This is a genomic window from Dankookia rubra, assembly GCF_004355005.1.
GTDB lineage: Bacteria > Pseudomonadota > Alphaproteobacteria > Acetobacterales > Acetobacteraceae > Paracraurococcus > Paracraurococcus ruber_A.
The window spans coordinates 1-112,476 of sequence record NZ_SMSJ01000012.1 but is presented as its reverse complement, the minus strand read 5'-3'; the positions used below and the strand labels follow the sequence as shown (position 1 = coordinate 112,476).

Here is a 112,476-nt window from a genome sequence, read left to right as displayed (position 1 = left end):
TCGGCAGATTACGGCCGATCTCGACCTGAGTGATCTCGGAGGTCGGGCTGTCGATATCGTCGTAGATGTTCTCGATCGGCGCTGACAGCTCGGTGATGATCCGGTGGCTATTCGCATCCTCCAGGATCGCTCTCGTCACGCCGCCCAGGAGCCGCGTTTTGCCTGTGCCGGTGGCGCCGGCAACGATGACGATGCCGTCCCGGGGGAACATCGAGGCCTCAAGTCGCGGGTCAACGTTCTGGCGGGATAGCGGCCAGGTCGCCAACGGCATGGCTCGAATGACCAGTGCCGCGCCATCCACCCCACGCGCATAAGCGCCTTTGCCGTTCACTCGGAACCGCAGGCGGGTTTTGCGATCCGGCTTGATCTCGTAGGCCGTGTCAAAGTCTTGGGCCGACTTGATCTGCGCCATGGCGTCCGCTCCACGCAAAGCGTTCGCCGCCTCCTCGACCTCGTTCTCTGTTAGTCGGCGCTCACCGATCTTCCGGACGCGGCCATGGACCTGCAGGACGATACGCTTGCCGGTTTGCAGCCGAATGTCGGACGCCTCCTGCGCGGTTGCCCAACCAAGCAGGTCATTGAGAGTGTCGCGGGTGAGAGGGAGCCCCTCGCGGATCCAGCGAGGGGGTCCGAGGGGCAGGTCGGCCAGCATCGTCATGCGAAGACCCAGGCCATGAACTGGTAGAGCAGAATCGCTGAGACCACGCTCAGCGACAGGATGCTGACCGTCCGGCCACCTGGCCCACCGAAGACCTGCACCGGCAGGTAGCGTTGGTAAATGACAGTGAACCCAAGCGTGGCGAACACGTGCCAGAGGAGAACGATGAGAAGGCTCAGCGTCACCGGGCGATCCTCCCAATCGGTCCATCGGCCTCGACGCCGGCAGTCGGCTGCCAGTGGCTGGTGTTGGGATTGAGGCCGCGCTGGCGGGTAATGGAAATCGTGGTGTCCTGCAGGTTGAGCCGGTCGCCGCCGCCCTGGACGCGGAGATGCTTCACGGCAATCTGGGGCTGCTCGACCAGTCCGGAGCGGAGCAGGACGTGGAAGCGCGCCATGCCGATCAGGTCCCCCTCAAGCGTCGCCAGATCGGACATGAAAGTATCGACCGCGAGCCGCTCGCCCTCAGCCCAGCCATCTGCGACGCACCGCGCCCAGGTGTCCGCTTCCTTGTCCGTGCGCGGCCGCAGGGTCTCCGCCGGCGGCGTGGGCGTTCCCCACTGCCGGACGAGATAGCTCCGCCAGTCGGGGACGGTGCTCGTAAGGCGGCCCTGGCGGGTGATGCGGTAGATCCGCCCCGTCTCGCGGGCCACCTGGCCGCCGTCGCCCAAGGCGAACGCCATCTGAGCCTCACTGACCACGGGCGGCAGCAGCATGGTGGTGCGGCCACCCGTGGAGATGGCGACCGTGCTGAAGTCATACCGGGCGTCTAGGGCGGGCTCGTGCCGACGGAGCATCTCGTTAATGCCGAAACTCCGGGCCGAGAGGCCCCCGCGGGCGCCGTAGGCCTTGCCTTCCTGGCAGACGGCCTGCATCCGCATCCCGTCCGCCCCTTTCTCGGCGAGGGTCGCCGGGCGCAGGGCCTGCAGCGCCTCGAGCGAGGGCGGGCGACCGCCGCCGGTCACCCGGCCGGTGATGCTGGCGCCAGTGACAGGAACGTTGATGCCCCGGGCCGCGATGCGGCTGCCCCGGTCCACCTGCTCGGCGGACGGCATCGGCGGCACCGGCGCGTCGGAGATCCCGTCGCCAGCGGAACCGGCCCGCGCCGGCGCAGCTGTGGCGAGGCCAGTGAGGACGGTAGCGCAGAGGAGCGCCGCCCGGAGGGTGTGGCGGTCAGACATGGCGCTGCACCTGGACAATGCGCCGGTCGGGATCGACCAGCAGGGTTGCGCGGTCGCCGGCTTGGGTGCCGATGGAGCGGAACACGTCGAGGACCGTGGTCCCGTTGGCGTCGACGGTTACGGTCGGCATGACGGGCGCGTCGGGGTCGGGCGCCGCGTAGCTCCAGCCGATCCGGTCGGCGAGCGCCTTGGCGGCCTGATCCATCGGACCGGACCAACGCCAAACGATGGGCTTTTGGAGTTCGGCCGGCGCTACCTGGCCGGGCCTCGCGGTCGCGCGCATGGCGGCCATAGCGCGGTCGACGCGATCGAAAGACCGAAGCAAGGCCACCTCGGGGTTGGCCGTGGCCTCGGCGTCGACGTCGTAGCGGTCACTGGGATGGTTGGCGCAGCCGGCCAGGGCGATCAGTAGGCCGGCCGCGGCAAGAGAGAAGGGTCGCACCGTCATGCCTCCTTGGTGGTGAGACCAAGGTGAGGCGCGACGGCGCGAATGGCGTTCGGCTATTCCGCGGCGATTGCCAGGCTTTCCGCGTCACGGAGGATCATGCCGAGCCCGACGCCATTGGCGATCTCGTTGGACAGTTCCATGACGACGCCCTGCTCGGCGCGCTCGCTCTCCTCGCCCCGGAGCACCCGGCGGTCTTTCCGCCGCTTGATCTCACGGACGGCGGTCCCGCCGGCGAACACCCGGGCAAGGCGGCGGAGCGTCTCGCCGAATCCAAGCCGGTCGTAGAGGCTGTCTCGCAGAGCGGCATCCTCGGGCGTCGTGCTGAGAGCCCAGAGCTCGACCGGGCCGAGGCTGTTGACCAGCATCTGCTCCCAGACGGTATCGGCGGCATTCATGACCAGCACGAAGGGTGCGCCGCCGTGCCTGTGGTCGGGGCCGTTGAGGCGGCTACGGATCGTCTCCCTGGTGCCGGCCGCTAGGCGCAGGCGATCAGCGAGGCGGTCGGCCTCATCGGCATCACCGACGCCGCAGATCCACCGGCCGGTCGCCTGCGACAACAAGTGCTCCCCGAAGTCGTCCGACCGCTGGCTCGAAATTCCCATCTGGACGCCGTGCTTGGCGCCCTCCCTGTCGTCGCGCTCGACCTGGGAGCGCACGTCAGGCTGCGAAACGGTGCGCTGGTACTCGTCGTATTCCAAGCGCTTCACCGCCTCATAGGCTTCGGTGAAGCGCTCAAGGTGGTAGTCCCGGACCAGGGGCGGGACGTGCTCGGCATATTCCGGCCGCAGGAAGAAGTTGCGCCCGATCATGTGCCGCGCGAGCAGGTACATGACGCTCGTCTGCCAGTCGGCATCCGGGCTGCCGGTCGGAGCGACGGCGTCCAGATCCAGCACAATCACCCGGGCCCGCCCGAAATCGATCCGGGTCGGGGCGTCCAAAGTCGGGAAGCGTTGGACGAACGCCTTGATGTAGCGCTCGAACATCTCCACCAGGGTCTCGACCTGGTGGGGGATAACGCGCTCAAAGAGCTGCTGAACGTGCTGGCTGCGGCCGGCGCTGATCAGGTCGCTGATGCGCGGGACCGCATGCCGGTTCGCCACTTCGGCGGTGACGTGGTCGCCGGCGGCGCAGAGAGCGTCCACAACCTCCCACCAGTAAGGCTCCTCCGGCAGGGATGCCCGGATCTGCCGCAGCGCCTGGTCTACGCGAGGCTCAACCCCGGGGTGGTAGGGCTTGGGGCTAGTGTTGGCACCCTCGGTGCCGAACATGCGGTAGACCTCATCGAGCACGAGGCTAATGAGCATCCCCATGCCTTCCTGGGGCACGCCACCAGGCGGTGTGGTGATCAGGCTGAGGAATGACTGCTGGAAGGCCTTTTCCAACGGCAGGGGCCGGCGGCAGCCGACCTGCGTATCCAGGATGTTGGCCGCGTGCTCGGCGATGGCCTGCAGCTTGACGTAAAGGGCTTCCTGCCGCCGCGCCTCTGGGAGGGCCTCCCGCAGCAATACGACCAGCCCCTCGGCGGAGCGGCCGATGTCGATCTTGCCAACCAAAGGCAGCCGCGCCCCGCGGCGCCCCTGGGCAGCGTTGGACAGGATGAAGCCGAGCAGGTTGGTGTTGGCGAGCACGGACTTACCCCGGCGGCTCGGGCCGGTGTAGATGTCGGTCACCTTGATACGGGTCGGGCTGCTCGGGTCGTAGGGCCAGATTCGGCCGTCCGGAGAGCGGAAGAGCACCGGCCCATCCGTCCAGGGCGAGCCTGGGCGTGCCCAAGGCATCATCCTGAGGATGTCGCCGAGCGGCGCCTGCGCCGGTTTGGCGGTCGACGCGGCGGCCATGCCAAGCGTGCTGCTCATGAGCCCGGCCAGAGGATCACCCGCGCCGAATTTGGCTCGTAGGTTGCCCCAGGTCTGTACGCGGTGCTCGAGGATCGCCTTCCGCCGCTGCAGCGTCCCCGCCTCGCCGGCGGGCGCCCAGGTGGCGAAGCTGGCTCGGAGGCGAACAAGCACGTCCTGGCTGGCATCGCGCAGGTCGGCGTTCGCCTTGATGCCGGTCCATGTCGCGCGGTTGGACGGCAGGAAAGAGAGCAGCTGCGCCGCGGCAGCCTTCATGGCGTAGGTGGTGCCTGCGCCGCCCTCGATCAGGAATGAGGCCCGCCACGGGATGTGTTCCAGGGCCATGCCGTGCACCAGGTGGGCAAAAGGCTGCGGGCGCTCGGGGCCAAGCCACATGTCGAGGCTGGCCCAATCATGGGCGCCCACCCGAACCGTGGAGGCCGAGAGCTCGGTCCCTCCCTCGGTGCAAATCTGCTCGGGCAAGCTGGGCCAGAGGAGGCCCTCGGCCGTCTCCGGCTGACCCTCATCGGTCAGGCGCGGCATCACCGGGTCGCCTGGCAGGCTCGGGGTCCACTCAGTGCCCGATGTCTCAGGCAACAAGGCCTCGCGGGAGACGCGGAGCATTTCCCGCGGGGAAATCTCTTCGTGGGTGATCTGCTGATTGCGCAACGCGCCAAGGACGCGGTCCACGAATGCGCGGTGACGCCCAACAACCACGTCGGTTGCCAGGAACGGCTGTTGCGCGTCGCCCATGTCAGGCATCGCCTGCCTGGCAGCGTTGATCTGGCCGTCGGCGAGGTTGTTTTCGAGGCGGGTGAGGGCGGCCCGGCGCTTGGTCCAGAGCACCACGCAGGCCGCTTCCCACCGCATCATGGTAGGAAGCCGGCGCTCACGCTCCGCAAAAATGTCCTTCAGATCCAGCCCCAGGTGGTCGGCTGTGCCGCGCGGGGCGCGCAGGACGCGACGGATCTCCGTGCTGGACAGGCCGGGGTCGACGCCGAACCAGAACTGCATGGCGTGGCCGGGCTGGTCGAACGCACCGCTCAACTCCAGCCGCAGGCCATCGGCAGCACGGTTGATGTCGGTTTCCGTGAGGGTACGCCGCACTCCCAGGATGCGAACGATTGTCGCGGCATCGCCCGAGTGCGTGAGCAGGCAGTCGTCACCGGCCGTGTTGATGTCGCAGAACGCCGTGATCGGCTGCTTGAGCAAGCTGATCTGGATGTCAGCAAGCGCGCGGGTGAGCCATCTCATTTGGGGAGCTCCGAGGCGGCCTCGAGGAGGGCCGGATAGACGTCGCGGCCGGCGACATGGTGCCGGCCCTGATGGAGCAGGCGCAGCCCGGCCGGCACTACTCGCCGGGGCTCCGGCATACTGAGCAGCGCGGCCCCGAGCTCGCGGGGAGAGGTTGTGCCGATCCGCGTCTCCGCATCGTGGGAGAGGCGATCAAGGGCTTGATAGGTGCGGTAGGCGGCGCGAAGCCGCGGCGTGTCGGTAGCGGGCCGGCTGGCGAGGCAGGGAGCCTCGCCATGCGCGACGAACACGCGATGGATGGCGCGGACGAGCCAGCTCAGGGCGGCTTGGCTGGTATCCGGCAGCCAGATCAGCACCGCCTCGCGGTCGATCTGGTCACTGCCGAGCCTATGCAGGGCCCGGCAGTGCAGACAGGAGGTGACAAGGTTGGCGGCCTGGCGGTTGCTGTGGTCGCCATCCAGGGGCAGGGGGGCCGGCGCAACGGGGCGTGGATCACCGCAGAAGCGGCACGGGCCGGTATCCTGCGCTGGCTCTGCGGTGCATTCCTTTGGCTTGGTCCCGTCGAGGGCTGCGGCCCAGGCCGAGGGGTGCACAGCGAAGCCGAGCGGCAGGAGGGGAATCATCGTCGGCTCAGCGGCCGAAGGTGAAGGGCTGCACCGAAGCGGTCGCCGCACCGCCGGTGAAAGTCTGCGCGCCGAGCGTGGCGAAGCCGCCGATGCCGGCGAGGATCGAGCCGGCGATGAATCCGACGATCGCCATGCCGTAGAGGCCGCGCCCCTGGTTGTTTCGGTTGGCGCCGCCGAACAGATACCAGGCCGACAGCAGGAAAACGATCGCTCCGACGATCAGGAACAGCGGCCCCATGATGGCGCTGCCGGCGCGGCCGAGGCCGGCGCCGATCTGTTCGCCGCGAGCGAACAGGTCCGCGCCCTGGGCCAGGGCTTCCGGGACGCCGGCAAACAGCGCGGCGGTGGCGGTAGAGGCAGCGAGGGCCGCCCGGATGGTGATGGCATTGCGTAGGCGCAGCATGGTGCTTCTCCTTTGGCGAAACTGTCGCCCTCTGTTGAGGAATATCCGGCCGACCGGCGCGAATGGCGCCGCTGCTGGTCAGGATCCGGTCGGAAGCAGATTGATGAGCGACGCAGCGACTTGATCGATGCGCGCCACGAGACTGCCGCTGATGAACCACACGGCCGGAACACCCCAGCCGTGGCGGCGCGTCCCTTTGGCCACGCCGATCGCGGCCATGACGCCACGGAAACACACGGCAGCGCCTACTGCGGCCCAGAACAGCTTGAAGCTCTCCAGTATCGCCACGAGTGCCTGCGCCGGGGTCATGTTGGCCCAGGCGCCGATGTCGACCTGCTCGTAGGAGGACATGCCGACGCCATAGCTGCCTGTTGTGCCAAGGCTCGCGCCGGTCAGGTTCAGCAAGTTCGTGAACCCGACGAGCATGAAGCCAAACATCATGACGCAGACAGGCGCCCATCTGCGGGCGTACCAACTGGATCGCGGGTTGGCGGACTGCCAGAGCGCATAGGCACCGCCAGCAATGGCGGCCATGCCGGCGATAAGGCACATCGGCCCGAGCCACGCGAAAACCAGCCCGCCGACCCGGTTACTGAAGGTGATGAACCACTGCACGGCGCGCGTTCCTTCAGTTCGTGATGGTGCCGCGCTCGGTCAGGATCTCCCAAGCCATGCCCTTCTGGCTGATCGACAGCACCTTGCCGTAGCCCGGCACGTCGCTGCCGGGCTTGGCCTCGACCGCCGGCGGCTGACCCGGCGCGGGATTGATTGCGACCAGGTAGGCGAGATTGTTGGCCGCCCCGGTGATCCGGTACGTCGTCGCGGAAGCTGCGGAACGCGGAGCGGGCGCCGAAGCCGGCCGCGGCGGCGCGGCCGCAGGAGGCGAGACCGCCTGGCCGGAGCCAGCAGCGACGGACTGTGTTGCCGCCATGCTGACCTTCGCCTCGAGGAATGCGATCCGCGAGTTGGCGTCGGCCTGGGCCGACCGGAGATCGGCTTGCAGCTGGCCGACTTCCCGGCGCAGAGCGATCTGCGCTTTCAGGCTGTCGCTCAGCAGAGCGCTGACCGAGGTCATCATCGCCGAGAGCTTGCCAACATCCTCATTGGGCGCCGGCGCGGCGACCGGCACCACAATCGGTGCCGTCGCTTGCTGCAGGAGATGGCGCTGCTCGGCCAAGGGATCGACTTCGGCGGGCCGCGGCGCGGGCGCGGCCACGGGCACCACCGGCACGGGGGCAGGAAGGGCAGCGGCCGAAGGCGGGGGAGGGGCTTCCGCAGCGATGACTGCGGAACGCGGTGTCGCCACGGGCACCCCGGCGTAGCGATCGAGCGTGGGCGAGAAGGGCGCCTCCGCCGCGATGGCCGGAGCCTGCACCTGGAAGCCAAAATCCTCCGGCCCGGGCTGGGACAGGCCGACGTAGAGGATGCCCGCCACGCCGCAGACCACGATGGCCGTGGTGGCAAGAAAGGCATTGCGGCGGGTGAAGGCGCTGGGCAGCGCCTGCCAAAGGCTGGGATCAGCCGAGGCCTCCGGGGGCGCCGTCGGGGTAGCGGTTACCGGCGAGGGCGGCTGATCGGCTACGCCCTCCCCAGGCAGCCGCAGGTTGCTTGCATGCATGTCCATGGCGGTGGGACCTCACTGGTTGTGAGACAACTGTCGGGGCCCGCGGCGCGAATGCTGCGGGCTATTGTTCGACCTCGAGCGAGGTACGGAACATCAGGCCGATCTCAGCGCCGGCATCGATGTAGATCGTTCGCTCGCGGGGGGCCTGCTCGCGCAGCATCTGGCCAGCCGAAGCACCGGCGGCGCCTGCACCGATGCCAAGAATCTGTTCGGGGCTGAACTGCCGGAATGCCGAAAACCCGCCGTAGGGGCCGGCGGCGACGGTGGAGCCAGACGACAGCAGCGCCTGACCGAGGCCCTGCACGAACGCAGCGGCGGCGGGCAATACCAAGCGCTCGACAGTGTGCGGATTCACGCGGCTCGCCACGGCGGAATCCATCGTGTCCGGGGCGACCGCGAAGGCGTCGACCGCCACAGGCTTGCCGTCGATTGTGATGGTTTTGAAACGAAGGCCAAGCAGGGCGCCGGGCTGATTGCCGCTGCCCTGACGCGTGAAGGACCCCAACAGGCGGCGGCCGGCAATCGGGCCAGAGAGCGCCTGAGCGATGATCGTTGGCGATCCCTGGTCGGTGTTCCCGCCCGTGACGATCACTGCGTAAACGCCTGTACCGGCCTCCATCAGCACTCTTTTAGGGCGCTGCGCCACGGCACGCGGGGGCGGGGATGCCGTCTGCATCAGACTCCCGGCTGGCGTGATGCTGCCAGCCATGCGCGCCTGACCGGGGCGCGTGGCACCGTTGCTGTCCTCATAGATGTTCTGGGCGCTATCCTTGCCCCGCCAGGACGCGAACAGGGCATTGACAGCGTCGAGCTTGGACTTGATCTCGGCCTCTGTCGCCACTCGCGGCGCCGCGGCTGCAGCGGCCGGTGCAGCTGCAACGGGCGCGGCTGGAGGGGCAACCTCTACCAGCCGGACAGTATCGGTGCCGGCCTGAGGCCCCACGTCACCCGGCTCCCGCGTGGCAAATCCGCCCATGTTCGGCGTGTAGCTCTGCCCTTGGTTTTGGGCGGCATTCCCCTCTCGCGAGGAAGCGAGTTGGCGGAGACGTTCCTGTTCCTCGGTCCGATTGGGGCCAGCCAAGCCGCCACGGATGGTCGCTGGCGTGCCGGCGGCAGCCGAGGGGTCAAAGTTCGACGTGGTCGTGCCCGGCCGCAGGACCAGGTAGCCCACGAGGGCGACAGCGGTCAGAGCCGTAGCACCGATTGCCGCCATGCGGGCAGTTCCGGCGCGCGGCATCAATTGGGGGATTGCTGGAAGTGCCATGGCTAGTTCGTCCTCACACGCACGATGCTGTTGCGCGCGCCGGTCGCCATGGAGATCGCCATATCCCCGGTCGCGGTGTTGATCGGTAGGCGGTAGATCCGGATCCCGCCCTCGGCGGACATCTGTCCGGTCGGCTCCGGTGCGAGGATCGGATAGGGAGAGCGCACGAAGAGATCGCCGCCCGAGCGCCAGGCGCGGACCTCATCGGGCGATGCCCCAGAAATCGCCAGGGCGCGGGCGCCGGCCGGGGTGATGCCCTGCAGCATGGCCTCCATCCCCGCGTCGCCGCTATCGACCGGGATCGCGCTATCAACCTCTGTCGGCTCGGCACCAGGCCGATAAGACGAGACGTGGACCGCGGCCCGGGCGTCGTAGGCACCGGTCCCCGTGACGATCTGGAATGTCAGGGGGGCCGGAGCACCCTCGAGGTAGACGACCAGACCACCGCGCGGGAATGTCCCGCGTACGGTCACCTGGACCGTGTTCCCGTTGGCGATCGGCCGACGCACCGTAAAGCCGCTCGGGTCGGTGTCGGTCGACGGATTGCCATTGCTGTCGCCAGCGACAGGCCACGGGCGGCCGGAGCGGTCGAAAAAGGACAGTGTTGCCGGGTAGCCCACGGCGGCTTGGACGATCGGCGTTACGCCGCCCGGGGCAAAACTCATGTTGACGCGCCGGTTCAGGGCACTGACCAGGGTTGCCGGGCTTCCAACGCCGGCGCGAGCTCGTTGGTCGGAGTTGAAGCGGTTCATGAGGTCAGTGACCTGATCCGGGGTGAACGGAATTGCGCTGCGCAGCGCCGCCGCGTAGGCGGGATCGGCTTGCCCCGGATCGGTCGCCTGGGCTTGGCCGGCGATGGGCAGGCCGAGGACGGCAATCATAGTGAGAGCTACGGAGCGCATTATCGGACTCCCGGCAGTCTCATCAGGGGCTTGGCGACGAAGACGGCGAAGGCGACGCCCCGCAGATGCTCGGGCTCGTCCGTGCGGGTGATCGTCATGTCGAGCAGGAGATCGTCGGGCACCCGGCCATTGGTGTTCTCGAACACCACCCGGAGCGGCATCTGGACGCGCCAGGTGTACCGGTCCCCGATCACCGCTTCCCGGGCGATCTCCGGCGGGCCGAGCGGCACAGGCCGCGCCGTGAGGCTCTTTTCCTTGATGGTGTCGAGGTTGCGCCGGAACGACGCACCGAAGCCGCGCCATGCCGTATCGCCAAAACACGCCTGGGCTCGCCTGGCCTGCTCTGGCCAGTGCACGTAGTCGATGTCGTAGGCCATGACGGCGCAGTCGCGCGCCCAGGCCAACAGCCCCTCCCGCGTGACGACGGGATCCGAGAGAGGGCGCAGCGGTACCGGTTGCTGCATGCCGTTCGTGGCGAAATACTCGCGCACCGGAGGTCGGATCTCGCGGTAGATCACCGCGCCCCCAAGCATGAGAGCGCCGGCGCCAAGCACCACAAGGCCGGTCAGGGCTTTGTTGAGCAACAGGGCGGTGAATTCGGGGTTCGCAATTTGGCGGCGAACGGCAGCCTGTCGGTTTTCCATGCCGCAATTCTCTCTGGGTATGGCGCGAATGGCGCCGCTGATCAGCGGATGGCCGCCTCAATCCGAGCAGCAAAGTCGGTGCTTGGAGTGCGATGGCTGGACTGCACGCTCGCCTCCTCGGCGGTGAAGGTCGCGCCCGTGCTCCACAACAGAATCAGCGAGCCAGCGATGAGCACAATGAGGGCGGTCAGTGCCTTGCTGCGCAGCCAGGCAGTGAGCTTGGGGCTCGTAATTTGGCGGCGAACGACAGCCTGTCGGTTTTCCATGACGCAATTCTCTCTGGCTACGACACGAATGGCGCCGCCTTCAGTGGACGGCTGTCATGGCGTGGTCAGAGATGCCGGCGCACAGCGTGCGATAGCTGGACTGCGCCTTTGCCTCGTCGGAGGTAAAGGTTGCGCCGGTGCTCCAGAACAGCCGGCCACGAATTTTGCAGCGGCGCTCGATCATGCGGGGCAGGAGACGGGCATGCCGCGCGCGGTATTCCTGCCTGTAGTCCTGCAGCAGGAAGTCCGAATCGCGTTTGGGCAGCTCGAGCCGGTGAGCCTTGCTGGCGATGGCCGTAGGCGACACCTCAAATCCGAGCTTGTCGCTCAGGTCGCGGGCGATTGCCTTGTGGTGCTGGAAGGAAAACCACCGGTCGGCGAGCCAGCGCTCGAGATCGTCTGTCCAGACGAGCTGGTGGCGCCTCGGCTCGATGTCGATGCCAGGGAACAGCGGTAGCAGGTCGAGCAGTCCGTTCCGCGCGCGCTTGTAGAGGCCAAGCCAGCGTGCCTTGCTACGGACGCCAGAAGGTGAGCGGCTGAGGTGCGCGGCGATGCGGGACGTGGTTAGGTCACGGATCCAGAGGTCGATCAGCTGACGGATCGCGGTGACGTCCCAAGCGTGGGCCCCATGACCGACACGCATCGGACGGTCGGCTGGGGTGGGCAGGTCCAGATGGACGATGCGGCTCATCAGCTGCTCGTCGTTTAGGCCCAGATAAGCGGCGCAGGCCTCGCGGCCGTGACCCTGATCGATTAGGCCGGCGAGAATGCGGTCACGTAATGGCTGGTTGGTAGAGACACCGACGTTGGGTGCCCGATGATTTCTCCCCGGATGCGGACTGCTCATGCCTTGCCCTGCCATCATATATACGATCATAGATAACTACGATCGCAGATATGTGGGCCACGGCGTTGGCGCAATATGCCGAATCGTAGATATTCAGCTCAGTCGGTAATCAATTCGTGAGGAGGTACGCCAAGCGCCCGGGCCAGCTTCTTGATCGTATCGAGACGGGGAATCCGCTTGCCGATCTCGATTTCGGATAGCTGACCTTGTTGCACACCGGCTTTTTTGGCCAAAGCAACCTGGGTGAGGCCGGCAGCTTCTCGAAGCTCCTTCACCTTTGCCCCGAAAATTCTGGCGTCATCATCGCCCATCCCGTTGGGGGCCTTCTGCTGCTCGGCTGGCTCAGCCGCCAGAATGGGATCGAGGTAAATCATAATGGCGCAGTCTCTCAAGGCGCCGCGCGAACTGACACTCCCGCCAAATGCCTTGAGCACGTATTTTCCGGGAACATCCCATGAACGGGCTACGTGTGATGAAGGTCCGCAGCCTTTTGCCGGCTTTGAAGTCGACTGAATCGGCCCGACCATCTCCATTCGCGCCGACTCGCATGATCTTCCGCGGATTATGCGGGAGATCCCTTGATGAAGCTGTCCATTTGCCTCGCCGCCGTCCTCGGCATCGCCGCTACGGCCCCAGCACATGCCGAGTTCCTCCTGGCCCCATCTGCGTCGACAGGCGCCCAGGCAATCGGGGCGGACCCTGGACCGATCAGGATTGCCGTCCCGCCGCGTCGGAGGCCGCCGAGCCTGCCGGCGGTCCAAGGCTTCGGTGAGGCCGTGCCACTGCATGTCGCGGCTCGGCAGATCGTCCCAGAGGGCGTCTCGCTGGTTTTCGGCGATGGCGTCGACCGAGAGTTGCCGGTCGACTGGCGCGGTGGGCGCTCGTGGAACTTGGTGCTGGCCGACGCCATCAAGCCGCTTGGCTTCAAGGTCAGCCGCACCACGAACCAGGTCAGCATTACCCGCTGATCTGATCTGAGGGTATTCGCGCCGGTCACCACCACCCTGGAGGGACCATGGAGGTGCGAATGCCCGATCTGTCCCCCAACGCGGTTGCCGACTGGCTGCGGGAACGCGACCCCGACGTCGCTACGCTCCACCTGCTCGGCCCAGTCGACGCCGATCCGGCCGTCCTGCGGACTATGCTGAGGCTTGGCGAACTGCTCGAGCAAGCCCTGGCAACCGACGCGGAGCGTCTGTCTGTTCGGCTTCGCCACCCCGCCACCGCAGTCAATCTACGCGCCGCCCTGGCGCAGTCGGGCATGGCCCGGCGGCTGCGCCTGCTCGATTGGTTTGGCGAGCGAGGCCTTCCCGAGCGCAACGCCGTGCTGGCGCTGACCATGGGTGCCGGACCGGATGGCGACTTCATCCGCGCCGAGCTGCAGGCGCTGCAACGGCGAGCCCTATTGGCTCGCATCTACGCCCCGGAGCGCCTGCAGATGCTGCTGGCGGCCTGTCAGCCCGAGGGCATGACGGGAGGCGGGGCATGAGGCGCGCGCTCTACGCCACGGCCCTGGCGACGACACTACTGGCCGGTACTGCGCTCGCCCAGAGCGGCACGGGAGGAAGCCAAGGCTGCGCCGAGATCTCCCAGGCAGCCGCCGCCGGCATCTCTGCGCGGATCGAAGCCGACGACCAGGCGATCCCCGCTCCTGAGAGCGTCATGTCCCTGACCTGCTTGGACAATTTCTTCAACGGCAGCGGTCTGAACGTGATGATGTCGAACTTCGACCCGCAAACCATGCTGACCGCCGTGGCGTCGCGGGCGCTGCAGCAGGTGTGTGCCGCGGCCCGATCCGCCTGGAACCAGGCCATCGGATCGGTCCAGTGCGGCCTGACCGTCAGCGGCTGGAACATGGGATTTGGCGGGCTCATGGGCGGGAGTTTCTGCCCTCGCCTTTCATTCGGCGGCGGCGGGCCGGCGCTCGGTAGCGCCTCGCTGTCGAGCGGTGCTGCCAACGGCTTCTATATCAACGGTGCGCCGGCCGTGCCGGTTGGCTACCCCGTCGTCCGTCCTCTCGGCCTGCAGCAGTGAGGGGGCGGCAGATGCGCAAGGCACTCCTGGCGGCAACCGCCCTCGCCTCGGTCACACTGACGCCCCTGGCGCCGGCCCGGGCTGAGGTCTTTGACACCGCGGCCATTGTCGAGCTGATCCGCAACACGGTCGCCGGGTTCACCCAGACGGCCAACTACTTGAAAGGCCAGATTGCCGCTCAGCAGCAGATCGCTGACGGCAGCAACACGGCAATGGCGCGCTTCCAGCGGAATGTCCGCAGCGCCCAGATCCGGGACGAGCACATTGCAACGCCCGCGGCCTGTGAATCTCTCGACAACGGCCAGGCCATCACGGTCGGCGCCGGCCAGAGTTGGATCGTCGCCACCTCTCTCGCCGCCGTCGCCAATCGCCGGCGCGAGGCTGGTCCGGAAACCCCCGCCTGGCACGGCGAGGGCCATGCGGCCGCCGACCGCGCCCGGCTGCATCGCAACCGCTACTGCAGCGAGTTGGAGGCCGCGGAAGGCGTTTGCCAGCTCACGGACAGGCCGAATGGGGACATCCGTTCAGCAAGCATGACGGGTGGCCTCAGCTACGGCCCGCGCCCTGAGAACATCAACGCCGCGATCGATTTCTCCATCATGGCGCTGCAGCCGGTACCGCTCCGTGCGCTGCGGGGCGACGAACTGAGGGCCGCACAGAGCCAGGACATCAAGCTGTGGCGGGACCGCTACCTGGCGAATATGAGTCTCGCCCAGGACGTGCACACCCGATACATCGCACGCCGCGCTGAGACCGTGACACTAACCCCGGCGCAGCGGGCGCAGCAGCAGGCTCAGGGCCTAGTCGTGACTGAGCGCGGTAGTTGGCTGCAGGCCGCCGAGCTCGAGGTCAACCGGCGCATGTCCGGGCGGGCCTGGAATGCAGCCATCTGGCGCATGCCGCCGGCCTCAGTGCTGCGCGAGATCGCCTCCATGCAGGCGCTTGGCTTGCATCTGCAGATGGAATCGCTCCGGGTCCAAGAGGATGTCGCCAATACCAACGCCGCCTTGCTGGCGGCCCGCGTGGAGAGCGACACCGGGCGACCTCAGGACGCTTTCAAGCGCCTGAGCACCCTCCCCACCCCCCAGGTGAGGTAGAGCCATGCCGGACGGCACCCCCTATCGCGGTCGCGGCAAGTCTGACGCGGCAGCCGACCGCGCGCTCCGGCAGCGCGAGGAATTGGAGCAAATCCAGGAAGGTCTCCGGCGGAGCGCCGGTGACCTCGCATGTCGCCTGATCGGCACGACGGGCCGTCGAGCGGGCAACGATCTTCGCTTTGGCGACACCGGCAAGCTCCGCGTCACCGTGGCCGGCCGCATGATTGGGCGCTGGCATGACTACGGCAGCGGCAATCACGGCGACATGCTCAAGCTGATCCGCGAGCACCAGGGCCTTAGCTTCGTCGCTGCTCTGGATTACGCCCGCGGCTACCTCGGCATGCCGCAGCCGGATTATGCCCGGCCCATGTCCAACGACGAACGCAAGGCCATCGCCGAGCAACTACAGGCGAAGGAGCGGGAACGCGCCGAAATCGATGCGGCCGAGCAGCGGCGGATCGAGGCTGGTTATGTGCGGGTTGCCGCCACCGCACAGCAGCTGTGGGACAACCACGCGGACCGCCCCGCCCCGGCGGATCACCCCTACATCACCAAAAAGGGGATCGACCCCGAAGGCCTGCGGGTCACTCAGAAGGGCACCCTGTTGGTGCCGGTCCGCGATGCTGGCGGTGCGCTGCAGACCTTGCAGCGCATTTGGCCGGACGGCAGCAAGCGGGGGCTGTTCGGGGGCCGCATGCGGGGCGGGAGGCTGATCCTGGGGGAGGTTGCCCCGGATCAACCGGTCCTGTTCTGCGAGGGCGTTGCTACGGGCAAGAGCCTGCAGCGCAGCACGGGACTGCCCGTGGTCGTGTGTTTCTCCGCCGGCAACCTGCGCGGAGTGATGCGGGAGTGGCGGGAGCAGAATCCTGGGCAGGTGATGGTCACGGCCGGGGACAATGACCACCACAAGGAACGCCTTGATCCCCCTAAGGCGAATGTCGGGGCGCTGACGGCAGAGCGCATGCGAGTGGAGATCGGCGCCGTGCCGGCTCTGCCGCCTTTCACCGCGCCCGACCCCGGCACGGATTGGAACGATTTCGAGCAGTCATCCGGTTCGGCGGCTGTTCGCCGGCAGATCGACGGCGCGATCACGGCCGCACGCGCGGCGAAGCAGGAGCAGAGCATGGACGGCGACACGACACTTGCACCCGTCGCGGAAAGTGCGGCGACCCCGGGCGATCCACGTCGGGTGCTGGTCGAGGCAACGGCCCTGGAAGGGATCGTGACGCTCGGCATGGACCCGCGTGCCGCCGTCACGGCCGCCCAGGGCTTCGTGCAGGGCCTGACGGACAATCAGGTCAAGCTGACGCTGGATGCCGGCCCGACCCGCGGCTGGATCATGCGCGCAGATGGCTCCCTGGATCCGGCAGCGACGGCAGCGGCCATCAAGGCGAAGCAAGCGGCGGCGAAGGCAGAACCGGCAGCGCCCAAGGCCGAGGCTGGCGCAGCCTCCCCGGTGAGTGCGAGCCCGAGTTCGGCCGCCCCTGCCGATCCGTTGCGTGGGATGGTCGCCCAGATGGCTGCGCAGGCGGGCAAACTGCAGCAGCAGGCGCCGGATCTGGCAAAGACGCTCACCTCGCTCGACGCCTCGCTATCCTCGCCCGATGCTCTCCGGCACGAGGGTCTTCGCACCCGGATTGCCTGGGCCATCATGGACTACGAGCGCACGACCGGGACCAAGCTCGCCCTGCCTGAGGACCTGAGGCGCGAGATGGAGGAACGGATGGTCAGCTATCCTGGCCTCGGGAACCCTCGGGCGCAGGCCTTGCTGCGCGAAACGGCGGCCATGTCGTCGGTCGACCTGGTCCGCCAGGTGCGCCGCGTCGTGTGCAAGATCGCCAAGGCACGCGATCAGGATACTCCCGAAGTCGCCGATCAGCTGCAGACGCTCGACACCCAGATCCGGGTGCTGAGCGGTGCCGTGGCATCGGAAAAGCCGACTGCGGCGCCGGTGTCGGCCACCCCGGCCACGCCCCCGCCCGCGACCAAGGCCGCTCCTGCGGTCGAAGGCAGCAGCACCGTCGCGGCCTCGCCTGGTCCCGGGGTGCAGGCCGAGGTCAGGACGGACGCCGAGGGCAAGCAGGACGGCGGAACAAAGGCTGGGGCCGTCAAGCCTCCGACGCAGGAGGCAGCCTCCCAGACTGGCGGTGCTCGCAAGTCTTTGGCCAACCACCTTCTGTCCCGCGCGAAGCCGGCACCTTCGGACGGGCACCCGCCTTGGGAGCGGATTACCTCCGGCTTGGCTGAGCGGTTGGAGCGCATGGAGGAGAGCATCGCCGACCGCCGGGCGGCGCGCGTGGTCGCTGACGCGGAGAGCGCCGGGCGGGCTGCGATGACCGCGGTGGAGAGCTTCGTCTCCGGTCTGGGCCGGCACCTGTTGGAGCGGGTCCAGACTGCGGCGGCCCGCGAGGCAGGAGGCGGCCTGAACAGCGTCATCAAGGAGATGCGCCAGGGCGGCAAGCACGCCGACCTGCGGACCGAGTTTGACGAGGCGCTCCGCACGCCCGCCTTTGCCCGTTCCTACGACCAGGCGGTCAAGGCGATTGGCCGCTATGCCGAGGCGCGGCAGGCGCAGATGCAGGAGTTCGGGCGGCGCGGCATCGACCCGGCCAAGGCGGCGGCTTTCGAGCGGATCGACGCCTCTCTCGGCGAGGACGCCGCCCGCATTCCCGGCCGGGAAGGGGGGAAGTCCGCGCTGCAGGAGCTCGCCACGAAGGCCGCAGAGGTATTCATGGCCGCCGTGGACAAGGTCCGCAGCTTGGCCAACGGAGCAGTTTCGGCGAACCGGGCGACTGCCTCTCCCTCGCCGAGCCCTTCGCCGTAGGCCCATTCGCGCCGGCGCGTAGCACCCTCGCCAGGACAACTGGCGAGGCCGTCATGCGCCGTATTCCTCTAGCGTTCCTGTTCGTTGCTCTCGCCGCCGCGCCAAATCTGGCCGCGGCGGCAACTTTTTCTGACCTGACCTGGGGTGCGCTCAGCGATCCCGGAGATGATTGGGCCGCGACGGTCCTGCGTAGTGTCCTGCCGTCGATGGTCCAAGGGGGGACCGAGATGGCCAACCAGCGGACCGTCATCGGGCTGATGGTGGGTTGGCTCTCAGGCCTCGTTTTCATGATCGCCGGGGTCTGGACGATCTACGGGGCGCTGGTCAATCTCATCCGAACGGCATCGCGCGGCACGGCGCTCCACGAGCACTGGCACTGGATGGCGGCGGTGCGGATGCCGATCGCCCTGGCGTTCATGTTCCCCTCGCCAACCACAGGCGTATCTTTCGGGCAAATGGTCATCTACCAGGTCGCCATGAGCAGCATCGGGGCTGCCCGCCTGGTCTATACGGACACTGTCAAAGCCCTCGGCCCTGATGCGGTGCCCATCGCCACGCCGATGATCCCTGGAACCCGCTTGATCGTCTCCGCGCTCCTGCAGAATGAGCTCTGCCGCGCCCTGGTTGTGGCCGCGACCAACAACGAGAGGATGATGCCTCTCCCGCAGCCGATCACCACCGGCCGGCCAGGTGAGGCAGGCGCGGTGACGTGGGCCTATGCCCTCGCGCCGGGCAACGCCACGGGGGCGCCCTTCTGCGGCACCGTGACGGTGCGCTCCCCGGCGGGGACGGCCTCCACGACCCTGATGGGGGTCTCCATGGACATGACCGGGACACAGCGGCAGATCGTCGAGAACGTGGTGCAGCAGCACATCCGGCCGGTAGCACGGCAGGTTGCGGATAATCTCTGGAGAACGCGGCAAGCCGCCGCCCTTGCTCCGATGATGGACGCCTATGTCCGCGCGACCGAAAGCTACACCCGGCAGCTGACCGAGGCGGCGACGAACGTCACCCAACAGCTCCGGGCCGCAGTGACGGCGGACGATCTCCGGCGTGGCACCTATCGCAGCCAGAATCAGGTGGACCGCCTCTGGGCCAACAACTGGTCGGGCGCCGGCGCCTACTCGATGGAATTCGCCCGCCTCAACGGTGCGACGCTATCCGTGCTGGCCAACACCCCGACCGTGACGCCTCCGAGCTTTGAAGGCCTGGGAACCAATATCAGCCGCGATCTCGTCCCGCTTGTCGCTGCCGTTACGCAATGGAAAGAGACCATCAAAACGGTCGCGCAGACTACCGATGGCACCGACACCCCTGGCGGCTATGCCGACCTGTTCAGTGGCACCTCCCCTGATGAGGATGGAGCTTCCGTCCTCGAGAAAGTGCTGCGGTCGCTGCACCTGAGCGAGCGCGTCTTGCGACTGTTCACGGACGCGGCCAGCCCGGCCAAATCGCTGTGGCAGGATCCATTCGCCGACCAAGTGCAGACCGGCCACAAGCTCATGATGGTGAGTTTGGCGGCGCTTGGCCTGGCGGCCATTCTCGCCTCCGGGACTGGCACGGCTGCGACGATGGCGGTCAGTGCCCTGACCCTGAATTTCAGCGGCGTGGCAGGCGCTGCTGTCGGCCACATGGTGATCAGCTATCTCGGGGCCCCTATTTTTGCCGGGCTGATGAGCCTGCTGATCCCTGGGATGATTCTCGCCTTTGTCTTGCCGATGCTGCCTTTCGGGCTGTGGCTTGCCGGCATCGCCGGCTGGCTCGTCCTGGTGCTTGAAGCATGGGTATCGGTGAGCCTGTGGATGCTCGCGCACCTGACGTTCCGAGATGCCGCGCTGCACGGTAACGGCTCATCTGGCTACATCACGCTGGCCAACATCTTTTTCCGGCCGGTCCTGATGCTGATCGGCCTGTTCCTTGGCTACGTGGTCTACGCCGCCCTGGCTTGGCTGATCTCCCGGTTGTTCATGATCGTGGCCGGCTTCGGACTGATGAACGGCTGGATCGTGACAAACTTCATCGGCGTGGCCGTCATGATGTGTATTTTTGCGGCTCTCCACATTGCGGCCTCGACCTACGCCTTCCGGATGATCAGCCTCGTCCCGCACCACGTCTTGTCTTGGGCCAACATGCGTCCTGCCAACCGTGTCGACATGGATGCTTTCGCCCAGCAGGTGGCCGGGGCTGGCATGGTGGGCGCTCTCCAGGGCATCGACGCCTCGGTGGGCAGCATCAGCAATGCTGCCCGCAAGTTTGGCCAACAGCAGGCTATCGCTGGACCGGAAGGCGGGGAGGGTCAGGCCCAGGACCAAAACCCGCGCATGGACGGTACACTTTCGGTCGCGACCGACGTTGTGCCTCCTGGTAAAACCTAGCCAGGGAGCGAGAGGAGGCCACCCACCATGTCAACGCTCATTGGCTACATGCTGGGCCGTGCGAGCGTGAAGATCCAGCAGCAGCACGAGCGCGTCGCTCAGAACATGGTAGACGCCCTCACTGGTGCTGTGGACCCAGAAACGGAAATCCAGAACCTCCGGGCCGAGATCGCCCGGGTCCGTGCGATCGCACTCAAGAACAAGGAGGTCGCCGAGGGTAACCATGCCTCGGCGCTGTCTTGGAGAGCGCGCGCCTTGGAGGCGGAGGCCCGGAAGGAATACTGGGTCGGTCGCGCTAGCGCCGCAGAGGGAGAACTCGAGGAGATCAAGTGCTTCGAGGAAGCCCGCGGGGAAACTTCTGATCCCATTCGCGCAGCTTCACCGCAGGATTCCTCCTGTTAGCTCAGGAGGATGAAATGCGGCTGGCCTTGGTTGGATTGGGTGTGGCTCTCGCGCTATGCGGATGTGAGCGCCGGGGCAATCTGCGGAGCGGCGCCGATTACAACCCGCCGCCCACGCCCTATGTGGCGAACCCCTACTACGACCCCTACATGGCTTATGGCAGCGCCAATGTCCGGTGGCGCCCTCCAATCTATGACCGCAGGGGGACGATCGTAAGGCCTGGTTCTGGGGATCTGCCGGCGGCCAGCTCCACTCTGCCGCCCGGCGTTTTCTAGCTCGCGCTAGCGCCGATAGCGAACATTAGCTGCGTTGCCTTGGGCGCCTGTCAGCCCAGGGCCTCGCGGACCAAAACCCAGTCTGACGCCGCGATCAGTCCTTTGGCTACCGCATCGCGGCCAGCCTGGACAAAGCCGATGCGCTGGGCCTGCGCCAGTAGCCGGACCTGTTCATAGACCGCAGCCAGCCGATCGGCCTCAGCCTCGATCGCCAATCGGTCCAGCTCGGTACTCACGACGGGTGCCGGTACAAGGCTGGCGGCTCGGATAGCGGAATCGGCTGTTTAGGCATGCCGCCCTTCTACCGCAATTCGGCGATGATGTTCTAGTTTTGTTCTGTGTCAAAGCACCTGGACGGCTCACCGAAGCCCATAGATCCGTTATGGTACAGGCGTCACGACGGGGTGCTGCGAGCGCGGTGCCGCTGTGGGCACCACGCTGAGATCCGCTTGGTCGAGATTGAGCGCCGCCATCGGCTGTCGCCGAGCATGCGTCTCTACGAGGTGATCGGCCGGCTCCGCTGCTCCCGCTGCGGCCGCCGGCCCGGATTTGCGGATGTGGTCCGCAGGTGACGGGCCACGCTGCAGCCTTCTAGCGGAGCCGGATGGCTCCACGGCGGCTGGGCAGGACGGTATCCGCGGTGCGGAAAAACTCACCAACCCCGCCAAGGCGCCGGGTCCGGACCTGCCAGTTGTGGAGCGCAGCCTCAAGCGCCTTGGCCCCTAGCGCCAGTGTCAGGATCAAGGTCGTCACCCCAGACCACACGCCGGCGAACTCCGGCGGCGACGCGATCGCCGCCGCGACCCAGGAAAGGAAGCCCGCCGTCGCCACACTGACGCACGCCCAGAATGTGGTCGCGGTTCGGCGCAGACGCATCGCCAGCAACACCTCAACCTGAGCGGCCGTAACCCCCCCAAGCTCAGCGGTCAGCGGGACATCGATACTGCCATCAGGGCCAGTGACGATTGTCACCCCCGGAGACCTGGGCGAACGCACGACCGTCCAAAGCCGCTGGATGTTCTGCGCCTCCAGCCGGATCGCCTCGGGATTGGTGGCCTCCCACGCACCGCGCGGGTAGGCGGTCGCCACCCTGAGGCTTTTGCGGCCGATCCAGCGGAGAGCGCTACGGCGGGGCTTCTCGTCGGCGCTCACCGCTGCGCCCCCGTCAGGGAGGCGATGACCTGATCGAGATCCTGACCGCCCATTTGCGCCCGCGGGGTGCCGTCCGCTTGCCGCCAAACGAGTGTCGGCGTGGCCTGCACCTGCAGAGAAGCGGCGAGCGCCATATTCCGCGCCAGTCTGGCCCGCCCATCGTCGGTAGGAGCAAAGCTATCCGGCCGCTTGGCCCGAACCGCATCCACCATGCCCCGCCATGAAGGATCCATAGCCTCGGAGGGTTGGCTGAGCAGCGTCTGCGCTGCCGGCGTGCTGCGACCGTTAGTCTCGTGGTCGATCAGGGCGAGCGGCACCATGGCGACTTGGATCCGACCAGCTGCGATGTGGGGACGCAGGGCCTCGATCAGGCGGACCGAGAACGAGCACAGCGGATCGATGAAGGCGTATAGGCGCGGCGCGTCCGACCGGCCGGCGACGCCGAAGTCTGCCTTTTCCAGCTTCTCCAGAACAGCATTGCCGTCCTGGGCCTGGGGCGCCGCCTGTACAGATTCCTGGGGCCGGCCTTGGTTACGCATGTCGACGCTCGGAATGACGCCGGGGATGATACTGGCGCGGCGGATTGTCAGATCGCGTTTGGCGGGATCGGGCTCGGCCATGTCCATTAGCCGGCCGCTGCGCACCGCGAAGCGCCCGGAGCGGCTGACATGGAATACCTCCATGTTCTCGCCGAGATACGCGAAGACCGTCCTGATCCCGTCGTCGGTGCCGAGGTCGAGGAGCGTCGCACCGTTCTTGGCGATGCGGGCGAGCGCAGGGCTGCGGGCAATCTCATCCGCCCCGATCACCGGGTAGACATTGCGGTCGGCGGCGCTCGCCGGCACAACCTGAGCCGGAGTGACCGCCGGCGGCGCGGCGGCGGGCTGCCCCTGGCCGTCGATGGAGCAGAACTGCTGCGCTAGCGCGATGCCGGGGGCGAGTAGGGCAACAGAGCAGAGCAGGGCGAGGCGGCGCATCGGGCTCTCCGTATTTCTCATACGCCCAATGTGCTGGCGACCGGCGCGAATGGGCGCGCGCCGTTCGCGCCGGTTGGCCCGACCTTCCTCGCGGGGCAGTTCCCCCGAGGACAAGAAAGCATGGTTGCCACCGTGGCGGCGTTGCCGCCCTTAGCGTCGATGGATTTCGACTGGCAGAGCGCCGACTTCAGTTACCTGGCCAATGACACCGGCCAGGGATTTGGCACGGGCAGCCCGCTCGAGCTCCACGCGGCGGGCTGGGATTTCAGCTGGTTGCCCGACAACCTGCCGCCGAAGCTCTCGCCCGGCGTCACTTTTTACATCCCGAACCTGCCGGACATTCCCACCGGCGGCAGCGTCGACACCAACGTGGACCCCTCGAAAGGTTGGGTGGAGACCTTCGATCACGGGCCGGGGCGGTTGTCCCGGGTCTGGGGCGAAGGTGTGGACTTTAGTGTCCTGGGCCAGGTGACGATCCATCGAACCGCCAGTGATGGAGACAGCGGGATGATGGTGCCCCCTGTGGGCAGCCCCGATTCCGGCAATGGCTACGGCTTGTTCAGCTGGACGCTCAGCACGGCGGGGCGCATCGGCGTTTACGCGGATGTCTGGCCTGGCACCGACAAGTGGCCCGGCCCCGAACTCGACATGCTGGAGTTCACCCCGGAGGGCAAGGCGTACTCCACGATCCACTGGAAGGCCGAGAACGGCACAGCGGACGGCATCAACGCGTTCAGTTCCTACGGAATGGATGGGTTCGACGCGACCCAGAAGCACACGTATTCGCTGCTGTGGAAGCAAGGGCAGCTGTCCGGATTTGTGGACGGCCACCAGATGTGGAGCACCACCGATCACGTGCCTCTGGATTACGCGCATGGGGGCGAGAACCTTGCCCTCGGTATCGGCGTGCAGACATCTTGGAACAAGCAGTTCCAGGATGCGGGCATCGACAATTCGATCACGATCTACGACGCGGGCTGGTCGCCGATCGGCTGACGGCTGATCAGATGTGCATCTGCGGCGGCGCATGTGCGGGCTCAGGCTCAGGCCTGGCGTGCCGCTCCGGCGCCGCCGCATGCATGGGATCATGGCTCGCTGTGATCGCCGCGGACAGGGAGGCCTCGTGCTCGGCCAGCAGCGTTTGCTCACGGCGCTGCAGGTCGCTCAGCATCTGCGGCGCCAGCTTCTGCACTTGCTGGAATATCTCCCACCGCTCGCCGCGGCGGCTCGCTAGCTCGGCGCGGCGGACCTGGTGGGCGGTCACGTCGACGGCTATCTGCAGCCCGGCGATCGTCTGCTCACCGGCACCGTTGCGCTTAGCTTCCGCCAGGTTCTGCCGTGCCTCAGCCGCGTGACGGTCGAGGATGCGGAATTGCTCCGGCTGATCCCGCCGCACCTGGCGGGCCCATAGGGTGTCGGCATCGCCAACGCGGGGTATCTGGATCGAGGTCCGCTGAGCTAGTTCCGCGCGGAGGGTCCGGATCTCGCTGAGGCGCTCGCGTAGCAGCGCGAGTTGCTCCCGTGCACCAGCCGCAGAACCTTGCCACGCCACAGACGCAGGCGCGTAATCGGCCTCGTCCATTTCGCGGAGATCGACGAGGCGCCGAGCATGAACCTCCGGCTGCTGGACGCCGGCGGCCTTCAGAACCTTCCTCCCCAGCCTGACCTCCTCCTCCCGATCTTCGTATGACCGGGCAGGGCTGCGCGTGCCGTCCCGCTGCTGCGGCAGTCGGCGCGGCATTTGGTGGCCGGCAGACCCAATCGTGCCGGTCGAGCGGGTTGCCGTCTGCGGCGGCATAGGCGGAATCCCCTGGCGTGGTGAGGTGGCGCCAGGGTTCAGAGTATCGCGGGCGACCTAATCAGTTACCAACGCCGGACCTCGCCCTCTCTTATCGAGGCTGCTTCGTTGGATCGTATGTAGATGAAGGGTCGTGTTCGGCCACGTTGTCGACGTTCGTAGGTGTTGGGTCGCTCTCGCCCCTTATCTTGGCTAGGAGCCAACGGTAGTTGCTGTCGGGCGTGAATCCGTAGCTGTCCACCCGAGCCGCTTGTGCGATGGCAGACTTCAGGCTCGGGCCGAGGCGATCGAGCCCGATTACGGGACTATCGGGGCGCAGAACGATGACTGTAGGAGGAGGTTCGCCCCGCCGGTCGGCGTCCGCTAGGCGCTTGAGGGCGGCGACGCCTCCCGCGCAGAGGACCACATGGTGTGGGTCCCCCTGCAGTATCGGCGCGAAGGCCTCGTCGCTGTGCTCCGCGATTCTCGGCGTTCCCCCGCTCTTCGCGTGCCGAAGAACAGATAGGACCTTGCCCTCGTTCCTGCCTGTGAATCCGACAGCGTCCGGGAAGTAGTGGACGAACCCTTCTTCCTCAGCCCTCGCCACAACCTTGCCGGGGATGTCTTGTTTGCTCAGCCAATCGCGCCCCGGCTGGATGTATTGCCGCTGATACGGCAGGCCTGGCCGTGGCCCAGACGCTTTATCTGTAGCCCCTACGGAAGACCGAGCACTTGCCTGGCGTGGCGCGCCACCCTTTCCATTTGACGCACCCACTCCGGATCCCAGTTTCGGCTGGCCTCCTCGATGAGGTGCCACGCCGTCGCCAGGATCAGGTCCTCGCCGGCTCCGATCGGCTGCATCTCCACGGCTTGCTGCCGGTACTTGTCCAGGACCTGTAGGTTTTGCGGCTCGCTTTGCGATCGAATCGCTAGGATCCGCCACGCGACCGCCAACGGCGAGATCCCGCTCTCGCCGCTTGGCTTCCTTGGCCCGCTCCATTTTTTCTCGCCAAGCGAGCTTGGTCCCGGCCGGCCGCTCTCTTGTAGATCCGTCAGCAGATCCGCGGACGCGACGAGTAGGTCGCCCACTCGTTCGCGGCTCTCGGTCAGGTCGGCTTTCAGTTCCACCATCAGGTCGCTGAGCGCCCCTGGGGTGCTCGTCTCCCGGAACGCGCTTAGGTCTTCCTGCAGGACCGTCATGGCCTCCCGCTGCAATGTTGTCTCCTGGCGTAGGGCCGCCACTTCCGCCCGGAGTTCCCGGCTCGCCGCCTCCTGCCGCTCCGCGGCTGCGCGGAACATGGAAATCTCGGTATGAAGGATCTGCATGCCCTCGATCAGGGCCTTGGCGGTCGGCTGAATCGTCTGGCGCAGGCGTTCCGCCCGGCCCTCCTCGCCGCGCTCGATCTTCTCCGGGATCTCGTTCAGGGTCTCCTGCAGGTCCATGAGCTGCTGGATCACCGGAGCCAGGGCGGACTTGCTCATAGCGATCTGCACCCGGCTGCGGCTTTCCTCCCGCATCTCTTGTATCCGGCCCATCAGTCTCTCTGTCCCTCTCAGCGTGCCACTGCGCTACCAGGGCTGCTGGCGGCTCGTATCCATCGACCGCCAGACCTGCGCGTTGGCAGGCCAGCCACGCGAGGCGGCGGAATTCCTCGCTCTCGCTCCGCATGCGGATGCCCTTCCAGCCCTTAGCCTGAGCCATGGAAACCATCACCGCCGCCGCGGCTGCCGGTGACGTTCCCTCTCGCCAGGTCGCCGACACCTTGGGACCGGCGTCGACTAGGCGCGCCATGTCGCGCAGGCCTATCTCGACCGGCCCGGTCGGGCGGTTGGATCGGACATAGGCGATATGGGCGGCAACCTCAGGAGCGAGGCTGTTGCGGTAGATTCCGGCCAGTCGCTGCCACGCGTACCAGCCGGCAGTCCCAGCTTGGCCGTGCCCCGGCTCAATCTCTGCCTGGTGCTCCACCGGAGGCAGCGCTTCCGGGATGGGCGGCGCTTTGGCCTTGGCCTGCCGCTCCGAATCCCATATCGCACGCACCTCCGCCGGAGGTTGGTAATCGCGGACTTTGATGCCGGCGCGCATGCACGCCAGCCAAGCGTCCGCCTTGAACTGCTCGTCGTCGCCGAGCAGCCGAACAGAATCCCAGCCCTTGGCCTCGGCCATGGCAACCATGGCGCCGATCGCCGTCTCCGACAGGCGGCCGCCGCGCCAGGTGGCTTTGATCCGGTCGCCGGTGTCTGTCAGCCGTGTGCCATCACGCAGGCCGAGGTCCAGATGGCCGGGGTGCACCTCGATCCAGTCGAGCTGGCTCCCGAGTGCCCGGTGGTAAACCTCAGCCAGGCGCCGCAAGCGGAGGCGTTCGCGCTCAGGATCCGCCCGGCGACGGGGCGCGCCGCCCCAGGCGATGGTGACGCTGATCTCGACCTCGACATCACTAGCGGGGTCGCTTCCCTGGCCTAACCCATTATCCCGCGCCTTGTCCCGCCCCCGGTCTGGGCCAGGGTCGTGATAGCCCGCAGGAGCTGGTCCAGCTTCTGCTCGAGTTCCTCCTGCCGCGTCAGCATTCGGTAGTTCGCGGTCGACAACTCCTCCAGCAACTGAACGATCTGCTCGGTTTTGCTCGGGCCGTCCGGAGTGTCGAGCAGCACTTGCAGGTTCTGGACCCCGTCCCGCGTTTCGATGATCGCCTCTCCGATCGGGTCCTGGCCGCGCGGCGGCTGTGGCGTTCCTTGGTTCGGGTTCGGTCGGGCCCGGTCTGGCCCCTTCCACCCGCCCTGCGCCCATTCCGGCAGATGCCGCGGGTCGGTCGGTGTCTCGACCCTCTGTGCCGAGGCTGGCAATGCGCTCGGGATGTTCGGGACTCCGGAGGGCGGATTCGGCATCGTTGTACTTCCTCAGGTCGGCTGTGATGGCGGCCAGCCGGTCGAGCCGGTCCGCGGGAGCGGCTCGGAGGCTGGTTTCCAATTTGATGTCGTCGACTACGGCGGCAGCGATGGCGGCTCGGTCGATCTCAGCGCGGCGCTCGCCTAGCCTGCGCTCAATCGATTTGGCGTCGCAGAGCCCGCCGATCTGAACCCCCTTGTAGTAGACCGGCTCTTCGCCGCCCTCCCACGCCGCGGTCATGCCGTAGCTGATGCCAGTGACCCGGCCGCGGCCGATCGTAATCCGCGCCTCAATCCCGACTGCGGCCAGGGATTGGCGAAGACCTTCAGGTGTTCCGTCCCCTAGGGCGATCGCCTCAGCCACAGCCTCGGCGACGTCGTTTTTCGGAGATGAGCGCCCACGGCTGCTCCACATCTCCATCTCGTCCTGAGAGATCCTCAGCCCGGCGCGGGGGCCGGCGCCGGGGATCTCCTGGTCGAGGTCGCGGCCCTTTGTGACCGACAAGCCGTAGCCCGCGAACTCCACTTCCAGGGCCTGGGTAGACGCCTGCGCCGTAAATGCGTCGTTAACCCCGTGCCACAGGCTCGCGTCCAGGGCGATCCGCGACGCAATGATATGGACGTGTTGGTGGTCCGTGTCGGTGTGGAGGACCACGACAAATTGGTGGCGGACCGGGTCGAGCCCGACATTGCGCATGTGCTGGTGCGCGACCTCGTCCCACTGCTCGGCCGTGAGGGTCTCGTTGGCTGGGAGCGAAAGGGTGCAGTGCCACACCGGGCGGGTCACTTCCCGCCGCTGCGCCCGTGAGATGCCGAACTCCGACGAGAGCTGCCGGGCAGTCCGGCCAACCATGTTGCCCCCAACGATGGCGCACTGGTTGCCGCGATCCAGGGCATATCGGAGCAGGCCGCCAAAGCCCCCACCGCGACGGACGTTGGCCTTCATGGCTGGCCCATCCCATCGTCGAACCCGTCCTCGTCCTCGAACCACTCATCGGGTGCCGAGTCTCCGTCGGCATCAGCTAGGTCTTCGGGAAAGGGGTCCTCGATCTGGCGGCCCAATAGGGCGAGCCGCAGCGCCCTCAGTTCCCACGCCGTCTGGGCGATAATCACCTCGAGAGGTGGATCCAGATGAGGCGCCAGTAGCGCCAGGCGCTCGCCCGCGGCGGCGTTGGCGATCGTGGTCATCGCGCCGGCCCAGCGCCCCAGATTGCTCCACGCGGCCTGGTTGACTGCCGGGATGATCGGCGGCGTTCGGCCCGCGGCCAGATCAAAGATGAACCGGCCGACACTTCGTTCGCGCCCGGCCCTCGCCGCCTTCTTCCGCATCCGCTCGTATTCAGCCGGCGTCATCCGGATCATGAGGCGCTTCGCCCGGAGATTCTCTGGTGTTTTTTTCGGTGCGCCACGGCGGCGCTCCTTCACTTTCGCTGTCATGGGCGGGCGCCCCCCTCGGCCATCAAAGCGAGGTGCACGCGTTCTTCTCGGGCTGCCATCCGGACGACAAACCATGCGCTCAGCCACCTAGCTGCCAGGTGCCGGGTCTGTTTTTCAGGCGTCTTCTCGTCCAGTCTCAACACCATCTGGCCCCGTTCCGGTGGCGCCGCCATGGCGCCGTTAGGGTACCGCCGCGGCACCCTCCCGGTGCCCTGGCGGCATAACTGTTTATCCAATTCCCGGGCCGTGGCCGGGGCTGGATCGGGCTGGCCAGAGGCCAGACCCACCCCCGCGATAGCGGGGGTCGGCGCCAGAGGCGCCGGGGGGCAGACTGGGGGTCCCCGGAGCGGAGCGAGGGGGGGACGATTAAATGGCATCGCCATTTATACGTCCCTACCAGCCGCCCTTTTTGCCTAGGGAGATATTGCGCCAGGATTCGGAAACCCAATCCTACCAGCAGAGGCCATGTTTCGGCGGATCACTCGCGGCGCCCTGGCAGTGCTCGGTACTGATCTGCCCAGAAACAGGATGCTGAAGTCTGCTTCAAGGGCAGAGGCGTTCCATTGCCCAGAGAGGCTGTTTTTATGGTCGCATTGGAACGCAGTGCCATATCTGCCCGGATGCTCTGATCACCGCAGGTTCCGAGACTGCGGTTATCCTCTCTACAGCGCCTAAGTCGGGCGCGCTCTCAGGTTGAGGTTCGTGCCCTATGTCGGATCTACCGCTGTTCCAGGTTCCTCCTCCGGCTGCTCGTAGTCGCCAGGGAAGCACCAGCTCAGGGCGTCGGGCCAAAATAGCGAGGCAGGTTGAGCGCGCTAAAATTGTTCGGATCAGGATCAGGCGGACCGACAACGACGGCCGAGTGTTCCGGACTTCCTTCTCACTCGACCGGACCGTATTCGACGTCGCCGCCCTGATTTGGGGTGGAGAGGACACCGCTAGGTTGCGGCTGGTGCAACTGGCCGAGGCAACCTGGGCGGCTGACAATCGAGCGCGGCAACACGCCGATGCAGAGGGCCGCTCCTACAGTGCCGCTGTTTCAGTCAGCCGGTTTGTCCAGGCGGCGGTGATCGCTGATGCCGCTGTTCGACTGCGGCAGTTCAGGGACCAGGGGCTTCTCCCTCTGGTTTTGCCGGCACGCCGGAGGACCGGTGCGAGGACCACCCAGTCCGCGGAAAATTCCACAACAGACGCGGCTGGTTGATCCGCCACACGCCCTTGTCCGGCTCAACCGGATTGCCCTCAGAAGCCGAAGTCGGTGCCCGAGATTTCTTCGGTTCGTTCAAGCACGGGTTAACGAAGCAACATATGCGAAGGGAAGCCCCCCTTCCTGCCGTCTCCATCAGGCCAGACGCAGGCGGCGCAAAGCGCCTGCGTCTGGCCTGGAGAGATCTTTGGAGATCTCTCCAGGATAGATTCTAAGGACGGCTCGCAATGGAACGCTCCGAAACAACCAATAAGCCTTTGAAAATAAAGGATGATTTCGGTATGCCAATTTGCACGGAATATAGGAGTTAGGAAGGGCCAACATAGGCGATGGGAAGGGGGAATATAGGCGTTAGGAAGGGGGGACATAGGAGTTAGGAAGGGGGGGAGGGGTGGAAGGCGGAAATATAGGCGTTGGGAAGGGGGGGCGGGGCGTCCGATATAGGCGTTCGGAAGGGGGGCCTTGGTCGGAAAACGGTTGCACGAATCACTCGCAACGACACCTCAAGATGCGCCATACCTTCTGCCCGGGAAGACGGCGAGATGGGGATGAAGATGTCCGACTGTGTGGCCATTCCCCGGGTGAAATGGGGAACGAAGTTGTCCCTCGACGTGATCGAAGCGCTTCGTGCGGCGGGCTATGACACGCGGCAGGATCTCAATGAGATCGTGGAGAAGCTGATTCGGGAGAACCTCCCGGCCCGCTATTTAGCGGAGGGGCTCGCTCGGGCGATCAAGATCGTGGAGGGCTCGCCGACCTAGCCTAAACAGAACGGGCTTGGTTCGGTGACACGAACCAAGCCCGTTCCGCTTCTTCCAACAAGGGCTGCTGCTACAGCCCGGGTGCCGTGCATCATTCTATGCAAGTGCACCTAAAACGCAAGGGATGGGTGCCGTATGCCTCCGAAGTACGAGGCGTCTCTCGTGGACGTCAAAATCGCCTCTGGGCCGTTGGTTGATTACGTGGGGCGGTATGTGCGCCTTCAGCGTAGGGGCCGCCAATCGCAAGGGCTGTGCCCGTTCCATGCCGAGCGGACGCCCTCCTTTTACGTCTATAGCGACCACTTCCACTGCTACGGCTGTGGCGCCCATGGTGACCTATTTGATTTCCTCGCTAAAGTTGAGAAGCGGGATCTCGGCGAGGTCATCCGCGATTTGCGTGATCGGAGCGGGTTGGCGAATGCTCCGTCTGCCGCAGCCCAGGAACGCCTTGCGGCCCACCGGCAGGCTGTAGAAGCTCTCGCCAGCGAGCCCGACTCTTACGAGCTCGTCTCCCCTCAGCCAGCCAACATTCCCCCCCTTTGGCCTGGTGAGGGTGCGCCGACGGTGGCGATCCTGCGCCCCGCAGCAGCGCTGACGGAGGCGCTGAAGACCCAACTGCCCGTTGCCGCCTTGCACGCGTTTCAGGGCTATCGCGGCGAGATGCTGGGGTATGTCGTGCGGACCCCCAAAAATCGCCACGGAAAGAAGGGGGCTTTTCAGGTGGCGTGGTGCCGGAACGTCCTACTCGCAGACGGAACGGTACAGGAGGGCTGGACATTCGTCAGTTTCCCGGAGCCGCGACCTGTCTATGGGGCTCCGCGTGTGTCCGACGCTCGGGAGGACGGCCGCCCGGACCGGTATCTCGTAGTCGAGGGAGAAAAGTGCGCTGACCGCGGCGCCGTGCTCAGCGACTGGACTGTTGTGAGCTGGGTCGGTGGCACCAACGCCTGGCTCAAAACCGATTGGAGCCTGATTGCCGAAGGTGAGGAGGTCGTGCTTTGGCCAGACGCTGACGCGAGCCGCGTAGGCCACAAGGCCATGGCCAATTTGGGCAAACACCTAGCGGCTCTCGGGTGCCGGAATCTCCGGTGGATTGAGCCTCCCGCCGATGCCCCGAACAAATGGGACCTGGCTGACGCGGTCGATCTGGATGGATGGACGGCAAACCGCCTGAGCGAGTTCGTGGCCTCCGCTCAGCCCTGGCGCCCAGAGGCCACGGCTGAACCGGCTCTGGAAAGCGCCGAGGGGTCCTTGCCCCCCGGTATGCCTCCCCGCCCGCCTGCTCGGGACAAGGTCCTGACGGAGCAGGAAAGGGTCAGCCTGCAGAAATTCGAGGCTCGGCGGCGCCCGTTCTTGGCGGTGGTCAACTCGCCCCCGCCAGTGCTGCAGTTCGCATTGCCGGGCTTCCTACGAGGAACGGTTGGACTGTTGGTGGGCGCCGGTGGCTCCGGGAAGAGCTGGGCGATGCTTCAGAGTCTCATTTGCCTAGCGGCCGGGCTGGACATCTGGTCGCTCTGGTCAGACATGCCAGACACTATTGTCCACCTACCCTGTCCGGCGGGACGTTGCCTGTATCTGGCAGCTGAGGACCCGCAGGAAATCGTCGACTGGCGCACCCACCACCTTGGCCTGGACGCTGCGGAGCGGCTGCGCGCTGCCGGTTACGACGTGAACCGGTATTTGGACCTGATTGACCAGAATTTGGGGACCTTCAGCCTCTACGGCGGCGGCCAAGAAAATGCCTTCGCAGTTGCGCCGAGCCGAACCGAGACCGTGGTGCAGCGTGGACCTCTCTACGAAAATCTCGTGCAGGTCGGATTTGGAAGTCTTGCGATCGGCATGGACACGCTCGGCCGGGTAGCGTCGACCCTGGAAGAGAAGGAAGGTGTCGATATGGGCCAAGTCATTGACTTGGCTGAGGCCCTGACAGTGGATACTGGGCGTGCGAATGTATTGTTTTCGCATCACGTCACAAAGAGCGCTGCCTTAAACGGACAGGCCCAGGAACAACAAGCCGTTTCTGGAAGCCGCAAACTGACCGACCATGTGCGGTGGCAGGCAAATATGGCGACAATGGACGCCAATACTGCCAAGATCCGCGAGATTGATGACACTGATCGGCGCAAGTGGGTCAATGTTGTGGCGGCGAAAATGAATTACGCCTCGAATGACGGCGCCCGTTGGTGGCGGCGCACCGAGAACGGGATTCTGGTTGGTGGATTTAGCCCACCCGAACAGCAGCAAAGGCAGCCGAACCTGGCGGGCGGGTCTGTCAGCGCCCGGCCGGGCTCGCACATGGCTCGGATGTCCCGGGAGGTTGCCGGTGAGTGACCTGCTATCAGCTCCTGCGGAGGCCGAGGGCTTCGCAAGCGTCGAGCGGAGTTTCGCTAAAGTCGACGGGCTCGTGGTGCCAGTTCGAGGTCATCGAGCGGGCGGTTTCGAGTTGTATTATCCTGGCCGGGAGGAATTCAACACCGACGGGATGAATTTCACTTTCCGCATCTTTCAGCAGCTTGGGGCTTGGGACGAATCAGTTCTGCTCGTCTTGCTGAAGCTGCTTGGGCAGCGGGGAAAGATTTTGTTGCCCGACCCCGTTGGCCCAAACCTACGCCATGTCCGGCAGCAGCTGAACGCTGGAGGAGAGGCATTGGCACAAGCGACGGTTCTGCTGTCCGGCACGTCGTATTCAGAGATACTTCGGAACATGGGGCTCAGCACTGCCGGTCGGGGACGCCGACTGCTGCGAGAGAGCTTGCAGCGGCTGAGCGCAATTACCCTCTGGATCAAGCACCGCAGCGGAGCGGAGGGCAGCTCAAACCTGCTGGTGGCTCAGGCTGCGCCGAACGGCGATCTGCTGATCTCGATCCACTACCTGTTAGCGAGGGCGTTCCTGTCGGAAAGCCACTGGGCGCGGATTGATCTCGGCGAGCGGTGGCATCTATCCAGCGACATCGCCAAAATTCTCCATCGCTGGCTTAGTGCCTGGTTGGACGAAGGTGAGACCAAGCCAGCCAGGCTCTCGACCCTGGAGCGCCATGTCTGGGGAAATGCTGCTACGGGCCTCGACAGGGCGCGCCGGTTCTCGGATCTCAAGGCGGCATTCCGGGAGATTGAGTCTATTGGCACTGGCTGGATCGTGGCAGGCACCGATCAACGCGGAGATTGCACATGCCGGATCACCCGGCCGCTTCGGTCCACGTCGGTTGCGAATGAAGCCGTGCTGCCGGCGCTCGACGTCCAGGGCGAGATGCCTATCGAGGCTTCCCTCTCCGCTACAATCAATGTGGAGAGGGTCTAAGGCGCGAACCACCAAGCGGCCGCCGATCTCGCGCGCCGCCTTTTAGGGGAATGTCCCGGTCCTCGCCGCCTTCCCCGCTTATAGGAGGCTGTCCCCATCCTCTGCCGGTGCTGCCGCCTTCCCCGCCTTCGGTGGAGTGCTCGCGGCACGGGCAGTACGCCCCTCACCCCCTCGCCGCTCAGCTTCCAGTGCCGTGACCCGTTCCTCGGCGATCTGTCGCCCGCGGCCGACTTCGGCCAGCTCTGCCGTCAGGACCGCAGAACGCTGCTCGGCGTCTGCTACCGTGCGCTGTGCAGTCTGTAGCGCCGTCTCCGCCTGGCGACGCTCTGTGCGCTCCGCAGCGAGATCCGCCAGCGTGCGCTCCTGCTCGGCGCGGAGGGTGCGTTCGGTCGCCTGGGCAGCCGTAGCCTGCTGACGTGCGGTAGCAATCTCGGCCTGGTGGGCATCGCGGGCTTCCTCGATTTGCTGCCGGGCCGCGGCCAACTCCGCTGTCACGCGACCAACGTCAGTCTGTCGGACGGCCTCCGCTCGCTCCAAAGCCGCGCGGAGGTGGCCGACCTCATCACGCATGGCTGCCGCCTGTGCCTCGGCTCCTGTCTGGGCCTCTCGTGCAAGTTGGGAAGCCCTGGTAAGGCTGTCCCGCTCTGCCTGGAGAGCGGCGGTCTGCGTTTCCGCCTCCTGTGCGCGGTCGAGGGCTTGCCTCTCTCGCTCGGTCAGGCCGGCTATCTGAACGCGGGCTTCGCCGATCTCTGTTCCCAAGCTGGCGATCGCGTCCCCTCGCCGGTCCATTTCGGTCTCTGTCGCGTCCACACTCGCCTCAGCGAGGTCGAGTTGCTCTTTGATGCGCTGTTCGGATGCCTGCAGATCGTCTGTGATGCGCCGGAACGTCGCATCCGCGTCCTCTCTCGCATGGCGATGGATCGTGCGGACAATGGTGTCCAGTTCGGTTGTGAGTGCGGTCTGCGCCGCGGCTACGAGCTCGAGCAGTGGGGCTGGCAGGCTGACGGTGTCGACTGGCTCGGCCGCCGGTGGAGCCGCGTCTCCCTTTGCTGTCCAGACGGCCAGTAGGCGGCGCGGGTTGCCGCGGTCACCAAGTTCGCGGCGTATCGACCAGCCGTTGATCTCCTTGCCGCGGGTGCGGACCCGACGCGCCGCCTCCAAAACCTCAGATTCTGTTACGAGCGGGGGACGCATCCGAGCTGGCTCCGTTAGTTAGTATGTTTGGCTAAACGAACTAACCGCAAACAAACTAACTAATGGCTACCTTTCGGCGCACCCCTCCGTTCGATCTCGGGCCGGACTGTGCTGAGGCCGATGGCGGGGTGTCGACTTCCCTTCGATCGCTCTCCCCTCCCCTCGCCTACCCTACTGCGCTGTTCGGAGACAGCAGACGCTAGATAACGATAGCGGAGCTATATAGCTATCCGCAGATAGCGTCCGCTATTAGGATTTGCATGTGCTAGCGAGGGTAGCATAGAGAGGCAGGAGTTCGGGCTAGCCGGGCCAGCGGGGCGACTGTACCGCTAGGGGCGCTAGCAGACGCTATTGGGGGATAGCATGGGCAACATCGTGACGATTGCGACCAGCAAAGGGGGCGGCGGGAAAACCGCACTTTGCACCCTCCTGGCCGCTAACTTGGCATCGCGTCTCCGCATCAGCGTGACAGACGCCGATCGCAACGCCAGCTTCGCCACTTGGCATGGGCTCGGCTACGAGGGCCCTGCCCTCACCTGTCTGACCGAGATCAGGCACATCGAGGTGGTGGATACGTTGCAGGCTCAGGCCGAGAGCCATGACCTGGCACTGTGCGACACTGCGGGGTTCGAGAACCAAACCGCCGCGATGGCGATTGCCACTTCCGATGCTGTCCTGATCCCGCTGATGGCCGATCGGGGGACCGCCCGCGAGGCGATCAAAACGTGCAAAAAAGTGATCGCCTGCGGCAAGTCGGCTCGGCGAACCATCCCCTATCTGATCGTGCCCATGGCCTGGAATCCCCGCGGACTGGCTGAGCGCGCCACGCTCGAGGAGATGGCGGAGGCCGAGGGTGCGCTTGGTCTGCAGTTGCCGGTCACTCGGCAACATATCTCCAGCTCAGCTGAGGTGCGCAAAATGTCCTACACGGGCCGAGTGCCGACCTCGGGGACGATCGGCTTGGAGATCGACCGGCTGATTACCGAACTGACCGGGGCCGGTATCCTGCCAGCCAAGTCCAGCTTCCCGTCAAGGGGGCCGATACAGTCCGATCTGTTGGCCACATCAACGGACGCAAGCAGTTAGCGCGATATATATGCCTGCTAGCAGATGCAAGTGTGTCCTAGCGGCGATAATATAGATAGCAGAGATAGCAAGGCTAACGGGAGTAGGGTAATGTCGTCCGCTGGACTCAAGCGCAAGCCATCGGGGTTGGAACTAGCTGGGGCCTTGGCTCCGATCACCGGGGATCTGCCTGCCACTACGGGGACCCGCGTTGAGGCTGAGCCGTCAGCGAAGCATCGCCAAGCGGCCGCAGAGGCGGCGCCGAAGGTCGAACTGGTCCAAGTGAATTTTCGTGCCAGCAAGGGCCTGGCCAAGCTCATCGCTCGCCTCTCAGCTGAGCGTGGCAGCACCCGCCGCCTCGTTGCCCAACTGCTGCAGCTTGATGGACACGAGGTGCCTGAGGTCGACCTCAATCCGCCCGACACTCGCCGCCGTTACGACGACTAGCGGCACTATCAAATGATAGCATCGCTAGCTGTATAGCAGAGCTAGGTGTGGCGTGAGGGGAAGAAGTACGATGGGACAGGCGAAGAGGCGGAGGGAGGCGGGGATGCAGGTGGTCTATCACCACACCAGCTCGCTTCGCACCAATCTCCTGTGGATGTCTGGCTACATCGACCTCGAGGGCAACTCCAAGGGCGTCATCCATCCCGAGCTGGGAGAGATCCACACAGATGCCGCGTTGCGCCGTCCAATGCGCGACTTCCCACCCCTCGTCTGGTTCACCACGCGTATCGCGGTGCCAGCTTGCCTGCACCAGTCGACCATTATGCTTCTGGACAAGGTTACGGGCGAGACGCGTGCCATCGACGGCCCGGAGGGATCGTCGAATGCCATTGCACTCAACCGGCTGGCGCTTGGCTTCCCGATAGCCAGCATCCCGGTCACCCCATGGCCTGAGCACGCCGGCTATTCTACCCCGGAGGGGCAGGGGTTGAATGAGAGCGCCAGAGCAGTCGGGGACAATCCAGACGATTGGTGGGTGTCAAACTCGCCGGTCGACCTGCTGCAGATGAGTGAGATCTGGGTCTCTCCACGCATAGCGAACCCAAAGCTGCAACGGTCAGATCACTATCTGATCGACGTGCGACGGATGGTCACGGCGTGCCGAGCAAATCCAAGTGCGTACATTCCACCGAGCTGGATGCCGACGTCCAGGGCGGTGAGGCTGGCTGAGCGTATCGGTGTCCCCGCTATTCAGTCCCGTGGCGGCTTAGTGCGCGACTGACCGTGGTTAAGGCCGGAGAGGCAATTCGGCGGCAGCGGATTATTAACGATCTCTCCGCGATGATGGCCTCGGCTCATGGGGCATATAGGATGGGACGGGGATCGGTTGCTGCTCTAAGCGTTGCGCTCATCTGGGCATTACTCGCCTGTCCGTTCGCAACACGGGTTGCATTGGCCGAGGGAGCTTTTGGCGATGCCGCCCTCGCCGGTGAGATCCAGCAGCTTGGATCACGGTTGGCTCGATCCCTTCCGCACGATACCGAGCAGCTCTACCTGATATCGTCGATTGACGAGGAGTTACGGCTGGACGGCAATGACCGCTGCCGGGTTGTCCATGTCACGGCTGCTCATAAGGGGGCGGCCGTCGCAACGGCTCAGGCTATCGCCTGCCCGACACCGGCAGGCTGGGCGCTAAGGGATGAGACAGTGCACCCCTAAAGGTAGCGCGTGCTAGCGATGATAGCGCGCTAGCTTACCTAGCATTGCCTTGCCTTGTTAGCATTGCCCAGGCTCTTAGAGCGCCGCCGCACATCGAAAGCGGGGTCGTGCGCCCCCATTGGCCGTGGTGTGGGTAGGCAAATCCGTCCGGGCTTATCCCGGTGCGTCGGCATGGGGCGTAGACCCACTGCGACGCTGGAGTGATTGCCATCCATTCGAAGCCTGGCGGCAGGAGGGTCTGTGCGGCTGCTTTGTCAGTCGTGTAGCGGAGCACGGGGCCCGCCAGGCCGACTGCCGCGTGGATCGTCTCATCAGCAAGAGCGCCGCCGGCCTCGACCTTGGCTAGGCGGTCCGCGATGCCGAGGAGGCGATCGTAGCGGGTCAAGGCATTGCCGCCGGCGACATGGCTCAAGGTCCGGCTCGAGAAGCTATTGGCCTGTCGGTCACCGCAGGGATGGGTGCTGTAAGACGAGATGCAACCTTGATAGCAGATGCTATTGTCGATAGCTATCGCTACCATCACATAGCTTACATAGCTGATGACCACAGGATCGCTGGTCGGCGCCGACCGGCGGGCGTTGCTGGATGGGGAGCTCGCGTCTTTCCTGAGCTCGCAACCGGGCTGGGGCCACGGACGAGCCTGGAGGGGCTGGGGGTCTCGCTTCCAGCCGGGTTGGCACAGCCGCTGGCTATGGCAGTGCACAGCTGGCCACCAGCACGCTCAAATACGGCGCACTCTCGCTGCCATCGGGCCACGTGCGGTGTCTCGATCGCTGGACGGTGGGCCATGGGAAAAGGCTGCGGCTTGCGCTGGACCGAGGCCGGGGGTGCTGGACCGCGCCGTACGCGGCAGCTTGTGGGCAAGGTATCGCGGGCACGGGCGGCAGCCGGCCTGGTCTGCGAGATGGAGGGACCGCTTAAGCCTGGACTGGAGCCGACCGGTACTGCTCGAGCCGACTGAAGCCAGTTTCCCTTTACAGTCAGGGCTCTCGCCCTGTCCCGCCTCGATTGTGGCAAGCCCGGTTAACACGCTATAATAGCCAACTATGGTGTGTTAGCGGCGCGGGCGCTATCCTCGCCCGGGCCGCCGGCAGGCGGCCAGGATGATGGCAGGAGTGATGCATGGCTACTGACGGCCAGGACACCGAGGCCGGGCCGGGGGCCGGTGGCGCCAACCCGCCGGCGCAGGGGAGGGGCTCCAGCACCCCCCCGGCTCCAGCAGCGGTGCCGGCCGTTTCCGGTGAACCGTCCGAGGGGACGGCGGCCGCTCTCCCGGCGGCGGGCCGGGAAGCTCTGGATGAGGCGCTCCGCTACGCCCGCGCCGCCCTCTCCGACAACACCCGTCTCGCCTATGCCGTGGACTGGCAGGATTTCGCCGCCTGGTGCACCGCTGCCGGCCTCGCCCCCCTGCCGGCGGCAGCGGAGACAGTCGCCGCTTATCTGGCGGCCCTGGCGCGCACCCATGCCATCGCCACCCTGCGCCGTCGGCTGGTGTCGATCGCCAAGGCGCACCGGGTCGCCGGGCACACGGGCTTCTGGGCGGCCCATCCGGTCATCAGTGAGACCCTGCGCGGCATCACGCGCACGCGCGGTCGACCGCAGCGCCGTGCCGCGGCCCTGACCACCCCGGACATCCGCCGCCTGGTGGCAACCTGCGGCCCTGACCTGGCCGGATTACGGGACCGGGCTCTCCTGCTGCTCGGCTACGCCGCGGCTCTGCGTCGCGCCGAACTGATCGCGGTCGAGGTCGAGCACCTCAAATTCGACGCGCAGGGCCTGCGACTGCACATTCCCCGCAGCAAAGGCGACCAGGCGGGGGAGGGCGAGGAGCTTGGCATTCCCCGGGGACAACGCCGGGACACCTGCCCTGTCCGAGCCATCGAAGCCTGGATGGTGGCCTCCGAGGCGCAGTATGGGCCGCTCTTCCGCAAGGTGAACCGGTGGGGCGGGCTGGAGCCCGGCCGCCTGCACCCGAGCAGCGTGCGACAGATCCTGCTCCGGCGGGCCGAGCAGGCCGGCATCGCAGGCACCGCGCTCGAGCCCATCAGCCCGCACGGCCTGCGCGCCGGGTTCGTGACCCAGGCCTACAAAGCGGGGCTCCGCGACGAGGAAATCATGCAGCACAGCCGGCACCGCGACCTTCGGACGATGCGCCGGTATGTGCGACGCGCGAAACTGCTCGAGGACAGCCCGGCGAAGCGCCTGGATTTGTAGTGGGGCCGCAGCTTGGTGGCATGCCGTATAGGCATACAATCAGGACCCAATACGCTAATACGGCGTGTCGTATAGGCGCAGGGCCGAGTGCTAACCAGGGTGATCGTTTATTCTCGGCCGCCAGTGCCAAGGTTGGGGGCTAAACAGCCAAGCGCTCAGAGAAGGCGAAAGCAAGTGCTGCACCTGAGCGGATAGGGGCAACGGGCCTCCCCTGTGTCTTGCGCTGGTATGGCTTGGTCCGGATCCTGCTCCCGGTATCTGGTGTGGAATCGCGGGCAGCTTCCGCGTCACAGCAGGCCTGTCCCTGTACCGTCTCTAAACGAAGCTCAGGGACTGGGTACTGACGCAATCACCATGCGTTAGCAAACCTAGGGCGAGAGTCTGCACGGACGTTGATCGGCTTCGAAGTCGTTGCCTGACCGAGCGACGGTTGGAGTGGGGGAGGGGCTTCGGCTTCGGCTTCGGCTCTGGTGGCGGAGAGCGAGAAAGGCGGTTATAGGCCTTCTGCTGCCATCATCTTGCTTTCGGAAGCATGTCTGTCGAGCTCGAATTCCCGATTGAGTTTGTGGTCCAGGGGACGCCGGTATCGCTGCAAGCCAAGAGGGCTGAGGCGCTGAAGGCTTGGAGGACCCGAGTAAGGGAGGCGAGCTACTCTGGGCTGCCGGAGGGCCACTTCTCGACCGACAGACCGGTTTCCGTGACCTTGTACTACTTCCCAGACGGACAAATGCAGGGCGACGTCGACAACATCGTAAAGCCGGTGCTCGACGCTCTCTGCCGTCACATCTACTTCGACGATCACCAAGTCGAGCGTGTTTGGGTGCAAAAGTTCGAACCAGGCCGCCTTTTCGAATTCCGGCAGCCCTCAAAGGCGCTTTCGGAGGCTCTCACTGGTCCGAAGCCGTTACTATATGTTCGTCTAGGGGATGACCCGACCGAGGGGCTCGTGTGATGTCTGCATCGTCGTCTCGCATCGAAGAGGCTGCTCTACAGGCGGTGGTGCCTAGCCTCGAGGCTGAGGGATTTCAGGTTTTCGTCCAGCCGACCCGTCGGATGCTGCCATCTTTCATGGAGCGGTACCAGCCGGATGCTATAGCCGTCCGGCCGGACAAGAAGGTCGCGTTGGAGGTACTCGCGAACTCGGCCCAAACAGGCGGCTATCGGGAAAGGGTTACACGGCTCCAGGCCATGTTCGCGGATCACCCAGACTGGGAATTCCGCGTCATTTATGCGCCGGAGAGCGATGCAGCCGAAGACATCCCGGTATCCCCACGGGAAGCAATCGAGGAACTCCTGGCTCGCGTCGAGGCGGCATACGATGCGATGGGGCCGGCAGCAGCCCTGCTTGCGGCGTGGGCCGCTTTCGAAGCGGCCGCGCGCGCTTTGGCACCCAATGTTTATGGTCGTCCGCAGCCTACCTCGCGGCTGATCGAGGGATTGGCAGGGGAAGGGTATATCACGCCGGATGAGGCGGACATCATCCGGCAGGTAAGCCGGTTCAGGGTGCAGATCGCCCATGGACGGCTGGATCTAGTGCCCGCCCGGGAGCACGTGGACGGCCTTATCCGGATCACGCGAGAGATGCTCAGCCAGCTCGCCTAACTGCTTATCGTCAGGACCAAGCCACCCTGATCACCAGAGTCCTCAAATTCCCAACCCAATACGTGAGGACTCCGGTGATCTCCCTCCTACCTGACCTGCAACTGCTTGGGAGCCACTGGTGGCCGGGAGGGGTAAAGGATGAGCCCGCGCTCGTTGGTTTCGACCTTGGCCCCACGATACACAGCCAGAGCCAGCACTAAATTTGGCTGAAATTTATACTTGAACTGGGCCAGTTTGCTGAACCCGGCGCCGAATTGGGCTTTCAGTGCCGACCAGGTAACCGGCGTCGGCGCCTTGAGCGCGTGTAGACGGTAAGACAACCAGCAATATATGTCCAAAGCCATAGAGTTGTTGCTAATGGCTCGTATTGCGGCTTCTTCGATAGGGACTGGATGCTTTTTTAGCTGCTCAAAAAAGCTCTCAGAAAGTTTCACGGTCTCTAGGAACAGACTACCCTGGCCCGGGCATTCGGCATCAATGAACATGGCCGTGTCGACGATGTTCTGGTTTACTAAGCCCCCTGGGGCGCCTCCAGCGGCAGCCATGTGGAAGCTCAACCGGCAGCGAGAGATACGCTCCGCCTGCTCACGAACATCCTTAATGCTCTTGCCACCCGGGGCGATTCCGAGGCGAGCAAACCAGGAGCGCAGGCTCTTTCCCAATTCCACTTCCCGGGACCCGGTCTTTAGGGCCTCAGATTGTAGGTAAAGCATGATAAGTCGGGCACGGGATCCAAACGGTACCCCGATGCTGAGAGGGGGCAGCCCTTCGATCGGGTTGGGCCGACGGCCAGGTTCTACCAAAAGCGTCACGCGCTCGGTTCGGATTTCCCAGACTTGGTCAGCGGGTAACTGCTTGTGAGGGAGGGCAGCCTGTGTCCATCCGGAAAAAAGGTATCCGACTGAGGTGTCTTCGTCCGTCAGATAGGAAGACGCTGCCTCTACGGCAGCACGATCCAGGTCGAGCGCGAGGGCGGCTTGCTTCCCACGTTCCTCAAGGATGTCGTGCACCGTACCCATGGCATGCCTTCTTCGCGGCAATCATTTTGGCTCAACCAGACCGACAATGGCACGAGTAAGCCATATTGTCGCTGAGGACTCTGGGGACCGAGCTATTTGAAAGGATATTAGATTCTTACTATTAGTCTGGTCCCCAGAGTCCCCGGGATATCTCCACCCACGCTTGAAAATTCAGGAGTTTAGCAAGAGCGCTGATCCCCAGAGTCCTCGCCTTGATCCCTAGAGTCCTCGGTCGGCTTGGGGGGGGCCTTACGCTCACGCGACTGATCGGAAAATCGACTCGGGCAGCTCTAACACCTTTCCCGGATCACCAGAGTCCTCACATCGCGCACGTGCATCAGTCCTCTAGTTTGCTTATCCGCTAGCGCAGTGGGGGCAGGGAAGCGTTGGCGAAGGCGTTCTTGTCCGGGTTCCGGCGCCTCGGCCTGGATGCCCTGCCTTTCGGCCGTATCCCGCCTCCAGTCGTTTGTGCGGGGCAGCCCCGGCCGTCAGACCGCCCGGCTGCCCTGGAAGCGCATGAACACGCTGCGTCCGCCGCCGCCATCGAAAGCGACCACGTCGTAGGTGTCGTCCGGCTCGTCGGGCACCTCCATCCCCGGCGAGCCGGTTGGCATGGCAGGGACAGCCAGTCCGCGCACGCCAGCCGGGCGCTCGGCCAGCAGGCGCCGCACCGCCTGGGCTGGCACGTGCCCCTCCAGCGCGTAGCCGTCCACCGCGGCCGCGTGGCAGGAGAGCAGGTCCGACGGGATGCCGAGCATCCGACGGGCGGGGGCGGGTGAGGCGACGAGGTTGTCCTCGACCCGGAACCCGGCGGCCCGCATGTGGTCCACCCAGCCGGTGCAGCAGCCGCAGTTGGGGTCGCGCCAGACCCGCAGCAGGGGTTGCGTGGATTGACCGGAGGCAGCGCCAGCGGCGCCGGTTGCGGCCAGTGCCGCGAGGAGAAGCCGTCGTCTCATGCTAATTTCCTTGTTCGTGCGGCCAGGGCTGAGCCGGGCGGGTGAACTCGTCATGGCGCGGAAGATGGTGACGCGGCTGGCAAGTTCGAGCCGATGCGCCGCGTGCGGCCGAAACCCAGTGAGGAGGCCGAGGGGGATGGAAGGGCTGCGAGGCTCCAACTACCTTGCGAGTGAACCGGCGGACCCTTCATCATCCCCAGCGAGAGCAGGGAGCCGACCCGGCGCCCTCGGGACCACGACATGCAGATTTCTACGACCGCCCCGGCTCCCGGTGGAGCGGGGACCAGTTCGCCCGACATGATAGCCTCGCTGCTGCACCGCTGGCGGGACGACCCCGGGGCGACCTACCGGGGCTGGTTCCTATGGGAGGAGCGGGTCAAGAACTTTCGCTCGATCCGCCGCGGCATCCAGCAGGTGGTCGCCGAGATCAAGGCGGGCACCTTCGGCGTCGCCTACCGAGGCTCCTCGCTGGAGACGGTGGTCCACTCCATCGCCGAGCAGCGTCAGATCTTCAAGGGCGCCGACCACGCCTTCCTCTGGAAGCCCAAGCTGCGCATCCCGGACATCTACGAAAGTCCGGAGAACCAGCGCGCCTTCGGCCGCCTGCTCGACACCTGCGTCTGCTGCACGACCGAGCAGCAGGTCATTACGGCCATCCGCGAGATCGACGCCCTCGCCATCAAGGGCCTCGGCCCGGCCGTCGCCAACCTCCTCTACTTCCTGCACCCGACCATCGTGCCGCCGTTCAACACGGCCATCGTCAACGGCTACAACGCCCTGACCGGCGCCCGCGTGAAGCTCGGCCGCTGGGACGAGTACCTAGCCATGCGGCAGGGAATCCTTGCCCTGAACGCCACGAACCGCGGCGTGCTGTCGAACGACCTGGGCGCCATCGGCGGCCTGCTGTTTGACGTCGGCAGCGGCCGCTACCCGGCGCCGCCGCGCGAGGACGACGCGGGCGCCCGGGCCGCCTGGGAAGCCGACCTCGCCCGCGTCCGCGACGAGGGTGCCAAGGCGGCCAAGGCGCTGGCCGCGGCCCGCGAGGAGGACGAGACCCACACCGCCGTCCAGGGCTGGCTGCGTGACCTCGGCCTGGCACTCGGTTACGACGTCTGGATTGCCGCCAACGACCGCAACCGCCCGCTCGGCGGTGGCAAGTTGGGTGAAGGTTGCCTCGCCACGTTGCCGGGCTTCGGCACCGGCGCGGACGCCGTCCGGCTTATCGACGTGCTGTGGCTTGACAAGGACTCGAAGCGCATCGTCGCCGCCTACGAGGTGGAGCACACCACCTCCATCTACTCCGGCATCGTGCGGATGCTCGACCTCGCGATCGGGCCCGAGGCGCACGCTCTCGAGGGCATGTTCCTCGTCGCGCCGGACGGCCGCGAGGGCGAGGTACGCGAGCAGCTGGCGCGGCCCGCCTTCAGCCGCGTCGCCGACCTCAAGGTGCGCTACCTGCCCTACGGCGAGCTCAAGGCGAATCGGGAGACGATCGCCAGGTTCGGCCACGGCATGAAGCCGATCCGGGCCATCGCGCGCGAGCTCCTCTAGGCGAGCCACGCGGGCAGCTCCGTGGACGGCGCGGCCGGTGGGCAACGCCGTCGTTGGCTCGCTAGTACGGTCCGGAGCGGCCGCGCTGGGAACCCATGGTGTGGTCCATGTGCTGGCAGTAGGTCGCCATCCGCTGCATGTCAGGCGACATCTGCGCGCCCTGCCTTATCTGCTGCCGCATGTCGGCGCAGTGAGCCATCATCGCCTGGTGGTCACTCGAGGCCGGGGCCGCCGCGGTGGCGCTGGTCGGGGCAGACGCCACAGGTGCCGGGGGCGCGGCCTGCTGCTGCGGCGCGCAGGCGGAGAGGCCCGCCGCCAGCACCACCGCCAGACCCATACCGGCGTTCCTCGATGTCTTCATGCGGTTCTCCTCTCTCCAAAACGGCTGCCTCGCGGCAACCCATGCCACCGCCGCGCGGTGTCGAGCTCGAGCCCGTTCCATCCTGTCGGACTCGCGCCAACGCGGCCTTGAGCCAAATCAATCGCGTGCCTCGCCGTGCGCCGCACAGGCGGCCGCGCGGGCGCGCCGGGCCTCGTCCACCGAGGAGGGCTTCGGGCAGGCGCAGCGCATAAAGCTGTCCGACGGGCAGGTGACGCAGGCGGCGAGCAACAGCGCGGCCAGCGACCGCCGCGCCCGGTGGTGCCTCACGTGCAGCGCGTTCGGCAGTATGCTGAGCTCCATCGCTACGACCTCACGCGGCTCGCCGCCGAGGTCGAGGCGTCGGATCAGCGCTGCCTGATCCGGCCGCAGCGCGCCCAGCAATGGCTCGATACAGTCGCAGGCCCACTGGGCTGGCTCCGGCTCCGGGGCAACCAGCGTCTCCGCGAACTCCCGCGGGTCTTCGAGGCTCTCCCGTCGTCGCGCTAACTCGCGCCCGTGGTCGGTGAGGGTGGAGGACAGCACGCGGCCCAGCCAGCCGTGGACCCGCGCTGCATCGCGCAGCTCCCCGGCGCGCTCCAGCGCACGCAGCGCGAAGCGCTGCAGGACGTCGTCCGCGCTGTGGCGGTCGCCGTTCAGGTGCCGGAGGACCACGCCGCGCAGCTTGGCCTGCGCCTCGGCGATGGCGCCTCGCACGGCGTCTTCGGCGCAGGGAAGGGGTCCGTCGTGGTCGCGCATGGATGCTCCTCGCCAGGCGTTCGGCGGCGAGGCGGCGGGACGTTCCACCGGCCACCCGCCGACGAGGCGGCAGCCAAGCCCACGGCGGGCAGGGCGTGGCAGGACCGCCACCACCGGCTTAGGAGGCGGTGGCGGTCGAGGCCACCGTTTCGCGGGACCGCGCGACGCCGAGCAATGCTTTGTCGCAAACCAGCGGCCCAACGGGCCGAGGCGGCGTGGACGGGGTTCCGGTGGTCTGGCGCCCAGGGCCCCTGTCATCGGTCTCTCCGGTCGAGGCTGCTCCGGCCCGGTGAGGGTGGCCCCGCCGCATAAGGACGCTCGCCACGGCGAACCCTTACAGATCCCGCCCGGAGACGGCGTCAGGATAGTCGCCTCGGCAGATCCCGGCGCACGGCCATCCATCCTTCCGCTGTAAGCCGGGCTCGGTCTGAGCGTCTATCAGGGACGCAGGTCGCACGGCGTGCCAGCGCCCAGCGCCGCCAGCAGGGGAAGGACCACCAGCATGCCGAGACTTCATACAGCGCTCGCCGCGGTCGCGCTCGCGGCCGTCGTGCCGCTTGTTCCGCCCGGGGCAGCGGCGGCGGACGGCAATGCGCCGATCCGGCTCGCCATGATGGACATGATGCCGATGGGCAGCGGCGCCCAGCAGGCGCCCCCCGGGGGCGCGGCGATGCCCGGCATGCCCGGCCCGCAGACGGGGACGCCAGCGCAGGGCGGCATGATGGACGACGACAAGATGCGGATGGGCGGCATGGCGGGGCAAGGGCAGGCCCAATCCCAGACGCAGATGGGCGGCGCGCCCGGGCAGGCGCAATCCCAGATGCCAATGGGCCAGGCGCAGCAGCCAATGGCTGGGTGCGACATGATGGCGATGATGCGGGACATGATGATGCGCCGTGGCGCCATGCCGCAGGGGATGCAGCAGGGCGGCGCTACGTCCGGCATGGGTTCGATGGGCAGCGACCAGCCGATGGGCAGCTCCGCGGCGCGCTTGGAGGGGCGCATCGCCTTCCTCCGCACGGAGCTCCACATCACAGACGCTCAGGCGCCCGCCTGGGACACCTTCGCCAACACGCTTCGCGCCGGGCGCGAGCACCTCGACGCCGCCCGCGCCGCGCTGCAGGACAGTGGCAGGGTGGCCGACCCAATGGCCCGCCTCGCGTCCTTCGAGAGTCACCTGCGGGAGCGCACAGAGGCCATCCACATGACGCGGATGGCGTTCGACACGCTCTACCGCCAGCTCGACGACGTCCAGAAGCGCACGGCGACCGCCACCATGCTGCCCTTCATCGGGGCCTTCTGAAGGCGTGCGGCGGCGAAGCATTGGATGCGTGAGCACGGTCGCGGGGCTGCTCGGCGCGGCGCTGATCGGGACCGCGGTCGCGCAGACTGACCCGGGCGACCACGGCGCGCACCACCCGAGCCAGCCTGCGGGGACCGCGGCACCGGCGCCACCACCGGCGAGTGTCCCCGCGATGCCGTCCATGCCCGGTGCCATGCCCGCTCCCGCGGCAGGCGCGGGTTGCGGCGGCATGATGGGCTGCATGAGCGGCCCGGGGCGGCCGTTCTACGCGTCGCTGCTGGACATGCCCGCGCTCACGGCCGAGGCGCGGCGCGTCATCGAGGCCGAGGCCGAGCGGCGCATCGGATGGGGGTCGCAAGCGATCACCTCGGGCCAGGCGCGGCTGCACCATGCGCTGGCCACCAACGACACGGCGGCGGTGCAGCAGGCCACGGCAGGCGTCCGCGAGGGCCTGCTGCTGCTCGAGAGCGGGACGGCGGCGCTGCGCGCCATCGAGGTGGGAACGGCGCCGCGCCAGCTTGCCATGACTTGGTTCAGGGACCAGCTCGGCCTTCCGCCCACCGAGGCGTCGCCGACGGCGGACGGAGGCCCCTGGGGCTTGTCCTGGTACCACCTGACGTCCATGATCTTCCTGGTCGCGTTCCTGGTCGGAACCCTACTGATCCAGCACGCGCGCATGCGGCGGGTCAGCGCGCTCGTCGAGCGGCTCTCGGCCGCCCCTGCAGGTGGGCCCGCCCCTGGCCCGGCGCCCGCGCCCGGCGAGCCATCCGAGCCGAGACCGCCCGCGCTGCCCACCGGCGGTCCCTCTGACTTCCCGGCGTCCCTGGTCGGCACGGTCCCTGCCCCGCTCGCCAGCACCGCGCCATCGGCCGCCGCGGCGACGGCGGCCGCGCGGCGGCCGTGGTCGGGCAAGCTGCGGGTCGCGGCCATCTTCCGCGAAACGCCCACGGTGAAGACGTTCCGGCTGGTGGAGCCCGGCGGCGGGGACGTCCCTTTCACCTTCATGCCGGGTCATTTCCTGACCGTTTCAGCGGAACTCGATGGCAAGACGGCGCGGCGTTCCTACACCATCGCCTCCTCGCCGACGCAGCGAAGCCATGTCGAGGTCACGGTGAAGCGCGAGGAGCAGGGCCTCATCTCGCGGCACCTGCATGACAGGGTGGCGGTCGGCGAGTCTGTGGAGGTGTCGGCGCCCCTGGGCGTCTTCACCTTCATGGGCGAGGAGGCCAGCATCGTCCTAATCGCGGGCGGCGTCGGCATCACGCCCATGATGAGTGTCGCCCGCTACCTCACCGACCGCTCCTACCCCTGCGAGATCTTTTTTCTCTACGGGGCGCGCAGCCCCGAGGAGTTTGTCTTCCGCGAGGAGCTCGAGTACCTGCAGAAGCGGCACGCGAACCTGCACGTGGCGGCGACGATGTCGCGCGCCGAGGGAACGGCCTGGATGGGCGCTACTGGTCCCATCTCGAAGGAGTTCATCGCGCGCTCCGTCCCCGAGATCGCCAGGCGGCGCGTCCACCTGTGCGGGCCGCCGCCGATGATGGAAGCGGTCAGGGCGGCGCTCGCCGAGCTCGGCGTGCCCAAGGACCAGATCAAGACCGAGGCGTTTGGCCCGGCCCGGGGCGTCGCGCCGGGAACCGCCGCGCCGCTGCCGTCATGCGGGCTGGCTCCCGTAGGCAAAACCATCCCGCGGATCGCCACGGCCGAGGTGCGGTTCACGAAGTCAGGCAAGACTGGAGCGCTGGCGCCGGACCAGACCGTCCTAGAGGCGGCCGAGGTCATTGGCGTCGAGATCGACTACTCCTGCCGTGTCGGCATCTGCGGCGCCTGCAAGGTGCGCCTCCTCGAGGGTGCGGTGACGATGGAGGTCGAGGAGGGGCTGCCGCCGGAGGAGAAGGCGCGCGGCGTGATCCTTGCATGTCAGGCGAAGTCCGTCGGCAACCTCGCGGTCGAGGCGTGACGTGAACGCCCGGGAGCGGCTCGCCGTCAGCCTGCTGGTGGCCATGGCGGCCCTGTTCGCGCCGGGCTTCCTGCTGCACGCGGCGCCGCGCTTCCCGGGCAGCCTGGCCGGAGGAATCCTTGGGATTAGCGGCGCCGTGGGCATGCTCCTGCTGCTCGCCTACACGCTGGCGAGGCGTGTCCCCTGGCTGCGGCGGCGCGCCGCGCTGGGAGCGATGCTCTCCTTCCACGTCTACGCGGGCGCGGTCGGCGCCGCGCTCGGGATGCTCCACACCGGCCACCACTATTGGAGCCCGCTCGGCATCGCGCTGGTCACGGTCATGCTCGCCGTCGTGCTCAGTGGCTTCGTCGGCCGCTATTACCTCGTTCAGCTCGGGACCGACGTCCGCGATCAGCGGCAGGAGCTCGGGGCGCTCCGGGCCCGCTACGACCAGCTCGTCGCCGGTTCGGCCGCCGTAGCGAGGCAGCCCGACATCTCCTTGCACGCGCTGGTGGCGAGCATCGCAGACCTCGAGCACGCGATCGACCGGCGCGAAGCGTTGAAGCGCGCCCTCTCGCGCTGGACGGTGCTGCACGTCGCGGCGGCGATCGCGCTCTACCCATTGCTCGCGCTGCACATTTGGAGCGGATTCTACTACGGCCTGAGGTGGCTCCGGTGAGGTTCACGACATTGCTCTACGCGGCGCTGGCGGCGGTCGGCCTAGCGGCGGCCGTGGCGGTGCCGGTGGCGGTGCATCGTACCGGGTCGGAGGGCGTCCCGCTCTGGACCGCCGCGGCGAACCCGGGACCGCTCTCCGCCGGGCACGAATTCCTTGGGACGCAATGCGAGTCCTGCCACGTGCCGACCCGCGGGGTCGAGGCGGCGTCCTGCTTGACCTGCCACGTTGGGGCGGCGCCCGACCTGGTCACGAAGCCCTCGACGGCGTTCCACACCACCATCGGCGCGTGCGGCGGCTGCCACGTTGAGCACCTTGGCCGCGGGCGCCGTCCCATCAACATGGACCACGCGGCGCTGGTCTCGGCGGGCCACGCCGGGGCTGCGCAGGCGGGCGGAGAAGGATTGACGCACAGCGTGGCACGGCTGCGGGCACTCCTTGGCGGCAGCAGTGCGGACCTGATCGGCTCGACGCTGGCGCCGCGCTCTCTTCCCGCGGCCGAGGCGAACCGGCTCGACTGCGCGGGCTGCCACGCCAACCGCGACCCGCACCAGACGCTGTTCGGGCGCGACTGCCAGAGCTGCCACGGCACCACCGCCTGGACGGTGGGCGGCTTTCGGCACCCGTCGCCGAGATCGCAAGAATGCGCGCAGTGCCACCAGGCACCGCCGAGCCACTACATGGTGCACTTCGAAATGATGGACCGCGTCATCACCGGCCAGGAGCAGGCGCAAGTGGAGCAGTGCTTCCTGTGCCACCAGACCGACGCGTGGAACAACATCCGCGACGTTGGCTGGTACAAGCACCACTGAGGCCGCGCCCGCCGGGGTCGGCGAGCGCGGCACCCGGTCGGCTAGCGCCGCTGCGCGGGCGCTGGCGCCGGGGTCGAGGCGGGGTCGTGCCGCACGTCGGGACCGCTGCCGGGGTTGCCGGTGATCGTGCCGCCCGACGGGCCGCCCATGTTGCCGCCCCCCATCCTGCTGTGGTCCATCTCGGCGTTGCCGCTGCCGCCTTGCGGGGTCAGCGTGGGAGCCGCTCCGCCTGGGCGCTGGCCTTGGCCCTGGCCGCCCATTCGGCTGTGGTCCATCTCGGGACCGGCGCTACCGCCCTGCGGCGACAGGGTAGGCTGCGCCAGCGCGGCGCCCGCGGCAAGCGTGGTGGCCAGTGCGCCGATGGCGGCGAGCCGTGCGATTTTCAGAGCCATGGTGACATTCACTCCTTGAGTCAGTCGCGTCCGGTCGGCGCCTGGTCCGGCGCCGCGAACGTGGCTCTTAAGATGACGCGGAAGGGCGGGGCGCCTTACAGGCCGTTCCGCAGCCGGGGGCAGCTAGGCCTGACGCACGTCAGGGGGCGTCACCGGCGGGAGAGTGCCTTTGCCAACGCCTGCCGCGCCGTCGCGCTCGTTCGGGTGTGGCAGGCGCACGGTCGCCACCAGCCCGCCCCCGGGGCGGTTGGCAAGGGCCACGCTGCCACCGTGTGCGTTCACCACTTGGCGGGCGATGGCAAGGCCGAGCCCCGTGCCGCCGGTGCCTCGGTTGCGGGAAGCGTCGAGGCGCCGGAACGGCTCGAATACCGTCTCCAGCGCCGCCTCCGGGATGCCGGGGCCGTCGTCCTCGATCCGCACCGTGACGGATCCCGGCCTCTCCTCGAGGGCAACGTGCGCCCCGCCGCCATGCTTGCCGCGTTGTCGAGGAGGTTCGCTAGGGCGCGCTTGATGGCAACCGGCCGTAACCGCATTGGGAGCCGGTCGGGCCCGGTGTAGGTCGCCGTGGCGCCTCGATCGGAGGCATCGTCCACGAGCGTGGTAAGGATAGCCGCAAGGTCGGCTTGGCGCGGCTCCTCGCTCTCCGTCTCCCCCCGCAGGTAGGCAAGCGTCGACTCGATCATGGCCTCCATCTCGTCGAGGTCGCCGTCGATCGCCTGCTGCGCTTCCACGTCGTCGAGGAATCCCGCGCGCAGGCGCAGGCGCTGGATCGGGCTGCGCAGGTCATGGCTGACGGCGGCGAGCGCCTGGGTGCGATCGGCGACGAGCCTGTGAATCCTTGCCTGCATGGCATTGAAGGTCCGGGCGGCCTCCCGGACCTCGCGCGGCCCGTCCTCCGGCATCGGCACCGGGGCCGCGCCCCTGCCGAAAGCCTCCGCCGCCTTGGCCAGGCGCCGCAGCGGCTTGGTGATCCAGTGCACGACAAGCAGCGAGGCGAGCACGATGCCGAGGGCCATCGCGCTGTGCGAGGCAAGCGAGGCGTGGGTTGGCACCGAGGCCACCTCCAGCCCAGTGGCGGAGAACGCGACCCAGGTGCCGTCTGCGAGGTGAACGCTGCCCCTGATGACCCGCTGGGCTCCCTGGGCGTTCGGGTCGTACCCGATGCGCATCCCCGCCAGCTCCGGCGCCCGCTCCTCCAGCCGCTCCCGCAAGGGGGCCAGGGACGCCTCGTCCAGGGTTTCCGCAGGCTCCAAGCGCTCCCAGGTGACCTCGAAGCCCCGGGCAGAGAACGCCCTCGCGGCACGCTCGCGCGCCTCCTCGGGAAGGGAGGCGACGACGCGCGCGGCGGCGGAGATATGCTCGGCCGCCTGCACCTCGCGGCCCTCCTCCATCGCCCCGTGAACGCCCTCCTGGAGAAGCCACACGCTCCCGAAGTGGAACACCAGCAGCCCGGTCAACAGGATCAGGGTGGTCCTGCCCGCCAAGCTGGCAGGTGCGAGCCAGCGCAGGCCGCGCCTCAACCCACGCGCTCCACGGTGGGCAGGAACATGTAGCCCGCGCCACGCACTGTCTTGATCATCGCCGTCCCGCCTTCCTTGCCCTCGAGCTTGCGGCGCAGCCTGCTGACCAGCACGTCAACGCTCCGGTCGTTCGGGTCCGCCAGACGGCCGCGCGACAGCTCGAGGATCTGGTTCCGCGCCAGCACCCGGTGCGGGTGCTCGATGAACGCCAGCAGCAGGTCGTACTCGGCGCCGGAGAGGTCAACGACCGTGCCACCGGGCCCCAGCAACTCGCGCCGCGCGAGGTCCACGGTCCAGCTGTCGAAGCGCACCCGTTGGACGGAGGTGCGAGCCGCGGGCTCAGCGGGCGCCGCGGCCGCCGGACGGGCCCGGCGCAGCACCGCGCGGACCCGCGCCAGCAGCTCCCGCCGCCCGAATGGCTTGGGCAGGTAGTCGTCCGCCCCGAGGTCGAGACCGAGCACGCGGTCGGCCTCCGAACCCTTGGCGGTGACCATGACCACCGGCAGCGCGCCCCGCTCGGTCCGCAGCTCGCGGAGGAGCTCGATGCCGGAGTGGCCGGGCAGCATGACGTCGAGCAGGATCAGGTCCACCTCGGTGTTCCTGAGCGTCTCCCACATCTCCCGTCCGTCGCGGACGCCGGTGGAGCGGAAGCCGTTCTCGCGCAGCAGCCGGGCGATGAGGTGGCGCATCGAGGCGTCGTCCTCGACGACGAGGACGTGCGCCTCCGGGTCGAGACCGCGTCGGCCCGGCGGCTCGCCAGGCGGGCTGCCGCTGAGGGCCGCGTTCATCCCGGGGCAAGCCTGGGAGTCCGGCCGACCATTAGGCGAAGATCCTCTCAGCGACAAAGCCACCCCCGCGCAGCGCCCGGGCCAGGACGTCCGCGTCCGCCGCGCCCTCGACGGTGACCTCCCGGCGCTCCAGGTCCACCCGGACCTCGGCTGCCGGGTCCACGCCGCGCAGGGCGGACGTGACCGACCGGGCGCAGCCGCCGCATCTCATGTTCGCAATCTTGAAGACCACCATGCCGACCTCCTGAATTCGGGGAGGCTCTCCAAATGGGGCTTCCCACCATGGGAGGGTCAAGGTCCGTTTGAGGCCAAGCTGGTGTCAGAATGGCCTTGACCTTCCCACCATGGGAATCCCCATCTTGGCCACCAGACGCAGCTTTGTGGCGGTCGAGAACGGAGGCAGGCATGAACATCGGGCAGGCGTCGGCGGCCTCGGGCGTGTCGGCCAAGATGCTCCGCTACTATGAGGAGATCGGCCTTCTGCCGAAGGCGGCGCGGACCGGGGCGGGCTATCGGGTTTACTCGACCAAGGACGTGAACACGCTTCGCTTCATCCGGCGGGCCCGCGATCTCGGCCTGTCCATCGAGCGCATCAAGTTGCTGGTCGGCTTATGGCAGGACCGGGAGCGGTCGAGCGCCGACGTCAAGCGTGTCGCCACGGAGCACGTGGCCGAGCTCGACGCCAAGATCCTCGAACTCACCGCCATGCGGGACACCCTGCAGGAGCTGGCCGATGCCTGCCACGGCGACCACCGACCCGACTGCCCCATCCTGCACGATCTTGAGGGCGGCGGTCGCTCGCCAGAGCACCGGGGCACCGTGACAAAGGATGTCCCCCGCGGGAAAGGCGCTGCCGCTGGGCTCCCGGCCGAGTGCCACGCGGACTAGGTTAACGGCACCGCGTAAGATCAACCGAGGGCAAGGATTCCAGGGATGCCGAGGGGCACGGGCACATTTAGAAGGGTCGTCGCGGGCTTGCTCGCACTGGTCCTGCTCGCATTGCCGGGTCCCGCCATGCGGCACGCCTCGGCGGCCATGCCCATCCAGCAGCCTGCCGCCGAGCAGTGCGTCGCACATAGCGACGCCGCCAAGCTGATGGAGGCGGCGCCCGTGCACGCCACTTCGGGACACACGTCCGTTTCCGCCAGAGAGCCGGGCCAGCCATGCGGCAACTCCGGCGGCGAGCCGAGCCTGCCCTGCTGCGTCGCAGTCCAGTGCCCGTCCGCCGTCGGCGCCCTCCCGCCCGCGCACGCCGGTCCGCAGCCGTCCTCCGGCGCCACTATCCGCTACCTCGCCCCGGCGCACGCGCGGTTCGGCACCGAGGTGCCCCCGTCGCTCCCGCCTCCTCGACAGGTGGCCTGACTGGCGCCAGCGCGTCCGGTCGTGCCGACCGGCGACGAGAGTCGCCCCGGCGCGCCACCATGCCGAAACCTAGGAATCACGGCCCCTCCGGGGGCGCCGCGACCGGCGTTGCCAGACGCACGCGGTCGCGGGGAAAGCAACAGGACCAAGCACATGTCTTCGACGAACCAGATCCGCGCCAGCAAGCGCCTCCCGCTCCGCCTGACCCTGGCCGCCGCGGTCGCCGCCACGGCGCTCCTGACGGTCGGTTCGCCCGCCCGGGCGATGGTGGGCGAGCAGTACGAGCCGGGCACCTCGCCCGTGACCACGACCTCCTACTCCGTCATGTCCCCGGAGGCCCTCGCGGCCGCGGTCAAGGCCGACCGGGACTACGTGACCGGCATGCGGGCGCACCACGCGGGCGCGCTCTCGATGTCCGAGGAGTACCTGGCCGACCCGAACGCCAGCAGCCCGGCACTTAGGGAGCTGGCGCAGGCCATCGTCCACAACCAGAAGTTCGAGATCAGCCTGCTGGACGAGGTGGCGCGGAACCTCGACCGGCCCGCTCGGGTGGTGAACCTCGGCTTTGCCCGGCTCGCGGTCCAGCCAGCCGCGACGGAGGGGTTGGGGCAGCGCGATCGCTTCATGAAGTACCCGATTCCCGGCCCCCTCGCGCCGGTGTTCTCGGAGGGCGCGCAGGTCACCGAGCGCGACGTGCAGTTCGCCAAGGCCATGACTATCCACCACCAGGGGGCGCTCGACATGGCGCGCGCCTACCAGGCAGACCGGAACGGCCGGAACACCTTCCTCGGCTTGCTGAACGTCGACATCGTCACCGACCAGACCCAGGAGATCGCGCTGATGCGGCGCGCCATCACCGCCTACGCGGGCAATGCCGATGCCGTGCAGGTGCCCGCCTCCATGGTCCACGGTATGGAGGGCATGTCGCATGCCAGGCACGGCGCCGCCGCGTCTATGCAGGTGTCGGCCGCCGACCCCCACGCTGGCCATGACGCGACGGCCACGGCGCCCACCGCACGGCCTGCCGCGTCCGCCGGTCACGGCGCCGCTCCCGCGCCGCAGAGGCAGGGCGGCCACGCGCGCCACGGGCACTGAGTGACCGGCCCGGCGGCGGCTCCACCCGCCGCCGGGCCACCTCCGACACCTCTCCCTCTCCCAGATTTCGAATGATTGCTGGCGCCGCCCGGACGGTTCCGCGCCGCCCCGCGCACGTGCGATGGGATCCACCCAAGCTCCGGGCCGGGTCGCCCGGCACCGTGCCGCACACAAACCCGAGGTTGGACATGACCACTTCGCTTTCCCGGCGCCGCTCCCTCGTGGCCGCCGCCATGACCCTTGGCCTGGCCGCGGCGGGTCCGGCCCTGGCGCACTCCGAGCTCCACCACGCAGAGCCCGCTGACGGCGCGGTGCTCCGCAGCTCCCCGCCCGCCGTCTCGCTGATGTTCGCGATGCCGGTGCGGGTGATGACACTGAAGCTGCTGGACGAGGCGGGGCGCGAGAGGAAGCTGACCCGCGAGGGCGAGCGCGGCGCCGCCGTCGCGGAGGTGCGGGCGACCGTGCAGGAGACGCTGCCGCCCGGCGCCTACCGGGTCGAGTGGCGCGGCGCCTCGGCCGACGGCCATGTCGGCGGCGGCACGGTGGGCTTCCGGGTCGAGCGCGCCGCCCGGTGATCCTGGCCCTGCTCCAGGGCGGCGAGCTGGGCTACGGCGCCGCCGCAGTCGTGTTGCGTGCCGCCTACTACGCTGGCAGCCTGGGCGGCGCGGGCCTCGCCTTCTTCGCGCTCCTGTTCGGCGCCCGGCTGGACGAGGGCGACGCCCGGCGGCTGCGGCACTGGGCCACCGGCGCCAGCTTGCTCGCCATCGCGGCCGCCCTTGGTGCCCTGACCGCCCATGTGGGCGTCCTGATGGGCGGCGACACCCTGACAGATCCGGATGGCTGGAGCATTGTGCTCATGTCCCCGGCCGGGGCCTCCTACGGGCTGGGCGGGCTCGGCATGCTCCTCGTCGCCTCGCTCGCCCTTGGCCCGCGCTGGGCGCCCCTGGCCGCCGCCGGTGGCGTCCTCGTCTGCGCCAGCTACGCCTTCCTCGGGCACACGACGTCGCTCGTGCCGCGGCCGCTGCTGGCGGGCCTGCTGCTGGTCCACCTCGTTGTAGCCGCCTACTGGATCGGCAGCCTGCCGCCGCTCGCTTGGGTTTCGAGGCGGGACGGCCCGCACGCGGCCCGCCTCGTCGAGGACTGGGCCCGCATCGCAGCGGTCGCCGTGCCGATGCTGGTGGCGGCGGGCCTCGTGCTCGCCTGGTGGATCGTCGGCGACCTCGGGCAGCTCCTCGGCTCCTGGTACGGCTGGGCGCTCATGGCCAAGGTTGCCTTCGTAGCGGTCCTGCTCGGCTTCGCGGCCTGGCACCGCTTCCGGCTGACACCGGCGCTGGCGGCACGTGCGCCGGGCGCGGGGGCCAGGCTGGCCCGCTCGGTCGCCCTCGAGGCGGTAGTCGCCCTACTGGTGCTCTACGCGGCCGCCGAAATGGTCTCGACCTCGCCACCCGGCCTTGCGCACCGGATGCACTGATCAAGGCATCCGGCGCCTACGCCGCCGACAGGCCCAGGCCAGCGACGCTGTCGGAATAAGCAGCCACTGAACCAACGGGGAGAGGCCGGTCCCCAACCATGGCAGCGTCGGCATCAGCTCCGAGTAAGCCCAGGTTCCGCGGGCAAGGTTCGCGGCCTCGCTGTAGACTGTGTAGCCGAGGCCGATGGCGACAGCCGCAGCGGCGACTGGTGCGAAGCGGCGCCGCGGCCACTCCGGCGCGCCGAGGAACAGCAAGGCAGCGACGAGCGAGCATGCCGCGATGAGAACGTCGCCCAGGGTGCAGTGCAGGGCCGCGAAGGCAATCTCGCCCGGTGTGCCGGTCCGCCAGAGCGTGTAGAGCGGCAGGTGCGCGAACTCCCAGGCGAAGTTCCCGACGGCGACCGCGCCCAGGTGACGCCGGAGCGCCGTGACCCAGTCTGGTGTCCCGAGACAGTGCCCGTCCGCTGTCACCGGCCAGTGGGCGCTTCCGGCCGCTCCGCCGAACCCGCAGCGTGGTCGTGGTGCCCATGGTGCATGAACAGGTGCATCAGCGGGCAGGCCAGCAGGAGCATGTATGGTAAGGCGCCGAGCGCATGCGCGTAGTGCTCGCGCAGGACGTAGAAGGCGGCGACGAGGCTGAACCCGATCAGGGCGATGCCGCCCTTGCTCCGCCACCAGTGTGTTTGCGTCCGCTCTTGCATCTCAGACCTCCATCGATGGCACGGTAGGCGCCTCCTTCCGTGGCCGCGTTGCGCTGGATCAAAAAGCCGCTCAGTGTTGCCGGTGCTCCGAGGCTGTGCCCGGGGCCACCGCCGGTGCCGCGCCGTTCCCGCCCGGTGGCCTACTGAGGCCCTCGCCGGTGGCGAAGGTGGGCGAGGTCGCCCGCTGCGTTCCAGCGGGCGTCGTGGCGCAGGCGGCTAGCAGGGTTGCCGCCGCAAGGAAAAGTCCTGTCCGTTTTAGCATTGATCCTCCGTTTATGACGCAAGCCCCCGAGGACCTGCCACTAGGCGCGAGAAGGCGCGCGAATGTCACGCCCGCCTGCGAGGAATGTGTAGAGGCCAGGCGAGGCGGCCGCGATCGACTTCGCCGCGCCGAAGGAGAGCAGCACGGTCACGGCCACGCTCGCGGCGTAATGCGCCAGCAGCCACGCGTCAGTCTCCGAGGGCAGTAGGTGCCAAAGGACGAGCTTCACCGCCGCTATCAGCGGGTAGTGCGTCGCGTGCAGGAAGAAGGCGAAGTTGCCGTGGCGCGCGACGGTGCCGCTCCAGGACGCCGCCGCGATCCGCAGGCAAACGCCCCAGCAGGCCAGCACGCCCACCGGCCTCATGGCGCGGGTGGCGAAGTCGAGCCACCAAGCCGTCCCCGGCGCGTCCACGTCGACCAGGAGCGGCGCGGACACCCGGAGAAGGACCAGCGCGACGTAGAGGGTAACCAGCGCCGACGTCGCCCCTCGGCCCGGCATCGGCAGGTAGCCACGGAGCCGCGCAAGGGCGCCGAGGTAGAAGAAGAAGGGCACGTCGGCCCGGAAGAACACGACCAGGTTCCAATCCATGACCCAGGCCCCGCCGAGCACGAGGGCGCCCAGCCAGGGCGCTTGGCGCAGCGACAACCAGAGCAGGGGACTCAGCAGCACGGTGAGGAAGAGGTCGCGCACGAACCAAAACTGGAAAGCCACCGGGTGGTCCGTCAGCGCCAGCACCGCGTTCACGTAAGCCATGGCATCCGCATGGCCGAGGTCGATGTTCATCTGCCGAGTCAGCGAAGCACCTTCCCCGGTGGCATGGACCGCGAGCAGGGCCAGCAGGAAGATCGTGTTCCAGACGACCAGGGGCGCGTAGAGGGACCGCACGCGGGCACGCATGCGGCGCCGGAGCGCGGGCCAAGGACGGTCCTCGCCGAAACGGAAGAACAGCCAGCCCGAGATCGTCGACAGCAGCGGCACCGCGCTGAAGAAGAAGAACAGGACGGCGCTGTTGACGAAGGAAGCGACCCGGTGCGGGGAGGCGGGGTCAACACCCCGGAATGGCGACACCCAGCCGGGCGGGATGGCGCCGTAATGCAGGAAGACGAGGCCGATGACGAGAAGAACGCGGGCGATCTCGATGGTGCGGGAGAGGTCGGCGGCGTTCGGGGCGTGCCCGGGCGGGCCGTGGCCAGCCCCGCGCGCCTGGTGCCACTCGCCGGAAGCCAAGCGGCGCAGCGCGGCCCCGTTGCCGCGGGACGGCGCGGCCTCTCCCGGATGCTTTGGCATCCTTGTCATTTGCGCTTCCCCGGAACCTGGGCTGGGCGTCAGAAGAACAGGCGTATGCCCGCCACGACCGTGGACTGCGAGGGCTGCTGGCCCAGCCGCCGGTTCAACCCGCTCGCGCCGCCGTTGAAGCTCTCGAAGGAGTAGCCGATGTAGGGCGCGAACTCGCGAGTGATCTCGTAGCGCAGCCGCAGCCCGACCTCGGTGCGGTAGATGCCGGGCGCGATGAGCGCGTCCCGGTCCCAGCCAGTCGAGAAGTTCAGCTCCGCCTCGGGCTGGAGGACGAGCCGGTTGGTGATGAGCAAGTCGTAAGAGGCTGCGGCACGGGCAAGGAATACGCCATTGCCGCCGACGAATCCTTGCAGCTGCACCTCGAAGAAACCTGGCGCCAATCCTTGAAGGCCGAAAACGCCGTATGTCCGCGAAGGCGTGCCCTCGCGCGGGTCGATGCGGAAGTCTTGGCGCACGCCAGCCTGGAGGTCCCAGTAGTAGCCGACCAGGCGCGAGTAGAGCACCTGCGCCTCGGCCCGCTCGAGGCCGCCGCGCTCGCGGCTGGTCTCGCCGCGGGTGTTGACCCAGACGCGGTGGTAGTCGGTACCGTAGAAGGCCGAGCCCTCCCAGGCGTAGATCGGGCTGCCGCGGCCGTTGCTGCGCATCTCGTTCTGGTCAAGCAGCACGGCGCCGAAGTAGATGGGCGAGTGGCCCGTGTGCTCCTCGGCGCCGGTCGCTGGTGTTGCCCCGGCGCTCTGAACTGCGGAAGGATTCGCAGCGGCTATCCCGTGCACGGAGTGGTCGGCGCCGGACTGGGCCGTGGCTGCGGTGGTGGAGAGCACGGCGGCCACTAGGCCAGTCGCCACGCCCTTGAACATCGAGAAAGTCATGCTGCGCTCCCGCGGCATCAGTGGCGGTGACCGGCGGGCATGGCAGCCTGCACGGGCTGCTGCGCGGACGCGACTGGAGTGCCGTCGCGGGTGACGCGGAAGATCCGCATCATCCCGGACTCCATGTGATAGAGAAGGTGGCAGTGGAAGGCCCAGTCGCCCTCGGCGTCCACGATGACGTCGACGTTGAGCGAGGTGCCAGGCTTGATGTTGACCACGTGCTTGCGCGGGTTGAAGGCGCCGTTGCCGAGGTCCGGCACCATCCACATCCCGTGCAGGTGCATCGGGTGGTTCATCATGGTCTCGTTAGTGAACCTGATGCGGAGCCGCTCGCCGAGCCGGGCGACGATGGGCTGGGCGCGCCAGAACTCGTTGCCGTTCATCGACCAGATGTAGCGCTCCATGTTCCCGGTCAGCCGCACCTCAATGATGCGGTCGTAGGGCCGCCACTGGGGATCGGCGCGCAGTGGGCGCAGGTCGCGGTAGGACAGTACGCGGGCGCCGGGCGGCGCCCCCGTGTCCTGCATGACGGGGTCCGCCATCGCCATGCCGCCGTGACCGGCGTGCGCCTCCATCCCGCCCGCCGTGGTCGTGGCTGGGGTGCCGGGCCCCTGCGCGCCAGCACGCGGCGGTGCGCCGTGCCCCATCGCGGAGTGATCCATGGCGCCCATCGCCATGTTGCCGTGGCCCATGGCGGCGTGGTCCATCGCGGGAGCTGCACCCTGGCCGCCGCTCATGCCCGGCATCCCGGCCATGGCGCCGTGTCCCATGGCAGCATGGTCCGATGCGGGGGTGGTGCCCTGTCCGCCCGGCTGCCCGGAGTCCATCCCCGGCATGGAACCGTGGTCCATGCCGCCCATGGGCGCCACGTGGCCGGGCTGGTCCTGCTCGGGCGCCGGGGTGCCGCGGTCAAGGCCGGTGGGACCCGGGTTCATCATCATGTCCGCCATGGTCAGCACCGGCCGTGGGCGGTGCGGCGGCAAGGCTTCGACCGGGGCGTCCATGCTTGTAGCCAGCCGGGTCCTGGCCCAGCCGGTGCGATCCATGGTCTCGGCGAGGATCTGGTACTGTCGGTTCTCGCGCGGCTCAACGATGACGTCGTAGGTCTCGGCGACGGCGATGCGGAGCTCGTCGACGACGACGGGCTGGATGTTGTTCCCGTCCGCCTGCACCACGGTCATTTTGAGGCCCGGAATGCGGACATCGAAGTAGGTCATCGCACCCGAGTTGATGAGCCGCAGGCGCACCCGCTCACCCGGCCGGAACAGCAGGGTGGCGGGCACCTCGGGTCGGAAGCCGTTAACGAGGTAGCGGTAGGTCGAGCCGGTGACGTCGGCGATATCGGTGGGGTCCATCCGCATGTTGCCCCACTCGATACGGTTCCGGACGATGGCCCGGCGCGCATCGGCATCCGGCGCGCGGCCCAGGTCGCGAACCAGGTCCACTAGCGTGCGCCGGTTCCAGTTGTAGTAGCCTGGGTCGCGCTTGAGGTTCTGGAGCACCCGCAGGGGCCGCTCGTCCGTCCACTCGGAGAGCTGGACGACATGCTCGCGGTCGTAGCGGAACGGCTCCGGCTCGCGCTTGTCGATGACGATTGGCGCGTAAAGGCCGCGCTGCTCGTGGTCGAGGTTGTGCGCGTGGTACCAGTAGGTGCCGGACTGCACGACTGGGAAGCGGTACTCGAAGGTTTCGCCCGGAGCAATGCCGCGCACGAAGCCCGTGCTGAAGCCGGGCGCGCCGTCCATCGACGCGGGCAGGATGAGGCCGTGCCAGTGGATGCTGCTGGCCTTGTCCAGTCGGTTCGTCACCCGGATTACCGCCTCATCGCCCTCGCGCAGGCGCAGCAGCGGCCCGGGGAACTGGCCGTTAACGGTGACGGCCGGGCGGTCGGTGCCGTTTATGTTGACCGTGCGCTCCTCGAGCGTCAGGTCGTAGCGCTGGGCCAGCGCGGGCGCAGCCATCGCCAGCAGCGTCGCTGCGGCCAGCAACAGTCGCCGGAACGCGGCCCTGAACCCGAACGTCCTCGTCATCCCGACACCTCCGGCCGTGGGCGCCGCCCAAGGCTCCCACTTTAGTGCCGGAAGCTGCCGACCTCGCCCGCCGCCCGCAACGCGTGAGTGGCGCCTGGACATACTTCGTCATGCTGGGCCGCATCTGCAGCCGCGACATCAACGGTTCGGGACCGACATGCTGACACACTACGTCATGGATGCCGGGCCAACCCCTGCCGAGCACGCCGTGTTCTCGGGATGCCGCGCGCTCGGGTCTGCATCGCCGTCCCATCGCGTGGCCACAGCATGGGATGGAGAACCACGGCATGGCGAGAGAGCTGTTGGACTTGGTGCACGGGTTGCTCGAGAGCGGGACCGGGACCGAGACTACGAACCTTGAGCGGACAGAGCGAGAGCAGGTCTCCCTGACCATCCCGGGCATGCCGGAGCACCAGCTCGCGGTGGGCGGCGCCGGGGCGGACAGCTTCGGCGGCACCGACGCCGCCGACCACTACTGGGGGCTTGGCGGCGCGGATAAGCTCGGCGGCGGCCCCGAGGGCGACGTCCTGACGGGCGGCGAGGGAGCTGATCTGCTTTCGGGCGGCCCCGGGATGGACCACCTGCACGGTGGCGGGGGCAACGATACCCTGTACGGCGCCGCGGACGCGGATGCCCTGATGGGCGGCCCCGGCAACGACTACCTCGACGAGGGTCCCGGCCACAGCAGCATGGACGGCGAGGAGGGCAACGACACCCTCGTCGGCGGCATGGGGCCGGACGCCTTCATCGTGCGCCAGGGCTCGGGCGACGATGTCATCCGCGACTTCACCGCTGGACCTGGCGTGGGCGACCACATCGCCCTCGAGGAGATCAGCTGGGCAGACCTGACCATCAACGACACTGCCGCCGGGGTGAAGATCAGCTGGGAGGGCGGCTCCGTCCTGCTCGAGGGCGTGCAGAAGTCCGAGCTCTCGCAGGACGACTTCATGTTCTACAACGAGCCGGACCTGCCGCCGGGCGCCCGCGCGCCGGACGGGCCCGTCCAGGAGGCCCCGACTCCGAGCATGTCCGGGCCGGAAATCATCGGTTCCCTTCCGGCAGCTGACGAGACCCTGGTTCCCGGCTCCGGCGACCGCGCCCACACTGTCGCCTTCGACATGTACGCGGCCACTATCGGGACCGAGAGGGGCGAACTCCTGAGCGGCAGCGACGATTGGGATCAGATCTTCGGTCGCGCGGGTGCCGACGTCCTGCTCGGCAAGGGCGGTGACGACGTCCTTGATGGGGGCGACGGCAGGGACCTGCTCGTGGGTGGGGACGGTCCGGACCAGCTCGAGGGCGGCAAAGGCGGAGACACCCTGATTGGTGGCGCCGCGAACGACGAGCTGATGGGTAGCGACGGCCGGGACTGGCTCGCCGAGGGCGAGGGCCACGGCATGCTCGACGGCGGGAAGGGCGACGACGTCTACCTGGGCGGCGCGGGCTCCGACGCCTTCATGGTCTCCATGGACAGCGGCAACGACGTGGTGCTCGACTTCCGTGCCACTGGCCCAGCGCAGGGCCTGTTTGACCACATCGCTTTCATGGACATCGACGCCAAGAACGTAAAGGTGGAGGACACCGACCTTGGCGCCAAGGTCGCCTGGGACATGGACCAGGATGGCAGCGACGACGGCTCCATCCTGCTCGTCGGCGTTGCCAAGGACGAGCTGCGGCAGAGCGACTTCATGTTCCCGACGCCCCAGTTCGTGGACGGCATCAGCGACGTCGGGTCCTGGTACATCTTCGCCTAGCCTCGAATGCGCCGGTCCGGGGACTCCGGACCGGCGTCCTGACCACCTTGCGACCGTGGTTTTAGGCCGCCGTCCACGGACAGCGTCTCCCGGCAGGGGGCCGGCCTCCACGCGGGCAACGCGTCCCGACATTGCGACAAAACATGTCCGCCGGCGTGTGACCAGTTCCCGGCTTGACCCTCCCACGATGGGAAGCACCACGTTGCATCCGTCAGACCAGAACCGGCCCGCCAAGGCGGACCATCGCGGAGACGGCACCATGAGCGGTCAGCAGCACGGACACGGGCAGCACGGAGGGCACGGGCACCAGCACGGCCCGGGATGCGGCCACGACCACGGACACGCGCACCATGGCCACGGGGACGCGGTGGTCGCCGATGCGACCCTGGTTACCGACCCGGTCTGCGGCATGAAGGTGGACCCGGCCACCTCGAAGCACCGCCTTGAGCACGGCGGAACCACCTTCCACTTCTGCTCGGCGGGGTGCCGGACGAAGTTCGAGGCGAACCCAGAGAAGTACCTGCAGCCGGAGAAGGCCGCCGCGCCCACGGCGGAGCAGAAGGCCGCGATCTACACCTGCCCGATGCACCCGGAGATCCGGCAGCAGGGGCCGGGCAGCTGCCCCATCTGCGGCATGGCGCTAGAGCCGCTGGAGGTGACCGCCGAGGCCGTCCCGAACCACGAGCTCGCCGACATGACCCGCCGGTTCTGGATCGGGCTGGCGCTCACCGTCCCGGTCGTCGTCCTGGAGATGGGCGTGCACTTTCCGGGCCTGAACCTGCACCACCTTGTCCCGCCCAGGACCTCGGTCTGGATCCAGTTCCTGCTCGGGACGCCGGTGGTGCTCTGGGCCGGGTGGCCGTTCTTCGTCCGCGGGTGGCAGTCTGTGGTGAACCGCAGCCTGAACATGTTCAGCCTGATCGCGCTCGGGACGGGCGCCGCCTACCTCTACAGCCTGGTCGCGACCTTCGCGCCCGGCATCTTCCCCGAAGGCTTCCGGGGCATGGACGGCACGGTCGCGGTCTACTTCGAGGCGGCAGCCGTAATCACCGTGCTCGTCCTGCTCGGCCAGGTGCTGGAGCTGCGGGCGCGCGAGGCAACGGGCGGCGCCATCCGCGCCCTGCTGAACATGGCGCCCAAGGCCGCCCGCCGGATCCGGCCGGACGGCTCGGACGAGGAGATCCCGCTAGCGGACGTTCAGGTCGGCGACCGGCTGCGGGTGCGACCGGGCGACAGCGTGCCGGTGGACGGTGAGGTCCTCGAGGGCGGCGGCGCCGTGGACGAGTCCATGGTCACCGGCGAATCCTTGCCCGTCGAGAAGGCGCCCGGCTCGAAGGTCATCGGCGCCACGGTGAACGGCACCGGCTCGCTCGTTATGAGGGCGGACAAGGTCGGCTCCGACACTATGCTGTCGCGCATCGTCGCCATGGTCGCGGAGGCCCAACGCAGCCGGGCGCCCATCCAGCGCATGGCCGACACCGTGGCGGGCTGGTTCGTCCCGGCGGTCATCGCCGTGGCCGTCCTGGCTTTCGTCGCCTGGGCCGTTTGGGGACCAAGCCCGGCGCTGTCCTACGCGCTGATCGCCGCCGTCTCCGTGCTCATCATCGCCTGCCCCTGCGCGCTCGGCCTCGCCACCCCGATGTCGATCATGGTGGGGGTCGGCAAGGGCGCCGGTGCCGGGGTGCTCATCAAGTCGGCCGAGGCGCTGGAGCGCATGGAGAAGGTCGACACTCTGGTCGTGGACAAGACCGGAACCCTGACCGAGGGCAAGCCCAAGGTGGTGGCCGTGGTTCCGGCTCCCGGCCTGACTGAGGCCGAGGTGCTGCCGCTCGCCGCCAGCCTTGAGCGGTCCAGCGAGCACCCGCTGGCGGCCGCCATCGTCGCTGCGGCCAGAGAGCGTGGCGTCGCATTTGGGGAGCCGGCCGACTTCGCCTCCGTCACCGGCAAGGGCGTGACCGGTACGGTGGATGGACGCCGCGTCGCGCTGGGCAACGCGCGGCTGATGCAGGAGCTCGGAGTAGATCTGGGTGAGCTAGCGGCCAAGGCCGACGAACTGCGGCGCGAAGGCGGCACGGCGCTGTTCCTGGCCGTGGATGGCAGGCCAGGCGGCGTCATCGCGGTCGCGGATCCGGTAAAGCCGACGACGCCCGCCGCGCTGGCCAGCCTGCGCGCCGAGGGCATTCACATCGTCATGCTGACCGGCGACAACCGGACGACCGCCGAGGCGGTCGCGCGGAAGCTCGGCATCGACGAGTTCCAGGGCGACGTGCTGCCCGAGGACAAGCACCGCATCGTCCGGGAGCTCCGGGCCAAGGGGAAGGTCGTCGCCATGGCAGGCGACGGCGTCAATGACGCTCCCGCCTTGGCCGAGGCCGATGTCGGCGTCGCCATGGGGACCGGGACAGACGTCGCCATGCAGAGCGCGGGCGTGACACTGGTGAAGGGCGACCTCGCGGGTATCGCGCGGGCCCGGACGTTGTCGCACGCGACGATGAGGAACATCAGGCAGAACCTGTTCTTCGCCTTCATCTACAACGCGGCCGGAATCCCGCTGGCGGCTGGCGTGCTCTACCCTTTCTTCGGCATCCTGCTGAGCCCCATCATTGCGGCATTGGCGATGGCGCTGAGCTCGGTTTCCGTCATCGGCAACTCGCTGCGGCTGCGCGCGGTGAGGCTGTAAATCCTAGTGTTCGTTGAAGGGGAGCGGCTTCCAGGCCGCTCCCCACCTTCCATTAGCGACCAGGTGTCCGTGCGCCCGACATCCCGCCCATCTGCTGGTCCATCTGGCTGCAGTGCGTCATCATCGCTTGCATGTCGGGGCTCATGGTGGCGCCCGGCCGCGTCTGCTGACGCATCTCGGCGCAATGGGCCATCATCTGCTGCATGTTCATGCCGGACATGTTGTGGCCTTGCATGCCGGACATGTTGTGCCCCGCCATGCCCTGGGAACCCATGCCGGACATGCCGCCGGTCTGCTGGGCGGGCGGCGGGTTCTGCTGCTGGGCACAGGCCGCGAGCGAGAGGCCCAGCGCCAGCGCGAGGCCGGTGCTGCGAAGCATTTTGGTGTTGATCATCCCGGCGAGTCTCCTTGTTGCCGTGTGCGCCGCCGTCGGTCAGCCGCGGCGCGAGCAGGCGCCGACGGCCCGCCTTGTTGCGGGAACGCCACCGTATCCGGGAAGATGCCGGGTGCCTCCGTCTGGAGCGCCTGAGCCGTGTGACAAAGTATGAAAGCGGCCCTTGACCCTCCCACGGAGGCAGACCCCACCTTCGCAGGCGGCCCACCGTGGCCCGGGAGAAAGACACTGATGTCGGACGCATCGCAACTCGAGGATCAGGTTGCGGCCGCTCTTGAGCGGGCCGTCGCCGAGGGCGAATTGGAGGCCGCTGAGCACCTGCTGCGTGCCTTGGAGGCGCTCTGCGGGGACGCGTCACCGGGTTCGGTGCTGGCTGACGCCTATTTCGCCCTGGCTCGGGACTTGGCACCGGGGCGGTCCCGCAACTGAGGCGCTGGCCCAGAGAGAGCGCCTGGCGCCTGTGACGCCGCAGCTGCTTGCCTGAGCTGCCGAGTGCACACGCAGCCGCGTCCCGAGAGCCGCGCCACGGCCGAAAGGCCAGCCAAGGCGAACACGGTTTCAATGACGGTGGCCGCCGCCGTGATGTTGACCACCGTGGTGGCCGTGCCCACCGCGCTGGTGATGCCCGCCGTGGTGAGGGTAGTAATGACCACTGCGATGATGCGACGGCGCTGCGTGCCGGTGACCGCCGCCCCACCCGCCACCCCAGTAGCGCGGGGCGACCGCGTAAGGTGCCGGACCGTAGAGTTGGTAGGCGGGTTCCGCCCCGTAGTGGAGGGGTTGGGCGCAGGCGGGAATCGCGGCCGGCAGTGCCAGCGCGAAGACGAGGTTGACCCGGCGCATGTGGGTTTTCTCCCATTCTGATGCCTGGAACATGGAAGGTCGGTGTGTCCCGTTCGAGGCGGCTAGGCGACATCATCGGGGCGAGGCGAGTGGCAGGCGCCGGCGTTCCAGCGGAGGAGCGCAAGGCTGCGAGGAGGCTTCGTCGCCACGCTGCGCTGGGCCACGAGTCCCGCCTACAAGCCAGCGACGGTCGTCCGCTGGCTTTGCCACGGGCCAAAGGCTAGGGGCGACCCAGACGACCGAGGGTGCGTCCGGGCCGTGGAAGCCGAGGTTCAGGCCGAAACCTACGCCAAGCTCCAGCACCCGGACGGAGGCAGCGCGCTCGACCCGCCGGTAGTAGGCACGACCACTCTCTGCGGTAGGGGCGAGACGCCGACGCCGAACCCGAAGTTCGGGAGGCTGATCGCGGGTCGCGGTGAGGGACGCCAGCTCATTCGGCCGCCCTCGCCAGCGATTCCGTCCCTTGCGCCGTTGCCGCCGCAGTCCGTGGCAAGCGCCAACCTTTTACAAGGCCGTAGATAGCCGGAATGACAAGTAGCGTCAGCGCCGTCGAGGACACCATCCCGCCGACCATGGGGACAGCGATGCGCTGCATGAGCTCAGAGCCGGTTCCGGTGCTCCAGAGGATGGGCACCAGCCCGGCCATGATGGCGGTCACCGTCATCATCTTCGGCCGCACACGCTCGACCGCGCCCTCCATGATGGCGTGGCGCAGGTCTTCCCGCGTCAGGAGGCGCCCTTCGGCGCGGCACCGCCCGCGCGCCGCGTCGAGCGCTTGGTCCAGGTAGATCAGCATGATGACACCCGTTTCCGCCGCCACCCCGGCCAGCGCTATGAAGCCGACCGCGACGGCCACGCTCATGTTGAAGTTCATCAGGAGCATCAGCCAGACACCGCCGACGAGCGCGAAAGGCACCGAGAGCATGACAATGAGCGTCTCCGTCAGCCGCCCGAAGTTCAGGTAGAGCAGCACGAAGATGACGAGCAGCGTGACCGGCACGACGACGGCCAACTTAGCCTTAGCCCGCTGCATGTACTCGAACTGGCCGCTCCATTCGACGTGGTAGCCGGGCGGCATTCGCACTTGCTCAGCGACGGCACGCTGCGCATCGGCCACGTAGCCGCCGACGTCGCGGCCGTGCATGTCCACATAGACGTAGTTCACCAGCTGGGCGTTCTCGGTCCGGATGGTCGGCGGGCCGCGCCGCAGTTGGACGGCCGCCAGCTGCCCCAGCGGGATGGCAGCGCCCTGCATATTCTGCACGAGGACTTGGGCCGCGATCCCCTGCGGGTCGCTGCGAAGGCCGCGTGGGTAGCGGACATTGACCGTGTAGCGGGCGCGGCCCTCGACCGTGGTGGTGACAGGCTCGCCGCCGAGCGCCGTTGCGATGGTCTCCTGGAGGTCGCCGACCGTCAGGCCGTAGCGGGCTAGCGCCGCTCGGTCGGGCTCGATTTCTAGGTAGTAGCCTCCCTCAACCCGCTCCGCGAAGGCGCTGGTGGTACCGGGCACTGCGCGTACGGCGGCCTCCACTTCGCGCGAGAGCCGGTCGATGCCAGCGAGGTCCGGCCCGTAGACTTTGACCCCGACCGGGGTGCGGATCCCCGTCGAGAGCATGTCGATGCGCGCTTTGATGGGCATGGTCCAGGCGTTGCTGACGCCCGGCATCCGCAGTGCTGTGTCCATCTCGGCGGTCAAGATGTCGACCGTGACCCCAGGGCGCCACTCCGCCTCCGGCTTGAGGTTGATGATGGTCTCGAACATCTCGGTCGGCGCCGGGTCCGTCGCGGTCGCCGCCCGCCCAGCCTTGCCGTAGACGCTCGCCACCTCGGGGAAGCTCCGGATGATTCGGTTCTGGGTCTGCAGCAGTTCGGCCGCCTTGGTGACGGACAACCCGGGCAGGCTGACCGGCATGTACATCAGCGTTCCCTCGTTCAGGGTCGGCATGAACTCGCTGCCGAGCCGCGCCAGCGGCCATGCGGTCACGCCGACCACGAGGAGTGCGACCAGGACCGTCAGCGTCTTGGCCCGTAGAATGAGGGCGATAAGGGGGCGGTAGAGCCAGATGAGCAGCCGGTTCACCGGATTCCGGCGCTCAGGCAGGATGCGGCCACGGACGAACAGTACCATCAGCACCGGTACCAGGGTCACCGACAGCAGGGCGCCTGCGGCCATGGCGAAGGTCTTTGTGAAGGCGAGCGGCCGGAACATCCGCCCTTCCTGGTCCTCGAGAGTGAAGACCGGCAGGAAGGAGACGGTGATGACGGCGAGGCTGAAAAACAGCGCCGGGCCCACCTCGACGGCGGCCTCCGTCAGCACCTGCACCCGTGACGCCCCGGGCTCCGCGTGCTCCAAGCGCTTGTGAGCGTTCTCGATCATGACGATGGCCGCGTCCACCATGGCGCCGAGCGCAATGGCGATGCCGCCGAGGGACATGATGTTCGAGCTCAAACCGAGCATGTGCAGCAGGGTCATGGCGATGAGCACGCCGACCGGCAGCATCAGGATGGCCACGAGCGCGCTGCGGACGTGCAGCAGGAACACCACGCAGACCAGCGCGACGATGACGCTCTCCTCGACCAGCGTGTGCTTCAGGGTCTCGATGGCGCGGCCGATGAGGTCCGAGCGGTCGTAGACCGACGACACGGTCACGCCCTCGGGCAGGCTGCCCGCGACCTCGGCGAGCCGCCGTTTGACGCTCTCGATGACGGTGAGCGCGTTCTGGCCCTCGCGCTGGAGGACAATGCCGCTGACTACCTCTCCCTCGCCGTTCAGTTCGGCGATGCCGCGCCGCTCCTCGGGGCCGAGTTCGACCCGAGCGACGTCGCGCAGCAGGACGGGGACGCCGCTCTGCATGGCCAGCACGATCTGCTCGATGTCCGGGATGCCCCGGAGGTAGCCCCGACCGCGCACGAGGTACTCGGTTTCCGACATCTCGACCGAGCGGCCGCCGACGTCCCGGTTGCTCGCCCGGATGGCCTCAGTGACCCGCGAGAGCGGGATGCGGTACGCCTGGAGCCGCTGCGGGTCCACGACCACTTGGTACTGCTGGACGAACCCGCCCACGCTAGCCACCTCGGCGACGCCTTCGGCTCGGGCGAGCTGGTAGCGCAGGAACCAGTCCTGGATGGACCGCAGCTCGGCCAGGGTGCGCTGCGTCCCAGTGACGACGTACTGGTAGACCCAGCCTACGCCGGTCGCGTCGGGACCGAGGGAGGGCGTCACTCCTTCGGGAAGGCGCCGCGCGGCTTGGCTAAGGTACTCCAGCACCCGGCTCCGCGCCCAATAGAGGTCGGTGCCGTCTTCGAAGACGACGTAGACAAAGGACGAGCCGAAGAAGGAGAAGCCGCGCACGGTCTTCGAACGGGGCACCGTCAGCAATGCCGTCGTCAGAGGGTAGGTCACCTGGTCCTCGACCACCTGTGGCGCTTGCCCGGGGTAGTCCGTGTAGACGATGACCTGGACGTCGGAGAGGTCAGGGATGGCGTCGAGCGGCGTGTTGCGGACCGCCCAGACCCCGGCGCCGATGGCGAACAGGGTGGCGAGCAGCACCAGGAACTGGTTGGCCACCGACCAGCGGATGACGCGGGCGATCATCGGGGCTGCTCCTGGCCGGGAGCGGGCGGTGGAGGCGCCGCGAAGGATTGGAGCGCTGCTCGTAGGTTGCTCTCGGCGTCGATGAGGAAGTTGGCGCCGACCACCACCTTGTCGCCCGCGCTGATTCCTTGGCGGATTTCGACTTGTCCGTTGGCCCGGCGGCCCAGGGTCACGACGCGCGGTTCGTAACGACCGGGGGCGCGCTCGACGAGGACGACCTGCCGCGTGCCGCTGTCGAGCACTGCTGAATCTGGCACCGCGATCATGGGCTTCGAACCGAGGGGTGCCGCGATCTCCACCGTCGCGTACATGTCCGGTTTGAGTAGCCCCTCCGGGTTCGGGATCTCAATGCGCACCCTGGCCGTGCGCGTGGCCGCGTTCAGGGTCGGGTAGACGAAGGTGACCCTCCCGGCGAAGCGCCGGTCCGGGTAGGCGGTCATGGCGATGCTGGCCTCTTGGCCGGGCCCGACGAGCCCCAGGTCCTGCTCGAAGACGTCGGCGAGCAGCCAGACGGTCGAGAGGTCGGCGATGCGGTAGAGCGCATCGCCGGGCGCGAACCGCATGCCCTGCAGCGCGGTCTTTTCCAGAACCACGCCGTCCATCGGCGCGGTCAGCGTCAGGGTATTGCTGACCCTGCCGGTGCGCCGCAGGCGGGCGACCTCCTCGGCGGGCAGGTCGAAGTTGCGCAGCCGCGTCAGCGCCGCCGCCGCGATGCCCGCGCTTCCGCTGCGCATGGCGGGGTCGGCGTGCGCCATGGTGCCCTCGGCCTGCCGGGCGATGACGTACTCCCGCTCGGCCGCTGCCAGCTCGGGGCTGTAGACCTCGAACAGGGGCTGGCCGCGGCGCACTGGCTGGCCCGTCTCGTTGACGAGGAGCTTCTCAATCCAGCCCTCGAACCGCGGGGCCACGACGGCAAGGCGGCGCTCGTCAACGGCGATGGTGCCGACTGCCCGGATGGAGCGGGTCATGGTCCGCTCCGCCGCCGCCTCGATGCGGACGCCGAGCATCTGCACCCGCTCCGGGCTTACCGTGACGGTGCCCGTGGGCTGGTTGGCCTCGTCTTCGTAGACGGGGATGTAATCCATGCCCATCGAGTCCTTCTTGGGCATCGGCGAGGTGTCGGGCAGGCCCATGGGGTTCCGATAGAAGAGGATCCGGCCGCGTCCGCCTGGGGGCGTCGGGGCAGGCGCCGACGCTGGCGCGGTGGCGGAGTGGGACGGCGCGCTGGTGTCCTCGTAGACGGGGACGAAGTCGCGCCCGTCGACGGTTTTCCTTGGTGTCGTCGAGTATTCGGACCTGCCGGTTGGGTCCTGGTAGTAGAGCGGCTGGCGAGCCGGGGCCGCGGGTGACGGTGCTGCCACGGGCGGCGCCTGCTCGGCCTCGTCGAATACCGGGACGTAGTCGCGGCCCTGCGAATCCTTTTTGGGGGTCGGCGAGAAGTCCGGCCCGCCCGACGGGTCGCGGTAGTAGAGCGGCTGGCGTGAGGGCGGTTGCTGCGCCACCGCCGCGCCGGGGGCAAGGAAAAGCCGGGACGGTCCCGTCAGCCAGAGGCCTGCCCCCGCAGTCGCCACGGCGAGCAGGCAGGCGCCGCCGAGGAGGCGCCGGTTCACAGGTCGCCTCCGACGAGCCGTTCGATCAGTGCGAGCTGGCGCTGCGCGTCGAACTCGGTCGAGAGGAGCTGCAAGCGGAAGTCGGCGAGGTCGTGCTGCGCCCTGAGAACGGTGGCGAGGTCGACTCGGCCGAAGCCGTATCCAGCCGCCCCTGAGCGCACGAGCGCCTCGCCCTGTGGCAGGAGCTGGCGGCGGATGAGGTCCGCGGTTCGGCGGCTGCCCTCGAAGCCCGCCACGGCCTCGGCGAGGTCGCTCCGGATCTGCTGCTCGCGCGTCTCCAGCCGGGCCCGAGCCGCCCCGGCCTGGGCACCGGCCTCGGCCGCCTGCGCCTCTCGTAGGCCCCACTGCAGCGGGACCTTGAAGGCGACCCACGCCTGGTAGCCGGGCGGCCCGAAGCCCGAGCGGTCGATGGCCGACGCGCCCAGGGTGACGTCCGGGTACCAGTTCCGGTCGGTCAGCCTGCGGTTGGTCTCGGCGCCGCGGATGGCTGAGGCGTCGACCGCCAAGTTGGGGTTGGTGCCCCTGGCGCGCTCGGCCAGCCGCGCGGTATCGAGGGCCCGCGCGTCAGGGAGCGGGCGCAGGCGTTCGGGCCGGGCGAGCGGCGCGTCGGCCGGGCGGACAAGCAGTGCGTTTAGCTGCCCCTGCGCGCTCCGGAGCGCCGCCTCGAGGCGGACGATCTCGGTCGCCACCCGCGTGGTCTCGACCTCGGCCCGGAATACCTCCTGCTGCTCGCCGCGCCCCTGGGCGTAGCGCTCCAGGGAGACTTGGGCGATGCCGTGGATGGCCCGGTGGAGTTCCTCCGTCCGATGAAGCGCCTCGTATGAGGTGTAGTAGCGGGCGAAGGCAACCTTCACCCGCTCGGCCAGTTCGGCCTCGGCCGCCTGGGCCTGCGCTGTCCTCTGGCCCACCTCGGCCTGGGCGACCTCGCGCCGCAGGTCGCGCCTGCCCCAGAGCGGGATCTCCTGCTGGAACGAGTAGACCATCTTGTTCGGCCGCGGGCCCGAGGTCCGGTCAACATCGTCCGACATCACCTGGACTGTTGGGTCGGGCAGCGACCCGGCGACGGTGACGCGCGCCCGGGCGGCGGCGGTGTCGAGCGCGCGGGCCGCCAGCTCGGGGCTGAGCTGGCGGGCGACGGCAAGCGCGCTCTCCAGCGTGGCCCCGGGGAGTCCTCCCCCCGGGGTCCGCTGCGCTGTCCTGGTCTGCGCCTGGCCTGGCCCTGCCAGGAGCGCGAGCGTCAGGCCAAGCGCGAGGGCCACGCCGGACCCTCGCTCGGGGCGCCTCGGCGGCGGGGCGGCCCCCCATGCGGGACGCGCCATCTCATTGCGCCGCGCTGAAGGTGACCGTGGCGTGCACCGTCTCCGCCTCGCCCTGGACCTTGGCGGCGAGCGTCAGCGCCCAGCCTCCGGCCATGCCGGTGTCCACCTGGAACCGGTAGGTGCCCGGCTGCTGGGCCGCTTGCGGGGCGACGGCGCCGGTCATGGTCGGCATGCCCGCGGGCGCCATGTCGGCCTTGGTCTGGAAGACGACCGCGTCCGGCACCGGCTTGTTGTCCGGGACGTGGACCAGGCGGAGGGTTACGTCGGTCTTGTGCGGCCCGGCGGGGCGGGCGCTGACCACCTCGAACCGGTAGTCGCTGGCGGCCGCGAAGGCGCCGGTGGCGAGGAGGGCGGGCGTGAGCATGGTGGCGGCGCCGAGCACGGACGCGCGTAGGAGCTTGGAGAGCATCGTGGTGTCCCATTCCGTGGGCCGCACCCGCGTCGAAGGCGGGCGGCCGATGTCGTCTGGAGACTCCGCTCCCTCGATGCTGGACGCGCCCCGATGCCGTTGAGGCCGGGTGCGCCGAGGACCGAAAGGGCAGAGAAAGCCGCGGCGCGTGGGCGCGGACGGCTCAACTCAGACGAGGCGGATGGGAGGCCCGAGATATGGCTTGAGGGAGACGCCGTTGGCCAGGCGGACGGACTGCCAGTAGGCCACCCGGGACCAAGCCGGGTCCGAGACCGCAGGCGCGACAGGCACCGGGATGCCGACCACGAAGAGGCATCCCAGGTCGGTCATGCACCCGGGCACCTTGTCCTGGCACGGATCCGACTTCTGTGTGCCGTGGCAGGGCATCGCCCCGCCGTCGCCCCCCATGTTAGCCATCATGGCCATGCCCGCCGTGTCCGCCTGCGCGGACGGCAGATTCTGCATCAGACTGGCGCCGAGGAAGGCGACGATCGTGATGACAGCGATGACCAGCCTGGTAAGGCGGAGGAGCATGGCGTCAACATAGCCCTCGTTGAGCCGAGGTAGAAGGCCCGGTCGTGTAAGCTGCGGTTATGCGCCGTCCATTCTTGGCATTCGGCGCTCAGGCTAGGTGCAATGGGTGGCCAACTATCTCCATCCCCGGCGGGTCGGTCGACATCGCAGGTACGGCCGTGCCGCGGGAACCGGCTGGGCCGGTTACTGTATGCTGGATCGGAGTCCTGCGGGCACTTCCTCCCTCCGAAGCCTCAGCGGCTCCAAGCGCCGCAATGACTCCCGCGCGGCCTTCGCGCAATCCTCGCCGGTCGCGGTCCCACCTTGCTGGTGGCCCGACAGAGACGCTCGCTCTTGCAGCCGGACCGAACGGGAAGGCAGCAAGGACGTTTTTCTCGCAAGCCCGCTTGGCTGGGCACAGCTGCGAAGCGGGTAGGAGCAACGCCGCCATGCCACGCTTCGGGTCTACCGCCGCACTTGCCGGGGCGCTCGCCCTCAGTGCGTGCGCCGTGGCGCCGCCGACCGGACCTACCGCCTTGATGTTCCCGCCGCAGGGGAAGAATCTCACGCAGTTCAACCAGGAGGACGCCGCCTGCCGCGGCTACGCGCAGCAGCAGATCGGCGGGGGCTCGCCGCTGCATGCAGCGAACCAGAGCGCGGTCGGCAGTGCCGCTGTGGGCACGGCGCTCGGCGCGGGTGCGGGCGCCCTGCTTGGGGCGGCGGCTGGCAGCGCCGGCGCAGGCGCCGGGCTTGGCGCGGGAGGCGGCCTGCTGGCGGGTTCGGCCGTCGGCGCCGGGAACGCCCAAGCGTCGGCAGGGAGCCTCCAGCAGCGATACGACACGGCCTACGTGCAGTGCATGGCTGCTAGCGGTAACAGTCAGCCAACCTATGCGGCGGTCTCGCCCTACTCCTATGCGCCGGGCACCTACTACGGTGCCTCGCCCTACTGGGGCGCCCGGTCCTATTACGGCCCATACTGGGGTGCCCCTGCGGTGAGCCTGGGATTCTTCGGCGGCGGCTGGGGCCATCGCCACTTCGGCCACTACAACCACTTCGGCGGCCATCACCACTTCGGGGGTCACGGCCACCGCCACTAAGCCGGGCGGTACGACACAGGCGAGGCGAGCCCCTGCGTAGCCCCCGGCTCGCCCGCGGCCTCGACCGCGCCGCCGCAAACCTCCTGCGCGGTTCCGACCCAAGGCCAGGCGAGTGCAGCGGCCAGGAGCAAGGCTGCCATCGGCGGCGTGCGGCGGCGAGCACGCGGAGGCATCGGAGCGCTACTCGGCGGCAGCGCTCATGGGGGGCTTCCTGCGCGGCAGGGCGATGAAGACCGCCACCGCCATCAGGACCGCGATCTGCAGCGCCAGCGCCTCCCAGCTCGGAGCAACGCCGAGGTCGGCGAGCCAGTCCGGAATCTCGACGGGCGTGAACGGCACCACCGCCTGCTCCTGGAACTCCTGAATCCCGGCACCGACGAAGCGTGCCGCCATGGCGAGGAGGAACACCGAGGTTGCGACGAACAGAGGGCGCAGCGGCAGGCGCAACGTGGCGCGGCTGACCACCCACCAGAGGACCGTGAGGCACAGGGCGGCGACGCCGAGGCCGAGCAGCATCGGCCCCAGGCTGACCGCCGTGGTGCCGAGTGCCAGCAGGAACAGCACCGTCTCCGCGCCCTCGCGGAAAACCGCGAGGAACCCGATGCCGCCCACGGCAGTGGCGACGCGCCCCGACGCCAGCGCCCGCTCGGCCTGCCGCTTCAGGGCGCCGGTCCAGGCGCGCGGGTCGGAGCGCAGCCACATCCAGCCGCCAGTCCAAAGCATCAGCGCCGCAGCGACGAGGCAGGTGACGCCTTCGACCCTGTCGTCGTGCGCGCCACCGCTCCAGGTGGCGTAGGTGACGGCCAGGACCAAGCTGGCGGCGAGCCCGGCCAGGGCGCCCCAACGCAGGGCGCCCATCCGATCCGGTGCCGCCCGGCGCAGGAACGCGGTCAACGCCGCCAGCACCAGGATGACCTCCAAGCCCTCGCGCAGCAGGATGACTGCGGCCTCTACGGCAACTGACCCCATGCCAAGCCTTCCAAATGAGAATGATTCTCAACAAATGGGAGTTTGACCCCGGGCAGGCAAGGCTTGGTTCCTGCCAACTCCGTCAGGTTGTCGGTCGGCTGGCGTCGTCAGCCATGCGCCGCCACGCCCTTGAAGCGGTATCCGAGCAGCCGCAGGGCGTTCAGCGTCACCAGCACCGTCGCCCCGGTGTCGGCCAGCACAGCGGGCCAGAGGCCGGTGACGCCCGCCACCGTCGTCACCAGGAAGACCGCCTTCAGGCCGAGTGCGACGGCTACGTTCTGACGGACATTGCTCATCGTCGCGCGCGAAAGCCCGACCAGGGCGGCCACGTCCGCAACCCGGTTGTTCAGGATGGCCGCGTCCGCTGTCTCCAGGGCCACGTCGGTCCCGCCGCCCATCGCCACGCCGACCGAGGCCGCCGCCAGTGCCGGCGCGTCGTTGATGCCGTCGCCGACCATCGCCACCGGCGCCTGCGCTTTCAAGGTGCCGATCTCGCGCAGCTTATCCTCGGGCAACAGGCCCGCCTGGACGTCGAGGCCGAGCGCGGCAGCGATGGCCCTGCCGGTCCGCGGATTGTCGCCGGTCAGCATGACCGCCCGAACCCCGAGGGCGTCGAGCGCTCGGATGCCCGCGGCGGCGTCAGGCCGGGGTTCGTCGCGCACCGCAATCAGGCCGTTGGGCGTGCCGTCCACGGACACGACCACCACCGTCTTTCCTTGGTTCTCCCACTCCGTGACCGTCTGCTCCGCCTCGGATGGGAGCGGCGCCTGCTCGGTCGCGTAGGAGGGCGAGCCGACGGCAACGCGCTTGCCGGACACGACCGCCTCGACGGCCTTGCCGGGAATGGTGCGTGAATCCTTGGCAGGGCGCAGCGGGATGCCTTCCGCCGCCGCCCACTCCAGGATGGCGCGGCCGAGCGGATGGCTGGAGCCGTTCTCCACGGTGGCTGCGAGGCCAAGCACCGTCCGCTCCGAGCCGGTCAGGGTGAGGACGTCGGTGACGCGCGGGCGCCCCTCGGTCAGGGTGCCGGTTTTGTCGAAGGCGACGGTGCGGATCCGACCGATGGTCTCCAAGGCGCCGCCCCCCTTCACCAGCAGACCGCGACGGGTGCCAACGGCGAGGCCGGAAGCAATGGCGGCGGGAGTGGATAGGACGAGTGCGCACGGGCAGGCGACGAGCAACAACGCCAGGCCGCGGTAGATCCAGGTGTCCCAGTCGGCGCCAAGCACGAGCGGTGGCGCCACGGCGACCAGGGCCGCCACGGCGACGGCGATGGGAGTGTAGACGGAGGAGAAGCGTTCAATGAAGCGCGCCGTCGGCGCCTTGGCCTCCTGCGCCTCCTCTACCAGCCGGATGATACGGGCGATGGTATTGTCGGAGGTGGGCTTCGTCACCCGGACCTGGAGCGCGCCGGAAGCGTTGATGCTGCCCGCGAAGACGGGAGCGCCCTCGGCTTTGGAGACGGGGGCAGATTCGCCGGTCACCGGGCTCTCATCGACCTCGGATTCGCCTTCGGCCACCTCGCCATCGGCTGACACGCGGTCGCCCGGCCGCACCAGGACGAGGTCTCCCACTTTCAGGGTGGCAGCAGGCACTTCTCGCGCCGCGCCGTCCTCGATGCGCAGCGCCGTCCTCGGCACCAGGGCGCCCAGCGCCTCGATGCCCGCACGGGCGCGCCCGGCGGCGACGCCCTCGAGTAGCTCACCGATAGTGAACAGGAACACGACGACTGCAGCCTCGGAGGTTGCGCCGATGGCGATGGCGCCGACCGTTGCGATCGACATCAGCATCTCGATGCTGAAGGGCGACCCAGCCCGCGCGGCGGCGACCGCCTTTCGGCCGAAGAAGGCGAGGCCAAGTAAGGCGCCGGGCAGGTAGGCCCAGTGGTCCAGGGCGGGCACGGCCAGGGAGGCGGCGAACCCGGCCGCAGTCAACCCGCCCAGCACGGCGGCGAGTTGAGCCTTTGCGCCTTTCCACCAGGGCTGGCGGACGGAACTGCGAACCTCGGCCTCGGCCGCGGTGCCCGGTTCACCAGGGATCACCCGTGGCGCCTCGACCGGCGACATGCCGTAGCCGAGCTTGCGGACTTGGTCCTCGACAGCCATCCGAGGCGTCGCTGCCTCGTCTAGCCGGAAGGCCAGGATCTGGGTGCCGTAGTTGACCCTGATGTCCTCGGCGCCCGCCACCCGGCCAACGGCCGTTTCGATCTTGGACGCACAGGAGGGACAATCCATGCCCTCGACCCGGTACCGCAGGGCCGCCCGGGGCCTCGCGTCCATCTCCGCCAGTTTGCTGTCCGCCATCGCCAGCCTCCGTGATCGCCGCCCTATGTATGGGACCTACAGCGACTGTAGGTTCAAGGGCTGCGTCGAAGCGCCGCAGGCCGGTCAATATCCGCGAACGCAACGCTTCCGGCACCGTTCAGGGCCTACGACACAAGGCAGGAGGGCGGTCATGGTGGTGGGTTCGACCCCGGCGGCACAGGCAGCTGCACTTTATGAGCAGGACTTCGTGGCGTGGACCCGGCAGCAGGCGTCCGCCCTGCGCTCAGCGCAACACGGGGGTGTCGAAGCGATCGGGCTCGACTACGAGCACCTTGCCAGGGAGATCGAGCGCCTAGGCGAGAATCGGGAACGCGCGGAGGACCGCGCGGAGCCATCAGGGGCGGGCGCCCCCATCTGATGGCCGGTGCCTGGCTCTACACCCTGATCCCTGCCTCGGCGACGGTGCTCGGTGCCGCGATCGCTGTTTGGCGGCCACCTGGCCCGAGGGTCGCCGCCGCGATTCAGCACTTCGCCGCAGGCGTGGTCTTCGCCGCGGCGGCGGGCGAGATCCTGCCCGACCTGAAGCACGAGGGAGCGGCCCTGCCGGTGGCACTCGGGGGTGCCATCGGCGTCGCACTCATGCTGTTAGTGCGGCGTCTCGGTGAAGGTGCCCGGGGCGGCATCGCTCTCGCGGCGGTGGTCGGGGTGGACGTCCTCATAGACGGCCTCGTGCTGGGCCTCGGCTTCGCCGCGGGGCCGCGCGAAGGCCTGCTCCTGACCATAGCCCTCACGGTCGAGGTGCTGTTCCTCGGCCTGTCGGTGACAACCGAACTGCGGCCTACGTTGGGTTCGTCTGCGCGGACTGTCCTGGCTGTCGCCGGGCTTGCGATGCTGCTGCCGTTGGGCGCCCTGCTCGGCGCGCCTGCGGCGGGGTTGCCGCTGGCTTGGCGGACGGGTCTCTTCGCCTTTGCCCTCGTGGCGCTGCTTTACCTCGTGACGGAGGAACTACTGGTCGAGGCTCACGAGGGGCCCGAGGCGCCCTGGGTCACCGCCACGTTTTTCGTCGGCTTCCTGCTCCTGCTCCTGCTCGAGGAGGCGACCGGCTGACGCCGAGGTCACGGGCGAAGCCTCCTTGCGCATGCCGGGTGGCCTCAGCTTCTCGGTGCACGTTGCGCGGCGGCGCCCTTCTCATGACCGTGGTCGTGGTCGTGCTCATGCCCGCGGTCATGGCCGCCCGCGTCGTGGCCAACTGACCAGGCCGCATGTGGATCCTGCCCGCCATGCGCGCCGGGCAGTTCCACCTGCACCGTCGCATGAGTGATGCCGAAGCGCTCCGCCAGGATGGTGCCGAGCGTGTCCTCCAGCCTCTCCTCACGGGCCAGGGTCGCGTCCACCACGACATGCGCCGATAGCGCGACCTTGCCGGAGGAGAGCTCCCAGATGTGCAAGTCGTGCATCCCTTGGACGCCTGGCGTGGCCAGAATGCCCTGCTCGACCGCATCAAGGTCCACCCCAGCAGGCACGCCCTCCATGAGGACGTTCCCGGCCTCCCGCAGCAGCGTCCAGGTGCGTGGCAGCACCCAGAGGGCAATGGCGACGCCGAGCACCGCGTCCACCCAGGTCCAGCCGGTCAGCCAGATGACACCGGCGCCCACGATGACCGCGACCGAACCTAGCACGTCGCTCCAGACCTCGAGGTAGGCGCCCTTGACGTTGAGGCTGTGCTCGCTGCCGCCTGCCAGGATCCGCATGGACAGCCAGTTAACCGTCAGCCCGATCACGGCGACGACGAGCATCCCGAGGCTCTGCACCTCAGCCGGGTTGCGGAAGCGCTGCCACGCTTCCCAAAGGATGTAGAGCGCGACCAGGAACAGCAGCGAAGCATTGAAGGCGGCGGCCAGGATCTCAAGGCGGTGGTAGCCCCATGTCCGCCTGCGATCAGCGGGCCGCCGGGCGGCCCGGATGGCCGCGAGCGACACCGCGAGCGCTGCGGCGTCGGTAAACATGTGCGCGGCGTCGGAGAGCAGAGCTAGGCTGCCTGTGACGAAGGAGCCGATGACCTCGGCGATCATGAAGCCGCCGGTGAATACAAAGGCCCAGAGCAGCGCGCGCTCGTTGGCGCCTGCCCCGTGGTTGTGTCCTGCGCCCATCTAAGAGGTCACAAACGGAGCGCGGGAAATGCGCGCCCGGGCAACGTCACGCGTGAAGGCATGGCTGGCTCTCCTGGCTGCACAGGTCACGTTTGGTGTTGCAACCGAAGCATGAACGGGTGCCGCAGCACCTCGTTCCGCGTCGGTCTCATGCAGGCTTGAGGCCGGAGTCCGGCCAGTTTCGCTGCGCGGTGTCTGCTAATCGGCCGAGAGCCGCGCGGCCCAGTGTGCCTGGGCCGCGCGGACGACGTCAGCCACCTGTTAGGAGGATGCTCCGCCAGTCGCCGCCTGCTTTGCCTGCTGCGCCGTCATAGACAGTCGCGCCCGGTTGCCGTCTACGGAGGTAACGGCGCTGACCGGTACGTAATGATGGTGCTGGCCGGACCCGTCGGGGTCGTCGCGCTTGGTCAGCTTGATCCGGTCGCCCTCGACCTTATCCACAGTGCCGACGTGCTGGTCGTCTGAACCGACGATCTCCATGTGTTCCTTGATTTCGGAAGCGCCTGCCATCTGTCCGTTCTCCTCGCCTGCTCGCGGGGATACGCGACGGCAGGATAGTAACGAACGGGAACGGGAGTCGGATGCATTACCCCGTCGCGGCCCAGACAGGCGTCCGGATGAGCCTGCGGGTGTGTACGGGAAAACGCCGGTTTGCGGCGCCTGCGGGTCGGCCCCATCTTGGTTCCATGAACGCGCGAACCACCACGCAGGCCGCCGATCGCGCGGCTGCAGTGATCCCCATTGGCCAACTCGCCCGCGAGGCGGGTTGCAAGGTGCAGACCGTGCGCTGGTACGAGGAGATCGGCATCCTGCCTCCGCCCGCCCGGACGGAGGGTGGCCATCGGCTTTACGGCCGTGCCCATCGGGAGCGGTTGGCCTTCATTCGGCACGCGCGGGAGTTCGGTTTCGGGCTCGACGCCATCCGGCAACTCCTCGACTTAGCTGCCCATCCCGAGCGTCCTTGCGGCGACGCCCATGCCCTGGCGGTCGCGCAACTCGCCGAGGTCGAGGCCAAAATGCGACGTCTGGCCGTCCTGCGGAACGAGCTTGCCCGCCTCGTGGAAACCGGCTGCGTTGAAGGCCTCGCCGCTGAGTGCCGCGTCCTCGAGACCCTCGCCGACCATGACCATGGTCACTGCCTGTCGCACGCTCACGCCGCGGCCGAGGGCGCCGTCACAAAATGATGCACGGGTGGTCAAGCTCATGCTTGAACCTCAAGTCGCTGTAGGTTCTATACCCCTGAGCCATGCCGTTGCCGGTAACCGCCACGCGCTGGCAATGAGCGGGACCGAAGGGCGAGGAGAAACATCGTGCGGCGACGGACCATGACCGGCTGGGTGGCGATGGCGGCCTTGGTGCCCGCTCTGGCATGGGGCCAGGCTGGAGGCCATGGGCATGCCCACAGCGGGAACGAGGTCAAGATCGGCCGTCACGAGGTGGGGTTGGAAGTCCGCGGCGGCCAAGCGACCCTGTCCATTGTCGACGACAAGGAGCAGCCCGTGGACGCCGCGGCGTTCAGCGCGACCGCCGTCGTCCTGGCCCGTGGCAATGAGCGTCGTACCCTGGAATTCGGCCCTGCAGGCGGGAACCGCCTGGTGGCGCCGGTCGATTTTCCGGTGGACGGCAAGTTCCGCGCAACCGTGACGCTGCGGGGCCCGGGCGGCGACCTCGGGACTGGCCGCTTCAACGTCGACCCGGTGCGCTGAGGGCAACTGTCGATGAGGCGGAGCGCGGGCAGGAAGGGGCTGACGAGGCGGTGGACGGTCATTGCCCGCATGCTCGCCGTCGCCTTCCTGCTCGCCTTCCAACTGGTGCCGCCCTTCGCCGAGGCAGCCCACTCGGCCGCACCGTCCGTTCTCGCCGTAACCATCTCGGCTGCCACGGACCAAGACGGTTCCCGGGGCACGCCGTCGCGCCCGCACGGCATCGCCCACGCTGGTACCCACTGCGCCTGCCAGGTGGCTGACCGCCTAACGCCGCCGCAGCCCATCGGCCCCAGCGTCTTCATTACCGTGGACCGCCCGGCCTTCGCATACCACGCCCACGCCTCGCTCGAAGCAGAGCCTCTCGCGCGCCCACCCCGCGCCTGACCGAACTAGAGCCGCCCTAGCCGCCGCGCCCCGGAGAGACTTGGGGAGGCGGCTCGCCTCGCGTTCCGTCAGCCCCGGGTGCCATGATTTTCCAATTCCTTTCCGGCTTTCCACTCGCCCTGCTGGGCGCAGCCGCCCTCGTAACAATCTCCATGCCGTCCAACGCGGCCGACCCTCCAGCGCCGCGCCGCGTGGCGCAGGCGGCGCCCGCCCCGGTGACGTCGCCCCCTCCGGATGTAGGCGCCAGAATCATGGTGACCTCCCCCGAGCAGGCCGTGAACCTCGCCCTGGCGCGCGCGCCCATCCTGCGCAGCGCCGAGGCAGGCCGCCGGGCGGCACAGGGCGACTTGGTCCAGGCCGGGCTCCGCCCGAACCCGGAGGCCAAGATCGACAACCAGAGCTTCATCGCGTCGGGCCCGTACCGGGGCGGAAGCCCCCTCGAGACGAGCTTGGGTCTGTCGCAGCGGATCGAGACCGCCGGCAAGCGGCAAGCGCGCGTCGAGACCGCGGGCCGTGCCCTGGCGCTGACCGGCCTTGACGTGGAGGCGGCACGCCTGGATTTGGTCCGCGAGGTTGTGCGCGCCCTGGCCGGAGCTGTGGCAAGCGCCCGGGCGGTGGAGATTGGCCGCGAGCGGGTGCGCCTCGCCGACGAGGTGCTGCGCGCCACCCGCGCCCGCGTCGAGGCCGGCCGCGAGCCCTTGGTGCAGCAGCGACGCGCCGAGGTGGCGCGGGAGACGGCCGCGGTTGGCTTCGAGCGCTTACAGCGGGAGGCCGCAGAGGCGTTGCGCGCCTTGTCCGTGCTGCTGGCGGCACCGCGGGTGGAGATCTCTGCGGCCCGGGCGGCTTGGTTCGACAACATCGGACCTCGGCCCGACCTTGCCCGCGAGCCGGCGCTTCCGTCGAGCCAGCTCGACCGGGCCCGTTTGAACGCCTTGGTCGACCAGCGCCGGGCCGAACTGGACCTACAGCGGCGGAACGCGGTCCCGGACGTCACCATAAACGGGGCCGTCAGCCGGCTCCGCGAGGCCTCCCAGACCGCCACCGGCACCGCCTTCATCCTGGGCCTCTCGGTGCCGCTTCCGGTCTTCGACCGCAATCAGGGCAACATCCTCCGCGCCGGTGCCGAAGTGAACCGGGCGGAGGCCGATGCGGAGCGTGGACGGCTCTACCTCGATGCGTCCCTTACCGATGGCGAGCGGCGCCTGGACCAGTCCTGGCGCGCCGCCGACAGCCTCCGTCGCATCGTCCTGCCGGCGGCCGGAGAGGCCGCTGCCTCGGCGCGCGAGGGTTACGCCGCGGGCAAGTTCTCGCTGCTCGAGGTGCTCGACGCTCAACGCGCCCTGTCCGATGCCCGCGAGCAGCTCAACGCCGCCCTACTCGAGATGCAGCAAGTGCGCGCCGACATCGCCCGGCTGCGCGGTCGCGCCGCCACCCCCACCCCAGCTTCCGCTCCCGCGGGGAGGCAGTGACCATGAAATCCGTTCTCATCTTTCTCGCGGGTGCCGTGGTCGGCCTCGGCGGCACCGTGCTGGTACCCGGCGTGCCCGCCACGCTGCGCTCCAGTCTGGGTCTCGCTCCAGCGGTCGAGGTGGCAGCCCCAGCCCGCGCCGCTGAGCCCGCCAACGGCAAGGGTCACGCCCATGGACCGGGGGAGGAACACGGCGACGAGGCCCCCGAGGGCGCCCTCCGCATGACCGAGGAGCAGATCGCGGGCGCCAAAATCGAGGTGGCGGAGGCAGGGCCAGGCACCATCGCACGCCGCGTCTCCCTGCCCGGCACCGTGGCCGCGAACGCCGACCGTCTGGCACACGTCCCGGCCCGGGTGGCGGGCATCGTCACCGCCCTGAACAAGCGGTTGGGCGAGACGGTCGCGGCGGGCGAGGTGCTGGCGGTGGTCGAGAGCGCCGAGATCGCCACCGCGAAAGGCGACTATCTCGCCGCGCTGCGCACCACCGAGCTCGCCCGCGTCACCTTCGAGCGCGAGCAACGGCTGTGGCAGCGCAAGATCTCCGCTGAGCAAGACTTCCTGAAAGCGCGGACCGACTGGCAGGAGGCGCAGATCCGTCTCGACCTCGCCCGCCAGAAGCTGGCCGCCATCGGCCTGGGCCAAGCGGAGATCGAGTCCCTGCCGCGCCAACCCATCGAGGCGCTCCGTCGCCAGGAGGTGCACGCGCCCATCGCAGGACGGATCACAGCCCGTCCCAAGATGCTCGGCGACGCGGTATCGCCTGACGCCGAGGTCTACACCCTGGCCGACTTGTCCACAGTTTGGGTCGAGATGGCGGTGCCGCCGGGCGACCTCACCTTCGTAAAGGAGGGGATGCCGGTGCGCATCCGGAGCGAGGGCGAGGTGCGCGGAGAGGGCCGCATCGTCTTCCTCAGCCCGGTTCTGGACCCGCAGACGCGTTCGGCCCGCGCCGTGGTCGAGGTGCCGAACCCCGAGGGCGCTTTCCGGCCCGGCGGCTTCGCCACGGCTGAGGTCGCCAGTGAGGAACAGCGCGCTGACGTGCTGGTGCCCCGTGGCGCCGTGCAGGAGATCGAAGGCGAGAGCGTAGTTTTCGTGCGCACGCCCGAAGGCTTCGAGAAGCGCGAGGTCGTGCTCGGCCGTGGTGACCAGGATGGAGTCGAAGTGGTCTTCGGCCTCGACCCAGGCGAGCGCTACGCCGCCGCGAACACGTTCGTCCTCAAGGCCGAGCTCGGGAAATCCGAGGCCGAGCATTCGCACTAGGGCCGCCGCACCATGATCGCACGCATTCTCGACTTCTCGGTCCACCAGCGCTGGCTGGTGGTGCTGCTGGTCGCTGCCGCCGCCGCATTTGGCCTACGTTCGCTGCAGTCGCTGCCCATCGACGCGGTACCCGACATCACCAACAACCAAGTGCAGATCAATACCTTGGCGCCCGCCCTCTCACCCTACGAGGTCGAGAAGCAGGTCACCTTCCCGGTCGAGACAGCGCTCGCGGGTATCCGCGGCCTGCAGTCCACGCGCTCGCTCTCACGCAACGGCTTCAGCCAGGTCGTCGCCATTTTCCGCGACGACGCGGACATCTACTACGCCCGCCAGCAGGTGCTGGAGCGGCTGACCGAGGCGCGGGAACTGCTGCCGCCCGGCGCCGAACCGCGCATGGGTCCGATCTCGACCGGGCTCGGCGAAGTCTACATGTGGACCGTCGATTGGGCGCCGCGGAAGCAGGGCGACACCGCGCGCGAAGGCAGGACAGGCTGGCAGGCGGATGGGAGCTACCTGACGCCGGAGGAACAGCGTCTCGCCACGGAGCTGGAGCGCACGGCCTACCTTCGCACCCTGCAGGACTGGGTCATCCGGCCACAGCTTCGCAACGTGCCAGGCGTGGCGGGTGTGGACGCCATCGGCGGCTTCGTGAAGCAGTATCATGTCCAGCCCGACCCGGCCCGGCTCATCGGCCTCGGCCTGTCCTTCGCTGACGTGGCGGAGGCGCTGGAGCGCAACAACGCCAGCCGCGGCGCGGGCTATCTCGAGCGCGGCGGCGAGGGCTACGTCGTCCGCTCCGGCGGACGCTTGGAGACCCTGGACGACATCAGCAACGTGGTGGTGGCGACGCGTGAGGGCGTCCCGGTGCGAGTGCGCGACCTCGCCCGGGTCGAGGTTGGCAAGGAACTGCGGACGGGCAGTGCCAGTGCGGATGGGAAGGAAGCGGTGGTCGGCACCGCACTGATGCTGATCGGCGAGAACAGCCGCACAGTCGCCGCCGCAGTGGATGCCAAGGTCAAGGAGATTGCCCGCAGCCTGCCGCCGGGCGTCCAGCTGCGCACCGTCCTCAACCGCACAGAACTGGTCGACGCGACTATCCACACGGTGGCCAAGAACTTGGCCGAGGGCGCGCTACTGGTCGTGGTGGTACTGTTTCTGCTGCTCGGCAACCTGCGGGCGGCGGTGGTCACCGCCTTGGTCATCCCCGTGACCATGCTGCTGACCGCCACCGGCATGCTGGAGGGTGGGATCAGCGCCAACCTGATGAGCCTCGGCGCCCTCGACTTCGGCCTCATCGTGGACGGTGCCGTCATCATTGCCGAGAACAGCCTGCGCCACCTGGCCGAACGGCAGCACGCGCTCGGGCGCGCCCTTTCCCTGGAGGAGCGCCTCCGGACGGTGGCCGCTTCGGCCCGGGAGATGATCCGACCATCGGTGTTCGGCCAAGCAATCATCATCCTCGTCTACGTGCCGCTGCTCACCTTCCAGAGCGTCGAGGGTAAGATGTTCGCGCCCATGGCGCTGACCGTTATCATTGCACTGGCGGTGGCCTTCGTCCTTTCGCTGACTTTCGTCCCGGCCATGGTCGCCCTGGTGGTCACGGGGAAGGTCCAGGAGAAGGACAACTGGCTGGTGCGAGCCCTCAAGCGCGGCTACGCCCCGGCTTTACGTCTGGCTCTGCGGCGCCCGTTGCCGGTCATCGGCGCCTCGGCGCTACTTTTCCTTGTCTCGCTTTTCCTCGGCTCCCGGCTCGGCTCGGAGTTCATCCCGCAGCTCGACGAGGGCAACATCGCCATGCACGCGTTGCGCATCCCCTCGACGTCACTGACCCAGTCGCAGGCGATGCAGCTCCGGATCGAGGATGCCGTTTCGCGCTTCGCCGAGGTCGCGGTGATCTTCTCGAAGACCGGCACGGCCGAGGTGGCGGCCGACCCGATGCCGGTCAACGTCTCCGATGCCTTCATCATCCTGAAGCCGCGCGACCAATGGCCAGACCCAGCGCTGCCTAAGGAGGAGCTGGTGCGGCGCATCGAGGAGGCCGTGGGAAAACTGCCCGGCAACAACTACGAGTTCACTCAACCCATTCAGATGCGGTTCAACGAGCTGCTGGCGGGCACCCGCGGCGACCTGGCGGTGAAGGTTTTCGGCGAGGAGTTCGGGCCGATGCTCGCAGCCGCCAACCAGGTCGCGGGCATCCTGCGTGGCGTCGCAGGCGCCGAGGATGTCCGGGTGGAGCAGGCGACCGGGCTACCCTTCCTCGAGATCACTGTGGACAAGGGAGAGATCGCCCGGCGCGGGCTCAGCCTGAACGCGGTGCAGGAGGTCATCGGCACCGCCATCGGCGGGCGCGAGGCCGGTTGGGTCTTCGAGGGCGACCGTCGCTTCGCCATCGTCGTCCGGGTGCCGGAGGCGGTGCGCGCCGACTTCGAGGCCCTGCGGAACCTGCCGGTGGCCCTGCCCGGGGAGGCGCGCGCGGGCGGCGCGGCGACGGTGCCGCTCCGGAGCCTCGCCTCCTTCCGCCTGACCGAGGGGCCAAACCAGGTCAGCCGGGAGAACGGTAGGCGCCGCGTCGTGGTCACCGCCAACGTCCGCGGCCGCGACATCGCCTCCGTCGTGGCCGAGGCGCAAGCGCGGGTGGAGCGCGAGGTCCGGCCGCCGCTCGGCTACTTCATCACCTGGGGCGGGCAGTTCGAGAACCTCGATGCGGCGCGCACCCGCCTCATGGTGGTGGTGCCCGGCGTCTTCTTCCTGATCTTCCTCCTGCTCTACACGGCCCTTGGCTCGCCGCGCGACGCCCTGCTGGTGTTCAGCGCGGTACCCCTGGCACTGACGGGTGGCATCGCGCTGCTCTGGTTGCGCGACATGCCGTTGTCGGTCTCGGCGGCGGTCGGCTTCATCGCGCTCTCGGGGGTTGCGGTGCTGAACGGCCTGGTCATGCTGAACCACATCAAGCAGCTGCGCGGCGAGGGCCTGGGCCGGGATGAGGCTATCCGGCAGGGGGCGATGGACCGGCTGCGGCCGGTGGCCATGACGGCGCTGGTCGCCTCGCTCGGCTTCGTGCCGATGGCGATCGCCACCGGGGCGGGTGCCGAGGTCCAGAAGCCGATCGCCACGGTGGTCATCGGCGGCTTGGTCACCGCAACCCTGTTGACGCTGATGGTGCTCCCCGCCCTCTACGCCCGCTTCGGCAGCGCCGACGCACCGCCGGAGGATGCGGGGCTGCGGCCCGTGCCGGAACCCGAGGTCGCCGCGCGAGCGGGCCGTCCCGCCCCGGCCAAATAGGCGAGGGGACGCGGGCATGACCACGGCCGACCCGGCGCCGGTCCTCTCTGGGGAGGGGCGCCACATCCTTGTTGTCGAGGATGACGGGGAGCTGCGTCCGCTGCTCCTGTCCCTGTTGCGCCGGAGTGGCTTCCGGGCGACCGGCGCGCGCAACGGCGTCGAGATGGCCGAGGTGCTGGCGGATGCGGCCGGTGTAGACCTGGTGCTTCTGGACGTCATGCTTCCCGGCCGCTCGGGTTTCGAACTCTGCCGCGACATCCGGGCGCGGGGCGGCCTGCCGGTCATTCTGCTCACCGCACTTGGCGAGGCGTCCGACCGTGTCGTGGGCCTCGAACTCGGCGCCGACGACTACGTCGTGAAACCGCCCGATCCGCGCGAGCTCGTCGCCCGCATCCGCGCCGTACTGCGCCGCAGGGACGGCGAGTGGGCGTCCACCGAGACCGGCGCTCGGGACCGCGCCGCCTTCGGCGGCTGGACGCTCGACACGCGGCGGCGCGAGCTCACCTCGCCGGGCGGCGGGCGGGTCGAATTAACCAGCGGCGAGTACGACCTGCTGCTCGCCTTCGTCGAGCGGCCACAGCGCGTGCTCTCCCGTGACCAATTGCTCGACCTCGCGCGTGGCCGCGCCTTCGGCGGCCTTGGCCGTTCGGTCGACGCCCAGGTCAGCCGCCTGCGCGGCAAGCTCGGCGGTCGACAGGACGAGGTGGCCGGAGTCATCAAAACCCTTCGCGGTGCCGGGTACATGCTTGCCTGCGACGTGGAATGGCGATGACCGCCGCACGGCGGCGCTGGCTGCCGGACACGCTCCTTGTCAGAATCCTCGCTCCCGGCGTGTTCGCCCTCGTGGTTCTGCTGGTGGTGAGCCTTGTCGTGCACGCATCCCTCCTGCGGCAGGCGGCCGAACGGGGGGCGGCCGAGGTCGCGGCCCACCGCGTTGCCGGGGTGGCCGAGGCTATCGCCGCGGTCGCGCGCCCTGATCGCTTCCGCATTGCACAGGCTCTGTCCGCCCCCGACCTCGCACTCTCCTGGGGCGATGCGCCGGACCTGCCGTCGGACCGCGCCAGGGCGGCGCCGGACCTGGCCCATGTCGGCCGCCTGGCCGAGGTGACGAGGGAGATCCGCGTCGCCCCTGGCCTGTCCGATGCCGAGCATGGTGCCCTTCGGAATGTGGCTGTCAGCGTGCAGCTCGTGGACGGCTCCTGGGTGAACGCGCGTGTCCTGGCCGTGTCGCTGATCGCCGCGGACGACGCCGCCTTCCGGGTTGCCGTCGGGACGGTTGCAGCCGCGCTGCTAATTTGCGTTGCCCTCGCCTCGCGTGTCGCGGCGGCGCCGCTGGCCAGGCTGGCGCGAGCGGTTCGGCATTTGCCGCCCGACGGTGACGCGCCGCTGCCTCAGGTGGGCGGGCCCCAGGAGGTGCGCGATGTCACGGAAGCGCTCGACGGAGCCCTGCGCCGGGTCCGCGACCTGTTGCGCCAGCGCTCGCTTGCCCTCGGTGCGCTCTCGCACGACCTCATGTCGCCGCTCGCGCGGCTGAAGCTGCGCGCCGACGAGTTGCCGGACCCTGCCCTCCGCCGGACGGTGCAGCGCGACCTCGCGGAGATGGAGGGTATGGTCGGCGACGTCCTCGCCTACCTGCGCGGCGCGGACGGCGGCGGTGAACCTGTCGTTCCGGTCTCGGTCACGGACCTTGTGCAGGTGGTGGTAGACGAGTTCGCCGAGACCGGCGCAGATGTGGAGGAGCGGCGCCTCGACGAGGCTACGGTGCTGGCGCGGCCGGTGGCCCTGAAGCGCGTCCTTCGCAACCTCGTCGAAAACGCGATCAAGTACGGCGCCAATCCTTGGGTCGAGGTTCTGACGAACCGCTCTGAGGTCGAGGTGCGGGTCGGCGACCACGGTCCCGGCGTGCCGCCGGAGGATCTGGCCCGGGTTTTCGAACCGTTCTTCCGCGGCGACCGAGCGCGCGCGGCGGGCGGCGGCAGCGGCCTCGGCCTGCCGACCGCTAAGGCAATCGCCGAGGCCCACGGGGGAGCGCTGGAACTCGCCAGCGCTCCGGGAGGGGGAACAATCGCCGTTCTCAAGTTGCCTCCCACGTCGGCGGTCACGCCTGCCCAACTGCCGTCAAAGCCGGGCGCCTAGTAGCGTTAGGCGGGTGCCTGGCACGAGGCCGCGCTCAGCGCCCCGGCTGGGGCGCGCCGCGGCCGGGGGCATGCGGCTGCTGGCCACCGCCCTGGGTCGCGTCGAAGTGGGCGGGTGCGGCGTTGGGTGACTGGGTGGCAACGCCGTCCGGGCGGTGCGGCTGCGGGCCGTCGCCTCGAGGGGCGTCGAAATGCGCGGGTGCGCCGCCAGAATGGTTCGACGTGGCGCTCGGGTTGTGCGGCTGCGGGCCGTCTCCACGAGTCGAATCGAAGTGGGGCGCCCGGTCGCGTTGATCCGCGGCCTGAGCCAGGATCTGCAGCCGACCGGCGCTATCGTCCGCGAGGGCGGGCAGGGCGCTTGTGGCCGCTAGTAGCAGTGCGGCAACCAGAGCAACGTGGAGCTTCATCGGTGTATTCTCCTGTGCTGGCTGCCAGGAGGTGACAGCCACGACAGGCAATGATGTCGGTCCGCCATGTCGCGGGAGTGCACGGCGATGCATCCATTTGTTGCAAGACGTGGCCGGGCAGGATGCCGCCGCTTAACGTCCGTGGTGGCCACCAGGGTGATGTCCGCCCGCATGGTGGCCGCCACTATGACGGTGACCACCATGGTGGTGATGCTGGCGCGGCGGTACGTCGTGATGATGGTGCCTGCTGCCGCCCCAGTATCGCGGAGCGGCCGCATAGAGGGCTGGTCCATAGCCTGGGTAGACGGGCGCGCCGCCGTAATATGGCTGGGCGCAGGCTGGACCCGAGGCGAGCAGAACCAATGCGGCAATTGTGGCGGCCCGACGCATGACGGATTTTTTCCCGTTCTGATGCGTCTCATACCTAGGTGGCGAGATCGGCCGCCACATGGCGGCGGTAAGACGCAGATGAGGCGGCGGAGCAATACCTCGCACCAGGATCGCGGTGAACTGCATCGGCAGGGCGGAGGCGGAGCGATCGTGTTTCGCCGCTTATCGGCTGCTGGCTCAGTCGGGGATGTCGGGCTCATCGCCCCATACGGCTGACGCGGCGCCGTGCGCCTGTGCCGACCCGGCGCGGTTTGCCGCCGCGAAAGACGAACTGATGCCTGCGCTGTCGGTGGAGCGGTGAACGAGACGGCCGCCGGTGATAGTTCCGACGTAGCGCCCATTTGGGCCGTAGACCTTGTCGCTCCTGATTCGGCCGACCGCCTTTCCCGAACGGCTATAGACGGTGCCGCCGGAGACTTCGAGCGGCCGCCCGTTCTTCGTGTACAGGCCCATGTTCTCTCCCGACGCAGTTGGACGGCTCTTCAAGGCAGCCGATGCGGAAGGCTTGGCTAGTCGTCACCCATGGCCCTGGCGACTTCCGCCAGCGCGCTGAATTCGTCGAAGGCGGTGAACCTGGTCATCTTGGACGTGTGCTCGAGGGTAACGTCCTTGGCGAGCATCACGTCAGGATCGTCCATGCGCACTCCGTTCACGAGCGGTGCCTTCTTCACCCCGCTGGCCAGGCCCGACAGCTCCTGCAGCAGGTAATCCCTGGTGGCAGGCCGTCGGCACACGATCAGCACCTTGACCCCGTAGACCTCGTCGCCCTGAAGCTCCCTGTCGGGCCTCCAGGCGATGTAGACCCTGTCGACGTCGGTGTGCACCCTGTAGTCCTCGGTGCCGTCCAGCAGCGTCCGGCCGAACGCCTTCTCGACCTTCTTGTGGAACTGCCGCTTGTGCAGGCGGCGGTCCAGTTCGTCGGGCAGCGCAATCCGGGCGTAGTAGCGGGCGATCCAGCCCTGGAACGCCTTGAGCGCGGCCTCCGGCACCTGCATCTCGGCAGGCCGCATCTGCCGGAGCAATGCGCTCGGCAGGATGGCGCGGCGGGAGACATCGACGCGGATGCCGCGCCCTGGCGCATCGCCATCCAGGGGAAGCTGGAGGTAGCGGGTGATCTTGCCCTTGGCCTCGGGAGCCTGCGGGTCGAAGCCCTCGACGAGGCTGACGGCGGCGACCTCGAAGGCAGGCTCCGCTCCCTTGCCGACCAGGGAACAGGTCTGCGTGGCAATCAGGAGCAGGTCCTTGCCCGAGTCGTAGGCCAGGGTGCCCGGCAGGATGCTGGGGTCGGTCGGCTCGCAGAGGCTGCACTGCCGCCAGCAAGCCTCGGCGGCGGCGTCTGCCGCCGGATCCTCGTCCGCCATACGCTAAAGTCCCTGCAAGCCAAGTTATCTGGAGCCCACCTCCAGGTACTCGGACAGCAGATCCGCTGGATGAGGCGCTTCGTAGGATACCGCGCCGCGTGCCCGATCAGAAGAGATGGCGGCGTTCACGGCAGGCCGCAGTGCGTCCATGGCCTGCCGGATCCGATCCGGCTCCAGGACGGGCGCCATCAGCACCTCGTGCAGGGACGAGCCGTCCGGCAGCGTGCGCTTCCAGAAGCGGTGGAACACTCGCAGCGAGCCCTCCTCCTCCCCGTCAAAGGCTCCCACGAGCTGGCGCAGGCGCTCCGCGTTCGCGTGCCCGGCCTCGGCGCCCTTCTTCAGCCAGTCGTAAATCGTCTTGCGCTCGACATCGAGCACGTCCGACAGCGCCGTGATCGGGAAGTCGAGCTTGTTGACCAAGACGTCCGCCATGTCCCTGGCGGTTCGGACGGCCAGCTTGGGCACTGCGGCGACCGGCATCGCCCGAGCCGCCTGCGCTGGAAACGGAGCGGCCACCGAAGGGACGAATGCGGTCGCCAGCTGGAGCGCGGCATTGGCCAGGACCCCGGCGAACCAGTTGGCCGAGGGGCTTCCCCCCTGGAGCTTCGATGAGCTCCCCGCCTGGAGCTTAGCGACACTCGGCGAGAAGACTGTGGGCAGCCTGAGAAGCGCACCGTGGCCCTGCGCGATGACGAGCGTCATTCTTCTCTCCCCCAAATCTCGAACGCATGTGGTGTCGCTGCGGCTTCGAACACCTTCCGCAAAGACAGGTACAATCTTTCGAATTTCCCGCGCAGCGCCACCGGGTCGAGCTCCACCGGCGGCTCGAGCGGGGTGAAGTGGTCGATGTCCAGGATCACGAAGTCCTTGGCGTCGACCTGCGGCATCCAGCCGTTGCTCTGGACGAACGCGCTGGCCAAGTCCGCCGGGAATGATCCTTCCGGCCGCCTCCATGCCTGGAAGCGCAGCGCACCGTGCGGCGTCGCGAAGGAGGCAAGGTAGGCCCCTTCGCGCATCTCGATCGCGCTGTCGCCCATGTCGGCCGCGGCGGTGGGCAGGGCCCAGGGGCGCAGGTACTCGGTGACGGTCTCCGCCATCCCGGCACGCGGCTCCACGAGGTTGATGACGCGCAAGCCGAGGGCGGTGGCGTGGGTGATCCCCATCCCCGGGGTCTCCACGAGCGCGGAGACGGCGTCCCGGAGCCGATCCAGGAACGGGCCGTGCCCCTCGTAGGCCGTGCCCGCATGGACGAGCAGGAAGTCGGGACCGAGGACGACCGCGTAGGCGCGCTCCGGGTCCGCGAACTGCCATAGCTTGTCGAAGACCTGGTTGAACCGGACCCCTTCGGGACCGACCTCGGCCAGCACACCCTGATTCATGTGCTCGTCTACGAGCGGATACCGGTGCCGAATCTGCTCCTGAAAGTTGCCGACGTGCTGCTCCATGTTCAGTAGGCGTGGGAACCGGACGAGGGCGAGGGAGTAACGCAGCGGCGCGAACTTCAGCCGTTCCATCACTTGGCCCTCCTCCGACTATCCATCCGACTATACAAGCCACTAAACAATGGCTCCTGTCTATGCTCCCAACAAAAGTTCCGTGTGAACGGCGGTGCACCTGAACTGGAAAAGGAGAACTTTCAATAGGTTAATCGTTTGAGCTGCGCTGGGCACGCTCCAGTCCGCTCGAATGATCACCGCGACGCTGCTGCCTTTGATGGCGCCACCCGCCTCATACAGACGGCTCCGGCAGGGCCGACCCGGAGTTGCCCAAGGCTTTAGAAAGCCGCCTGAAGCGTCGCCGGGAGGCCGAGGGCGTCGTCGGATGTGCGCACCAGCGTCTCGTCACCCGCCGGTAGTGGCAGGGATTACCGCACCCTGCCGCGGCGGCACTGGGTTGGCGCTGTGAACTGTGACCCAGAACTGTCACGTGCGACATGCGACCTAACGGTTATAGTGGAAGAATGGAATCAAGAGACGCCGCCCTGGTCTTTGGCGCCCTTTCCCAAGAGACCCGCCTCGCCGTCCTACGCCTCCTCCTCTCTGCCGGGCCAAACGGCCTGCCTGCGGGCGAGGTGGCCGAACGCCTGGGCCTGCCGCCTTCGACGGCGTCGTTCCACCTAGGCGCCCTAGAACGGGCCGGGCTGACCCAGTCCACCCGGCAGAGCCGTCAGATCATCCACGCGGTCCGGCTCGCCTCGCTCCGCGAACTGGTCGCCTTCCTGACCGAGACCTGTTGCTCCGGCCAACCCGAGCTCTGTGGCGATATTGCCCGCCTCGGTCCCGCTCCTGTCGTCGAGAGGAAATCCATGACACCGGCCTTCAACGTGCTCTTCCTGTGTACGCGCAACTCCGCGCGCTCCCTGATGGCCGAAGCCATCCTGGACAAGGTGGGAGGGGACCGGTTCCGGGCCTACTCGGCCGGGTCGGACCCGGCGCCGCGGCCCATGCCCGAGGTCGTCGAGAAGCTCCAGGCACTGGGGCACGACGTCTCCGGCCTACGCTGCAAGTCCTGGAACGAGTTCACACATGCCGAGGCGCCGCGCATGGATTTCGTTATCGCCCTCTGCGACACCCTGCGCGGCCAGCACTGCCCGGACTTCGGTGACCACGCCATCACGGCCTCCTGGCCGCTGCCCGGTCCCGCCCAGTTCGCCGGGGGGACCACCGAGCGGGCGCTGCTGCTGAACGAGCTCTACGCGGGCCTGCACCGGCGCATCAGCATCTTCACCAGCCTGCCCATCGCCTCGCTGGACCGGATGTCGCTGCGGCACCGGATAAATGACCTCGGCGAGGCTCCCGTCTCGCTCGACGGGAGCCGCTGAGATGCGCGTCGGTATCAACGGCATGGGCCGCGTCGGCAGGCTGGCGCTCCGCGCGGCCCTGGGCGGCGTCTTCCGAGAGAACGAGGATCCGCGCGCGGGCAGCCGGCTGGACGTCGTCCATGTGAACGAACTTAAGGGCGGCGCCGAGGCAACTGCCCACCTTCTCGAATTCGACAGCATCCACGGCCGCTGGCGCGAGCGGATCGGGGCGGAGAATGACCGCGCCATCACCATCGGCAACCGGCGCATCGGCTTCAGCGCGGAAGCCGCCCCGGCCGAGGTGCCATGGGGCGACCTGGGCTGCGACATCGTTCTGGAATGCACCGGCAAGTTCCTTAAGCAGGAGCAGCTCCGGGGCTACTTCGACCGCGGCGTGAAGCGCGTCATCGTGGCGGCACCGGTCAAGGACGGCTCGGCCCTGAACGTGGTCGTCGGCGTCAATGACGACCGCTACGACCCGAGGGAGCACCGGCTGCTGACCGCCGCCTCCTGTACCACGAACTGCCTTGCCCCGGTGGTGAAGGTGGTCCACGAGGCCATCGGCATCCGGCACGGCCAGATCACCACCATCCACGACCCGACCAACACCAACGTGGTTGTGGACGCCCCGCACAAGGACCTTCGGCGTGCGCGCTCGGCCATGCTGTCCCTCCAGCCGACGACGACCGGCAGCGCCACCGCCATCTCGCTCATCTACCCCGAGCTCAAGGGCCGCCTGAACGGTCACGCCGTCCGGGCGCCGGTGCTGAACGCCTCGCTGACGGACGCCGTCTTCGAGATGCAGCGCGAGACCACCGAGGCCGAAGTCAACGAGCTGTTCCGCGCGGCGGCGGCGGGACCGCTCGCGGGCATCCTCGGCTTCGAGACCCGGCCGCTGGTTTCGGCCGACTACGCCAACGACACCCGCAGCGCGATCGTCGACGGGCCGAGCACCATGGTGACCGACGGCACCCTGCTGAAGGTCTACGCCTGGTACGACAACGAGATGGGCTACGCCTGCCGAATGGTGGACCTGGCCAACATCGTCATCGAACGGGGGACATGATGTCAGGCATCCGCAACTACCTCGTCGTGACCGGCGCCTACTGGGGGTTCACCCTCACGGACGGGGCGCTGCGGATGCTGGTGCTGCTGCACTTCTACCAGCTCGGCTACACGCCGTTCACGCTGGCCTTCCTGTTCCTGCTCTACGAGGCGGCGGGCATCTTCGCCAACTTCGGTGGAGGCTGGCTGGCGGCGCGCTTCGGCATCCCCCGCATGCTCTCCGTCGGTCTCAGCCTGCAGATCTGTGGGCTGCTCATGCTGTCGGCGCTCGACCCGACCTGGGGCGCGGCCATGTCGGTCGCCTGGGTGGTGGCCGCCCAGGGCGTCTCCGGGGTGGCCAAGGACCTGACCAAGACCGCCTCCAAGTCCGCCATCAAGGCGACCTCGCAGCAAGGCGCCGGTCAGCTGTTCCGATGGGTGGCTTGGTTCACCGGCTCCAAGAATGCCATGAAGGGCTTCGGCTTCTTCGTGGGCGGTGCCCTACTGCAGTTCGTCGGGTTCCGCCCGGCGCTCTGGCTGCTGGTGGCCCTGCTGGCCGCCGTTCTGACAAGCGTACTGCTGTCGCTGCCACGTGAGCTGGGCAAGGCCAAGGCGTCGAAGAGCTTCAAAGAGCTCATGGCGAAGAGCCGGGGCGTGAACCTGCTGGCGGGGGCCCGGATCTTCATGTTCGGGTCCCGCGACGTCTGGTTCGTCGTGGGCCTGCCGGTGTTCCTCTACGGCCAGGGCTGGCACTACGTCGGGGTCTCGACCTTCCTTGCCGCCTGGACCATCGGGTACGGCGGGGTGCAGGCACTGGCGCCGTCGGTTGTCCGCCGCAGCGAGGACGGGCTGTCGCGGGAGATCCCCGAGGCGCGGCTCTGGGCCGCTGCCCTGACCGCGATCCCGGCCGCCATCGCCCTCCTGCTGGCCACCGGCGGCGTCGGGCGCCCGGATGTGGTCGTGGTCGTCGGCCTGGCGGTGTTCGGCTTCGCCTTCGCGGTCAACTCATCCCTCCACAGCTACCTGATCCTAGCCTACGCAGGCTCGGAGAAGGCCGCTGAGGACGTCGGCTTCTACTACGCCGCCAATGCGGCAGGGCGGCTGTTCGGCATCCTGCTGTCCGGCATCCTGACCCAGTGGGGCGGCCTGCAGGCATGCCTCTGGGGTTCGGCGGCAATGCTGGCAACCTGCATGGCGCTGACCTTCATGCTGCCCTTGCAGGCACAGGAACGCTCGGTGCCGGTCTGACCGGGCTTCGGTCCAATCAGCGCAGCCACGCCGGGTGCGACATTTCGATGAATGCCGTTGAATCCAACCGGCGGGCCACCCACCCTACGACCAACATCAAAATGTCGTAGGGACAGCCAGATGGATTCAAAGCAGGCCGTCGCGGCGCTCGGGGCCTTGGCCCAGGATTCGAGACTGCAGGTCTTCCGCCTCCTGGTCGAGCAGGGGCCGGATGGGCTCCCCGCGGGCGTCATCGCTGAACGGCTGGGCATTCCGCCGTCGTCGCTGACCTTCCACCTGCAGCAGCTCCTGCATGCGGGGCTGGTTGCGTATTCCACGCATCGTGGGCAGCCGTTCCACGCGATCGTGGGCGCGAATTCCACGCCATCGCGGGCAGGCTGATCTGCCGACGCGATGATGGAGTCAGGCCTTCTGGCCGGCGTCAAGCGCTTCGCTGGCCGGCGTCCGCTTGGCGCGCAATTTCCGCATGCTCTCCCCCTTCAGCTCGATCCGATGGGCGTTGTGGACGAGGCGGTCCAGGATGGCATCCGCCAGGGTTGGGCTGCCGATCACCTCGTGCCACGCCTCGATCGGCGCCTGGCTGGTGACGATGGTGGAGCCGCGGCCGTGGCGGTCCTCGAGGATCTCAAGCACGTCCTCCCGCTCGGCCTGGGTCAGGACGGCCAGGCCCCAGTCGTCGAGGATCAGGAGGTCGACCCGGGCCAACGCCTTGAGCATGCGGGCGTGGCGTCCATCGGCACGAGACAGGGCCAGCGCCTCGAACAGCCGCGGGATGCGGTGGTAGAGCACGCGCCGGCCGTCGCGGCAGGCCTTGTGGCCGAGGGCGCAGGCCAGCCAACTCTTGCCGACCCCGGTCGGGCCGGTGATCAGGACGCCCTCGTGGCGGTCCAGCCAGGTGCCGGCGGCCAGGCGCTGGAACAGCGCCCGGTCGAGGCCGCGCGGGGCGCGCAGGTCGACATCCTCGATGCTGGCGTCGTGCCGGAGCGCGGCGAACTTCAGCCGCGTTGCCATGCGCCGGCTCTCGCGCTCAGCGGCCTCGCGGTCGACCAGCAGGCCGAGCCGCTCCTCGAAACCAAGGGCGACGATGTCGGGGGAGCGGCGCTGATCGTCCAGTGCCTTGGCCATGCCGGTCAGGCCGAGCGCGATCAGCTGCTCCTGGGTGGGGTGGGCGAGCATGGGGTCCTCTCTGCTGCGGGTCAGTGGAAGTAGCCCCCGCCACGGATGTTGCCGTGCGGCGGGGGAGGCCGCCGCTCCATCTCCTCCTCCAGGAAGGCCCGCTCGAGGCCGTTCTGCAGAATGGAGCGGATCGAGGCCACCGAGCGCGCCCGGATGCTGGCGCCGCGCCCGCAGGCGGCGTCGAGCCGGGCGGCTCCATAGGTCCTGGCCAAGGCCAGGATGCCGAGGCAGGTGCGGAAGCCCTGCTCGGGATGCGGGCGCGCCGCCATCACCGCCTCGCACAGCGCCACCGTCGCAGGGCCGATCCGGGCCGCCTCCTCCAGCAGCCGGGCGGGCGTCCAATGAGCGTGCCGGCGATGCGCACTCGGCATGTGCTCGGGTACGGTGCTGTGCCCGCGCCGATGCAGCGCCCGCGGGTGGCTGGCCACCCGCTCGCCGCGGTGGAAGGCCTCCACCGTGCCCTCGGCCACCCGCACGTCCAGCAACTGCCGGATCAGCCGGAACGGCACCGAGTACCAGTGGCCCTCGACCTCGACGTGGTAGTCCGGCCCGACCCGGCAGCGTTTCCACCGCGCGAAGGCATAGGGTCGCTCCGGCAGGTCGTGCAGCGCCGGCACATCGAGCGCGGCGAACAGCTCCGCCCGGCTGGCGCCGAAGCCGCGCATGATCCGGGCGTTCAGGTCGGCGGTCAGCGTGGTGATCGCGCCGTTCAGTTCGGCCAGGGAGAAGAACCGGGCATTGCGCAGCCGGGCCAGGATCCAGCGCTCGGCCAGCAGCACCGACTGCTCGACCTTCGCCTTGTCGCGCGGCTTGCCCGGCCGCGCCGGCAGGATGGTGGTGCCGTAGTGCTCGGCCAGTTCCAGATAGGAGCGGTTCAGCCCGGGCTCGTACCGGTCGGCGCTGATCACTGCCGACTTCAGGTTATCGCAGACCACGAACTTCGGCACCCCGCCGAGCGCCGCGAACAGGCTGACATGCGCCCCAATCCAGTCCGCCAGCCCCTCGCTGGCCCGGGCCTCCGCGAAGATCAGGTTGGAGGCGCCCATCGTCGCCACGAACAGCCGCGCCTGCCACACCACCCCGCTGTCCGGGTCGGTGACGCCGATGCTGTCGCCGGCGAAGTCGACGAAGACCTTCTCGCCGCCCACATGGCTCTGGCGCATGCGCGGCGACAGGCGGGATTTCCAGGCCTCGTAGGCCTCGCAGAACCAGGAATAGCCAAAGCCCTCCGGGTGCCGCGCCCGGTATTCCTGCCACAGCAGCGCCCGCGTCACGCCGCGGCGACGCAGTTCCCGCTCCACCTCCGCCCAGTCCGGCACAGGCCGGCTGGCGACCGTCTCGGTCGCCGGCGGTCCCGGGAACAGCCGCCGCTCGAGCTCGGTGTCGGTCAGCCCCTCCGGCAACGGCCAGGACAACCCAGCCGCCCGGGCCCGGCTCAGGTAGGACCCGATCGCCCCCTTGCTGATGCCCAGCGCGGCGACCATGGCGCGCTCGCTCAGCCGGGCCTCGTACTTCAGCCGCAACACGTCTCGGATCCGGCGCATCGACAATCTCTCGGTTGGCATCCAGCGGACCTCGTCAGGGACGAAGCCGCCTTAGCCCGCTCAGACTGTCGCCAGACCAGCGCTGGGCACCCCTTCTCAGGTGCCCGCGATCCCGTGGAATCGCTGCCCGCCTTGCCGTGGAAACCCTGCCCACGATCCCGTGGAATCAGTGCCCGCGATCACCTGGAATACGCAGGATGACGGGCGAAATTGGCCAAAGTCGAGCTGAGAGGGTGTTTAGCTATGTGCCGCGACGGCCGTTGCCGGCTGCAGTGCTCGCAGTTGCTCCTCGAGTGCCGTGGCGCGGCCTGCCGCCTCCCCTGCCCGGCTGAGGGCCTCGCGCGTTACCGTTTCCGCTTCCGCCTGCTGCCGCTTTGCGGCTTCCAAGTCGGCGAGGAGGCGCGTTACCTCGCCCTGGTGTTTCGCTAGCTCCTGCTGGATGCGATTGACCTCTTCCCGATGCGCTGCCTGAGCGTTTGTCGCTTGCTGCCGGGCAGTAGCAGCATCGGCCTGATGCGCTGCCCGCGCCTTGTCGATCTGCTGCTGCGCTCTAGTGAGATCGGCGGAAAGGCGGCTGACCTCCGTGTTCCTTGCCGTCTCGGAGCGCTCCAGCGCCGTGCGGAGGTGCGCCACTTCATCCCGCATGGCGGCTGTTTGGGCCTCAGCTGCAGCCCGCGCCTCGGCCGCGGCTTGAGCCGCCCGCCCAAAACCTTCCAGCTCGCCTTGTAGATCGGCGGCCTGCGCCTCCGCCTGTTGCGCACGATCCAGGGCTTGGCGCTCTCGCTCCGTCAGGCCGGCGATCTGGACGCGAGCCTCGCCAACCTCGGCTTCCAGAGTGGCTATCGCTTCCCCTCGCCGGTTCAATTCCGCCTCCGTCGCGCCCACACTTGCCTCTGCTAGGTCCAGTTCGCCACTGATGCGCAGCTGGGACGCCTGGAGATCGTCTGTGATGCGCCGGTATGTCGCATCTGCATCCTCTCGCGCATGGCGGTGGATCGTGCAGACAATCGTATCCAGATCCGATGCGAGGCTGCTCCGCGCCGCGGCTACGAGCTCGAGCACGGGAGCTGGCAGGCTGACAGTGTGGGCCGGTTCGGCCTGAGCTGGCGGAGCCGTATCCCCTTGGGCCGTCCAGACGGCCAGCAAACGGCGCGGGTTGCCGCGATCGCCAACCTCACGGCGGATCGACCAGCCGTTGATCTCCTCTCCACGGGCGCGAACTCGGCGCGCGGCTTCCAATACCTCTACGTCCGTCACGAGCGCAGGCCTCATGGGTAACTAGCTCCGTAAGTTAGTTCGTTTGTCCGAACCAACTTACAAACCAACAAACTAACAAATTGCTAGCCGCAGATTGCTCCCCCCCCTCCCCTCCTGCGCCGCGCCCGGGATAGTAGATGCTTTCGCACGCTAGCGGAGATAGCTAGCTAGCGTCCGCTTTCGGCGCTTGCGTATGCTAGCAGGAGTAGCATACAGAGGTGGGGTTCGGGTACGCCGCTAGAGGCGCTAGCAGAGCTATCGGGGGTTAGCATGGGCAGCATCGTTACGATTGCCACGAGCAAAGGAGGAGGTGGGAAGACCGCTCTCACAACCCTTCTTGCCGCCAATCTGGCGCCGCGCCTCCGGATCAGCGTCACGGACGCGGACCGAAATGCCTCCTTCGCTACTTGGTACAAGCTGGGCTACGAAGGGGCAGCCATAACGTGCCAAACGGAGATCCGGCACGTCGAGGTCGTGGACATGCTGCAGGCTCAGGCTGAAACCCACGACCTAGCCCTGTGCGACACCGCCGGATTTGAGAACCAAACGGCTGCCATGGCGATTGCCACAAGCGATGCAGTCCTGATTCCCTGCATGGCGGATCGGGGCACGGCGCGTGAGGCAATCAAAACGGCCAAGCAGGTGATTGCTTGTGGCAAATCGGCCCGTCGCGCCATCCCTTACTACCTCGTGCCTATAGCGTGGAATCCGCGAGGCCTGGCGGAGCGCGCCACGCTCGAGGATCTAGCTGAGGCGGAGGCCGGGCTCGGTATCAAGCTCCCGATGCTCAAGCAGCACATCTCCAGCTCGGCCGAGATCAAGAAAATGTCCTACACGGGCCGGGTGCCGCTTGGGGGAACGATCGGCCTGGAAGCTGATCGGCTGATCGCTGAGCTGACCACCCTCGGTGTGGTGCCAGCAAAGTCGGCTTACCCGGCAGGCATACCAGTCCAACCCGACCTACTGGACGCCAAGCAGGACGCGGCCGGATAGCGCCGATTATCCCTCATAGCTCAGCGAGCATACGATAGCGGCGCTAGCGCCGATAACGGGAGTAGCGTTATGGCTGCAGGATTGAAACGGAAACCCACTGGGCTGGAATTAGCTGGAGCGTTGGCCGAGGTCACCGGAGATCTCCCGGCGACCACCGCAGTCCGCACCGAACCTGAGCGGGGCGCGGAACGTCGCCAGGTGCCTGCTTCGGCGGCAGCGCGGGTGGAACTGGTGCAAATCAATTTCCGGGCCAGCAAGGACTTGGCGAAGCTGATCTCCAGGCTTTCGGCCGAGCGTGGCAGCACACGCCGCCTGTTCGCTCAGCTGCTCCAAAACGACGGGCACGAGGTGCCGGCGGCCGACCTCAATCCACCAGACACCCGTAGGCGTTACGACGACTAGCAACGCTAGCATCTGATAGCTTCGCTAATGTGCGATAGCAGGGCGAGCGCCGTTAGCGGCAGATAGCCAAACTAGCGGGTCATAAAGGCCGAGGGGCCGAACAAGGACACGGGTGAGGTCCGCGCTATGGAGGGGGCCGCAGGGCGCGGCTAACGCAATTGCCTTCAATCGGGTGGCCCTGGGATTCCCGGTGTCGAGCATTCCAGTGTTCCCCTGGCCGCAGCACCCCGGCTACTCGACGGCCGAGGGGCAGGATCTGAACGAAAGCGCCCGCGCGGCCGGTGATGATCCGAACGATTAGTGGGTGGCGGAAGCGCCCGTCGACCTGCTGCAGATGTCCGAGATCTGGATTTCGCCCAGCATAGCCAACCCGAAGCTCAAGCGATCAGACGCCTATCTGCTCGACGTACAGCAGATGTCTAAGGTGTGTCGGGCGGTTCCCAGCACCTACATCCTTCCAAGCTGGATGCCGCAGGCCCAGGCGGCGCGTCTCGGAGCGAGGACAGGCACCCGCGTTCTACAGCCCCGCGGCGGCCTGGTGCGGGATTGAGATCGATGGGTGCTGCAGCGGATCGTAAACCATCCTCACGGCAGGATTGGGATCCAATCTTTCCGGCGATAGGACAGCTTATGCGACGTTCACGAGCGAACCAGCCCTCCGGCACTCCTGGCGTGGGGTTGCTCGCGGTCCTCTGTCTGGCTCTGGCTGGGCCCGCTGTTGCAGATTTATCGGCCGATCCCGGACTAGCTGCGGTTGTGGATCAGTTCACAGCACGGTTCGCGCGTCGCCTGGGGGCCGACGGCAAGCAGGGACGGGTTTACTTCGCCGCTTCGTATGACGATGCCAAGCCCAGACTCACACCGGACGGGGAGGCGATCTGCCGCGACCTTGCCGCCAACGCATTCCGTCGTGGTGAGACGCTCGGAGAGGTTAGGGGAGCGGCGTGTCAGGACGGCAAGGGTGGTTGGGTTCTGCTGGCCAATCCGCTGCCGCGCTAGCCTTTGCTAACAATGCTAGCGCAGGCTAGCAAAAGCTAGTCCGGTGCCTTGGCTAGCCCCTTGGACAGCATTGTCGCTCCGATCTGCCCAAGCGCCTGCCGGCGGTCCGTCACCAAGGTCAGCGCGAAGGACAAGGACAAATATCGGTGCTAGCACCTATAGCAGAGCTAGCTTCGCTAGCTGGCGCCCTTTGTGTGATGGGCCGGAGCTCACGTCGGTTTCTTCCGATGTGGCGGCCCAACGAGGTCGATGTTCTCCTGGATCCACCGTTGAGGTCGGCGCTTTGCGATGCCGGCCTCGACCAACAACTCCTCGGCTAGTCGGCTGAGGGCACCGCTGAGGTCGTCTATGCACGCATCGAGGTCGCGCACGATCTCCCGCCCGGTGAAGCGCAGGACATGGATTCCGTTCGTCAGTAAGCGACGGTCCCGGCTCCGGTCGCGGGCGGCTTGGTCGGCAGTGCGCTCGTGGTAATCGTGACCGTCGCATTCCACAGCGAGCGTCCGGAAGGAGCCTTCGAGGCAGACTTTGAACAGGAAGTCGGCCCGATACTCGGCAACAGTGATCTGAGGGGCGAAGTTTGTGCCCCACTCAGGATCAAAGCGGGTCTCCGGACTGAACGAGAACTGGATGTTGTTGTAGCCGTCGTTCCCGGACAGCACGACCCCAGCGCCGAACATCGCCTCAATCGGACTCTCGACCATCTCCGTCACCAGGAAGAGATCGCAGCTGATGCCGTCGAACTTCCTATTCAGTCGCCGGCTCGCCTCCGCCTGCCACTGCTCTCTTTCCTCGGCGCTGCGATCAGCGGTCGGCCAAGCCTTGGCATCCGCCTCAAAATCCGCCTCAGCCTTGTCGGCGAGCTGCGAGTAGAAGCGCTGCGCAGGGTCTGGGCAGTGGAAGCCAGCCTTGCGGATAAGCCGCTCCGCTTCCAACACGGCTGCCCGCACATCGCCGGGTCGAAACTTGAGGCCTGGAATCCTCTGCATGGCGCCCTCTCGTCGTAGGCCAAAGTCTACCTTGAATTCCAATGCGCTAAATGCCGGTTTGGACTGAATAAGCGGCTTTCGTCCCGCGCGCCGGGGAATGATTGTGGCACGCCCGGCTAACACGCTATAATAAGCCATGATCACATCTAGGTCTGACCCAAGAGGTCGCTAGTCGTCACCGAAGCGGGGCAGTAGGGCAGGGGCATGTGTGACCCCACCCGACAGGCTGAGCGGCTACTGGCTATTCGCCTCCGCTACACAATCAACACCCATTTGGAGGACCGGGCCGTTACCACGCCAGCGGCGATCGGCGTGGCGGTTGGGCTGCCCGCGGCCGAGGCTGTCGGCCTGCTGACCCGCCGGCAGTGGCGCGCAGGTGACGTTGCCGCCCTGCAGGCCGTGGCCGGGCGGCTCAGGCTGGAGGTTGTGTTGCCGGACACCGAGCTCTTGCGCGGAAAGGGGCGGGCCCAGTGAGGGCCCAAGCCGCCCTTGCGCCAACGCTGGCGACAGCCAAGGCGGCCGGCATGCGCCTGCTCCGGCCGCATTTCGGCTGCTGCTTTCCGCCCAAGTAGCACTTGGATTAAGGCTCCATAACCGCCCTTCTGGAGCCTGTTGACCACCTGCCACAAAGCGTGCCCCAATCCTGACAAGCCGCTGAGATTGCCCGATGTCCGAACTCGCCTTGCTGTCCGACGCCGAGGTCGCCCGCGCCGCTGGCTACGCCCGCCATGCGCTCGCGCCGGCAACACTCACCGCCTACGCCGCCGACTGGGCCGACTTCGAGGCGTGGTGCCGGAGCCGCGGCGTATCAGCGCTGCCGGCCGCGCCGACGACGGTGGCGGCCTACTTGGCCGCCCTGGCCACCACCCACGCCGGCGCCACCCTGCGCCGCCGCCTCGCCGCCATCGGACGCGCCCACTGCATGGCGGGCCAGCCCTGGTCGGGCTCGCACCCGGCGATCCGCGACACCCTCGCCGGCATAGCCCGCCAGCACGGTGTGCCACAGCGCCGCGCCGCGGCGATCGGCACCGCCGAGATCCGCCGCCTCGTCGCCACCTGCAGCGACGGCCTCACCGGCACGCGGGACAAGGCCTTGTTGCTGCTGGGCTTCGCGGCGGCGCTGCGTCGATCCGAGCTGGTCGCGGTGCAACGCGAGCACCTGACCGTCACACCCGAGGGGCTGCGCCTGCTGATCCCGCGCGCCAAGGCCGACCAGCAGGGCAGGGGGGCCGAGCTTGGCCTGCCGCGCGGCCGCAAAGCCGAGACCTGCCCGGTGCGCGCGGTGGAGGCTTGGCTGCAGGCCAGCGACTGCCGCTACGGCCCGGTGTTCCGCAAGATCGACCGCTGGGGCACCGTGGAGACCGCCGCCCTGCACCCCTACGCCCTGCCGCGGATCCTGCGGCGGCGGCTGGCGCTGGCCGGGATCAAGGCGTCAGGGCTCGAGCGGCTGTCGCTGCACGGGCTCAGGGCCGGGTTCATCACCGAGGCCTACAAGGCCGGGGTGCGCGATGAGGCCATCATGGAGCACTCCCGCCACCGCGACATCCGCACCATGCGCAGCTATGTCCGCCGCGCCAAGCTCGTCGGCGAGAGCCCGGCCGGACTGGTCGGGCTCTAGCCATTCCTCCTTCACAGGATCGAAAAGGTGTTCGGCACTTGGAAACGGAGCTACGGCTTGCGCCGAATGCGGTGGTTCGGCCTCACCAAGGCGGGGCTGCAGGTACGGCTCGCAGCCATAAGTGCTTAGTTAGCGCTAATCGAGTTCGCTATTGAGTCGCAGGTGAGCTTCTCCGCCCGCAATCAGACTCACTTTGTGCTGAAAACGGTGTGTGTTTGCCCCTTTTGATAAGCCGACCCGAACAGGTCAATAACTGAAATCCTACCTCCTTCTGCATGGTCTTATCAGAAAAAAATGTAGTTTCTACCTCTTTGCTTGGAAGAGCGAAGGCAAGGCTTGAAACAAAAATAGTTGAAACAAATGTGAAGGCCGGCAGAGTGCGCATCGAATGTCTCCTGATCCACATGCTGTGGCAGCTATCAAAAGCGGAATTTCAAAACGGGTCGTCCACTCCGGATGTTATGAGTCTGACGCCGCAGCCCGCAGGACGCTGTGTTCATCGTCACAGTCAGTGTGCTGCACGGATCGCTGGTTTGGGCATGCTGAGCAGCTTCCCTCTGACGAAGTCGGTCTTCTGACCGGCACACAACAGCAACCAACCTGCCGTATTGACGTTTGAGTGGCGTATCGTCCAAAGCTGCCCTGAGGCCGTCATGCGGAATGTCACGCTCTTCGCCTTCGGTATCGCCATCTTGATGAGCCCCGCTCTCGCTCAGACGCCAAGCGACACGAACTCGCGCCGACCTCTTCCTGAGGCACCACGGGCTGTTTCTGGCCAAGCTTCGTCTAGGGCTTCGCAGGCAGGCTCCAGATCAGAGTCGCCCGGACTGCTAATCGATCAGGGTCCCGTTTCGCCTGAGACAAACCAAGCCCACAGGGGAGGCGGGGTTGTCCTGGAAGGTGCGCCCGGCGCTCCGGCGCCGGTGCCCCAGCCCACGCCATCGCACGATACACCGTCGCCCCGGTGACACAGAGGTTCGGCAGCGGGCTGTACGCCGGTCATCAGGATTTGCACGCGCTCTCGGCGCTTTTCGTGTTTGGTTCCGACTTGCCTAAGTCGGATCTGAAGGGCAGGGCCGTATAGTCGGCTCCTCAGTCGCGGTATGGCATTAAGCGGCGTCTGCGTGCCGCCCGCGACCGACGCTCCACCATGCGCTGTACGATCCCGGTGACGACGAACGGAAGCAGGACAACAAGAAGCTGCAGGATGGCATTTGGTGCGCGCTTCGGCGCTGACGCAGATTGAAGCTGCAACCTGCGTCGCTCGGGATCCTGGGCGAGCACCGCATCAGCCGGCTTCGCCGGAACCGGTACCACCTGCTTGCTCCCGTTGAGGTTAGCCCAGGCTCGGGTGAACTCAGCTCCGGCCAGGAAGATAAGCGCTGAGTAGTAGAGCCATACCAGCACGATGATGACCGCGCTCGCCGCGCCGAAGCCGGCGGCGACATCGCTGCTTCCGATATAGATAGCGATGAGAGTCTTGCCGACAGTGAACAGGACGGCGGTCGTGAAGGCTCCAATGAGGACGTCGCGCCAGGCGAGTTTTCGATCTGGCAGCACCTTGTAGATCGCCGCGAACAGCAGCGTCAGAACGCCAATGGTCACCGCGATGCTCAGCACCAAGGCGAGCAACTCACCGCCTGGGAAGACGGCCTCCAGCCAGGAGCCGAATGCTGCGATGGCCGCGCTGACCGCGAGGGAGGCGATCAGGATGAAGCCCGTCGTCGCCACCAGGCCGAGCGCCGCAGCCTTCGCCTTTACCAAGCGCGAGACGGTCTCGGTAATTGAGCCGGCTTCTGGAACCTCGGTCTTCCAGACGGCATTCAGCGCATTCTGTAGAGCACTGAAGGCGCCGCCGGCGGTGAGCAGCAAGGTGCCGAGGCCGATTGCCAGTGCCCAGCCGCCGCGCGCATGACCCATCGCGCCTTCGGCCAGCCGGCCGACTTCGCGCGCCGCTTGGTCGCCCAGCATGCTGGTCATCTGGGCGGTGATGGCGTCATCGACTTGGTCGCGACCGAAGACGAAGCCGGCGATGCCAGTGGCAATAAACAGCAGCGGCCCGATCGAGAACAAGGTGAAGTAGGCAATGCCAGCAGCCCGGGTCAAAGCGTCGTCGGCGACAAAGCCCTCTCCAGTGTCCTTCAGCAATGTCCAAATCCGGCTCATGGCATAGCACCCATGATGAACATGGCTATGGAACGGTTTGCCGAGGGAGCAGTTTCCTTGAACTTGTGATGCTCTCGTAGACGCATACGTTCTACGCGCTTGCCGCAGCCTGAGCCCGCTTGATGCGATAGATTTTATTTAAAAAGAACCATCACAATTTGACATGTGTTTGGCTGCTTAGCGAAGAAGTAAGGCGTCTTCGGTCATTTAAAGCGATCTCTAATTGACGTTGGCCATCCCGGTGTAGGGGAGCATGGGGCGGCTTTTTTTTGCGCGCTACGCAGTCGCTAAGAAGCTGTACGCGATTAAACCCCTTGCTGCGCCTGGGCTTGGGCGACGAGACGGCGTGCGATGATGGAGATCATCGCAATCCAGATGTGCCCGGCAAAGAGATCCGCGGCGCGGTCGTACACGATATTGAGCCTGCGGTAGCGGCTGAGCCAGGCGAATAGCCGCTCGACGACCCACCTGATCCCGTTTGGCAGAAAGCGCCCGTCGCGTGTGCCACCGGGCGAGATCGCAACATGGATGTCGTGCTCGATCGCTGCGGCGGCGAAGGGCGCGCCTTTGAAGCCGCTATCGCCGAGCAGGTCACCTTCGAAGCCGAGCGCGGCCAGCCGCGGCAGCATGGGCAGGACACCCGCGCGGTCGTCCGTGTTGGCCGGCTGCAGTTCAAGATCGAGCAGTGACCCATGCTTGTCGCAGACCGCGAACAGCTTCACGCCTTTGACCAGCTTGCCACCATCGATGCCGCGTACCCAGGCGGTCGGGGCCGACCGCAGGGAGCGGCTGTCGGCCACCACCGCCGAGGGCAGCAACTCGTCGCCGCAGGCCAGCCGCCAATCGAGCGCGAGACGTTGACCCAGCCGTCGCCACAGGCCCAGGCGGGTCCAG

The 112,476-nt window shown here is 67.9% G+C and carries 105 protein-coding genes and 3 pseudogenes (1 of these 108 only partly in view); 48 read left to right on the top strand and 60 right to left on the bottom strand.

All coding sequences use genetic code 11. The annotated features are described in order from the left end of the window. The 15 genes from E2C06_RS12315 to E2C06_RS38705 all read right to left on the bottom strand — a co-directional run. Positions 1-658, bottom strand: partial view of a type IV pilus twitching motility protein PilT gene (locus E2C06_RS12315; RefSeq protein WP_165982352.1) — the 5' portion only. It extends 479 nt beyond the left edge of the window; 658 of the gene's 1,137 nt are visible here — the first part of the coding sequence; the start codon lies at positions 656-658; its stop codon lies beyond the left edge, outside the window. After that, on the bottom strand, positions 655-843 hold the full coding sequence (locus E2C06_RS37515; RefSeq protein ID WP_165982351.1) for a hypothetical protein: 189 nt from the start codon (positions 841-843) through the stop codon (positions 655-657). Before E2C06_RS37515 ends, E2C06_RS12315 begins: the two co-directional genes overlap by 4 nt. After that, complete coding sequence (locus E2C06_RS12310; protein ID WP_133288897.1) at positions 840-1,838, bottom strand: type IV secretory system conjugative DNA transfer family protein; 999 nt, start codon at positions 1,836-1,838, stop codon at positions 840-842. The genes E2C06_RS37515 and E2C06_RS12310 overlap by 4 nt, the downstream gene beginning before the upstream one ends. Next, on the bottom strand, positions 1,831-2,286 hold the full coding sequence (locus E2C06_RS12305) for a DotD/TraH family lipoprotein (RefSeq protein WP_133288896.1): 456 nt from the start codon (positions 2,284-2,286) through the stop codon (positions 1,831-1,833). Before E2C06_RS12305 ends, E2C06_RS12310 begins: the two co-directional genes overlap by 8 nt. A 53-nt stretch (positions 2,287-2,339) precedes the next feature. Next, on the bottom strand, positions 2,340-5,375 hold the full coding sequence (locus tag E2C06_RS12300) for an ATP-binding protein (protein WP_133288895.1): 3,036 nt from the start codon (positions 5,373-5,375) through the stop codon (positions 2,340-2,342). Next, entirely contained in the window at positions 5,372-5,998 is a 627-nt protein-coding gene (locus E2C06_RS12295; protein ID WP_133288894.1) for a hypothetical protein, read from the bottom strand. The genes E2C06_RS12300 and E2C06_RS12295 overlap by 4 nt, the downstream gene beginning before the upstream one ends. A 7-nt stretch (positions 5,999-6,005) precedes the next feature. After that, positions 6,006-6,404, bottom strand: a complete 399-nt coding sequence (locus E2C06_RS12290) for a hypothetical protein (RefSeq protein ID WP_133288893.1) — start codon at positions 6,402-6,404, stop codon at positions 6,006-6,008. Between the two features lie 78 nt (positions 6,405-6,482). After that, the gene (locus tag E2C06_RS12285; RefSeq protein ID WP_133288892.1) at positions 6,483-7,019 is read right to left on the bottom strand and encodes a hypothetical protein; all 537 of its coding nucleotides are present in this window, start codon (positions 7,017-7,019) and stop codon (positions 6,483-6,485) included. 13 nt (positions 7,020-7,032) lie between these two features. Continuing rightward, positions 7,033-7,839 carry a hypothetical protein gene (locus E2C06_RS12280; protein WP_133288891.1) on the bottom strand — a complete coding sequence of 269 codons (807 nt, stop codon included), beginning with the start codon at positions 7,837-7,839 and terminating at the stop codon, positions 7,033-7,035. Between the two features lie 250 nt (positions 7,840-8,089). Continuing rightward, entirely contained in the window at positions 8,090-9,241 is a 1,152-nt protein-coding gene (locus E2C06_RS12275; RefSeq protein ID WP_165982350.1) for a DotG/IcmE/VirB10 family protein, read from the bottom strand. Positions 9,242-9,294: 53 nt separating this feature from the next. Then, entirely contained in the window at positions 9,295-10,173 is an 879-nt protein-coding gene (locus tag E2C06_RS12270) for a DotH/IcmK family type IV secretion protein (RefSeq protein WP_165982349.1), read from the bottom strand. A gap of 20 nt (positions 10,174-10,193) precedes the next feature. Then, entirely contained in the window at positions 10,194-10,838 is a 645-nt protein-coding gene (locus E2C06_RS12265; RefSeq protein WP_133288888.1) for a DotI/IcmL/TraM family protein, read from the bottom strand. Between the two features lie 41 nt (positions 10,839-10,879). Further along, the gene (locus tag E2C06_RS12260) at positions 10,880-11,104 is read right to left on the bottom strand and encodes a hypothetical protein (protein ID WP_133288887.1); all 225 of its coding nucleotides are present in this window, start codon (positions 11,102-11,104) and stop codon (positions 10,880-10,882) included. Between the two features lie 40 nt (positions 11,105-11,144). Next, on the bottom strand, positions 11,145-11,951 hold the full coding sequence (locus tag E2C06_RS12255; protein ID WP_133288886.1) for a hypothetical protein: 807 nt from the start codon (positions 11,949-11,951) through the stop codon (positions 11,145-11,147). Positions 11,952-12,049: 98 nt separating this feature from the next. Beyond that, entirely contained in the window at positions 12,050-12,385 is a 336-nt protein-coding gene (locus E2C06_RS38705) for a helix-turn-helix domain-containing protein (protein ID WP_206664519.1), read from the bottom strand. A gap of 144 nt (positions 12,386-12,529) precedes the next feature. On the opposite strand from E2C06_RS38705, the gene E2C06_RS39310 reads away from it, so the two are divergent. From E2C06_RS39310 to E2C06_RS12215, 7 genes are read left to right on the top strand one after another with little or no spacing between them, the layout of a single operon-like run. Beyond that, the gene (locus E2C06_RS39310; protein ID WP_241671237.1) at positions 12,530-12,919 is read left to right on the top strand and encodes a hypothetical protein; all 390 of its coding nucleotides are present in this window, start codon (positions 12,530-12,532) and stop codon (positions 12,917-12,919) included. A 59-nt stretch (positions 12,920-12,978) separates the two neighbouring features. Further along, positions 12,979-13,440 (top strand): hypothetical protein, encoded by a 462-nt coding sequence (locus tag E2C06_RS12240; protein WP_133288885.1) that lies wholly within the window; start codon positions 12,979-12,981, stop codon positions 13,438-13,440. Beyond that, on the top strand, positions 13,437-13,985 hold the full coding sequence (locus E2C06_RS12235; protein ID WP_133288884.1) for a hypothetical protein: 549 nt from the start codon (positions 13,437-13,439) through the stop codon (positions 13,983-13,985). Before E2C06_RS12240 ends, E2C06_RS12235 begins: the two co-directional genes overlap by 4 nt. Positions 13,986-13,996: 11 nt before the next feature. Next, positions 13,997-15,082, top strand: coding sequence for a hypothetical protein (locus E2C06_RS12230; protein ID WP_133288883.1), 1,086 nt, complete (start codon positions 13,997-13,999; stop codon positions 15,080-15,082). Positions 15,083-15,086: 4 nt separating this feature from the next. Next, entirely contained in the window at positions 15,087-17,906 is a 2,820-nt protein-coding gene (locus E2C06_RS12225) for a toprim domain-containing protein (RefSeq protein WP_133288882.1), read from the top strand. A 53-nt stretch (positions 17,907-17,959) separates the two neighbouring features. Continuing rightward, complete coding sequence (locus E2C06_RS12220; protein ID WP_133288881.1) at positions 17,960-20,281, top strand: DotA/TraY family protein; 2,322 nt, start codon at positions 17,960-17,962, stop codon at positions 20,279-20,281. A gap of 27 nt (positions 20,282-20,308) precedes the next feature. Beyond that, entirely contained in the window at positions 20,309-20,683 is a 375-nt protein-coding gene (locus E2C06_RS12215) for a hypothetical protein (protein ID WP_133288880.1), read from the top strand. Between the two features lie 325 nt (positions 20,684-21,008). Here the strand turns inward: E2C06_RS12215 and E2C06_RS12210 are convergent, their stop codons facing one another. From E2C06_RS12210 to E2C06_RS12200, 3 genes are all read right to left on the bottom strand, one after another. After that, positions 21,009-21,194 carry a hypothetical protein gene (locus E2C06_RS12210; RefSeq protein WP_133288879.1) on the bottom strand — a complete coding sequence of 62 codons (186 nt, stop codon included), beginning with the start codon at positions 21,192-21,194 and terminating at the stop codon, positions 21,009-21,011. A 355-nt stretch (positions 21,195-21,549) separates the two neighbouring features. Then, positions 21,550-22,110, bottom strand: coding sequence for a hypothetical protein (locus E2C06_RS12205; protein WP_133288878.1), 561 nt, complete (start codon positions 22,108-22,110; stop codon positions 21,550-21,552). Beyond that, on the bottom strand, positions 22,107-23,087 hold the full coding sequence (locus tag E2C06_RS12200) for a thioredoxin domain-containing protein (RefSeq protein ID WP_133288877.1): 981 nt from the start codon (positions 23,085-23,087) through the stop codon (positions 22,107-22,109). Before E2C06_RS12200 ends, E2C06_RS12205 begins: the two co-directional genes overlap by 4 nt. Positions 23,088-23,207: 120 nt before the next feature. Here E2C06_RS12200 and E2C06_RS12195 point away from each other — a divergent pair, with 120 nt between their 5' ends. Then, positions 23,208-24,083, top strand: a complete 876-nt coding sequence (locus E2C06_RS12195; RefSeq protein WP_133288876.1) for a family 16 glycosylhydrolase — start codon at positions 23,208-23,210, stop codon at positions 24,081-24,083. A 7-nt stretch (positions 24,084-24,090) separates the two neighbouring features. On the opposite strand, the gene E2C06_RS12190 is transcribed toward E2C06_RS12195, so the two are convergent. The 6 genes and pseudogenes from E2C06_RS12190 to E2C06_RS12180 form a co-directional block, all read right to left on the bottom strand. Next, positions 24,091-24,885, bottom strand: coding sequence for a hypothetical protein (locus tag E2C06_RS12190; protein WP_133288875.1), 795 nt, complete (start codon positions 24,883-24,885; stop codon positions 24,091-24,093). Positions 24,886-25,578: 693 nt separating this feature from the next. Next, positions 25,579-26,382: a hypothetical protein gene (locus tag E2C06_RS39305; RefSeq protein WP_241671236.1), complete on the bottom strand. Its 804-nt coding sequence runs from the start codon at positions 26,380-26,382 to the stop codon at positions 25,579-25,581. 67 nt (positions 26,383-26,449) lie between these two features. Then, a pseudogene (locus E2C06_RS40770) lies at positions 26,450-27,157 on the bottom strand (LPD7 domain-containing protein); the annotation flags it as partial. A 167-nt stretch (positions 27,158-27,324) separates the two neighbouring features. Continuing rightward, positions 27,325-27,750 carry a hypothetical protein gene (locus tag E2C06_RS39295; RefSeq protein WP_241671234.1) on the bottom strand — a complete coding sequence of 142 codons (426 nt, stop codon included), beginning with the start codon at positions 27,748-27,750 and terminating at the stop codon, positions 27,325-27,327. Between the two features lie 580 nt (positions 27,751-28,330). Further along, positions 28,331-28,603: pseudogene (locus tag E2C06_RS41140) on the bottom strand (relaxase/mobilization nuclease domain-containing protein); the annotation flags it as partial. Positions 28,604-28,692: 89 nt separating this feature from the next. Continuing rightward, the gene (locus tag E2C06_RS12180) at positions 28,693-29,187 is read right to left on the bottom strand and encodes a plasmid mobilization protein (RefSeq protein ID WP_133288873.1); all 495 of its coding nucleotides are present in this window, start codon (positions 29,185-29,187) and stop codon (positions 28,693-28,695) included. Positions 29,188-30,936: 1,749 nt separating this feature from the next. Between E2C06_RS12180 and E2C06_RS12175 the strand changes: the two genes are divergently transcribed. From E2C06_RS12175 to repC, 3 genes are all read left to right on the top strand, one after another. After that, complete coding sequence (locus E2C06_RS12175) at positions 30,937-31,155, top strand: hypothetical protein (protein WP_133288872.1); 219 nt, start codon at positions 30,937-30,939, stop codon at positions 31,153-31,155. A 162-nt stretch (positions 31,156-31,317) separates the two neighbouring features. Further along, positions 31,318-33,486, top strand: a complete 2,169-nt coding sequence (locus E2C06_RS12170) for a CHC2 zinc finger domain-containing protein (RefSeq protein ID WP_165982348.1) — start codon at positions 31,318-31,320, stop codon at positions 33,484-33,486. After that, entirely contained in the window at positions 33,479-34,453 is a 975-nt protein-coding gene (gene repC, locus E2C06_RS12165) for a replication protein C, IncQ-type (protein ID WP_165982347.1), read from the top strand. The genes E2C06_RS12170 and repC overlap by 8 nt, the downstream gene beginning before the upstream one ends. Positions 34,454-34,531: 78 nt before the next feature. Here the strand turns inward: repC and E2C06_RS12160 are convergent, their stop codons facing one another. Further along, a complete protein-coding gene (locus tag E2C06_RS12160) occupies positions 34,532-35,647 on the bottom strand; it encodes a DNA-binding protein (RefSeq protein ID WP_133288869.1) in 1,116 nt (371 codons plus the stop codon). Positions 35,648-36,010: 363 nt separating this feature from the next. Between E2C06_RS12160 and E2C06_RS12155 the strand changes: the two genes are divergently transcribed. The 6 genes from E2C06_RS12155 (at position 36,011) to E2C06_RS12130 (ending at position 42,193) form a co-directional block, all read left to right on the top strand. Next, on the top strand, positions 36,011-36,733 hold the full coding sequence (locus tag E2C06_RS12155; protein WP_133288868.1) for a ParA family protein: 723 nt from the start codon (positions 36,011-36,013) through the stop codon (positions 36,731-36,733). Positions 36,734-36,877: 144 nt separating this feature from the next. Continuing rightward, positions 36,878-37,159, top strand: a complete 282-nt coding sequence (locus E2C06_RS12150) for a hypothetical protein (protein ID WP_133288867.1) — start codon at positions 36,878-36,880, stop codon at positions 37,157-37,159. 103 nt (positions 37,160-37,262) lie between these two features. Then, positions 37,263-37,940 (top strand): hypothetical protein, encoded by a 678-nt coding sequence (locus tag E2C06_RS12145; RefSeq protein ID WP_133288866.1) that lies wholly within the window; start codon positions 37,263-37,265, stop codon positions 37,938-37,940. Positions 37,941-39,499: 1,559 nt separating this feature from the next. Further along, positions 39,500-40,591, top strand: a complete 1,092-nt coding sequence (locus E2C06_RS12140) for a site-specific integrase (RefSeq protein ID WP_133288865.1) — start codon at positions 39,500-39,502, stop codon at positions 40,589-40,591. A gap of 532 nt (positions 40,592-41,123) precedes the next feature. Next, the gene (locus tag E2C06_RS12135) at positions 41,124-41,543 is read left to right on the top strand and encodes a RusA family crossover junction endodeoxyribonuclease (protein ID WP_133288864.1); all 420 of its coding nucleotides are present in this window, start codon (positions 41,124-41,126) and stop codon (positions 41,541-41,543) included. After that, entirely contained in the window at positions 41,543-42,193 is a 651-nt protein-coding gene (locus E2C06_RS12130; protein ID WP_090567624.1) for a hypothetical protein, read from the top strand. Before E2C06_RS12135 ends, E2C06_RS12130 begins: the two co-directional genes overlap by 1 nt. Positions 42,194-42,279: 86 nt before the next feature. Here the strand turns inward: E2C06_RS12130 and E2C06_RS12125 are convergent, their stop codons facing one another. Together E2C06_RS12125 and E2C06_RS12120 are read right to left on the bottom strand one after the other, a co-directional pair. Beyond that, positions 42,280-43,212 (bottom strand): replication protein RepA, encoded by a 933-nt coding sequence (locus tag E2C06_RS12125; RefSeq protein WP_090567621.1) that lies wholly within the window; start codon positions 43,210-43,212, stop codon positions 42,280-42,282. A gap of 488 nt (positions 43,213-43,700) precedes the next feature. Continuing rightward, positions 43,701-44,168 (bottom strand): DUF411 domain-containing protein, encoded by a 468-nt coding sequence (locus tag E2C06_RS12120; protein ID WP_133288863.1) that lies wholly within the window; start codon positions 44,166-44,168, stop codon positions 43,701-43,703. A gap of 297 nt (positions 44,169-44,465) precedes the next feature. Between E2C06_RS12120 and E2C06_RS12115 the strand changes: the two genes are divergently transcribed. Continuing rightward, the gene (locus E2C06_RS12115; protein ID WP_193560451.1) at positions 44,466-45,719 is read left to right on the top strand and encodes a type II restriction endonuclease; all 1,254 of its coding nucleotides are present in this window, start codon (positions 44,466-44,468) and stop codon (positions 45,717-45,719) included. A gap of 61 nt (positions 45,720-45,780) precedes the next feature. On the opposite strand, the gene E2C06_RS12110 is transcribed toward E2C06_RS12115, so the two are convergent. Both E2C06_RS12110 and E2C06_RS12105 read right to left on the bottom strand, forming a co-directional pair. Then, complete coding sequence (locus E2C06_RS12110) at positions 45,781-46,080, bottom strand: hypothetical protein (protein ID WP_133288861.1); 300 nt, start codon at positions 46,078-46,080, stop codon at positions 45,781-45,783. 117 nt (positions 46,081-46,197) lie between these two features. Beyond that, positions 46,198-46,836: an RNA polymerase sigma factor gene (locus E2C06_RS12105; protein WP_133288860.1), complete on the bottom strand. Its 639-nt coding sequence runs from the start codon at positions 46,834-46,836 to the stop codon at positions 46,198-46,200. Positions 46,837-47,338: 502 nt separating this feature from the next. Between E2C06_RS12105 and E2C06_RS12100 the strand changes: the two genes are divergently transcribed. From E2C06_RS12100 to E2C06_RS12085, 4 genes are read left to right on the top strand one after another with little or no spacing between them, the layout of a single operon-like run. Then, entirely contained in the window at positions 47,339-48,139 is an 801-nt protein-coding gene (locus E2C06_RS12100) for a Spy/CpxP family protein refolding chaperone (protein WP_133288859.1), read from the top strand. A 28-nt stretch (positions 48,140-48,167) separates the two neighbouring features. After that, complete coding sequence (locus E2C06_RS40260; protein WP_206664518.1) at positions 48,168-50,099, top strand: 2Fe-2S iron-sulfur cluster-binding protein; 1,932 nt, start codon at positions 48,168-48,170, stop codon at positions 50,097-50,099. 1 nt (position 50,100) lies between these two features. Then, on the top strand, positions 50,101-50,757 hold the full coding sequence (locus tag E2C06_RS12090) for an iron reductase (protein ID WP_133288858.1): 657 nt from the start codon (positions 50,101-50,103) through the stop codon (positions 50,755-50,757). After that, the gene (locus E2C06_RS12085; protein ID WP_133288857.1) at positions 50,754-51,566 is read left to right on the top strand and encodes a cytochrome c3 family protein; all 813 of its coding nucleotides are present in this window, start codon (positions 50,754-50,756) and stop codon (positions 51,564-51,566) included. Before E2C06_RS12090 ends, E2C06_RS12085 begins: the two co-directional genes overlap by 4 nt. A 41-nt stretch (positions 51,567-51,607) precedes the next feature. Here the strand turns inward: E2C06_RS12085 and E2C06_RS12080 are convergent, their stop codons facing one another. The 5 genes and pseudogenes from E2C06_RS12080 to E2C06_RS12065 form a co-directional block, all read right to left on the bottom strand. Next, on the bottom strand, positions 51,608-51,958 hold the full coding sequence (locus tag E2C06_RS12080) for a hypothetical protein (RefSeq protein WP_133288856.1): 351 nt from the start codon (positions 51,956-51,958) through the stop codon (positions 51,608-51,610). A 123-nt stretch (positions 51,959-52,081) separates the two neighbouring features. Next, positions 52,082-52,378, bottom strand: coding sequence for an ATP-binding protein (locus tag E2C06_RS39275; RefSeq protein WP_241671232.1), 297 nt, complete (start codon positions 52,376-52,378; stop codon positions 52,082-52,084). Positions 52,379-52,800: 422 nt separating this feature from the next. Continuing rightward, positions 52,801-52,974: pseudogene (locus tag E2C06_RS39270) on the bottom strand (HAMP domain-containing protein); the annotation flags it as partial. Positions 52,975-53,474: 500 nt separating this feature from the next. Then, entirely contained in the window at positions 53,475-54,266 is a 792-nt protein-coding gene (locus tag E2C06_RS12070; protein WP_133288855.1) for a response regulator transcription factor, read from the bottom strand. A gap of 31 nt (positions 54,267-54,297) precedes the next feature. After that, positions 54,298-54,501, bottom strand: a complete 204-nt coding sequence (locus E2C06_RS12065; protein WP_193560450.1) for a heavy-metal-associated domain-containing protein — start codon at positions 54,499-54,501, stop codon at positions 54,298-54,300. Between the two features lie 170 nt (positions 54,502-54,671). Here E2C06_RS12065 and cueR point away from each other — a divergent pair, with 170 nt between their 5' ends. From cueR to E2C06_RS12045, 4 genes are all read left to right on the top strand, one after another. Then, positions 54,672-55,154 carry a Cu(I)-responsive transcriptional regulator gene (cueR, locus tag E2C06_RS12060; RefSeq protein ID WP_133288854.1) on the top strand — a complete coding sequence of 161 codons (483 nt, stop codon included), beginning with the start codon at positions 54,672-54,674 and terminating at the stop codon, positions 55,152-55,154. A gap of 627 nt (positions 55,155-55,781) precedes the next feature. Further along, positions 55,782-56,723, top strand: a complete 942-nt coding sequence (locus tag E2C06_RS12055; RefSeq protein ID WP_133288853.1) for a DUF305 domain-containing protein — start codon at positions 55,782-55,784, stop codon at positions 56,721-56,723. A 188-nt stretch (positions 56,724-56,911) separates the two neighbouring features. Continuing rightward, complete coding sequence (locus E2C06_RS12050; protein ID WP_133288852.1) at positions 56,912-57,298, top strand: copper resistance CopC family protein; 387 nt, start codon at positions 56,912-56,914, stop codon at positions 57,296-57,298. Then, entirely contained in the window at positions 57,295-58,194 is a 900-nt protein-coding gene (locus E2C06_RS12045) for a copper resistance D family protein (RefSeq protein WP_133288851.1), read from the top strand. The genes E2C06_RS12050 and E2C06_RS12045 overlap by 4 nt, the downstream gene beginning before the upstream one ends. On the opposite strand, the gene E2C06_RS12040 is transcribed toward E2C06_RS12045, so the two are convergent. The 5 genes from E2C06_RS12040 to E2C06_RS12020 all read right to left on the bottom strand — a co-directional run bounded on the left by E2C06_RS12040 (position 58,195) and on the right by E2C06_RS12020 (position 63,353). Continuing rightward, positions 58,195-58,665, bottom strand: a complete 471-nt coding sequence (locus tag E2C06_RS12040; RefSeq protein WP_133288850.1) for a hypothetical protein — start codon at positions 58,663-58,665, stop codon at positions 58,195-58,197. Further along, positions 58,662-58,895: a DUF2933 domain-containing protein gene (locus E2C06_RS12035; RefSeq protein ID WP_133288849.1), complete on the bottom strand. Its 234-nt coding sequence runs from the start codon at positions 58,893-58,895 to the stop codon at positions 58,662-58,664. The genes E2C06_RS12040 and E2C06_RS12035 overlap by 4 nt, the downstream gene beginning before the upstream one ends. Before the next feature lie 302 nt (positions 58,896-59,197). After that, positions 59,198-60,454 carry an acyltransferase family protein gene (locus E2C06_RS12030; RefSeq protein ID WP_133288848.1) on the bottom strand — a complete coding sequence of 419 codons (1,257 nt, stop codon included), beginning with the start codon at positions 60,452-60,454 and terminating at the stop codon, positions 59,198-59,200. Between the two features lie 29 nt (positions 60,455-60,483). After that, entirely contained in the window at positions 60,484-61,323 is an 840-nt protein-coding gene (locus tag E2C06_RS12025; protein WP_165982346.1) for a copper resistance protein B, read from the bottom strand. A 17-nt stretch (positions 61,324-61,340) separates the two neighbouring features. Further along, positions 61,341-63,353, bottom strand: a complete 2,013-nt coding sequence (locus E2C06_RS12020) for a multicopper oxidase domain-containing protein (RefSeq protein WP_133288846.1) — start codon at positions 63,351-63,353, stop codon at positions 61,341-61,343. A 287-nt stretch (positions 63,354-63,640) separates the two neighbouring features. Here E2C06_RS12020 and E2C06_RS12015 point away from each other — a divergent pair, with 287 nt between their 5' ends. Continuing rightward, entirely contained in the window at positions 63,641-65,107 is a 1,467-nt protein-coding gene (locus E2C06_RS12015; protein ID WP_165982344.1) for a calcium-binding protein, read from the top strand. Between the two features lie 409 nt (positions 65,108-65,516). Continuing rightward, positions 65,517-67,787: a heavy metal translocating P-type ATPase gene (locus E2C06_RS12010; RefSeq protein ID WP_241671239.1), complete on the top strand. Its 2,271-nt coding sequence runs from the start codon at positions 65,517-65,519 to the stop codon at positions 67,785-67,787. Between the two features lie 52 nt (positions 67,788-67,839). Here E2C06_RS12010 and E2C06_RS12005 read toward each other — a convergent pair whose 3' ends face one another. Continuing rightward, on the bottom strand, positions 67,840-68,181 hold the full coding sequence (locus tag E2C06_RS12005; RefSeq protein ID WP_133288843.1) for a hypothetical protein: 342 nt from the start codon (positions 68,179-68,181) through the stop codon (positions 67,840-67,842). 231 nt (positions 68,182-68,412) lie between these two features. Between E2C06_RS12005 and E2C06_RS12000 the strand changes: the two genes are divergently transcribed. Next, positions 68,413-68,610, top strand: a complete 198-nt coding sequence (locus E2C06_RS12000; RefSeq protein ID WP_133288842.1) for a hypothetical protein — start codon at positions 68,413-68,415, stop codon at positions 68,608-68,610. Between the two features lie 844 nt (positions 68,611-69,454). Here the strand turns inward: E2C06_RS12000 and E2C06_RS11995 are convergent. From E2C06_RS11995 to E2C06_RS11975, 5 genes are all read right to left on the bottom strand, one after another. Continuing rightward, entirely contained in the window at positions 69,455-72,619 is a 3,165-nt protein-coding gene (locus tag E2C06_RS11995) for an efflux RND transporter permease subunit (protein ID WP_133288841.1), read from the bottom strand. Next, positions 72,616-74,229, bottom strand: coding sequence for an efflux RND transporter periplasmic adaptor subunit (locus E2C06_RS11990; RefSeq protein ID WP_241671231.1), 1,614 nt, complete (start codon positions 74,227-74,229; stop codon positions 72,616-72,618). The genes E2C06_RS11995 and E2C06_RS11990 overlap by 4 nt, the downstream gene beginning before the upstream one ends. Continuing rightward, positions 74,226-75,488: a TolC family protein gene (locus E2C06_RS11985; protein ID WP_165982343.1), complete on the bottom strand. Its 1,263-nt coding sequence runs from the start codon at positions 75,486-75,488 to the stop codon at positions 74,226-74,228. Before E2C06_RS11985 ends, E2C06_RS11990 begins: the two co-directional genes overlap by 4 nt. 61 nt (positions 75,489-75,549) lie before the next feature. Further along, positions 75,550-75,957, bottom strand: coding sequence for a FixH family protein (locus E2C06_RS11980; RefSeq protein WP_206664517.1), 408 nt, complete (start codon positions 75,955-75,957; stop codon positions 75,550-75,552). A 168-nt stretch (positions 75,958-76,125) separates the two neighbouring features. Further along, positions 76,126-76,491: a hypothetical protein gene (locus E2C06_RS11975; protein WP_133288839.1), complete on the bottom strand. Its 366-nt coding sequence runs from the start codon at positions 76,489-76,491 to the stop codon at positions 76,126-76,128. Positions 76,492-76,919: 428 nt separating this feature from the next. Between E2C06_RS11975 and E2C06_RS38480 the strand changes: the two genes are divergently transcribed. Beyond that, positions 76,920-77,567, top strand: coding sequence for a hypothetical protein (locus tag E2C06_RS38480; RefSeq protein ID WP_206664516.1), 648 nt, complete (start codon positions 76,920-76,922; stop codon positions 77,565-77,567). Between the two features lie 180 nt (positions 77,568-77,747). Here the strand turns inward: E2C06_RS38480 and E2C06_RS11960 are convergent, their stop codons facing one another. Together E2C06_RS11960 and E2C06_RS11955 are read right to left on the bottom strand one after the other, a co-directional pair. Continuing rightward, complete coding sequence (locus tag E2C06_RS11960; RefSeq protein ID WP_133288837.1) at positions 77,748-78,536, bottom strand: FTR1 family iron permease; 789 nt, start codon at positions 78,534-78,536, stop codon at positions 77,748-77,750. 107 nt (positions 78,537-78,643) lie between these two features. Beyond that, positions 78,644-80,839, bottom strand: coding sequence for a heavy metal translocating P-type ATPase (locus tag E2C06_RS11955; protein WP_165982342.1), 2,196 nt, complete (start codon positions 80,837-80,839; stop codon positions 78,644-78,646). Positions 80,840-80,990: 151 nt separating this feature from the next. Between E2C06_RS11955 and E2C06_RS11950 the strand changes: the two genes are divergently transcribed. Both E2C06_RS11950 and E2C06_RS11945 read left to right on the top strand, forming a co-directional pair. Beyond that, on the top strand, positions 80,991-81,218 hold the full coding sequence (locus E2C06_RS11950) for a DUF29 family protein (RefSeq protein ID WP_133288920.1): 228 nt from the start codon (positions 80,991-80,993) through the stop codon (positions 81,216-81,218). Beyond that, on the top strand, positions 81,218-81,907 hold the full coding sequence (locus tag E2C06_RS11945; protein ID WP_193560449.1) for a ZIP family metal transporter: 690 nt from the start codon (positions 81,218-81,220) through the stop codon (positions 81,905-81,907). Before E2C06_RS11950 ends, E2C06_RS11945 begins: the two co-directional genes overlap by 1 nt. Positions 81,908-81,951: 44 nt before the next feature. Here E2C06_RS11945 and E2C06_RS11940 read toward each other — a convergent pair whose 3' ends face one another. Further along, positions 81,952-82,950, bottom strand: a complete 999-nt coding sequence (locus E2C06_RS11940) for a cation diffusion facilitator family transporter (protein ID WP_133288836.1) — start codon at positions 82,948-82,950, stop codon at positions 81,952-81,954. A gap of 261 nt (positions 82,951-83,211) precedes the next feature. Further along, positions 83,212-83,460 carry a DUF2171 domain-containing protein gene (locus E2C06_RS11935; protein ID WP_133288835.1) on the bottom strand — a complete coding sequence of 83 codons (249 nt, stop codon included), beginning with the start codon at positions 83,458-83,460 and terminating at the stop codon, positions 83,212-83,214. 176 nt (positions 83,461-83,636) lie between these two features. Here E2C06_RS11935 and E2C06_RS11930 point away from each other — a divergent pair, with 176 nt between their 5' ends. The 7 genes from E2C06_RS11930 (at position 83,637) to E2C06_RS11900 (ending at position 93,189) form a co-directional block, all read left to right on the top strand. Further along, a complete protein-coding gene (locus tag E2C06_RS11930; protein WP_241671230.1) occupies positions 83,637-84,134 on the top strand; it encodes a MerR family transcriptional regulator in 498 nt (165 codons plus the stop codon). A 141-nt stretch (positions 84,135-84,275) separates the two neighbouring features. Then, positions 84,276-84,656: a hypothetical protein gene (locus tag E2C06_RS11925; protein WP_133288834.1), complete on the top strand. Its 381-nt coding sequence runs from the start codon at positions 84,276-84,278 to the stop codon at positions 84,654-84,656. A gap of 635 nt (positions 84,657-85,291) precedes the next feature. Continuing rightward, the gene (locus tag E2C06_RS11920; RefSeq protein ID WP_165982341.1) at positions 85,292-86,509 is read left to right on the top strand and encodes a TolC family protein; all 1,218 of its coding nucleotides are present in this window, start codon (positions 85,292-85,294) and stop codon (positions 86,507-86,509) included. A 2-nt stretch (positions 86,510-86,511) separates the two neighbouring features. Continuing rightward, complete coding sequence (locus E2C06_RS11915) at positions 86,512-87,768, top strand: efflux RND transporter periplasmic adaptor subunit (protein ID WP_133288832.1); 1,257 nt, start codon at positions 86,512-86,514, stop codon at positions 87,766-87,768. 12 nt (positions 87,769-87,780) lie between these two features. Continuing rightward, positions 87,781-91,053: an efflux RND transporter permease subunit gene (locus E2C06_RS11910; RefSeq protein WP_133288831.1), complete on the top strand. Its 3,273-nt coding sequence runs from the start codon at positions 87,781-87,783 to the stop codon at positions 91,051-91,053. Positions 91,054-91,069: 16 nt separating this feature from the next. After that, on the top strand, positions 91,070-91,825 hold the full coding sequence (locus tag E2C06_RS11905; protein ID WP_133288830.1) for a response regulator transcription factor: 756 nt from the start codon (positions 91,070-91,072) through the stop codon (positions 91,823-91,825). After that, a complete protein-coding gene (locus tag E2C06_RS11900; RefSeq protein WP_241671229.1) occupies positions 91,816-93,189 on the top strand; it encodes a sensor histidine kinase in 1,374 nt (457 codons plus the stop codon). Before E2C06_RS11905 ends, E2C06_RS11900 begins: the two co-directional genes overlap by 10 nt. Before the next feature lie 34 nt (positions 93,190-93,223). On the opposite strand, the gene E2C06_RS37510 is transcribed toward E2C06_RS11900, so the two are convergent. The 5 genes from E2C06_RS37510 to E2C06_RS11880 form a co-directional block, all read right to left on the bottom strand. After that, positions 93,224-93,595, bottom strand: a complete 372-nt coding sequence (locus E2C06_RS37510; RefSeq protein ID WP_165982340.1) for a hypothetical protein — start codon at positions 93,593-93,595, stop codon at positions 93,224-93,226. A 567-nt stretch (positions 93,596-94,162) separates the two neighbouring features. After that, positions 94,163-94,438 carry a 4-fold beta flower protein gene (locus E2C06_RS11895; RefSeq protein WP_133288829.1) on the bottom strand — a complete coding sequence of 92 codons (276 nt, stop codon included), beginning with the start codon at positions 94,436-94,438 and terminating at the stop codon, positions 94,163-94,165. A 56-nt stretch (positions 94,439-94,494) separates the two neighbouring features. Continuing rightward, a complete protein-coding gene (locus E2C06_RS11890) occupies positions 94,495-95,346 on the bottom strand; it encodes a hypothetical protein (RefSeq protein WP_133288828.1) in 852 nt (283 codons plus the stop codon). Between the two features lie 24 nt (positions 95,347-95,370). Next, positions 95,371-96,048 (bottom strand): hypothetical protein, encoded by a 678-nt coding sequence (locus E2C06_RS11885; RefSeq protein WP_133288827.1) that lies wholly within the window; start codon positions 96,046-96,048, stop codon positions 95,371-95,373. Next, the gene (locus tag E2C06_RS11880) at positions 96,045-96,860 is read right to left on the bottom strand and encodes a TIGR04255 family protein (RefSeq protein WP_133288826.1); all 816 of its coding nucleotides are present in this window, start codon (positions 96,858-96,860) and stop codon (positions 96,045-96,047) included. The genes E2C06_RS11885 and E2C06_RS11880 overlap by 4 nt, the downstream gene beginning before the upstream one ends. A 446-nt stretch (positions 96,861-97,306) precedes the next feature. On the opposite strand from E2C06_RS11880, the gene E2C06_RS11875 reads away from it, so the two are divergent. From E2C06_RS11875 to E2C06_RS11860, 4 genes are all read left to right on the top strand, one after another. Next, the gene (locus tag E2C06_RS11875; protein WP_133288825.1) at positions 97,307-98,167 is read left to right on the top strand and encodes a helix-turn-helix domain-containing protein; all 861 of its coding nucleotides are present in this window, start codon (positions 97,307-97,309) and stop codon (positions 98,165-98,167) included. Between the two features lies 1 nt (position 98,168). Continuing rightward, positions 98,169-99,212 carry an ArsJ-associated glyceraldehyde-3-phosphate dehydrogenase gene (locus tag E2C06_RS11870; protein WP_133288824.1) on the top strand — a complete coding sequence of 348 codons (1,044 nt, stop codon included), beginning with the start codon at positions 98,169-98,171 and terminating at the stop codon, positions 99,210-99,212. After that, on the top strand, positions 99,209-100,438 hold the full coding sequence (gene arsJ / locus E2C06_RS11865) for an organoarsenical effux MFS transporter ArsJ (protein ID WP_241671228.1): 1,230 nt from the start codon (positions 99,209-99,211) through the stop codon (positions 100,436-100,438). The genes E2C06_RS11870 and arsJ overlap by 4 nt, the downstream gene beginning before the upstream one ends. Positions 100,439-100,558: 120 nt before the next feature. Further along, a complete protein-coding gene (locus E2C06_RS11860; RefSeq protein WP_133288823.1) occupies positions 100,559-100,819 on the top strand; it encodes an ArsR/SmtB family transcription factor in 261 nt (86 codons plus the stop codon). Between the two features lie 21 nt (positions 100,820-100,840). Here the strand turns inward: E2C06_RS11860 and istB are convergent, their stop codons facing one another. The 3 genes from istB to E2C06_RS11845 form a co-directional block, all read right to left on the bottom strand. Further along, the gene (istB, locus tag E2C06_RS11855; protein WP_133288822.1) at positions 100,841-101,614 is read right to left on the bottom strand and encodes an IS21-like element helper ATPase IstB; all 774 of its coding nucleotides are present in this window, start codon (positions 101,612-101,614) and stop codon (positions 100,841-100,843) included. A 20-nt stretch (positions 101,615-101,634) separates the two neighbouring features. Next, positions 101,635-103,179 (bottom strand): IS21 family transposase, encoded by a 1,545-nt coding sequence (gene istA, locus E2C06_RS11850; protein WP_133288821.1) that lies wholly within the window; start codon positions 103,177-103,179, stop codon positions 101,635-101,637. 216 nt (positions 103,180-103,395) lie between these two features. Beyond that, positions 103,396-104,430, bottom strand: a complete 1,035-nt coding sequence (locus E2C06_RS11845) for a coiled-coil domain-containing protein (RefSeq protein ID WP_133288820.1) — start codon at positions 104,428-104,430, stop codon at positions 103,396-103,398. A gap of 255 nt (positions 104,431-104,685) precedes the next feature. Here E2C06_RS11845 and E2C06_RS11840 point away from each other — a divergent pair, with 255 nt between their 5' ends. The 3 genes from E2C06_RS11840 to E2C06_RS11830 all read left to right on the top strand — a co-directional run bounded on the left by E2C06_RS11840 (position 104,686) and on the right by E2C06_RS11830 (position 106,360). Continuing rightward, positions 104,686-105,408 carry a ParA family protein gene (locus E2C06_RS11840; protein ID WP_133288819.1) on the top strand — a complete coding sequence of 241 codons (723 nt, stop codon included), beginning with the start codon at positions 104,686-104,688 and terminating at the stop codon, positions 105,406-105,408. 120 nt (positions 105,409-105,528) lie between these two features. After that, on the top strand, positions 105,529-105,810 hold the full coding sequence (locus E2C06_RS11835; protein WP_133288818.1) for a hypothetical protein: 282 nt from the start codon (positions 105,529-105,531) through the stop codon (positions 105,808-105,810). Between the two features lie 304 nt (positions 105,811-106,114). Further along, positions 106,115-106,360 (top strand): hypothetical protein, encoded by a 246-nt coding sequence (locus E2C06_RS11830; RefSeq protein WP_133288817.1) that lies wholly within the window; start codon positions 106,115-106,117, stop codon positions 106,358-106,360. A 658-nt stretch (positions 106,361-107,018) separates the two neighbouring features. Here the strand turns inward: E2C06_RS11830 and E2C06_RS11825 are convergent. Further along, on the bottom strand, positions 107,019-107,936 hold the full coding sequence (locus E2C06_RS11825; RefSeq protein ID WP_133288816.1) for a DUF559 domain-containing protein: 918 nt from the start codon (positions 107,934-107,936) through the stop codon (positions 107,019-107,021). A 66-nt stretch (positions 107,937-108,002) separates the two neighbouring features. Here E2C06_RS11825 and E2C06_RS11820 point away from each other — a divergent pair, with 66 nt between their 5' ends. Beyond that, a complete protein-coding gene (locus E2C06_RS11820; RefSeq protein WP_133288815.1) occupies positions 108,003-108,272 on the top strand; it encodes a hypothetical protein in 270 nt (89 codons plus the stop codon). Between the two features lie 193 nt (positions 108,273-108,465). Beyond that, entirely contained in the window at positions 108,466-109,416 is a 951-nt protein-coding gene (locus tag E2C06_RS11815; protein ID WP_133288814.1) for a tyrosine-type recombinase/integrase, read from the top strand. Positions 109,417-110,508: 1,092 nt separating this feature from the next. On the opposite strand, the gene E2C06_RS11805 is transcribed toward E2C06_RS11815, so the two are convergent. Both E2C06_RS11805 and E2C06_RS11800 read right to left on the bottom strand, forming a co-directional pair. Next, the gene (locus E2C06_RS11805; protein ID WP_133288813.1) at positions 110,509-111,582 is read right to left on the bottom strand and encodes a YihY/virulence factor BrkB family protein; all 1,074 of its coding nucleotides are present in this window, start codon (positions 111,580-111,582) and stop codon (positions 110,509-110,511) included. A 305-nt stretch (positions 111,583-111,887) separates the two neighbouring features. Further along, on the bottom strand, positions 111,888-112,476 hold a 589-nt coding region (locus tag E2C06_RS11800), incomplete at its 5' end, for a transposase (protein WP_133288812.1).

Excerpts from the sequence above, each read along its gene's own strand:
- E2C06_RS12310 (WP_133288897.1), bottom strand. The coding sequence starts at position 1,838 with ATGTCTGACCGCCACACCCTCCGGGCGGCGCTCCTCTGCGCTACCGTC.
- E2C06_RS12305 (WP_133288896.1), bottom strand. The coding sequence starts at position 2,286 with ATGACGGTGCGACCCTTCTCTCTTGCCGCGGCCGGCCTACTGATCGCC.
- E2C06_RS12300 (WP_133288895.1), bottom strand. The coding sequence starts at position 5,375 with ATGAGATGGCTCACCCGCGCGCTTGCTGACATCCAGATCAGCTTGCTC.
- E2C06_RS12295 (WP_133288894.1), bottom strand. The coding sequence starts at position 5,998 with ATGATTCCCCTCCTGCCGCTCGGCTTCGCTGTGCACCCCTCGGCCTGG.
- E2C06_RS12290 (WP_133288893.1), bottom strand. The coding sequence starts at position 6,404 with ATGCTGCGCCTACGCAATGCCATCACCATCCGGGCGGCCCTCGCTGCC.
- E2C06_RS12275 (WP_165982350.1), bottom strand. The coding sequence starts at position 9,241 with ATGGCGGCAATCGGTGCTACGGCTCTGACCGCTGTCGCCCTCGTGGGC.
- E2C06_RS12270 (WP_165982349.1), bottom strand. The coding sequence starts at position 10,173 with ATGATTGCCGTCCTCGGCCTGCCCATCGCCGGCCAAGCCCAGGCGACC.
- E2C06_RS12265 (WP_133288888.1), bottom strand. The coding sequence starts at position 10,838 with ATGGAAAACCGACAGGCTGCCGTTCGCCGCCAAATTGCGAACCCCGAA.
- E2C06_RS12260 (WP_133288887.1), bottom strand. The coding sequence starts at position 11,104 with ATGGAAAACCGACAGGCTGTCGTTCGCCGCCAAATTACGAGCCCCAAG.
- E2C06_RS12255 (WP_133288886.1), bottom strand. The coding sequence starts at position 11,951 with ATGAGCAGTCCGCATCCGGGGAGAAATCATCGGGCACCCAACGTCGGT.
- E2C06_RS12240 (WP_133288885.1), top strand. The coding sequence starts at position 12,979 with ATGCCCGATCTGTCCCCCAACGCGGTTGCCGACTGGCTGCGGGAACGC.
- E2C06_RS12235 (WP_133288884.1), top strand. The coding sequence starts at position 13,437 with ATGAGGCGCGCGCTCTACGCCACGGCCCTGGCGACGACACTACTGGCC.
- E2C06_RS12230 (WP_133288883.1), top strand. The coding sequence starts at position 13,997 with ATGCGCAAGGCACTCCTGGCGGCAACCGCCCTCGCCTCGGTCACACTG.
- E2C06_RS12225 (WP_133288882.1), top strand. The coding sequence starts at position 15,087 with ATGCCGGACGGCACCCCCTATCGCGGTCGCGGCAAGTCTGACGCGGCA.
- E2C06_RS12220 (WP_133288881.1), top strand. The coding sequence starts at position 17,960 with ATGCGCCGTATTCCTCTAGCGTTCCTGTTCGTTGCTCTCGCCGCCGCG.
- E2C06_RS12215 (WP_133288880.1), top strand. The coding sequence starts at position 20,309 with ATGTCAACGCTCATTGGCTACATGCTGGGCCGTGCGAGCGTGAAGATC.
- E2C06_RS12200 (WP_133288877.1), bottom strand. The coding sequence starts at position 23,087 with ATGCGCCGCCTCGCCCTGCTCTGCTCTGTTGCCCTACTCGCCCCCGGC.
- E2C06_RS12195 (WP_133288876.1), top strand. The coding sequence starts at position 23,208 with ATGGTTGCCACCGTGGCGGCGTTGCCGCCCTTAGCGTCGATGGATTTC.
- E2C06_RS12190 (WP_133288875.1), bottom strand. The coding sequence starts at position 24,885 with ATGCCGCCGCAGACGGCAACCCGCTCGACCGGCACGATTGGGTCTGCC.
- E2C06_RS39305 (WP_241671236.1), bottom strand. The coding sequence starts at position 26,382 with ATGCGGGAGGAAAGCCGCAGCCGGGTGCAGATCGCTATGAGCAAGTCC.
- E2C06_RS39295 (WP_241671234.1), bottom strand. The coding sequence starts at position 27,750 with ATGCCGAATCCGCCCTCCGGAGTCCCGAACATCCCGAGCGCATTGCCA.
- E2C06_RS12180 (WP_133288873.1), bottom strand. The coding sequence starts at position 29,187 with ATGACAGCGAAAGTGAAGGAGCGCCGCCGTGGCGCACCGAAAAAAACA.
- E2C06_RS12175 (WP_133288872.1), top strand. The coding sequence starts at position 30,937 with ATGGGGATGAAGATGTCCGACTGTGTGGCCATTCCCCGGGTGAAATGG.
- E2C06_RS12160 (WP_133288869.1), bottom strand. The coding sequence starts at position 35,647 with ATGCGTCCCCCGCTCGTAACAGAATCTGAGGTTTTGGAGGCGGCGCGT.
- E2C06_RS12155 (WP_133288868.1), top strand. The coding sequence starts at position 36,011 with ATGGGCAACATCGTGACGATTGCGACCAGCAAAGGGGGCGGCGGGAAA.
- E2C06_RS12145 (WP_133288866.1), top strand. The coding sequence starts at position 37,263 with ATGCAGGTGGTCTATCACCACACCAGCTCGCTTCGCACCAATCTCCTG.
- E2C06_RS12140 (WP_133288865.1), top strand. The coding sequence starts at position 39,500 with ATGGCTACTGACGGCCAGGACACCGAGGCCGGGCCGGGGGCCGGTGGC.
- E2C06_RS12135 (WP_133288864.1), top strand. The coding sequence starts at position 41,124 with ATGTCTGTCGAGCTCGAATTCCCGATTGAGTTTGTGGTCCAGGGGACG.
- E2C06_RS12130 (WP_090567624.1), top strand. The coding sequence starts at position 41,543 with ATGTCTGCATCGTCGTCTCGCATCGAAGAGGCTGCTCTACAGGCGGTG.
- E2C06_RS12125 (WP_090567621.1), bottom strand. The coding sequence starts at position 43,212 with ATGGGTACGGTGCACGACATCCTTGAGGAACGTGGGAAGCAAGCCGCC.
- E2C06_RS12120 (WP_133288863.1), bottom strand. The coding sequence starts at position 44,168 with ATGAGACGACGGCTTCTCCTCGCGGCACTGGCCGCAACCGGCGCCGCT.
- E2C06_RS12115 (WP_193560451.1), top strand. The coding sequence starts at position 44,466 with ATGATAGCCTCGCTGCTGCACCGCTGGCGGGACGACCCCGGGGCGACC.
- E2C06_RS12110 (WP_133288861.1), bottom strand. The coding sequence starts at position 46,080 with ATGAAGACATCGAGGAACGCCGGTATGGGTCTGGCGGTGGTGCTGGCG.
- E2C06_RS12105 (WP_133288860.1), bottom strand. The coding sequence starts at position 46,836 with ATGCGCGACCACGACGGACCCCTTCCCTGCGCCGAAGACGCCGTGCGA.
- E2C06_RS12100 (WP_133288859.1), top strand. The coding sequence starts at position 47,339 with ATGCCGAGACTTCATACAGCGCTCGCCGCGGTCGCGCTCGCGGCCGTC.
- E2C06_RS12080 (WP_133288856.1), bottom strand. The coding sequence starts at position 51,958 with ATGGCTCTGAAAATCGCACGGCTCGCCGCCATCGGCGCACTGGCCACC.
- E2C06_RS12070 (WP_133288855.1), bottom strand. The coding sequence starts at position 54,266 with ATGAACGCGGCCCTCAGCGGCAGCCCGCCTGGCGAGCCGCCGGGCCGA.
- E2C06_RS12065 (WP_193560450.1), bottom strand. The coding sequence starts at position 54,501 with ATGGTGGTCTTCAAGATTGCGAACATGAGATGCGGCGGCTGCGCCCGG.
- cueR (WP_133288854.1), top strand. The coding sequence starts at position 54,672 with ATGAACATCGGGCAGGCGTCGGCGGCCTCGGGCGTGTCGGCCAAGATG.
- E2C06_RS12055 (WP_133288853.1), top strand. The coding sequence starts at position 55,782 with ATGTCTTCGACGAACCAGATCCGCGCCAGCAAGCGCCTCCCGCTCCGC.
- E2C06_RS12050 (WP_133288852.1), top strand. The coding sequence starts at position 56,912 with ATGACCACTTCGCTTTCCCGGCGCCGCTCCCTCGTGGCCGCCGCCATG.
- E2C06_RS12035 (WP_133288849.1), bottom strand. The coding sequence starts at position 58,895 with ATGCAAGAGCGGACGCAAACACACTGGTGGCGGAGCAAGGGCGGCATC.
- E2C06_RS12030 (WP_133288848.1), bottom strand. The coding sequence starts at position 60,454 with ATGACAAGGATGCCAAAGCATCCGGGAGAGGCCGCGCCGTCCCGCGGC.
- E2C06_RS12025 (WP_165982346.1), bottom strand. The coding sequence starts at position 61,323 with ATGACTTTCTCGATGTTCAAGGGCGTGGCGACTGGCCTAGTGGCCGCC.
- E2C06_RS12020 (WP_133288846.1), bottom strand. The coding sequence starts at position 63,353 with ATGACGAGGACGTTCGGGTTCAGGGCCGCGTTCCGGCGACTGTTGCTG.
- E2C06_RS12015 (WP_165982344.1), top strand. The coding sequence starts at position 63,641 with ATGGCGAGAGAGCTGTTGGACTTGGTGCACGGGTTGCTCGAGAGCGGG.
- E2C06_RS12010 (WP_241671239.1), top strand. The coding sequence starts at position 65,517 with ATGAAGGTGGACCCGGCCACCTCGAAGCACCGCCTTGAGCACGGCGGA.
- E2C06_RS12005 (WP_133288843.1), bottom strand. The coding sequence starts at position 68,181 with ATGATCAACACCAAAATGCTTCGCAGCACCGGCCTCGCGCTGGCGCTG.
- E2C06_RS12000 (WP_133288842.1), top strand. The coding sequence starts at position 68,413 with ATGTCGGACGCATCGCAACTCGAGGATCAGGTTGCGGCCGCTCTTGAG.
- E2C06_RS11995 (WP_133288841.1), bottom strand. The coding sequence starts at position 72,619 with ATGATCGCCCGCGTCATCCGCTGGTCGGTGGCCAACCAGTTCCTGGTG.
- E2C06_RS11980 (WP_206664517.1), bottom strand. The coding sequence starts at position 75,957 with ATGCTCTCCAAGCTCCTACGCGCGTCCGTGCTCGGCGCCGCCACCATG.
- E2C06_RS11975 (WP_133288839.1), bottom strand. The coding sequence starts at position 76,491 with ATGCTCCTCCGCCTTACCAGGCTGGTCATCGCTGTCATCACGATCGTC.
- E2C06_RS38480 (WP_206664516.1), top strand. The coding sequence starts at position 76,920 with ATGCCACGCTTCGGGTCTACCGCCGCACTTGCCGGGGCGCTCGCCCTC.
- E2C06_RS11960 (WP_133288837.1), bottom strand. The coding sequence starts at position 78,536 with ATGGGGTCAGTTGCCGTAGAGGCCGCAGTCATCCTGCTGCGCGAGGGC.
- E2C06_RS11955 (WP_165982342.1), bottom strand. The coding sequence starts at position 80,839 with ATGGCGGACAGCAAACTGGCGGAGATGGACGCGAGGCCCCGGGCGGCC.
- E2C06_RS11950 (WP_133288920.1), top strand. The coding sequence starts at position 80,991 with ATGGTGGTGGGTTCGACCCCGGCGGCACAGGCAGCTGCACTTTATGAG.
- E2C06_RS11945 (WP_193560449.1), top strand. The coding sequence starts at position 81,218 with ATGGCCGGTGCCTGGCTCTACACCCTGATCCCTGCCTCGGCGACGGTG.
- E2C06_RS11940 (WP_133288836.1), bottom strand. The coding sequence starts at position 82,950 with ATGGGCGCAGGACACAACCACGGGGCAGGCGCCAACGAGCGCGCGCTG.
- E2C06_RS11935 (WP_133288835.1), bottom strand. The coding sequence starts at position 83,460 with ATGGCAGGCGCTTCCGAAATCAAGGAACACATGGAGATCGTCGGTTCA.
- E2C06_RS11930 (WP_241671230.1), top strand. The coding sequence starts at position 83,637 with ATGAACGCGCGAACCACCACGCAGGCCGCCGATCGCGCGGCTGCAGTG.
- E2C06_RS11925 (WP_133288834.1), top strand. The coding sequence starts at position 84,276 with ATGACCGGCTGGGTGGCGATGGCGGCCTTGGTGCCCGCTCTGGCATGG.
- E2C06_RS11920 (WP_165982341.1), top strand. The coding sequence starts at position 85,292 with ATGGTGACCTCCCCCGAGCAGGCCGTGAACCTCGCCCTGGCGCGCGCG.
- E2C06_RS11915 (WP_133288832.1), top strand. The coding sequence starts at position 86,512 with ATGAAATCCGTTCTCATCTTTCTCGCGGGTGCCGTGGTCGGCCTCGGC.
- E2C06_RS11910 (WP_133288831.1), top strand. The coding sequence starts at position 87,781 with ATGATCGCACGCATTCTCGACTTCTCGGTCCACCAGCGCTGGCTGGTG.
- E2C06_RS11905 (WP_133288830.1), top strand. The coding sequence starts at position 91,070 with ATGACCACGGCCGACCCGGCGCCGGTCCTCTCTGGGGAGGGGCGCCAC.
- E2C06_RS11900 (WP_241671229.1), top strand. The coding sequence starts at position 91,816 with ATGGCGATGACCGCCGCACGGCGGCGCTGGCTGCCGGACACGCTCCTT.
- E2C06_RS37510 (WP_165982340.1), bottom strand. The coding sequence starts at position 93,595 with ATGAAGCTCCACGTTGCTCTGGTTGCCGCACTGCTACTAGCGGCCACA.
- E2C06_RS11895 (WP_133288829.1), bottom strand. The coding sequence starts at position 94,438 with ATGGGCCTGTACACGAAGAACGGGCGGCCGCTCGAAGTCTCCGGCGGC.
- E2C06_RS11890 (WP_133288828.1), bottom strand. The coding sequence starts at position 95,346 with ATGGCGGACGAGGATCCGGCGGCAGACGCCGCCGCCGAGGCTTGCTGG.
- E2C06_RS11885 (WP_133288827.1), bottom strand. The coding sequence starts at position 96,048 with ATGACGCTCGTCATCGCGCAGGGCCACGGTGCGCTTCTCAGGCTGCCC.
- E2C06_RS11880 (WP_133288826.1), bottom strand. The coding sequence starts at position 96,860 with ATGGAACGGCTGAAGTTCGCGCCGCTGCGTTACTCCCTCGCCCTCGTC.
- E2C06_RS11875 (WP_133288825.1), top strand. The coding sequence starts at position 97,307 with ATGGAATCAAGAGACGCCGCCCTGGTCTTTGGCGCCCTTTCCCAAGAG.
- E2C06_RS11870 (WP_133288824.1), top strand. The coding sequence starts at position 98,169 with ATGCGCGTCGGTATCAACGGCATGGGCCGCGTCGGCAGGCTGGCGCTC.
- arsJ (WP_241671228.1), top strand. The coding sequence starts at position 99,209 with ATGATGTCAGGCATCCGCAACTACCTCGTCGTGACCGGCGCCTACTGG.
- E2C06_RS11860 (WP_133288823.1), top strand. The coding sequence starts at position 100,559 with ATGGATTCAAAGCAGGCCGTCGCGGCGCTCGGGGCCTTGGCCCAGGAT.
- istB (WP_133288822.1), bottom strand. The coding sequence starts at position 101,614 with ATGCTCGCCCACCCCACCCAGGAGCAGCTGATCGCGCTCGGCCTGACC.
- istA (WP_133288821.1), bottom strand. The coding sequence starts at position 103,179 with ATGCCAACCGAGAGATTGTCGATGCGCCGGATCCGAGACGTGTTGCGG.
- E2C06_RS11845 (WP_133288820.1), bottom strand. The coding sequence starts at position 104,430 with ATGAGGCCTGCGCTCGTGACGGACGTAGAGGTATTGGAAGCCGCGCGC.
- E2C06_RS11840 (WP_133288819.1), top strand. The coding sequence starts at position 104,686 with ATGGGCAGCATCGTTACGATTGCCACGAGCAAAGGAGGAGGTGGGAAG.
- E2C06_RS11825 (WP_133288816.1), bottom strand. The coding sequence starts at position 107,936 with ATGGCTTATTATAGCGTGTTAGCCGGGCGTGCCACAATCATTCCCCGG.
- E2C06_RS11820 (WP_133288815.1), top strand. The coding sequence starts at position 108,003 with ATGTGTGACCCCACCCGACAGGCTGAGCGGCTACTGGCTATTCGCCTC.
- E2C06_RS11815 (WP_133288814.1), top strand. The coding sequence starts at position 108,466 with ATGTCCGAACTCGCCTTGCTGTCCGACGCCGAGGTCGCCCGCGCCGCT.
- E2C06_RS11805 (WP_133288813.1), bottom strand. The coding sequence starts at position 111,582 with ATGAGCCGGATTTGGACATTGCTGAAGGACACTGGAGAGGGCTTTGTC.